Source organism: Streptomyces sp. NPDC029169 (assembly GCF_055563935.1).
Genome location: NZ_JBVHXA010000023.1, coordinates 1 through 109656 on the forward strand (window position 1 = coordinate 1; position 109656 = coordinate 109656).

113 protein-coding genes and 1 rRNA gene (1 of these 114 only partly in view) are annotated in these 109656 nt (G+C 70.5%); 71 read left to right on the forward strand and 43 right to left on the reverse strand.

Annotated features, from left to right (window positions below):
- From rrf to ACZ4VI_RS31950, 9 genes are all read left to right on the forward strand, one after another.
- Window positions 1-70, forward strand: a 5S ribosomal RNA gene (gene rrf, locus ACZ4VI_RS31910); the annotation flags it as partial.
- A gap of 73 nt (window positions 71-143) precedes the next feature.
- Window positions 144-791 carry an HAD family hydrolase gene (locus ACZ4VI_RS31915; RefSeq protein WP_468004948.1) on the forward strand — a complete coding sequence of 216 codons (648 nt, stop codon included), beginning with the start codon at window positions 144-146 and terminating at the stop codon, window positions 789-791.
- A gap of 43 nt (window positions 792-834) precedes the next feature.
- Complete coding sequence (locus tag ACZ4VI_RS31920; RefSeq protein ID WP_468004950.1) at window positions 835-2037, forward strand: MFS transporter; 1203 nt, start codon at window positions 835-837, stop codon at window positions 2035-2037.
- A complete protein-coding gene (locus tag ACZ4VI_RS31925; RefSeq protein ID WP_468004952.1) occupies window positions 2006-3184 on the forward strand; it encodes an acetoin utilization protein AcuC in 1179 nt (392 codons plus the stop codon). Before ACZ4VI_RS31920 ends, ACZ4VI_RS31925 begins: the two co-directional genes overlap by 32 nt.
- 94 nt (window positions 3185-3278) lie before the next feature.
- Entirely contained in the window at window positions 3279-4094 is an 816-nt protein-coding gene (locus ACZ4VI_RS31930) for a phosphatase (protein ID WP_468004954.1), read from the forward strand.
- Between the two features lie 128 nt (window positions 4095-4222).
- A complete protein-coding gene (locus ACZ4VI_RS31935) occupies window positions 4223-4432 on the forward strand; it encodes a helix-turn-helix domain-containing protein (protein WP_468004956.1) in 210 nt (69 codons plus the stop codon).
- Window positions 4433-4554: 122 nt separating this feature from the next.
- On the forward strand, window positions 4555-4653 hold the full coding sequence (locus tag ACZ4VI_RS31940; RefSeq protein WP_003948845.1) for a 30S ribosomal protein bS22: 99 nt from the start codon (window positions 4555-4557) through the stop codon (window positions 4651-4653).
- Window positions 4654-4845: 192 nt separating this feature from the next.
- Window positions 4846-5886, forward strand: coding sequence for an NAD-dependent epimerase/dehydratase family protein (locus tag ACZ4VI_RS31945; protein WP_468004958.1), 1041 nt, complete (start codon window positions 4846-4848; stop codon window positions 5884-5886).
- 2 nt (window positions 5887-5888) lie between these two features.
- Entirely contained in the window at window positions 5889-6941 is a 1053-nt protein-coding gene (locus tag ACZ4VI_RS31950) for a lysophospholipid acyltransferase family protein (RefSeq protein ID WP_468004959.1), read from the forward strand.
- Window positions 6942-6994: 53 nt separating this feature from the next.
- Here the strand turns inward: ACZ4VI_RS31950 and ACZ4VI_RS31955 are convergent, their stop codons facing one another.
- The 3 genes from ACZ4VI_RS31955 to ACZ4VI_RS31965 all read right to left on the reverse strand — a co-directional run bounded on the left by ACZ4VI_RS31955 (window position 6995) and on the right by ACZ4VI_RS31965 (window position 10713).
- A complete protein-coding gene (locus ACZ4VI_RS31955; protein ID WP_468004961.1) occupies window positions 6995-8200 on the reverse strand; it encodes a DUF5667 domain-containing protein in 1206 nt (401 codons plus the stop codon).
- 298 nt (window positions 8201-8498) lie between these two features.
- Window positions 8499-9290 (reverse strand): ECF subfamily RNA polymerase sigma factor, BldN family, encoded by a 792-nt coding sequence (locus tag ACZ4VI_RS31960; protein ID WP_137988687.1) that lies wholly within the window; start codon window positions 9288-9290, stop codon window positions 8499-8501.
- A 472-nt stretch (window positions 9291-9762) separates the two neighbouring features.
- Complete coding sequence (locus tag ACZ4VI_RS31965) at window positions 9763-10713, reverse strand: HAD family hydrolase (RefSeq protein WP_468004962.1); 951 nt, start codon at window positions 10711-10713, stop codon at window positions 9763-9765.
- Between the two features lie 156 nt (window positions 10714-10869).
- On the opposite strand from ACZ4VI_RS31965, the gene ACZ4VI_RS31970 reads away from it, so the two are divergent.
- The 6 genes from ACZ4VI_RS31970 to hemB all read left to right on the forward strand — a co-directional run bounded on the left by ACZ4VI_RS31970 (window position 10870) and on the right by hemB (window position 17349).
- Window positions 10870-11151 carry a glutaredoxin family protein gene (locus ACZ4VI_RS31970; protein WP_468004964.1) on the forward strand — a complete coding sequence of 94 codons (282 nt, stop codon included), beginning with the start codon at window positions 10870-10872 and terminating at the stop codon, window positions 11149-11151.
- 272 nt (window positions 11152-11423) lie between these two features.
- Window positions 11424-12215, forward strand: a complete 792-nt coding sequence (locus ACZ4VI_RS31975) for a redox-sensing transcriptional repressor Rex (RefSeq protein WP_468004966.1) — start codon at window positions 11424-11426, stop codon at window positions 12213-12215.
- Window positions 12212-13567 (forward strand): glutamyl-tRNA reductase, encoded by a 1356-nt coding sequence (locus ACZ4VI_RS31980; protein ID WP_468004968.1) that lies wholly within the window; start codon window positions 12212-12214, stop codon window positions 13565-13567. Before ACZ4VI_RS31975 ends, ACZ4VI_RS31980 begins: the two co-directional genes overlap by 4 nt.
- On the forward strand, window positions 13564-14550 hold the full coding sequence (gene hemC / locus ACZ4VI_RS31985) for a hydroxymethylbilane synthase (protein ID WP_468004969.1): 987 nt from the start codon (window positions 13564-13566) through the stop codon (window positions 14548-14550). The genes ACZ4VI_RS31980 and hemC overlap by 4 nt, the downstream gene beginning before the upstream one ends.
- Window positions 14547-16217 (forward strand): bifunctional uroporphyrinogen-III C-methyltransferase/uroporphyrinogen-III synthase, encoded by a 1671-nt coding sequence (locus ACZ4VI_RS31990; protein ID WP_468004971.1) that lies wholly within the window; start codon window positions 14547-14549, stop codon window positions 16215-16217. The genes hemC and ACZ4VI_RS31990 overlap by 4 nt, the downstream gene beginning before the upstream one ends.
- Window positions 16218-16347: 130 nt before the next feature.
- Window positions 16348-17349, forward strand: a complete 1002-nt coding sequence (hemB, locus tag ACZ4VI_RS31995) for a porphobilinogen synthase (RefSeq protein WP_468004973.1) — start codon at window positions 16348-16350, stop codon at window positions 17347-17349.
- On the opposite strand, the gene ACZ4VI_RS32000 is transcribed toward hemB, so the two are convergent.
- Window positions 17333-17890, reverse strand: coding sequence for a hypothetical protein (locus tag ACZ4VI_RS32000; protein WP_468004975.1), 558 nt, complete (start codon window positions 17888-17890; stop codon window positions 17333-17335). The genes hemB and ACZ4VI_RS32000 overlap by 17 nt on opposite strands.
- Before the next feature lie 140 nt (window positions 17891-18030).
- Here ACZ4VI_RS32000 and ACZ4VI_RS32005 point away from each other — a divergent pair, with 140 nt between their 5' ends.
- On the forward strand, window positions 18031-18309 hold the full coding sequence (locus ACZ4VI_RS32005) for a DUF1876 domain-containing protein (RefSeq protein ID WP_468005157.1): 279 nt from the start codon (window positions 18031-18033) through the stop codon (window positions 18307-18309).
- 112 nt (window positions 18310-18421) lie between these two features.
- A complete protein-coding gene (locus ACZ4VI_RS32010) occupies window positions 18422-19552 on the forward strand; it encodes a helix-turn-helix domain-containing protein (protein ID WP_468004977.1) in 1131 nt (376 codons plus the stop codon).
- 87 nt (window positions 19553-19639) lie between these two features.
- Here the strand turns inward: ACZ4VI_RS32010 and argS are convergent, their stop codons facing one another.
- Window positions 19640-21400: an arginine--tRNA ligase gene (gene argS / locus ACZ4VI_RS32015; RefSeq protein WP_468004979.1), complete on the reverse strand. Its 1761-nt coding sequence runs from the start codon at window positions 21398-21400 to the stop codon at window positions 19640-19642.
- 180 nt (window positions 21401-21580) lie between these two features.
- Here argS and lysS point away from each other — a divergent pair, with 180 nt between their 5' ends.
- Window positions 21581-23305, forward strand: a complete 1725-nt coding sequence (gene lysS / locus ACZ4VI_RS32020) for a lysine--tRNA ligase (RefSeq protein WP_468004980.1) — start codon at window positions 21581-21583, stop codon at window positions 23303-23305.
- A gap of 70 nt (window positions 23306-23375) precedes the next feature.
- Here lysS and ACZ4VI_RS32025 read toward each other — a convergent pair whose 3' ends face one another.
- The 3 genes from ACZ4VI_RS32025 to ACZ4VI_RS32035 form a co-directional block, all read right to left on the reverse strand.
- Entirely contained in the window at window positions 23376-24650 is a 1275-nt protein-coding gene (locus tag ACZ4VI_RS32025; RefSeq protein WP_468004982.1) for a DUF2637 domain-containing protein, read from the reverse strand.
- A 139-nt stretch (window positions 24651-24789) separates the two neighbouring features.
- Window positions 24790-25509: a DUF3558 family protein gene (locus ACZ4VI_RS32030; protein WP_468004984.1), complete on the reverse strand. Its 720-nt coding sequence runs from the start codon at window positions 25507-25509 to the stop codon at window positions 24790-24792.
- Between the two features lie 120 nt (window positions 25510-25629).
- On the reverse strand, window positions 25630-26466 hold the full coding sequence (locus ACZ4VI_RS32035) for a DUF3558 domain-containing protein (RefSeq protein WP_468004986.1): 837 nt from the start codon (window positions 26464-26466) through the stop codon (window positions 25630-25632).
- A gap of 172 nt (window positions 26467-26638) precedes the next feature.
- On the opposite strand from ACZ4VI_RS32035, the gene ACZ4VI_RS32040 reads away from it, so the two are divergent.
- The gene (locus ACZ4VI_RS32040; RefSeq protein ID WP_468004988.1) at window positions 26639-27832 is read left to right on the forward strand and encodes an RtcB family protein; all 1194 of its coding nucleotides are present in this window, start codon (window positions 26639-26641) and stop codon (window positions 27830-27832) included.
- Window positions 27833-27997: 165 nt separating this feature from the next.
- Here ACZ4VI_RS32040 and ACZ4VI_RS32045 read toward each other — a convergent pair whose 3' ends face one another.
- Window positions 27998-28579 carry a hypothetical protein gene (locus ACZ4VI_RS32045; RefSeq protein ID WP_468004990.1) on the reverse strand — a complete coding sequence of 194 codons (582 nt, stop codon included), beginning with the start codon at window positions 28577-28579 and terminating at the stop codon, window positions 27998-28000.
- A 493-nt stretch (window positions 28580-29072) separates the two neighbouring features.
- On the opposite strand from ACZ4VI_RS32045, the gene ACZ4VI_RS32050 reads away from it, so the two are divergent.
- A complete protein-coding gene (locus tag ACZ4VI_RS32050) occupies window positions 29073-30452 on the forward strand; it encodes an exopolysaccharide biosynthesis polyprenyl glycosylphosphotransferase (RefSeq protein ID WP_468004992.1) in 1380 nt (459 codons plus the stop codon).
- A 3-nt stretch (window positions 30453-30455) separates the two neighbouring features.
- On the opposite strand, the gene ACZ4VI_RS32055 is transcribed toward ACZ4VI_RS32050, so the two are convergent.
- Complete coding sequence (locus ACZ4VI_RS32055; RefSeq protein ID WP_468004993.1) at window positions 30456-31427, reverse strand: GDP-L-fucose synthase family protein; 972 nt, start codon at window positions 31425-31427, stop codon at window positions 30456-30458.
- A 106-nt stretch (window positions 31428-31533) separates the two neighbouring features.
- On the opposite strand from ACZ4VI_RS32055, the gene ACZ4VI_RS32060 reads away from it, so the two are divergent.
- The 4 genes from ACZ4VI_RS32060 to ACZ4VI_RS32075 all read left to right on the forward strand — a co-directional run bounded on the left by ACZ4VI_RS32060 (window position 31534) and on the right by ACZ4VI_RS32075 (window position 35676).
- On the forward strand, window positions 31534-32121 hold the full coding sequence (locus ACZ4VI_RS32060; RefSeq protein WP_468004995.1) for an LbetaH domain-containing protein: 588 nt from the start codon (window positions 31534-31536) through the stop codon (window positions 32119-32121).
- On the forward strand, window positions 32118-33248 hold the full coding sequence (locus ACZ4VI_RS32065; protein ID WP_468004997.1) for a glycosyltransferase: 1131 nt from the start codon (window positions 32118-32120) through the stop codon (window positions 33246-33248). Before ACZ4VI_RS32060 ends, ACZ4VI_RS32065 begins: the two co-directional genes overlap by 4 nt.
- 104 nt (window positions 33249-33352) lie before the next feature.
- A complete protein-coding gene (locus ACZ4VI_RS32070) occupies window positions 33353-34585 on the forward strand; it encodes a nucleotide sugar dehydrogenase (RefSeq protein ID WP_468004998.1) in 1233 nt (410 codons plus the stop codon).
- 68 nt (window positions 34586-34653) lie between these two features.
- Window positions 34654-35676, forward strand: coding sequence for an NAD-dependent epimerase/dehydratase family protein (locus ACZ4VI_RS32075; protein ID WP_468005000.1), 1023 nt, complete (start codon window positions 34654-34656; stop codon window positions 35674-35676).
- 72 nt (window positions 35677-35748) lie between these two features.
- On the opposite strand, the gene ACZ4VI_RS32080 is transcribed toward ACZ4VI_RS32075, so the two are convergent.
- A complete protein-coding gene (locus ACZ4VI_RS32080; RefSeq protein ID WP_468005001.1) occupies window positions 35749-36996 on the reverse strand; it encodes a glycosyltransferase in 1248 nt (415 codons plus the stop codon).
- A 160-nt stretch (window positions 36997-37156) separates the two neighbouring features.
- Here ACZ4VI_RS32080 and ACZ4VI_RS32085 point away from each other — a divergent pair, with 160 nt between their 5' ends.
- The 5 genes from ACZ4VI_RS32085 to ACZ4VI_RS32105 all read left to right on the forward strand — a co-directional run bounded on the left by ACZ4VI_RS32085 (window position 37157) and on the right by ACZ4VI_RS32105 (window position 44078).
- Window positions 37157-38614, forward strand: a complete 1458-nt coding sequence (locus ACZ4VI_RS32085; RefSeq protein WP_468005003.1) for a hypothetical protein — start codon at window positions 37157-37159, stop codon at window positions 38612-38614.
- Window positions 38589-40409, forward strand: coding sequence for a hypothetical protein (locus tag ACZ4VI_RS32090; protein WP_468005005.1), 1821 nt, complete (start codon window positions 38589-38591; stop codon window positions 40407-40409). The genes ACZ4VI_RS32085 and ACZ4VI_RS32090 overlap by 26 nt, the downstream gene beginning before the upstream one ends.
- Entirely contained in the window at window positions 40406-41947 is a 1542-nt protein-coding gene (locus tag ACZ4VI_RS32095; RefSeq protein WP_468005007.1) for an oligosaccharide flippase family protein, read from the forward strand. The genes ACZ4VI_RS32090 and ACZ4VI_RS32095 overlap by 4 nt, the downstream gene beginning before the upstream one ends.
- Window positions 41948-42027: 80 nt before the next feature.
- On the forward strand, window positions 42028-43560 hold the full coding sequence (locus ACZ4VI_RS32100) for a PQQ-binding-like beta-propeller repeat protein (protein WP_468005008.1): 1533 nt from the start codon (window positions 42028-42030) through the stop codon (window positions 43558-43560).
- Window positions 43560-44078 (forward strand): FAD synthase family protein, encoded by a 519-nt coding sequence (locus tag ACZ4VI_RS32105; protein WP_468005010.1) that lies wholly within the window; start codon window positions 43560-43562, stop codon window positions 44076-44078. Before ACZ4VI_RS32100 ends, ACZ4VI_RS32105 begins: the two co-directional genes overlap by 1 nt.
- Here the strand turns inward: ACZ4VI_RS32105 and ACZ4VI_RS32110 are convergent.
- From ACZ4VI_RS32110 to ACZ4VI_RS32120, 3 genes are all read right to left on the reverse strand, one after another.
- Window positions 44016-44717 (reverse strand): CDP-alcohol phosphatidyltransferase family protein, encoded by a 702-nt coding sequence (locus tag ACZ4VI_RS32110; RefSeq protein ID WP_468005012.1) that lies wholly within the window; start codon window positions 44715-44717, stop codon window positions 44016-44018. The two genes, ACZ4VI_RS32105 and ACZ4VI_RS32110, sit on opposite strands and share 63 nt — an antisense overlap.
- 138 nt (window positions 44718-44855) lie before the next feature.
- The gene (locus ACZ4VI_RS32115) at window positions 44856-45620 is read right to left on the reverse strand and encodes an SDR family NAD(P)-dependent oxidoreductase (RefSeq protein ID WP_468005014.1); all 765 of its coding nucleotides are present in this window, start codon (window positions 45618-45620) and stop codon (window positions 44856-44858) included.
- A gap of 50 nt (window positions 45621-45670) precedes the next feature.
- On the reverse strand, window positions 45671-46006 hold the full coding sequence (locus tag ACZ4VI_RS32120) for a YnfA family protein (protein ID WP_468005015.1): 336 nt from the start codon (window positions 46004-46006) through the stop codon (window positions 45671-45673).
- 75 nt (window positions 46007-46081) lie between these two features.
- On the opposite strand from ACZ4VI_RS32120, the gene ACZ4VI_RS32125 reads away from it, so the two are divergent.
- Complete coding sequence (locus ACZ4VI_RS32125) at window positions 46082-46555, forward strand: hypothetical protein (RefSeq protein ID WP_468005017.1); 474 nt, start codon at window positions 46082-46084, stop codon at window positions 46553-46555.
- An 11-nt stretch (window positions 46556-46566) separates the two neighbouring features.
- Here ACZ4VI_RS32125 and ACZ4VI_RS32130 read toward each other — a convergent pair whose 3' ends face one another.
- On the reverse strand, window positions 46567-47946 hold the full coding sequence (locus tag ACZ4VI_RS32130) for an FAD-dependent monooxygenase (protein WP_468005019.1): 1380 nt from the start codon (window positions 47944-47946) through the stop codon (window positions 46567-46569).
- A 120-nt stretch (window positions 47947-48066) separates the two neighbouring features.
- On the opposite strand from ACZ4VI_RS32130, the gene ACZ4VI_RS32135 reads away from it, so the two are divergent.
- Both ACZ4VI_RS32135 and ACZ4VI_RS32140 read left to right on the forward strand, forming a co-directional pair.
- Window positions 48067-48627 (forward strand): TetR/AcrR family transcriptional regulator, encoded by a 561-nt coding sequence (locus tag ACZ4VI_RS32135; RefSeq protein ID WP_468005021.1) that lies wholly within the window; start codon window positions 48067-48069, stop codon window positions 48625-48627.
- Window positions 48628-48706: 79 nt separating this feature from the next.
- Entirely contained in the window at window positions 48707-49192 is a 486-nt protein-coding gene (locus ACZ4VI_RS32140) for a MarR family winged helix-turn-helix transcriptional regulator (protein WP_468005023.1), read from the forward strand.
- A 60-nt stretch (window positions 49193-49252) separates the two neighbouring features.
- Here ACZ4VI_RS32140 and ACZ4VI_RS32145 read toward each other — a convergent pair whose 3' ends face one another.
- Both ACZ4VI_RS32145 and ACZ4VI_RS32150 read right to left on the reverse strand, forming a co-directional pair.
- On the reverse strand, window positions 49253-49990 hold the full coding sequence (locus tag ACZ4VI_RS32145; RefSeq protein WP_468005025.1) for a Mut7-C RNAse domain-containing protein: 738 nt from the start codon (window positions 49988-49990) through the stop codon (window positions 49253-49255).
- Between the two features lie 264 nt (window positions 49991-50254).
- A complete protein-coding gene (locus tag ACZ4VI_RS32150) occupies window positions 50255-51106 on the reverse strand; it encodes an NmrA family NAD(P)-binding protein (RefSeq protein ID WP_468005027.1) in 852 nt (283 codons plus the stop codon).
- 146 nt (window positions 51107-51252) lie between these two features.
- Here ACZ4VI_RS32150 and ACZ4VI_RS32155 point away from each other — a divergent pair, with 146 nt between their 5' ends.
- On the forward strand, window positions 51253-51693 hold the full coding sequence (locus ACZ4VI_RS32155) for a GNAT family N-acetyltransferase (protein ID WP_468005029.1): 441 nt from the start codon (window positions 51253-51255) through the stop codon (window positions 51691-51693).
- Window positions 51694-51714: 21 nt separating this feature from the next.
- Here ACZ4VI_RS32155 and ACZ4VI_RS32160 read toward each other — a convergent pair whose 3' ends face one another.
- Together ACZ4VI_RS32160 and ACZ4VI_RS32165 are read right to left on the reverse strand one after the other, a co-directional pair.
- A complete protein-coding gene (locus ACZ4VI_RS32160; protein WP_468005031.1) occupies window positions 51715-52551 on the reverse strand; it encodes a DUF6597 domain-containing transcriptional factor in 837 nt (278 codons plus the stop codon).
- Between the two features lie 64 nt (window positions 52552-52615).
- The gene (locus ACZ4VI_RS32165) at window positions 52616-52861 is read right to left on the reverse strand and encodes a hypothetical protein (RefSeq protein WP_468005033.1); all 246 of its coding nucleotides are present in this window, start codon (window positions 52859-52861) and stop codon (window positions 52616-52618) included.
- A 212-nt stretch (window positions 52862-53073) separates the two neighbouring features.
- Between ACZ4VI_RS32165 and ACZ4VI_RS32170 the strand changes: the two genes are divergently transcribed.
- The gene (locus tag ACZ4VI_RS32170) at window positions 53074-53913 is read left to right on the forward strand and encodes a substrate-binding domain-containing protein (RefSeq protein ID WP_468005035.1); all 840 of its coding nucleotides are present in this window, start codon (window positions 53074-53076) and stop codon (window positions 53911-53913) included.
- Window positions 53914-54070: 157 nt separating this feature from the next.
- Here the strand turns inward: ACZ4VI_RS32170 and ACZ4VI_RS32175 are convergent, their stop codons facing one another.
- Together ACZ4VI_RS32175 and ACZ4VI_RS32180 are read right to left on the reverse strand one after the other, a co-directional pair.
- Window positions 54071-54457, reverse strand: a complete 387-nt coding sequence (locus ACZ4VI_RS32175) for a MerR family transcriptional regulator (RefSeq protein ID WP_468005159.1) — start codon at window positions 54455-54457, stop codon at window positions 54071-54073.
- A gap of 115 nt (window positions 54458-54572) precedes the next feature.
- Entirely contained in the window at window positions 54573-55175 is a 603-nt protein-coding gene (locus tag ACZ4VI_RS32180) for a hypothetical protein (protein ID WP_468005037.1), read from the reverse strand.
- A gap of 256 nt (window positions 55176-55431) precedes the next feature.
- On the opposite strand from ACZ4VI_RS32180, the gene hemL reads away from it, so the two are divergent.
- The 8 genes from hemL (at window position 55432) to ACZ4VI_RS32220 (ending at window position 63891) form a co-directional block, all read left to right on the forward strand.
- Complete coding sequence (gene hemL / locus ACZ4VI_RS32185) at window positions 55432-56757, forward strand: glutamate-1-semialdehyde 2,1-aminomutase (RefSeq protein WP_468005039.1); 1326 nt, start codon at window positions 55432-55434, stop codon at window positions 56755-56757.
- Window positions 56754-57443, forward strand: a complete 690-nt coding sequence (locus ACZ4VI_RS32190) for a histidine phosphatase family protein (RefSeq protein ID WP_468005040.1) — start codon at window positions 56754-56756, stop codon at window positions 57441-57443. Before hemL ends, ACZ4VI_RS32190 begins: the two co-directional genes overlap by 4 nt.
- A gap of 253 nt (window positions 57444-57696) precedes the next feature.
- Entirely contained in the window at window positions 57697-58962 is a 1266-nt protein-coding gene (locus ACZ4VI_RS32195) for a polysaccharide deacetylase family protein (RefSeq protein WP_468005042.1), read from the forward strand.
- A 116-nt stretch (window positions 58963-59078) separates the two neighbouring features.
- On the forward strand, window positions 59079-59684 hold the full coding sequence (locus ACZ4VI_RS32200; RefSeq protein WP_468005044.1) for a TlpA family protein disulfide reductase: 606 nt from the start codon (window positions 59079-59081) through the stop codon (window positions 59682-59684).
- A 4-nt stretch (window positions 59685-59688) separates the two neighbouring features.
- Window positions 59689-60426 (forward strand): cytochrome c biogenesis CcdA family protein, encoded by a 738-nt coding sequence (locus ACZ4VI_RS32205; protein ID WP_468005046.1) that lies wholly within the window; start codon window positions 59689-59691, stop codon window positions 60424-60426.
- A gap of 3 nt (window positions 60427-60429) precedes the next feature.
- Window positions 60430-62235 (forward strand): cytochrome c biogenesis protein ResB, encoded by a 1806-nt coding sequence (resB, locus tag ACZ4VI_RS32210; protein ID WP_468005048.1) that lies wholly within the window; start codon window positions 60430-60432, stop codon window positions 62233-62235.
- Window positions 62236-62246: 11 nt separating this feature from the next.
- A complete protein-coding gene (gene ccsB / locus ACZ4VI_RS32215; protein ID WP_468005160.1) occupies window positions 62247-63326 on the forward strand; it encodes a c-type cytochrome biogenesis protein CcsB in 1080 nt (359 codons plus the stop codon).
- Between the two features lie 37 nt (window positions 63327-63363).
- Complete coding sequence (locus tag ACZ4VI_RS32220; RefSeq protein ID WP_468005050.1) at window positions 63364-63891, forward strand: SRPBCC domain-containing protein; 528 nt, start codon at window positions 63364-63366, stop codon at window positions 63889-63891.
- Window positions 63892-63909: 18 nt separating this feature from the next.
- On the opposite strand, the gene ACZ4VI_RS32225 is transcribed toward ACZ4VI_RS32220, so the two are convergent.
- The 5 genes from ACZ4VI_RS32225 to ACZ4VI_RS32245 form a co-directional block, all read right to left on the reverse strand.
- Window positions 63910-65451, reverse strand: a complete 1542-nt coding sequence (locus ACZ4VI_RS32225; protein WP_468005052.1) for a hypothetical protein — start codon at window positions 65449-65451, stop codon at window positions 63910-63912.
- Between the two features lie 4 nt (window positions 65452-65455).
- A complete protein-coding gene (locus tag ACZ4VI_RS32230; RefSeq protein ID WP_468005054.1) occupies window positions 65456-67573 on the reverse strand; it encodes a hypothetical protein in 2118 nt (705 codons plus the stop codon).
- Window positions 67574-67654: 81 nt separating this feature from the next.
- A complete protein-coding gene (locus ACZ4VI_RS32235; protein ID WP_468005055.1) occupies window positions 67655-68563 on the reverse strand; it encodes an isopenicillin N synthase family dioxygenase in 909 nt (302 codons plus the stop codon).
- Window positions 68556-69008, reverse strand: coding sequence for a nucleoside deaminase (locus ACZ4VI_RS32240; protein WP_468005057.1), 453 nt, complete (start codon window positions 69006-69008; stop codon window positions 68556-68558). The genes ACZ4VI_RS32235 and ACZ4VI_RS32240 overlap by 8 nt, the downstream gene beginning before the upstream one ends.
- 31 nt (window positions 69009-69039) lie before the next feature.
- Window positions 69040-69324: a GntR family transcriptional regulator gene (locus ACZ4VI_RS32245; protein ID WP_468005058.1), complete on the reverse strand. Its 285-nt coding sequence runs from the start codon at window positions 69322-69324 to the stop codon at window positions 69040-69042.
- A gap of 149 nt (window positions 69325-69473) precedes the next feature.
- Between ACZ4VI_RS32245 and ACZ4VI_RS32250 the strand changes: the two genes are divergently transcribed.
- Together ACZ4VI_RS32250 and ACZ4VI_RS32255 are read left to right on the forward strand one after the other, a co-directional pair.
- A complete protein-coding gene (locus tag ACZ4VI_RS32250) occupies window positions 69474-69791 on the forward strand; it encodes a hypothetical protein (RefSeq protein WP_468005060.1) in 318 nt (105 codons plus the stop codon).
- Window positions 69792-69814: 23 nt separating this feature from the next.
- Window positions 69815-70144: a hypothetical protein gene (locus ACZ4VI_RS32255; protein ID WP_468005061.1), complete on the forward strand. Its 330-nt coding sequence runs from the start codon at window positions 69815-69817 to the stop codon at window positions 70142-70144.
- A gap of 35 nt (window positions 70145-70179) precedes the next feature.
- On the opposite strand, the gene ACZ4VI_RS32260 is transcribed toward ACZ4VI_RS32255, so the two are convergent.
- Both ACZ4VI_RS32260 and ACZ4VI_RS32265 read right to left on the reverse strand, forming a co-directional pair.
- Window positions 70180-70851, reverse strand: coding sequence for a class I SAM-dependent methyltransferase (locus tag ACZ4VI_RS32260; RefSeq protein WP_468005063.1), 672 nt, complete (start codon window positions 70849-70851; stop codon window positions 70180-70182).
- Window positions 70852-70922: 71 nt separating this feature from the next.
- Complete coding sequence (locus ACZ4VI_RS32265; protein ID WP_468005065.1) at window positions 70923-71393, reverse strand: glycine-rich domain-containing protein; 471 nt, start codon at window positions 71391-71393, stop codon at window positions 70923-70925.
- 289 nt (window positions 71394-71682) lie between these two features.
- Here ACZ4VI_RS32265 and ACZ4VI_RS32270 point away from each other — a divergent pair, with 289 nt between their 5' ends.
- The 3 genes from ACZ4VI_RS32270 to ACZ4VI_RS32280 all read left to right on the forward strand — a co-directional run bounded on the left by ACZ4VI_RS32270 (window position 71683) and on the right by ACZ4VI_RS32280 (window position 74696).
- Complete coding sequence (locus ACZ4VI_RS32270) at window positions 71683-72447, forward strand: XRE family transcriptional regulator (RefSeq protein ID WP_468005067.1); 765 nt, start codon at window positions 71683-71685, stop codon at window positions 72445-72447.
- A 43-nt stretch (window positions 72448-72490) separates the two neighbouring features.
- A complete protein-coding gene (locus ACZ4VI_RS32275) occupies window positions 72491-73663 on the forward strand; it encodes a serine hydrolase domain-containing protein (protein ID WP_468005069.1) in 1173 nt (390 codons plus the stop codon).
- Between the two features lie 112 nt (window positions 73664-73775).
- On the forward strand, window positions 73776-74696 hold the full coding sequence (locus tag ACZ4VI_RS32280; RefSeq protein ID WP_468005071.1) for a DMT family transporter: 921 nt from the start codon (window positions 73776-73778) through the stop codon (window positions 74694-74696).
- On the opposite strand, the gene ACZ4VI_RS32285 is transcribed toward ACZ4VI_RS32280, so the two are convergent.
- Window positions 74602-75483 (reverse strand): LysR family transcriptional regulator, encoded by an 882-nt coding sequence (locus tag ACZ4VI_RS32285; protein WP_468005072.1) that lies wholly within the window; start codon window positions 75481-75483, stop codon window positions 74602-74604. The two genes, ACZ4VI_RS32280 and ACZ4VI_RS32285, sit on opposite strands and share 95 nt — an antisense overlap.
- Window positions 75483-75878 (reverse strand): PLD nuclease N-terminal domain-containing protein, encoded by a 396-nt coding sequence (locus ACZ4VI_RS32290; protein ID WP_468005074.1) that lies wholly within the window; start codon window positions 75876-75878, stop codon window positions 75483-75485. The genes ACZ4VI_RS32285 and ACZ4VI_RS32290 overlap by 1 nt, the downstream gene beginning before the upstream one ends.
- A gap of 88 nt (window positions 75879-75966) precedes the next feature.
- On the opposite strand from ACZ4VI_RS32290, the gene ACZ4VI_RS32295 reads away from it, so the two are divergent.
- Together ACZ4VI_RS32295 and mqnP are read left to right on the forward strand one after the other, a co-directional pair.
- Window positions 75967-77418: a menaquinone biosynthesis decarboxylase gene (locus ACZ4VI_RS32295; RefSeq protein ID WP_468005076.1), complete on the forward strand. Its 1452-nt coding sequence runs from the start codon at window positions 75967-75969 to the stop codon at window positions 77416-77418.
- Window positions 77415-78317, forward strand: a complete 903-nt coding sequence (mqnP, locus tag ACZ4VI_RS32300; protein WP_468005078.1) for a menaquinone biosynthesis prenyltransferase MqnP — start codon at window positions 77415-77417, stop codon at window positions 78315-78317. The genes ACZ4VI_RS32295 and mqnP overlap by 4 nt, the downstream gene beginning before the upstream one ends.
- Before the next feature lie 45 nt (window positions 78318-78362).
- On the opposite strand, the gene ACZ4VI_RS32305 is transcribed toward mqnP, so the two are convergent.
- Window positions 78363-78974 carry a rhomboid family intramembrane serine protease gene (locus ACZ4VI_RS32305; protein ID WP_468005079.1) on the reverse strand — a complete coding sequence of 204 codons (612 nt, stop codon included), beginning with the start codon at window positions 78972-78974 and terminating at the stop codon, window positions 78363-78365.
- An 88-nt stretch (window positions 78975-79062) separates the two neighbouring features.
- Here ACZ4VI_RS32305 and ACZ4VI_RS32310 point away from each other — a divergent pair, with 88 nt between their 5' ends.
- The 10 genes from ACZ4VI_RS32310 (at window position 79063) to ACZ4VI_RS32355 (ending at window position 87481) form a co-directional block, all read left to right on the forward strand.
- Window positions 79063-79746: a UbiX family flavin prenyltransferase gene (locus tag ACZ4VI_RS32310; protein WP_468005081.1), complete on the forward strand. Its 684-nt coding sequence runs from the start codon at window positions 79063-79065 to the stop codon at window positions 79744-79746.
- A gap of 105 nt (window positions 79747-79851) precedes the next feature.
- Window positions 79852-80307 carry an Lrp/AsnC family transcriptional regulator gene (locus tag ACZ4VI_RS32315; RefSeq protein ID WP_019888578.1) on the forward strand — a complete coding sequence of 152 codons (456 nt, stop codon included), beginning with the start codon at window positions 79852-79854 and terminating at the stop codon, window positions 80305-80307.
- A 49-nt stretch (window positions 80308-80356) separates the two neighbouring features.
- Window positions 80357-81535: an aminofutalosine synthase MqnE gene (mqnE, locus tag ACZ4VI_RS32320; protein ID WP_468005083.1), complete on the forward strand. Its 1179-nt coding sequence runs from the start codon at window positions 80357-80359 to the stop codon at window positions 81533-81535.
- Between the two features lie 5 nt (window positions 81536-81540).
- Window positions 81541-82065, forward strand: coding sequence for a GNAT family N-acetyltransferase (locus ACZ4VI_RS32325; protein ID WP_468005085.1), 525 nt, complete (start codon window positions 81541-81543; stop codon window positions 82063-82065).
- 62 nt (window positions 82066-82127) lie between these two features.
- On the forward strand, window positions 82128-82418 hold the full coding sequence (locus ACZ4VI_RS32330; RefSeq protein ID WP_468005087.1) for a DUF4229 domain-containing protein: 291 nt from the start codon (window positions 82128-82130) through the stop codon (window positions 82416-82418).
- Between the two features lie 350 nt (window positions 82419-82768).
- Window positions 82769-84070 (forward strand): dicarboxylate/amino acid:cation symporter, encoded by a 1302-nt coding sequence (locus tag ACZ4VI_RS32335; protein WP_468005089.1) that lies wholly within the window; start codon window positions 82769-82771, stop codon window positions 84068-84070.
- A 132-nt stretch (window positions 84071-84202) separates the two neighbouring features.
- A complete protein-coding gene (locus tag ACZ4VI_RS32340) occupies window positions 84203-84871 on the forward strand; it encodes a TetR/AcrR family transcriptional regulator (protein WP_468005091.1) in 669 nt (222 codons plus the stop codon).
- 67 nt (window positions 84872-84938) lie between these two features.
- Window positions 84939-85634, forward strand: a complete 696-nt coding sequence (locus ACZ4VI_RS32345) for a response regulator transcription factor (protein WP_468005093.1) — start codon at window positions 84939-84941, stop codon at window positions 85632-85634.
- Window positions 85627-86730: a sensor histidine kinase gene (locus ACZ4VI_RS32350; protein WP_468005095.1), complete on the forward strand. Its 1104-nt coding sequence runs from the start codon at window positions 85627-85629 to the stop codon at window positions 86728-86730. The genes ACZ4VI_RS32345 and ACZ4VI_RS32350 overlap by 8 nt, the downstream gene beginning before the upstream one ends.
- A 10-nt stretch (window positions 86731-86740) precedes the next feature.
- Window positions 86741-87481, forward strand: coding sequence for a VOC family protein (locus ACZ4VI_RS32355; RefSeq protein ID WP_468005097.1), 741 nt, complete (start codon window positions 86741-86743; stop codon window positions 87479-87481).
- Between the two features lie 4 nt (window positions 87482-87485).
- On the opposite strand, the gene ACZ4VI_RS32360 is transcribed toward ACZ4VI_RS32355, so the two are convergent.
- From ACZ4VI_RS32360 to ACZ4VI_RS32375, 4 genes are all read right to left on the reverse strand, one after another.
- Entirely contained in the window at window positions 87486-88202 is a 717-nt protein-coding gene (locus ACZ4VI_RS32360) for a VanZ family protein (RefSeq protein ID WP_468005099.1), read from the reverse strand.
- Window positions 88203-88272: 70 nt separating this feature from the next.
- On the reverse strand, window positions 88273-88521 hold the full coding sequence (locus ACZ4VI_RS32365) for an SCO4226 family nickel-binding protein (protein ID WP_468005101.1): 249 nt from the start codon (window positions 88519-88521) through the stop codon (window positions 88273-88275).
- Between the two features lie 41 nt (window positions 88522-88562).
- Window positions 88563-89216 carry a pyridoxine/pyridoxamine 5'-phosphate oxidase gene (locus tag ACZ4VI_RS32370; protein ID WP_468005162.1) on the reverse strand — a complete coding sequence of 218 codons (654 nt, stop codon included), beginning with the start codon at window positions 89214-89216 and terminating at the stop codon, window positions 88563-88565.
- Window positions 89217-89574: 358 nt separating this feature from the next.
- Window positions 89575-90195 carry a DUF1326 domain-containing protein gene (locus ACZ4VI_RS32375; RefSeq protein WP_468005103.1) on the reverse strand — a complete coding sequence of 207 codons (621 nt, stop codon included), beginning with the start codon at window positions 90193-90195 and terminating at the stop codon, window positions 89575-89577.
- Window positions 90196-90373: 178 nt separating this feature from the next.
- Between ACZ4VI_RS32375 and ACZ4VI_RS32380 the strand changes: the two genes are divergently transcribed.
- Complete coding sequence (locus tag ACZ4VI_RS32380) at window positions 90374-91030, forward strand: DUF1326 domain-containing protein (RefSeq protein WP_468005105.1); 657 nt, start codon at window positions 90374-90376, stop codon at window positions 91028-91030.
- An 18-nt stretch (window positions 91031-91048) separates the two neighbouring features.
- Here ACZ4VI_RS32380 and ACZ4VI_RS32385 read toward each other — a convergent pair whose 3' ends face one another.
- The gene (locus ACZ4VI_RS32385) at window positions 91049-92275 is read right to left on the reverse strand and encodes an FAD-dependent monooxygenase (RefSeq protein WP_468005107.1); all 1227 of its coding nucleotides are present in this window, start codon (window positions 92273-92275) and stop codon (window positions 91049-91051) included.
- 113 nt (window positions 92276-92388) lie between these two features.
- Complete coding sequence (locus tag ACZ4VI_RS32390; protein WP_468005108.1) at window positions 92389-93567, reverse strand: thiolase C-terminal domain-containing protein; 1179 nt, start codon at window positions 93565-93567, stop codon at window positions 92389-92391.
- Window positions 93568-93600: 33 nt separating this feature from the next.
- On the opposite strand from ACZ4VI_RS32390, the gene ACZ4VI_RS32395 reads away from it, so the two are divergent.
- The 3 genes from ACZ4VI_RS32395 to ACZ4VI_RS32405 all read left to right on the forward strand — a co-directional run bounded on the left by ACZ4VI_RS32395 (window position 93601) and on the right by ACZ4VI_RS32405 (window position 95734).
- A complete protein-coding gene (locus ACZ4VI_RS32395) occupies window positions 93601-93972 on the forward strand; it encodes an iron chaperone (protein ID WP_468005110.1) in 372 nt (123 codons plus the stop codon).
- 110 nt (window positions 93973-94082) lie between these two features.
- Complete coding sequence (locus tag ACZ4VI_RS32400; RefSeq protein WP_468005112.1) at window positions 94083-95249, forward strand: acyl-CoA dehydrogenase family protein; 1167 nt, start codon at window positions 94083-94085, stop codon at window positions 95247-95249.
- Window positions 95249-95734 (forward strand): nitroreductase family deazaflavin-dependent oxidoreductase, encoded by a 486-nt coding sequence (locus ACZ4VI_RS32405; RefSeq protein ID WP_468005113.1) that lies wholly within the window; start codon window positions 95249-95251, stop codon window positions 95732-95734. The genes ACZ4VI_RS32400 and ACZ4VI_RS32405 overlap by 1 nt, the downstream gene beginning before the upstream one ends.
- 94 nt (window positions 95735-95828) lie before the next feature.
- Here ACZ4VI_RS32405 and ACZ4VI_RS32410 read toward each other — a convergent pair whose 3' ends face one another.
- The gene (locus tag ACZ4VI_RS32410) at window positions 95829-96476 is read right to left on the reverse strand and encodes a TetR family transcriptional regulator (protein WP_468005115.1); all 648 of its coding nucleotides are present in this window, start codon (window positions 96474-96476) and stop codon (window positions 95829-95831) included.
- A 296-nt stretch (window positions 96477-96772) separates the two neighbouring features.
- Between ACZ4VI_RS32410 and ACZ4VI_RS32415 the strand changes: the two genes are divergently transcribed.
- Together ACZ4VI_RS32415 and afsK are read left to right on the forward strand one after the other, a co-directional pair.
- Window positions 96773-97651, forward strand: a complete 879-nt coding sequence (locus tag ACZ4VI_RS32415) for a VOC family protein (protein WP_468005117.1) — start codon at window positions 96773-96775, stop codon at window positions 97649-97651.
- 103 nt (window positions 97652-97754) lie between these two features.
- Window positions 97755-100166: a protein serine/threonine kinase AfsK gene (afsK, locus tag ACZ4VI_RS32420; protein WP_468005119.1), complete on the forward strand. Its 2412-nt coding sequence runs from the start codon at window positions 97755-97757 to the stop codon at window positions 100164-100166.
- A gap of 2 nt (window positions 100167-100168) precedes the next feature.
- Here afsK and ACZ4VI_RS32425 read toward each other — a convergent pair whose 3' ends face one another.
- Window positions 100169-100750, reverse strand: a complete 582-nt coding sequence (locus ACZ4VI_RS32425) for a hypothetical protein (RefSeq protein ID WP_468005120.1) — start codon at window positions 100748-100750, stop codon at window positions 100169-100171.
- 104 nt (window positions 100751-100854) lie between these two features.
- On the opposite strand from ACZ4VI_RS32425, the gene ACZ4VI_RS32430 reads away from it, so the two are divergent.
- The gene (locus ACZ4VI_RS32430) at window positions 100855-101442 is read left to right on the forward strand and encodes a hypothetical protein (protein ID WP_468005122.1); all 588 of its coding nucleotides are present in this window, start codon (window positions 100855-100857) and stop codon (window positions 101440-101442) included.
- A gap of 75 nt (window positions 101443-101517) precedes the next feature.
- Window positions 101518-102051 (forward strand): hypothetical protein, encoded by a 534-nt coding sequence (locus ACZ4VI_RS32435; RefSeq protein WP_468005124.1) that lies wholly within the window; start codon window positions 101518-101520, stop codon window positions 102049-102051.
- 16 nt (window positions 102052-102067) lie between these two features.
- On the opposite strand, the gene ACZ4VI_RS32440 is transcribed toward ACZ4VI_RS32435, so the two are convergent.
- The 3 genes from ACZ4VI_RS32440 to ACZ4VI_RS32450 are packed head-to-tail and all read right to left on the reverse strand — an operon-like array spanning window position 102068 to window position 104425.
- Complete coding sequence (locus ACZ4VI_RS32440; RefSeq protein WP_468005126.1) at window positions 102068-102850, reverse strand: enoyl-CoA hydratase/isomerase family protein; 783 nt, start codon at window positions 102848-102850, stop codon at window positions 102068-102070.
- Window positions 102847-103272, reverse strand: a complete 426-nt coding sequence (locus ACZ4VI_RS32445) for a Zn-ribbon domain-containing OB-fold protein (RefSeq protein WP_468005128.1) — start codon at window positions 103270-103272, stop codon at window positions 102847-102849. The genes ACZ4VI_RS32440 and ACZ4VI_RS32445 overlap by 4 nt, the downstream gene beginning before the upstream one ends.
- 10 nt (window positions 103273-103282) lie before the next feature.
- Window positions 103283-104425: a lipid-transfer protein gene (locus ACZ4VI_RS32450; protein ID WP_468005130.1), complete on the reverse strand. Its 1143-nt coding sequence runs from the start codon at window positions 104423-104425 to the stop codon at window positions 103283-103285.
- Window positions 104426-104509: 84 nt separating this feature from the next.
- On the opposite strand from ACZ4VI_RS32450, the gene ACZ4VI_RS32455 reads away from it, so the two are divergent.
- Together ACZ4VI_RS32455 and ACZ4VI_RS32460 are read left to right on the forward strand one after the other, a co-directional pair.
- Window positions 104510-106051: a FadD3 family acyl-CoA ligase gene (locus ACZ4VI_RS32455; RefSeq protein WP_468005131.1), complete on the forward strand. Its 1542-nt coding sequence runs from the start codon at window positions 104510-104512 to the stop codon at window positions 106049-106051.
- A 159-nt stretch (window positions 106052-106210) separates the two neighbouring features.
- Window positions 106211-106864 carry an LppU/SCO3897 family protein gene (locus tag ACZ4VI_RS32460; protein ID WP_468005132.1) on the forward strand — a complete coding sequence of 218 codons (654 nt, stop codon included), beginning with the start codon at window positions 106211-106213 and terminating at the stop codon, window positions 106862-106864.
- Here ACZ4VI_RS32460 and ACZ4VI_RS32465 read toward each other — a convergent pair.
- Entirely contained in the window at window positions 106861-108261 is a 1401-nt protein-coding gene (locus ACZ4VI_RS32465; RefSeq protein WP_468005134.1) for a DUF2079 domain-containing protein, read from the reverse strand. The genes ACZ4VI_RS32460 and ACZ4VI_RS32465 overlap by 4 nt on opposite strands.
- 94 nt (window positions 108262-108355) lie before the next feature.
- Between ACZ4VI_RS32465 and ACZ4VI_RS32470 the strand changes: the two genes are divergently transcribed.
- Together ACZ4VI_RS32470 and ACZ4VI_RS32475 are read left to right on the forward strand one after the other, a co-directional pair.
- Window positions 108356-109039: a response regulator transcription factor gene (locus ACZ4VI_RS32470; RefSeq protein WP_468005136.1), complete on the forward strand. Its 684-nt coding sequence runs from the start codon at window positions 108356-108358 to the stop codon at window positions 109037-109039.
- Window positions 109032-109656: the 5' portion of a sensor histidine kinase gene (locus ACZ4VI_RS32475; RefSeq protein WP_468005138.1), read on the forward strand. 866 nt of this gene lie beyond the right edge of the window; the window shows 625 of its 1491 coding nt (coding positions 1-625); its start codon is at window positions 109032-109034; its stop codon lies off the right edge, out of view. Before ACZ4VI_RS32470 ends, ACZ4VI_RS32475 begins: the two co-directional genes overlap by 8 nt.

The window sequence follows — 109656 nt, forward strand, 5'->3', positions numbered from 1 at the left end:
GGAAGCTAAGCCTTTCAGCGCCGATGGTACTGCAGGGGGGACCCTGTGGGAGAGTAGGACGCCGCCGAACAATCATTGTGGGAAAGCCCCGCACCATCTGGTGCGGGGCTTTTCTGCGTTCTGAGGGCGCTTATCGTGTGGGCATGCGCTACGAACTGGTCGTCTTCGACAACGACGGTGTGCTCGTCGACAGTGAGCCCCTCGCCAACGCCATCCTGGCCGGCTATCTGACCGAGCTCGGGCATCCCACCTCCTACGAGGACTCCCTGCGCGACTATATGGGGGCTGCCATCCACCGCGTACACGATCTGGTCGGGGAGCGGACCGGGCAGCGGCTGCCGGCGGACTTCGACGAGACGCTGCACGCGCGCACGTTCGCCGCCTTCGAGCGGGAGTTGGAGGCCGTCGCCGGGGTGACCGATGTGTTGAAGCGGCTCGTCGACGGCGGAGTTCCGTACTGTCTCGCGTCCTCCGGGTCCCATGAGCGGATCCGGGTCGGGCACCGGAAGACCGGGCTCGACGCGTGGTTCCGGGACGAGAACATCTTCAGCGCCGAGGACGTCGGGCGCGGGAAGCCGGCGCCCGATCTGTTCCTGCATGCCGCCGACCGTATGGGGGTCGCGCCCGAACGCTGTGTGGTCGTCGAGGACAGCCGACTCGGGGTCCAGGCGGCGCTGGCCGCAGGAATGGACGTGTACGGGTTCACTGCCATGACGCCGGAGGAGAAGCTCGTCGGCGCCACCGGGTTCTTCGGTGGGATGGAGGAGCTCCCGGCGATATTGGGGGTGTGATCCATCTACCCATGGGTAGCGCCCGGTCCTACGCTGTGCCGCCATGACGGATGCGCGGTTGCGGCGTGGGCGGGGCTCCCTGGCGATCAGTTTCTTCGTGCAGGGAGTGACGTTCGCGCTCCTTGTGACCCGAATACCGGCGATCCAGGACCGGTACGGGATCTCCGACGCGCTGCTGCCCGCCTTCCTCGCCGCCGTGCCGATCCTCGCCGGTGTGGCCAGTGTGGCCACCGAGATGGTCGTGGCCAGGGTGGGTCCGGGTGTGGTGCTGCGATGGGCGCAGCCTGTCGTGCTCCTGGCGCTGCTGGCCGTCGGGGCAGGTTCGGAGCTGTGGCAGGTCGCCGTCTCCCTCGGGGTGTTCGGGCTGGCGGTCGGTGCGCTGGACGCGTCCATGAACATGCTCGGGGTGAGCCTCCAGCGGGCGTACGGGCGGAGCATCATGCTCGGGTTCCACGCCGCGTACAGCCTGGGCGGGATCGCGGGGGCCTCGCTGGCCTGGGCCGGGGCGCACTGGCATCTGCCGCTGTTCGTGTCCTATCTGCCCGTCGTGGGTGTGCTGTTGCCGGCGGCGCTCGTGGGGAGTCGGTGGTACTTCGGCGGGGAGTCCGCGCCCGCTTCCGTGGACATGAGCAAAGCCGCGAGTGGGGGCGTCGCGTTCAAGCTGCTGCTGCCCCTCTGTCTCGTCATGACCTTCGCCTACATCGGGGACTCCACCGTCTCCAACTGGAGTGCCAAGTACCTTCAGGACGTGCTCGGCAGCTCGGAGGAGCTGGCGACCGTGCCGTACAACGCGTACATGGTCACCACCCTTCTCGGGCGGGCCGTGGGGGACTTCGGCGTGCGCAGGATGGGGGCTGCCACGGTCGTGCGGTGCGGGGCGGTCCTCGCGGCGCTCGGGTTCGCCCTGGTCGCGGTGGCGCCGGGGGCCTGGGTGGGGATGGCCGGGTTCACGGTCCTGGGGCTCGGGCTGAGTGTGATCGTGCCGCAGACGTTCGCGGCTGCGGGAAGGCTCTTCCCTGGAGCGAGCGACGCGGCGGTCGCGCGGCTGAACGTCTTCAACTACGTGGGGTTCCTGATCGGGTCTCCGCTAGTGGGAGCGCTCGGGGACGCGTGGAGCTATCGGGGGGCGATGCTCGTGCCGATGGTGTTGGTCCTGGTGACGGTGGCGTACGCCACGTCGTTCGGTTCTCAACAGGCCCGATACGGTGGCGGGCATGAGCGGCCGCGCACTGTTGATGTGGGATGAAGCTGTCACGGGGTACAACTTCGGGTCCGAGCATCCGATGGACCCGGTACGGCTCGCGCTGACCATGGGGCTGGTGCGGGCGTACGACCTCGACCGTGCCGTGGACGTGGTGGCGGCGCAGCCGGCCGGTGACTCGACGCTGCGTCTCGTCCACCGCGAGGACTATGTGGCGGCCGTGCGGGCCGCCTCCGCGAACCCCAGGGCCGCCGACCAGGCGTACGGGCTCGGGACAGTCGATGATCCGGCGTTCTCCGGGATGCACGAGGTGTCCGCGCTGATCGCGGGTCAGTCGGTCGGCGCGGCGGAGGCGGTGTGGCGCGGGGAGGCCGCGCACGCGGTGAACTTCGCGGGCGGGCTGCATCACGCGATGCCGGGTTCGGCCTCGGGGTTCTGCATCTACAACGACGCGTCGCTGGCGATCGCCCGGCTGCTCGAGCTGGGTGCGGAGCGGGTCGCGTACGTGGATGTGGACGTGCACCACGGGGACGGGGTGCAGGCCGCGTTCTGGGAGGACCCGCGGGTCCTGACGATCTCGCTGCACGAGCACCCGCGGACGCTGTTCCCGCAGACGGGGTGGCCGGAGGAGACGGGCGCGCCGGGCGCGGGCGAGGGGGCCGCGGTGAACGTGGCGCTGCCGGCGGGGACCGGGGACGCGGGGTGGCTGCGGGCCTTCCATGCCGTCGTGCCCGAGCTGATCGCCGACTTCCGGCCGCAGGTCCTGGTGACCCAGCACGGTGCCGACACGCATTTCGAGGATCCGCTGGCGCATCTGGCGGTGTCGCTGGACGCGCAGCGGGCGGTGCAGGCGGCCTGCCATGAGCTCGCGCACGCGCATGTGGACGGCGGGAAGTGGGTCGCGCTCGGCGGCGGCGGGTACGCGGTGGTGGATGTGGTGCCGCGGTCGTGGACGCATCTGGTGGGGATCGCGGGGCACGCGGAGATCGATCCCGAGTCGGTGATTCCGTCGTCGTGGCGGGATCTGGTGTACGCGCGGACCCGGCAGCCGGGGCCGGTGCGGATGACGGACGGGCGGTGGCCGGTGTCCTGGCGGGACTGGGAGGAGGGGTACGACCCCGCCGACCGGCTCGACCAGGCGGTCCTCGCGACACGGCGGGCGGTGTTCCCGCTCCGGGGGCTGCTGCCCTAGGTAGGTGCGTTCGGTCGCCGCGTGGTTACGCCGACTGTGCGGTCTCGCCTGGTTTTTGGCCCCTCGTCACTCCCGCTGCGGCAGCATCGGTCGGGTGCTGAGTACCGGGGCGCTGCGGGCGCATCTGTTGGCGGCGAGGCTGGCCGGGACCGTGGCGACCTCGCGGGAGGAGAGTCTGCGGAGCTATCGGCTCTTCGCGGCGCGGGATCCGCGGGTGATGCTGGGTCTCGACCCCGAATGGGGCTGGGGCGAGGGAGACTTGCTGCGCCTGATGGCCGACAAGTGCGGGGTGTCGGGGGATCCGTCGCACCGTTCGGGGCCCGATGTCATCGATCCGGAGCGGACGTTGAGTGCGCTGGACGCGTTCGCCGAGCGGCTGGGCGAGGCGGCGGGACGGCGGGCTCCGGTGCTGTTCGGGACCGGTCATCCGCATCGGCTGCTGGGTTTCTACGCAGCGCTCGCAGACGCTCTGTCGGCGGTGGGATGTCTTGTCCTCACCCCCGCGCAGGGGCGATGTGTCGACATAACGACCCGGTTCGGTCTACGCACGTACGTCCTCGACTACGCGCGCGGTGTCGCCCTGGTGCGAGAACCGGGTCTGCCGGGAACGGGGCGTGAGACGGGGGCGCACACCCACTCGCCGCTACCGGTCAGGGCCGCTCTGGAGGGGGTCGTGGAGGGCGGCTGGCCGCTTCCGGAACTCGTCGTGGGGGACCACGGATGGGTCTGCGGGGCAGGTCAGCTGGGTATCGAGGCCATGGGCCTGGCCGATACGGACGATCCCGCACTGTTCGTCGGAGAGGCGGAGGGGCAGGTCTCCGTGGCCGTTCCGCTTGATGATGCCGTGCGGTCCGATCACTACCGCCCGCTCACTCGCTATGTACTCAATCGAGCGTGTCTGTCACGGTAAACGGCCGATGGCTGCTCCTCTTCCCCACTCGTACCACACGCCCCTAGTCTGGAGCGTGAGCGCACAGCGACGCAGGGTCACCGGAGGGGAAGCCGGTGGGCGTCGTGTGCGGAAGGTACAGGTGGGTCATGGCTGCTGGCGATAGGCCTCTGAACGAGGTCAAGTTTCTGACCGTGGCGGAAGTCGCCTCGGTGATGCGAGTGTCGAAGATGACCGTGTACCGCTTGGTGCACAGCGGTCATCTGCCGGCGATCCGGGTGGGCAGGTCCTTCCGGGTCCCGGAACAGGCGGTTCACGAGTACCTCAGGGAGTCCTACGTGGGGGTGGAGACGGCCTAGCGGGGAAGCCAGGGTGACCCTCGGATTACTGGTGCGGTGCCAGGGGCGGTAGGCTAACCCCTCGTAGGTCGTGTGGGCCCAGACGCCCCGCACCGAGTGAGAAGAAGTGAGCGAGGGTAGTCGTGGGCTCTGTTATCAAGAAGCGGCGCAAGCGGATGGCCAAGAAGAAGCACCGCAAGCTGCTCAAGCGCACCCGCGTTCAGCGTCGCAACAAGAAGTAAGCGACGGCTGGAACGACGGCTGTTTGTGCGTCGAGCGTGGCCCCCCACCGGCATCGGTGGGGGGCCACGCTTTTTTCGGCCGGTTCCACCCGGTTGCCCACGGCAGTCATCGCAGCGCACACCGAGGCGCTACGGTGGCGCACAGGGCCCTGCGGGAGAACCCGGGGCCGAGAGCGACGGAAGGCGCTGATCTTGGGCAAGGTCGTGCTCGTCACCGGTGCGGCCCGGCATCTCGGGGGCCGACTCGTCCGGCGTCTCCAGCGGGATCCCGAGGTGAACCGGGTGGTCGCCGTGGACGCGGTGGCGCCGGCCCATGACCTCGGTGGGGCCGATTTCGTACGGGCGGACATCCGCCAGCCAGCCATCGCGAAGGTGCTCGCGGAGTACGAGGTGGACACGGTCGTCCATATGGACGTCACCGGTACGGCGCTGGGCGCCGGCGGCCGTACGTCCATCAAGGAGACCAACGTCATCGGCACCATGCAGCTGCTAGGTTCCTGCCAGAAGTCGCCGCGGATCCGACGCCTTGTCATCAAGTCCAGTACGAGCGTCTACGGCTCCGCGCCCCGCGACCCGGCCGTCTTCACCGAGACGACTCCGCCCAAGTCGCTGCCGAGCGGCGGCTTCGCCAAGGACGCCGTCGAGGTCGAGGGGTACGTACGGGGCTTCGCGCGGCGCCGCCCGGACGTGGCCGTGTGTGTGCTGCGGTTCGCGAACATCCTGGGGCCGCGGGTGGACTCCCCGCTCGCCGAGTATCTGTCGCTTCCGGTGCTGCCGACGGTCTTCGGCTACGACCCGAGGCTGCAGTTCGTGCACGAGGACGATGTCATCGACGTCCTGCTGCTTGCCTCGGACGAGCCGCGCCGGGCGACGCTGAACAGCGGCACGTTCAATGTGGCCGGGGACGGTGTGCTGCTGCTCTCGCAGTGCGCGCGGCGCCTGGGGCGGCCGACGGTGCCGGTGCTGCTGCCCGCGGTCACATGGGTGGGCTCGGCGCTGCGCACGGTCGGTGTCACCGACTTCGCGCCCGAGCAGATCCGGCTCCTGACCCATGGCCGGGTGGTCTCCACGGTCCAGATGCGGGAGACGCTCGGGTTCAGCCCTCGGTTCACGACGGCCGAGACGTTCGCGGACTTCGTCCGCAGCCGCGGGCCGGGGCTGCTGCCGCCGGAGATGCTCGCGGGGGCCGTGGACCGGGTCGCGGCCCGGCTGGATCAGAAGGAGCCCAGGTAACGATGGCGGACGCCAAGGTCATTCCGTTCGACGACGACCGCTCACGGGCGCGCCGGCGGCCCGGCAGGGCGGGCTGGGACGCCGCCGTACGGGCTCTGCCGGGGCAGCAGGGGCCCGAGGACCCTCATCGGCACGCGGGGCCGGTGGAGGCGGTGGAGGCCGTGGAACCCGCGGTGGGGGAGCCGGGTGGGCCTTCCGAGTCCGGCGGGCGCCGGGCGGGGTGGGAGCGGCGGCTCGCGGGCGGGCTGGCGTTTCTGCGGCGGCGGGTGACCGGTGAGTACGAAGTCGACGAGTTCGGTTACGACAAGGAGCTCACCGACCAGGTCCTGATGTCGCTGGTGCGGCCGCTCGCGGAGAAGTACTTCCGGGTGGAAGTGAAGGGCGTGGAGAACATTCCCGCCGAGGGCGGCGCGCTGGTGGTGGCGAACCACTCCGGGACGCTGCCGCTGGACGGCCTGATGATGCAGGTCGCCGTGCACGACAACCACCCGGCGGGCCGTCATCTTCGGCTGCTCGCCGCGGATCTGGTCTTCATGCTGCCGGTCGTCAACGAGCTGGCCCGCAAGGCCGGGCACACGCTGGCGTGCGCGGAGGACGCGGAGCGGCTGCTGCGGGCCGGGGAGATCGTGGGGGTGATGCCGGAGGGCTTCAAGGGCATCGGGAAGCCGTTCAGCGAGCGGTACAAGCTCCAGCGTTTCGGCCGGGGCGGGTTCGTGTCGACGGCGCTGCGGGCCGGGGTGCCGATCGTGCCGTGCTCGATCGTGGGCGCGGAGGAGATCTACCCGATGCTCGGCAACGCGAAGACGCTCGCGCGACTCCTTGGCTTCCCGTACTTCCCGCTCACGCCGACGTTCCCCTGGCTGGGGCCGCTGGGTGCGGTGCCGCTGCCGACGAAGTGGACGATCCAGTTCGGCGAGCCGATCGCGACGGACGGCTATCCGCCGGAGGCGGCGGAGGATCCGATGCTGATGTTCAACCTGACGGACCAGGTCCGCGAGCAGATCCAGCACACGCTCTACAAGCTGCTGGTGCAGCGGCGGTCCGTGTTCTTCTGACTGCCTTCTGACGTACGAGTGGTGCCCCCTCCGGAGAGGGGGCACCACTCGTCCTAGCGGGCGTCCTCGCTGTCGATGTCGAGGCCGGGGAGCAGGCCTGGCAGCAGCGGCGGGAGTTCGACGTCCGGCATCGGGGGTGTCGCCTGGCCGCCCGAGGGCGTCGGGAGTGTGCCCGTCGGTGCGTTGTCGAGCAGGCCGCCGGTGTTCCCGCCGAGCAGGCCGTCGTCCTGCGGGGAGCCCGTGCCCGAACCGGAGCCCGAGGGCTGGGGCCGGGTGGAGCCTTCGCCGACCGTGGAGGGGGCGGCGGGGGAGGACGGCGGGCGCTGGGTGCGCGTCCCTGGGGTGTCCTGCGGGGTGCCGGCGCCGCCGGTCTCGACGGCGCCCTTCTCCGGGGTGCGCGGCAGCATGCTCTGGAGCGGCTCGACCTCTTCGTCTATGGCGACGAAGACGTCGTTCACCTCCTTGCCGACGTCGGTGAGCTGGAAGGGCAGCCGCTCGCGCAGGCCGTTCCAGGTGGAGCGGTGGGCCTGGGCGAAGGAGTTGAGCCGGGCCATCGGGCCGATCTCGCCGTCCCGTTCGTACGCCTGGCGCAGCAGCCGGTGGCCCTCGGAGGCGTCGTGCTTCATGCCGCCGAGGACGCGGCGGATCTCGCCGAGCGATTCGTGGTCGAGGGCGCCCGCGCGGCCGCGCTCCATGAGTCTGCGGGCCTCGCTGAGCCGGGTCGACGCCTGGTCCAGGTAGATCCCGCCCCGGTCGGCGTCGTCGTCGGCCATCCCGAGCTTGATGTCTTCCATCCCGCGCTTGAGCCCGTAGAGCGAGTCACCGGGAAGGGCGTCGGAACTCGCAGCGGCCACACCGCTGAAAGCGCCCGCGGCCACACCGACCGTGAGGCCGCCCGCGGCGATGCCCTTCGACCAGCGGGAGCGGGGGCGCAATTTCCGCAGCGGGGAGGCCCGGTGGGCTCCCCGCCCGCTCGATGTCCGCTGCTCCGGCACCGTAGGGCCCGCTGCCGCGCCTCCCTCCGCGAGCATCGCTTCCATGGCGGCCACGAGCTGTGCCCGTTGCACCACCTTGACCTCGGGGTCCATCTCCGGCTTCGGCAGCTCGCCGAGACCGTTCGCCAGAGCCAACAGCCGCCCCTGCTCGGCCGGTTCGGCCGACGCCTCGGGCTGCTCGGCCGTCGCGTCGTCGGGCGTCCGGTCATCCAGGGCCTGGGCGAAGGCGTTCGCCCGCCGGTGCGCCGATACGTTCGCGATCACTGGCGGCACCTCCTCTCGTCATGACGGTCGACTCCCCGGGGTGTCCGGAAGGTTGCACACCTTGAACACATCCACACGAACGAGTGAGTGGCTGCGGGCACGGCGTGACCACAGGGAGCCTGCATCCCGCACAACGAGCGGCGCGGCACTTGGGTTACGCGCGAAAGATGATCGGACCAGTGCGTCATCGAGGCGTCACCGACTGTGAGTTGGGCGGGGGTCGGGGGACATGGGGGGAGGGTGAGGGGTGGGGGCGCGACGCGGTCGGTGGGGGGCGCGTGTGGGGGGCGCGGAGCGGTCAGCGGGCGTCGTCCGGGAGCAGGCGCGCCAGGGTGCGCACGGCCCGGTACTGGAGGGTCTTGATCGCACCCTCGTTCTTGCCCATGACCCGGGCCGTCTCGGCGACCGAGAGGCCCTGCAGGAAGCGCAGCGTCACGCACTCCTGCTGCTGGGGGTTGAGCCGGCGGACGGCGTCGAGGAGGGCGGCGTTGGAGAGGGACTCCAGGACGGAGTCCTCGGGGCTGCGCTCGACCTCGTTGGCGTCGAGCATCTCGCCGGTGGTGACCTCCAGCCGGAAGCGGCTGGACTTGAAGTGGTCGGCCACCAGGTTGCGGGCGATGGTGACCAGCCAGGCGCCGAAGTCGCGGCCCTGCCAGGTGAAGGTGGAGATCCGGCGCAGGGCGCGCAGGAACGTCTCACTGGTGAGGTCCTCCGCCGTCGCCTTCCCGCCGACGCGGTAGTAGATGTAGCGGTAGACGGTGTCGCTGTACTGGTCGTACAGGCGGCCGAAGGCCTCGGCCTCACCGGCCTGGGCGCGCTCGACGAGGTCCATCATGCGGGCGCTGTCGCTGTCGGCGGTGGGGCGGCGGGCGGCGGTCGAGGTTCCGGTGCCGCCGCGGCTGCCCCGTCTGCCGACAGCGGCTCCGCTCTCGGCGAGGGCATAGCAGGGACCGGCAGGTGCCGGTGCGGCGAAGGCAAAGGCGGGGACAGGGCCGGCGTACGCGGTGGGGACGAAGCCGCGCAAGTGGTCGAGGACCGTTGCGCGCAGCGTAGCCAGGCCCGAGGCGTCAACCCCGACGTGTGGGTACACGGGACTCCCAGAGGCAGAGCTTCCATCACGTGCAGTGCGGGACCGTTCACTCGTCGTGGCGACGTGTGGGTTCCGTTGTGCGTCTGAGGAGAATAACGCTTCGTACAGGCAGCGCTACACCCAGTTGCGTAAATCACCGATTCCGTCGCACCTGTTACCGCTTGTGGACGTGATCAATCACAGTTCGTGACTGGTTGTTGATCGGATTGCTTCCGAGTGTGACTACGTGCGCGCTCAGTTGTGCCCGAGTGCTAAGGCGGAGAGTGATCCGGGCCGCTGCTGGGTACAGGGTGAGGAATGCCCGTGGGTCGACCTGTGCGGTGGTGTTCGACCACGTACGGGTGAGGGGGTCTGGTCCCGGGTTGTCGCAGATGATCGCGGCCGAAACGTATCGGCAGGCGTCGGCAGGGTGCGACGCGCCAGGCGCGCCGCCCAGGGTCAGCGGCAGTCAGGAGTAAGCGGCGGCCCGGAGTCAGCGGCGGCGGCGGTGCAGGGCGACCGCGGCGGCCGTGCCGCCCGCCAGCGCGCCGACGCCCGCCGCGGCCGGGATGCCGACCTTGGCGGCCTTGCGGCCCGTCCGGTAGTCGCGCAGCCGCCAGTCCCGCGCCTTGGCGTACTTGCGCAGCTTGGTGTCCGGGTTGATGGCGTACGGATGGCCGACGAGCGACAGCATCGGGATGTCGTTGTGCGAGTCGCTGTACGCCGCGCAGCGGTTGAGGTCCAGGCCCTCGGCGGCGGCCAGTGCGCGGACGGCCTCCGCCTTGGCGGGGCCGTGCAGGGGCTCGCCGACCAGCTTGCCGGTGTAGACGCCGTCGACGGACTCGGCGACCGTGCCGAGCGCGCCGGTCAGGCCGAGGCGCCGGGCGATGATGGTGGCCGTCTCGACGGGCGCGGCGGTGACCAGCCAGACCTTCTGGCCGGCGTCCAGGTGGGCCTGGGCGAGCGCGCGGGTGCCGGGCCAGATGCGGTCGGCCATGTACTCGTCGTAGATCTCCTCGCCGATGGACATCAGCTCGGAGACACGGTGGCCCTTGACGATGGACAGGGCGCTGTCGCGGGCGTCCTGCATGTGCTCCGGGTCCTCGACGCCGGCGAGCCGGAACCACGCCTGCTGCCAGGCGAACCGGGCCAGTTCGCGGCGCTGGAAGAACTTCCGCTTGTACAGGCCGCGCCCGAAGTGGAAGATCGCGGCGCCCTGCATCACGGTGTTGTCGAGGTCGAAGAACGCGGCGGCCTCGGCGTCGCCCACGACGGGGAACTCGGGCTCGGCGGGCTTCGCGGCCTCGGCCAGCGCCGCCGCCTCCCGTTCCGCTTCGAGCTGTTGCGAGGACTTGCGCGCCGCCTCGGCGGCGGCCTCGCCAGCCAGAACGCTGCGCGCGGTGGCGGAGCGCCTACGGGGGGTGAGCCATCCCATTGCGGCCATGTCGTGAGCATAGCCAGTCTGTTCGGTACTTCCGGACCTCTCGGGGTGCCGAGGCGTGAACACTCCGCGACTCTCCTGTTAAACGGACAATGGGGGCAAGCTGGAGGCAGGGAGTGTGATCGTGCGTGGCCGGGTGCCGGCCGGGCGCGGCGCAGAATGGACGGCATGTTTGGACGGACGAAGAAGAGCATCCCCGCCGCCGAGCGGACCGTGACGCTGATCGGGAAGCCGGGCTGTCATCTCTGCGACGACGCCCGGGACGTGATCGAGGCGGTCTGCGCCGAGACCGGGGCGCGCTGGGAGGAGAAGGACATCACCCAGGACGAGGAGCTCCACCGGGCCTACTGGGAGCAGATCCCGGTGGTCCTGGTCGACGGCGAGCAGCACACCTTCTGGCGTGTGGACGCCGGGCGGCTGCGGCGTGAACTGGGTGCCTGACCGGAAGACGGTTACCATCGTGGACGTTTTGTTGGGTTTCGGGGGCGTGATCGTGAGGAGAGTGTGCGGTTTTGCCCCCTTCGGGTTCTCAACGGGCTGACGCGCTCCCTGGTTCCGTCCTGGCGCGATCCGGTCGCGTGACCCCGGTCACTTTGGCCGGACAAAACGGACACCATCTTTGTGCACGCGTTCACAAAGACATAGCCTGCATTCGACGGGGCGGTCTTGGGACACACGGCCGCCTGCAGCCCCGCTCATCCCGCAGGAGCACCGTGGCAACTGGCCGAACTCACCGACCGGCGACCCGTAGCCGAGGAATTCCCGAGGCCACCGTCGCCCGGCTTCCGCTGTATCTGCGTGCGCTCACCGCACTGTCGGAGCGCTCCGTACCCACGGTCTCCTCCGAGGAGCTCGCCGCCGCAGCGGGGGTCAACTCCGCCAAGCTCCGCAAGGACTTCAGCTACCTCGGCTCGTACGGGACGCGCGGTGTCGGCTACGACGTCGAGTACCTCGTCTACCAGATCTCCCGCGAGCTCGGCCTGACCCAGGACTGGCCCGTCGTCATCGTCGGTATCGGTAACCTCGGCGCGGCCCTCGCCAACTACGGCGGATTCGCCTCCCGCGGCTTCCGGGTCGCCGCGCTGATCGACGCCGACCCCGCCATGGCGGGCACGCCCGTCGCCGGGATCCCCGTCCAGCACACCGACGAGCTCGAGAAGATCATCTCGGACCAGGGTGTCTCCATCGGCGTCATCTCCACGCCCGCCGGTGCCGCCCAGCAGGTCTGCGACCGGCTCGTGGCCGCCGGGGTCACCTCCATCCTGAACTTCGCCCCGACCGTGCTCTCCGTGCCCGACGGCGTGGACGTCCGCAAGGTCGACCTCTCCATCGAGCTGCAGATCCTCGCCTTCCACGAGCAGCGCAAGGCCGGTGAGGAGGCGGACACCGAGGTCGCCGCCGTACCGGCGCCGCCCGTGCCCCTCTCCACGGCGGGCGAGAACCAGTCCAAGGGCTCCGGCCGCAAGGGACCCGACGGGGACGTCCCCGCCGTGATGCCGGCATGAGCCTCCTCGTCGTCGGACTCAGCCACCGCAGCGCCCCGGTCAGCGTGCTGGAGCGGGCCGCGCTCGCCCCGGACACCCAGGCCAAGCTGCTCCAGGACACCCTCGCCGCCGAACCGGCCGCCGAGGGCGCCGTCCTGGCCACCTGCAACCGCATCGAGCTCTACGCCGACGTGGACAAGTTCCACGCCGGAGTCGCCGAGCTGTCCACGCTCCTCGCCCAGCACAGCGGCGTCGGGCTGGAGGAGCTCACCCCCTATCTCTACGTGCACTACGAGGACCGGGCCGTCCACCACCTCTTCTCGGTGGCCTGCGGCCTTGACTCCATGGTCGTCGGCGAGGGCCAGATCCTCGGCCAGATCAAGGACGCCCTCGCGCTCGGCCAGGACCTGCACACCGCGGGCCGGCTCCTGAACGACCTGTTCCAGCAGGCGCTGCGGGTCGGCAAGCGCGCCCACAGCGAGACCGGGATCGACCGGGCCGGGCAGTCGCTCGTCACCTTCGGCCTTGAGCAGCTCGCCGACGGTACGGACGTGAACGCCTGGGCCGCGGGCAAGCGCGCGGTGGTCATCGGCGCCGGCTCGATGTCCTCGCTGGCCGCCGCCACGCTCGCGCGGGTCGGGGTCTCCGAGATCGTGATCGCCAACCGTACGGCCGCCCGCGCCGAGCGGCTCGTCCAGATCCTCACCGAGCCCGGCGGCACGGGTGTGGCCGCGCGCGCGGTCGAGATGGTTGCCGTCGGCGACGAACTGACACGTGCCGACATCGTCGTCTCCTGCACCGGAGCCACCGGACTCGTCCTGACCGGCGAGGCCGTCGAGACCGCGATGACGGGCCGTACGGGCCCGCTCGCCCTGCTCGACCTCGCCATGCCCCGCGACATCGACGCCGCCGCCCACCGCGTGCCGGGTGTCCGGCTCGTCGACATCGAGTCGCTCGCCGAGGCCTCCGCCGACGCGCCGATGGCCGCCGACGTCGACCAGGTCCGCTCCATCGTCTCCGACGAGGTGGCCGCCTTCGGCGCCGCCCAGCGCGCCGCGCACATCACCCCGACCGTCGTCGCGCTCAGGGCCATGGCGGCCGATGTCGTGGCCGGCGAGGTCGCCCGTCTGGAAGGGCGTCTGCCCGACCTCGACGACAAGCAGCGCGCCGAGATCACCCAGACCGTACGACGGGTGGTCGACAAGCTCCTGCACGCGCCGACCGTGCGGATCAAGCAGCTGGCCGGCGAGCCCGGCGGCGCCGGGTACGCCGACGCGCTGCGGACACTCTTCGACCTCGACCCGGAGACGGTCGCCGCCGTCTCCCGGGCCGACCTGAATGACGCCGACGTCAAGAACCGAGGGCGAGTATGACCGAGAGGGCACTGAGGCTCGGGACCAGGCGCAGCAAGCTCGCCCTGGCCCAGTCCGGACATGTGGCCGACGCCGTCCGGCGGCTGACCGGCCGGCCCGTCGAGCTCGTGGAGATCACGACGTACGGGGACGTCTCCCGTGAGCACCTCGCGCAGATCGGCGGTACGGGCGTCTTCGTCACCGCGCTGCGCGACGCGCTCCTCGCGGGCGAGGTGGACTTCGCCGTCCACTCCCTGAAGGACCTGCCGACCACGCAGCCGGCCGAGCTGGCGCTGGCCGCCATCCCGGAGCGCGAGGACCCGCGCGACGTGCTGGTCGCCCGCGAGGGACTGACGCTCGACCGGCTGCCCGAGGGCGCCCGGATCGGCACCGGTTCGCCGCGCCGCATGGCCCAGCTCAACGCGTACGCGCGCAGCCACGGGCTGACCATCGAGACCGTGCCGATCCGCGGGAACATCGACACCCGCATCGGATACGTACGAAGCGGAGAGCTGGACGCGGTGGTTCTCGCCGCGGCCGGTCTCAACCGCATCGGCGGGACGGAGGAGCTCACCGGCTCCCTGTCGCTCGACCACCTGTCGGTCGACACCGTCCTGCCCGCCCCCGGCCAGGGGGCACTGGCGATCGAGTGCGTGGCGTCCGACGCCGACCTCGTCGCCGCGCTCGCCGAGCTCGACGACCCGCACACCCGGGCCGCCGTGACCGCCGAGCGCTCCCTGCTCGCCGCCCTGGAGGCCGGTTGCTCCGCACCTGTGGGTGCGCTGGCCGACCTGCTGGCCGAGGATTCCGGCCGCGGGCAGATTGTCACCGAAATGCGCCTGCGCGGCGTCGTCGGCACCACCGACGGCTCGACGCTGGTGCAGCTGTCCACCACCGGTCCCGTACCCGCGTCGCACGACGAGGCGATGCAGCTCGGACGCGAACTCGCGGACGAGATGCTCGCCAAGGGTGCGGCCGGTCTTATGGGGGAGCGAGCACATTGAGCCCCACCAGCCCGACCACCAGCCCCGCGCCCTCGGCCTTCTTCGGCCACGGGAGCGTCACCTTCCTCGGCGCCGGACCCGGCGACCCAGGACTACTGACACTCCGAGCCGTCGAAGCCCTCTCCGGCGCGGACGTCCTGATCGCCGAGCCGGAGGTGCTCGAAGTCGTCCGGTGCCATGCGCGCGCGGGCGTGAGCACGCCTGAGCTGACGGTTGTCGACGAGGCGTCAACAACCGCCGGTGTCCCCGTGTTGAGGGATGCCACCAATCTTGTCATGGAGGCCGCGCGCACCGGCAAGCGGGTCGTCCGTGCGGTGACCGGCGACCCCGGCCTCGACGGAAACGCAGGTCAGGAGATGCTCGCCTGCGCCGCCGAGGGCATCCCCTTCGAGGTCGTGCCCGGAGTGGCCACGGCCGTGGGCGTGCCCGCGTACGCCGGTGTTCCACTGCGCGACGCGCAGGGCACCGATGTGCGCTTCGTGGACGCCCGTACCGCCGACGACCGCTGCTGGACCGAGGTCGGCGCCTCGGACGGCACCGTGGTCGTCTCCACCTCGCTGGACGCGGTGGCGGCGGCGGCCGGTGAACTGGTGGCGGCTGGCCGTAAGCCGGACACCCCGCTCACCGTGACCATCGGCGGCACGACGACCCGGCAGCGGACCTGGACCGCGACGCTCGGCACGATCGCGCAGGTCTTCAAGCAGGGCAAGGTGCTCCCCTCGCCCGAGGGCCACCGGCCGGTCATAGCCGTGGTCGGCGAGCGCAGCGCCCCGGCGCAGCGGGACCAGCTGGCGTGGTTCGAGTCCAAGCCGCTCTTCGGGTGGCGGGTGCTCGTGCCGCGCACGAAGGAGCAGGCCGCGTCGCTCTCCGACCAGTTGCGTTCGTACGGTGCGGTGCCGCACGAGGTGCCGACGATCGCCGTCGAGCCGCCGCGGACGCCGCAGCAGATGGAGCGGGCGGTCAAGGGTCTGGTGACCGGCCGTTATGAGTGGATCGCCTTCACGTCGGTCAACGCGGTGAAGGCGGTGCGGGAGAAGTTCGAGGAGTACGGGCTCGACGCGCGGGCCTTCGCCGGGATCAAGGTCGCGGCGGTGGGCGAGCAGACGGCCGCGGCGCTGGTCGATTTCGGTGTGAAGCCGGATCTGGTGCCGAGCGGTGAGCAGAGCGCTGCCGGTCTCCTTGAGGACTGGCCGCCGTACGACCCCGTTTTCGATCCGATCGACAGGGTCTTCCTGCCGCGCGCCGACATCGCGACCGAGACGCTGGTCGCCGGTCTGATCGAGCTCGGGTGGGAGGTCGACGACGTCACCGCCTACCGGACGGTGCGGGCGTCGCCGCCGCCGGCGGACACGCGTGAGGCGATCAAGGGCGGTGGCTTCGACGCCGTGCTGTTCACGTCGTCGTCCACGGTGCGGAACCTGGTGGGGATCGCCGGGAAGCCGCACAACGTGACCGTGATCGCGTGCATCGGTCCGGCGACCGCGAAGACGGCGGAGGAGCACGGGCTGCGGGTGGATGTGCTGTCCCCGGAGCCGTCGGTGCACAAGCTCGCGGAGGCGCTCGCGGACTTCGGTCTGCGGCGGCGGGCGGCGGCGCTGGAGGCGGGGGATCCGGTGACGCGGCCGAGCGAGCGGCGACCGGGGGCGAGGCGTCGGCGCACGACGTAGTCCGGTTTCCCGGGGTGCGGGGCCTTGCCGGGGCCCCGCACCCCGCTTGCGTCCCCGCCCGCCCGGCGGGGCGGGCGGGGCAACACGGTGTCGGTAAGTGCACCGGGTTCGCAGGCGTAGCCTCGATCGCATGAACTCGTACGGAACCTTTCCCGGGGCGCGGCCGCGGCGGCTGCGGACGACTCCTGCCATGCGGCGGATGGTGGCCGAGACGCGGCTGAGCCCGGCCGATCTGATCCTTCCCGCGTTCGTGCGCGAGGGGATCGCTGAGCCCCGGCCGATCACCGCGATGCCCGGCGTGGTGCAGCACTCGCGCGACACCCTGCGCAAGGCCGCCGTGGAGGCGCTGGAGGCCGGGGTCTCCGGGATCATGCTCTTCGGTGTGCCGGAGGACGAGAAGAAGGACGCGGCCGGTACGGCGGGCACGGACCCGGACGGGATCCTGCAGGTCGCGATCCGGGATGTGAAGGCCGAGGTCGGGGACGATCTCGTGATCATGTCGGATCTCTGCCTCGACGAGTACACCGACCACGGGCACTGCGGAGTCCTCGACGAGCACGGGCGCGTCGACAACGACGCCACGCTGGAGCGTTACGCCGAGATGGCTCAGGTCCAGGCCGACGCCGGCGTCCATGTCGTCGGGCCGTCCGGGATGATGGACGGTCAGGTCGGGGTGGTCCGCGACGCGCTGGACACCATCGGCAAGGAGGACGTCTCGATCCTCGCGTACACGGCGAAGTACTCCTCCGCCTTCTACGGCCCCTTCCGCGAGGCCGTCGCCTCCTCTCTGCAGGGCGACCGCAAGACGTACCAGCAGGACCCGGCCAACATCCGTGAGTCGCTGCGGGAGTTGGCGCTCGACCTGGAGGAGGGCGCCGACATGGTGATGGTGAAGCCCGCCGGTCCCTACCTGGACGTCCTGGCGAAGGTCGCCGACGCCGTGGACGTGCCCGTCGCCGCGTACCAGATCAGCGGGGAGTACGCGATGGTCGAGGCCGCGGCCGAGAAGGGCTGGATCGACCGCGACAAGGCCATCTTCGAGACGCTGACCGGGATCAGGCGCGCGGGTGCGCAGATGATCCTGACGTACTGGGCCACCGAGGTCGCCCAGAAGCTCAGCCGCGGGGTCTGACGACGTCCCGTACGACTCCTCGATAGGGGCGGAACCGCAGGTCGGTTCCGCCCTCTTCGTCTTCGTGGGCCGTGAGGACGTGGACACGCCTGCCGTCCTCGCCGCGGTGGACGTACTGGGCGACGCCGTCGTCGGACAGAGTCGTGCTCAGGCTGCGTATGGGCGCTTCTCGGAGCCGCACCACGCGGTCGAGGGTGTAGCGGCCGGGCGGGCCCACCGTGATCAGGGGCTGGATGGAGTCGGCGATGGCCCGCTGGTTCACGGGGTCGGCCGCGAAGGCGAGGTGGGCGGCCGAGTCCGTCCACTGGGCGATGTTGAGGATCGTGCGGCCGTCGGAGCCCGCCAGGCAGTAGCGGGAGAGGAACGCCTCCGGCAGGCGGGCGCCCGCCCAGGCATCGATGACTCCGTCCATCACGGTCCGCCGCCGCTCCGCGTCCTCCGTCCGCCACTCGGAGATCAGGACGAGGCCGGCGTCCGGCCGTCCGAAGACGGGGAGCGCATGGGTCTCCACGATCCCCGTACCAGCTAATTCGTTAGTCATGACTAACAGTCTGCCCGGGTGCCACTCACCGCGCAAATGATTTAACGGACAGTGAGCATGCTTAATGGTCGGCACGCACCGATTGGTGAGGAGAAGCCGGGCGGCGCACCCTGGAAGTACCTCAGGAGGTGGTCCTCATGATGCACACGCTCGTCGGATGGCACATCGAGATGGAATTCAAGGAGGATGGCGACCGGACGAGTGCGGCCGCCATGGTGCGGCTCGGTGACGGCACCGAGTTCCGCGCCCACGGCAATGCCCACAGGCACCCGTCCGACCCGGAGCAACTGCGGGTCGGCGAGGAGATCGCGGGTGCCCGCGCACTCATGGATCTCGCCTCGCAGCTGCTCCAGAAGGCACACACCGAGATCGACGAGGTCTCGGGCCGGACGTCCCGTCCGATCCGTCCTACGCACTGAGCGGGTGTGCCGGCCCCACGACAGGTGGCGTCGTCATCGGCGCCACCATGTCGTACTGCCGTGATCAGCACGGGACAATGGGGGGACTGCTGGACGAGGGGGGACGGGGCGGGTGGCAACGGAGACGGACGGTTTCGCGGAGCTCGTACGCGGGCTGAAGGAGCGATCCGGGCTCAGCTACGGGGCGTTGGCCCGCAAGCTGCACATGAGCACGTCGACGCTGCACCGGTACTGCAACGGAGACGCCGTCCCTACGGAGTTCGGGCCTGTGGAGCGGCTGGGACGGCTGTGCGGGGCCACGCGCGAGGAGCTGGTCGAACTCCACCGCCGCTGGATCCTGGCCGACGACGCCAGGGGGCGGCGGACCGCGCCGGAGCCTGCTCCGGTTGCTCCGGCGGTGGTCGAGTCCGAGGGCGCCGAGCCTTCGACGCCCCAGCTCGAGCCTGTCGTCACCGCGCGAGCGCCCTCCCGCTCACGCAAACGCCTTCGGATCGCCCTTGCCGCTGCCGTCGTCGTCGCGCTCGCCGTGCCCGTCGCGTACGGCATCGGCCGGTCGGTGTCCGGAGACGGCGCCGAACAGGACGCCGACCAGGACAAGGCCGGCGAAGCGCCCGCCGGGGGCACGTCCGCACCGCCCCTGAGCGTCGGGATCAGCTCGTACAACTGGGCAGGGCCCTGCGGGCAGCACTACATGCTCGACCGGCAGCCCGAAAAGGTCCCGTCGCCGCCCCCGCCGCAGGACTCACGGGGCTGGGCGGCTGCATTCGACGGTGTCGACGGCGGCCACATGAATCTGGAACTCACCGCCACCGGACGCACCGACGCCGCCGTGGTCATCACCGGCCTGCAGGTACGGGTGGTGGAGCGCGCCGAGCCACTCGCCGGGGCGGCCTACTTCATGGGCGACGGCTGCGGCGGCGGTGTCACCCCCCAGACCTTCGACATCGACCTCGACGCGCAGCGCCCGTCCCCCAAGGCCGTCGCGGGCCAGGACGGCGACCACAAGGTGCCCGCCAAGGACTTCCCGTACAAGGTGTCCACCACCGACCCCCAGGTCCTGAACCTCGACGTGCACACCGAGAGCCATCTCGTCTCCTGGTACCTGGAGGTGGAGTGGAGCAGCGGTGAGCAGCGCGGCACGATCCCCGTGAACGACGGCGGCAAGCCCTTCCGTACCAGCGCCATGGAGGGCAAGAAGGTCTACAGCTACCGGTTCGACAAGGACGCGTGGGCCGCGGGCTGAGTCACGGACGGCCGGCGACGGTACGCGAGAGGCCCCGGCACGGGTGTCGTGCCGGGGCCTCTCGCGTGCGTCTCGCGTACGTGCGGATCAGAGGCGCTCGGGCGTCCGGATGCCCAGCAGGGCCATGCCCTGGTGGAGCGTGCGGGCCGTGAGGGCGCAGAGGAAGAGGCGGTTCTCCGCGACCTCCTTCGGCGGCTCCGGCTTGATGACCGGGCACTGGTCGTAGAACGTCGTGTACAGCGACGCCAGCTGGTACAGATACGCCGCCAGCTTGTGCGGGGCGTACTCCGCCGCGGCCTCGGCCACGGTCTCGCCGAACTGGTCCAGGTGGAGACCGAGTGCGCGCTCCGACGGGGCCAGCTCCAGCTCGGGGTGGGCGAGCGGGGTACGGTCGCCCGCCTTGCCGAAGATCGACCTGATACGCGCGTACGCGTACTGGAGGTACACCGACGTGTCGCCGTTCAGCGACACCATCTGGTCCAGGTCGAACTTGTAGTCCCGCGCCGCCGACGTCGACAGATCCGCGTACTTCACCGCGCCGATGCCCACCTGGGCACCCCGCTCGGCGATCTCCTCCTCGGTCAGGTCGCGCGCCTTCTCCCGGACCACGGACGCGGCCCGGTCGATCGCCTCGTCCAGCAGGTCCACCAGCCGGACCGTCTCGCCCTCACGGGTCTTGAACGGCTTGCCGTCCTTGCCGAGCACCGTGCCGAAAGCCAGCTGGACCGCCTTGACGTCCCCGTTCAGCCAGCCGGCCCGGCGGGCGGTCTCGAAGACCATCTTGAAGTGCAGGGACTGCCGGGCGTCGACCACGTACAGCAGGGTCGACGCCTTCAGGTTCTGCACCCGGTCACGGATCGCCGACAGGTCCGTCGCCGCGTAGCCGAAGCCGCCGTCGGACTTCTGGACGATCAGCGGCGTCGGGTTCCCGTCCGGGCCCTTGACGTCGTCGAAGAACACACACAGCGCGCCCTCGGAGCGGACGGCGACGCCGGACTCCTCCAGGATGCGGCAGGTCTCCGCCAGCATGTCGTTGTAGCCGGACTCGCCGACGATGTCCGGGTCACGGACGTCCATGTCCAGCTTCTCGAAGACCGAGAAGAAGTAGATCTTCGACTCGTCGACGAACCTCTGCCACATGGCGAGCGTCTGCGGGTCGCCGGCCTGGAGGTCGACCACCCGGCGGCGCGCCCGCGTCTTGAACTCCGCGTCCGCGTCGAAGACCTTCCGCGCCGCCTTGTACAGACGGTCGAGGTTCGACATGGCCTCTTCGCCGGACACCTGGGCTTCCTTGTGGTCCAGCTCGTGCGGGTGCTCCTCCAGGTACTGGATGAGCATGCCGAACTGCGTACCCCAGTCACCGATGTGGTGGCGGCGGACCACCTTCTCGCCCGTGAACTCCAGGATCTCGACCATCGCGGCGCCGATCACGGCGGAGCGCAGGTGGCCGACGTGCATCTCCTTCGCCACGTTCGGCTGCGCGTAGTCGATCACCGTCGTGCCCGCGTTCTCCGCGAGCGGCACGCCCAGGCGGTCGTCGGCGGCGCGGGCGGCGAGCGTCCTGATGATCGCCTCGTCGCTGACCGTGATGTTCAGGAAGCCGGGGCCCGAGACCTCGATCTCCTTCAGCACGTCGTTCGCCGGGATGCCCTCGACGACCTTCGTCGCCAGCTCACGCGGGTTGCCCTTGAGCTGCTTGGCGAGCGCCAGGATGCCGTTGGCCTGGAAGTCGGCCCGGTCGCTTCGTCGGAGCAGCGGGTCGGCGGAACCGGCCTCCGGCAGAGCTGCCGAGAGACCTTCCGCGAGACGCTGCTGCACGGTCGAAGCGAGGGAAGGGACCGAGGCCATGAGCTTCCGTTCCTGTCGGTGGTTCGGTGGTGGGCTATATCGCTTGTCAAGTGTCCCATGGGTGGGCAACGTGTTTTCTCCACCTGTGGACAACTTCGGAGTCCGTCTTTCCGTCTGGGAGAATGGCTGACGTAAGGCTGCAAGGCTTTCGAGGGAATCAAGGAAGAGGACGTACCGACCGTGGCTCAGAGCAGCACCGAGACCGACTGGGTCTCCCGTTTCGCGGACGAGGTCATCGCCGAGTCGGAGCGACGTGCGCCTGGCAAACCGGTCGTCGTCGCCTCCGGACTCTCCCCCTCCGGCCCGATCCACCTGGGCAACCTCCGCGAGGTCATGACCCCGCACCTGGTCGCCGACGAGATCCGGCGCCGCGGGTACGAGGTCCGGCACCTCATCTCCTGGGACGACTACGACCGGTACCGCAAGGTGCCGGGCGGCGTTGCGGGCGTCGACGAGTCCTGGGCCGAGCACATCGGCAAGCCCCTGACCTCCGTCCCCGCCCCGGCCGGCTCCCCGCACCCGAACTGGGCCGAGCACTTCAAGGCCGCCATGGTCGAGTCGCTGGCCGAGCTGGGTGTCGAGTACGACCCGATCAGCCAGACCGAGCAGTACACGGCCGGTGCCTACCGCGAGCAGATCCTGCACGCCATGAAGCACCGCGGCGACATCGACGCCATCCTCGACCAGTACCGGACGAAGAAGGCGCCGAAGAAGCAGCAGCAGAAGCCCCTCGACGCCGCCGAGCTGGAGGCCGAGGAAGGCTCCGGCGCGGCGAACGAGGACGACGGCTCCGGCGGCGCCGCCGGCTACTTCCCGTACAAGCCGTACTGCGGGCAGTGCGAGAAGGACCTGACGACCGTCACGTCGTACGACGACGACACCACCGAGCTCGCCTACACCTGCACCGACTGCGGCTTCTCCGAGACCGTCAAGCTCAGCGAGTTCAACCGCGGCAAGCTGGTCTGGAAGGTCGACTGGCCGATGCGCTGGGCGTACGAGGGCGTCATCTTCGAGCCCTCCGGCGTGGACCACTCCTCGCCCGGCTCGTCGTTCGTCGTCGGCGGCCAGATCGTCCGCGAGATCTTCGGCGGCGTCCAGCCGATCGGCCCGATGTACGCCTTCGTCGGCATCAGCGGCATGGCCAAGATGTCCTCGTCGCGCGGCGGCGTGCCCACCCCGGCCGACGCCCTGAAGATCATGGAGGCGCCGCTGCTGCGCTGGCTGTACGCGCGCCGCAGGCCCAACCAGTCCTTCAAGATCGCCTTCGACCAGGAGATCCAGCGGCTCTACGACGAGTGGGACAAGCTGGAGGCCAAGGTCGCCGACGGCTCCGTGCTGCCGGCGGACGCCGCGGCGTACGCGCGGGCCGCGCGCACCGCCGCCGGTGAGCTGCCGCGCACGCCGCGCCCGCTGCCGTACCGGACGCTCGCCTCGGTCATGGACATCACGGCCGGCCACGACGAGCAGACCCTGCGGATCCTGTCCGACCTGGACCCGGAGAACCCGGTGACCTCGCTCGACGAGGTACGCCCGCGCCTGGACCGCGCCGAGAACTGGATCACCACCCAGGTCCCGGCCGACCAGCGCACCGTCGTCCGCGACGAGCCGGACACCGAGACCCTCGGCTCCCTCGACGACCAGAGCCGCGAGTCGCTCCGCCTCCTCCTGGAGGGCCTGGACACGCACTGGTCCCTGGACGGCCTGACCACGCTCGTCTACGGCGTGCCGAAGGTCATGGCCGGGCTCGACCCCGACGCCAAGCCGACCCCCGAGCTGAAGGTCGCCCAGCGCGCGTTCTTCGCCCTGCTCTACAAGCTGCTCGTCAGCCGCGAGACCGGGCCGCGCCTGCCGACACTGCTGCTCGCCGTCGGCGCCGACCGCGTGCGCAAGCTGCTCGGCGCGTAACCGTCGTACCGACGACAGGAGGGCCGTCACCCGGAGCGGGTGACGGCCCTCCTGCGTACGACCGGGACGGTCAGGGGATGTGGTTCTCCGCCCACTCCTGCTCGATGCGGCGACGCAGCTGCGGGTGCAGCTCACGCAGCAGCGACGCGCTGCGCGGGTGCTTGATGTCGAACTTGTCGCTGAGCCGTATGTCGAGCTGCTCGACGGTCGGGAACTCCTGCTCCTCGTCGATGTAGTCCCACATCGCCTTGTACGCGGCCTCCGCGAAGTCGTCCATCAGCGGTTCGGGGTCGGCGTACTCGGGGTCGGCGTACTCGGGGGCGAACTGCTCCTGCTCCTGGCGGGGAGCCGGGATCGGTACGGCCTCGGGCTCCGGCGCCCCCAGCGGCGGCTCCTCGCCCTCCGCGTACATCGGGACATACGTACCCGCATACGCCTCCGGCGGCAGCGGCTGCGCCGCGAACCACGGACTGTCGTGCGTCGGCGGAACCTGCTGAACCGATTCCTCGGAGCCCTGGGGATCCGGTGCCTGCGGCCCCTGCTGGAGCTGCGGAGCCATCGGAGCCGCCGCACCCACCGGGACCGGCTGCACCGGCACCTGCTCGGCGAGCACCGGCACCTGCTCGGCGATCACCGGCTTCGGCGGAAGCAGCACCGGCTCCACACCCGCCGCCGCGAGCCCCGCCGCCGCCGTCTCCGCCAGCGGCACACCGTACTTCGCAAGCCGCAGCGGCATCAGCGCCTCCACCGGCGCCTTCCGCCGCCACGCCCGCCCGAACCGCGCCTGCAGCCGCGCCTGGTAGATCAAACGATCCTGCTCCAGCTTGATCACCTGCTCGTACGAGCGCAGCTCCCACAGCTTCATCCGGCGCCACAGGCGGAACGTCGGGATCGGAGACAGCAGCCAACGCGTCAGCCGCACGCCCTCCATGTGCTTGTCGGCCGTGATGTCGGCTATGCGGCCCACCGCATGGCGCGCCGCCTCCACCGCGACCACGAACAGCACCGGGATCACCGCGTGCATGCCCACACCCAGCGGATCCGGCCACGCGGCCGCGCCGTTGAACGCGATCGTCGCCGCCGTCAGCACCCACGCCGTCTGACGCAGCAGCGGGAACGGGATCCGGATCCACGTCAGCAGCAGATCCAGTGCCAGCAGCACACAGATACCGGCGTCGATACCGATCGGGAAGAAGTACGAGAAGGTGCCGAAGCCCTTCTCCACGGCGAGCTCACGCACAGCGGCGTAGGAACCCGCGAAACCGATACCGGCGATGACCACCGCACCGGCGATCACCACACCGATCAGTATCTTGTGCGTGCGTGTCAGCTGCACCGCGGCCACCCGCGATCCCCTCCCGTCAATCCACATCTCGCGGGCACAGCGTGGCACACGCGAGAGGAGCCCGGCCCCCTGGGGAGGGACAGGCTCCTCGACAACACGCGCAAATGAGGGTGTACGCGACGCCCGGCGCCGCCCCGGCCTACTTGTTCGCGGCCGCGACCGCCGCGACGGCCTCCTTCGACGCCTTCACCGCGCCCTCCATCATCGTCTTGTCCGAGGGAGCGTCCGCGCCCGCGTAGCCCGCCCCGTTGTACGTCAGCAGCACCAGCACATTGCCCGTACGCGCCACCACCGACGCGTACTTGAAGTCCTCGCCGGTCTTCCGCAGCTCGTACGCCACGGACTTCGCCTGGTCGCCGACACCGGCGGCGTCGCTCGTCCGCAGCTTCTTCGCGCCCTCGGTCGCCTGAAGCTTGGCCAGCTCCTTCGCGAAGTTCTCCTGGGCGCGCTTCTCGCCACTGCCCAGGGAGGCGTCCGACTCGTAGCGGTAGAAGGAGACGTCGAGCCAGCGGTACTGCGAGCCCTTCACGCCCTTGTCGTCCAGACCGTTCCACGAACAGCCACCGCGGCTCGCCGTGTCGCTGGACGCCGCCGCCGTACCGTTCTTCGCCTTCGCCTTCGGCACCAGGCTCGCGGTCGTCTTCGCCGAGATCGACTTGCACACGTCCGGCAGCTCCGCGAACTTCGCCGGCTCGACCGCCTTCGTCGACTGCTGGGCGCTCGGCGCCGAGGACGCCGAACCCTTGTCCGGAGTACCCGAACCACCGTCGGAATCCGAGGAGCAGCCGGCGACGACGAGCATCACCGGGACGGCTGCGCAGGCGAGTATGCGGGTGAGTCGCGGGGCTGATCGGTGCATGGTTCCCTCAGTCGCTTGTCGTCGTACGGTCCGGGCACGGGTCCGGGTACGGTCCGGGTACGGTCCGGGCCGTCGACACGTTACGCGGTCCCGGGGCGGTCACGGATCGGGTCCGGACGGCTACTCCTCCAGCCGCTCGGCGAGCAGCCGGGCCAGATTCCGGGCCTTTTCCTGCAGCTCCCGGCTGTCGGGGGCCTCCGCGGAACCGGTCGTCTGCTCCGCGTACTCGATCGTCACGACCACATTGGATGTGCGGAACACCACGCTCACGGTGCGGTGCCGCCCGTTCGCCCCGCCGCCGCTGAGCGTGTCGTCGAGGAACGCGACCTGGCCGAGCCCCTCCAGGACACGGGGCTCCAGACCGGTGGTGGGGGCGCCGGTCGGGGTCTGGCCCTGCGGCGGGGTGGCGGTCGGGCCGGTGGGCTTCGCCGTGCCGCTCGGGGGAGCACTCGGGGTGGTGCCAGGGGTGCCGGTGGGGCTGACCGGCGTCTGGGTGGTCGCCGGGGGCGGCTGGGGGAGGTCCGCCGCGACCTGCTTACGGGTGAACACCTCCTGCGCGCGGTCGTCGTCGCTCACACCCGGGTCGTACGACACCACCCGCTCGATGTCGAGCCGCAGCCGGTGCGAGGCGTCGGGCGTGTCCGCCTTCCAGCTGCAGCCGACGCGGCGATCGGTGTCGTACGTGACGGCCGCCGAGCCGCGGTACGCCGCGTCCCGCTCGTCGTCCGGGAGCTGGGCGGCACCGGGCAGCAGGTCCCGGAGCGTGTTCTGCGGGACGGCGCCGCAGGGCTCGAAGAGGGTGCGGTAGCGGCCGGGGGGAGCGACCGCGGCGGCGGGACCGGCCTTGGAGTCGACGGCGCCGGTGCCGGATCCGCCGCCGGAGGAGCATCCGGTGAGCCCCAGGACGAGCGCCGCGGCGAGCGCTGTCAGACCGGGTACGTACGCCTGTCGCTGCACGCTCCAGGCTCCCTTCTCCCGAAGACTTCCCCGAAAACCCTTTGCCGCCGGAGACCGGTCGGTGGACACAATGTCTATCGCACGCGCTGCCGTTGATGCCGGTCCGTCGTCACCTGTACGGGCCTTGGAGCCGGTTTTTGCGTTATCAGGCTTTTGGGGGAATCGAGGAAGTATGTCGTATGTAGAGGTGCCGGGCGCGAAGGTGCCCATCCGGATGTGGACCGATCCTTCCACGGTGGAGGGCGGCGCGATGCAGCAGCTCCAGAACGTGGCCACGCTGCCGTGGATCAAGGGCCTGGCCGTGATGCCGGACGTGCATTACGGCAAGGGCGCGACGGTCGGCTCGGTGATCGCGATGCACGGGGCGGTCTGTCCGGCGGCGGTGGGTGTGGACATCGGCTGCGGGATGTCGGCGGTGAAGACGTCACTGACGGCGAACGACCTGCCGGGGGATCTGTCGCGGCTGCGGTCGAAGATCGAGCAGGCGATTCCGGTGGGGCGGGGGATGCACCGGGACGAGGTGGACCCCTCGCGGCTGTTCCAGTTCCCAACGGCGGGGTGGGACGACTTCTGGTCGCGCTTCGACGGGATCGCGGAATCGGTCAAGTTCCGTCATGAGCGTGCTCAAAAGCAGATGGGAACGCTCGGATCGGGCAATCACTTCATCGAGTTCTGTCTCGATGAGTCGGGTGCGGTCTGGCTGATGCTGCACTCCGGGTCGCGGAACATCGGCAAGGAGCTCGCCGAGTACCACATCGGCGAGGCGCAGAAACTGCCGCACAACCAGGGGCTCGTGGACCGGGACCTGGCCGTGTTCGTCGCGGACACCCCGCAGATGGGCGCATACCGGAACGACCTCTTCTGGGCGCAGGAGTACGCGAAGTACAACCGGGCGATCATGATGGCGCTCTTCCAGGAGGTCGTCCGGCGGGAGTTCCGCAAGGCGAAGGTGACCTTCGATCCGGTCATCTCCTGCCACCACAACTACGTGGCGGAGGAGCGGTACGAGGGGATGGACCTGCTGGTCACCCGTAAGGGAGCGATCCGGGCCGGCTCCGGCGAGTTCGGCATCATCCCGGGCTCGATGGGCACCGGTTCGTACATCGTGAAGGGGCTTGGCAACGAGGCGTCCTTCAACTCGGCCTCGCACGGAGCGGGCCGGAAGATGAGCCGGAGCGCGGCGAAGCGGCGCTTCTCGACGCGGGACCTGGAGGAGCAGACGCGGGGCGTGGAGTGCCGTAAGGACTCCGGTGTCGTGGACGAGATCCCGGGTGCCTACAAGCCGATCGAGAAGGTCATCGATCAGCAGCGGGACCTGGTCGAGGTGGTCGCGAAGCTGAAGCAGGTCATCTGCGTCAAGGGCTGAGGTCCGGCTCAGCACGTTCGTTCTCCGGAACCGCGAAGTCGAATGAAGTCGAGCGTTTCCCGCCGGAATTTAATGTGTACGCCAGAAGGAGGCCCGGGTATTCCCCGGGCCTCCTTCTGGCTGCCGCCCCACCGGATCATGTCCGGCAGGGGCCGATTCCCGGCGTCAGGCCTTCTTCGCCGTCGGGGGCCGGTAGTCGTCCTCGCCCAAGCAGAAGGTGACGTGGCTCAGGTCCGCGAAGTTGCCGCTCGCGTTGATCGGGGAGTGCAGCTCGTCGTCGGCCGCGATGCCGCCGAGGGGGCGGTAGTCGTAGAAGTTGGCGTTGTCCCCGCCCTTGACGAGGACGGCGACGACATCGAGTTCGCTGTCCTGGTTGAACGAGAATTCCAGCAGCTGCCCCGAGGGCACCTCCCCCGGGGGGGTGGAGCTGACGGTGAGGGTGAGGTCCCCTTCCAGGCCGTCGCGGACAAGGTGGGTCGTCCCGCTGACAGGTGCGGTGTTCGTGTCGAACTCGGGTTCCAGGAAGTCCGTGAGGGGAATGACGTCGACGCAGTCCGGGTTGCCCGGGACCTCGATGGGCTGCACCCCGGCTCCGGACGGGGGGCCCGCTACCAGCGGCGCGGCGGCCGCCGAGCCGGCGAAGGCGACCGCCATCGCCGTCGTCAGGCTGAGGCCGACGAGGTGCGACTTCACCCTGGCCTTGCCCGGCCGTCGCTTCCCACGAACTGCTCCGGTGATTGCTCGCATGAAATCTCTTCTCCTTCTTGGGGTGTGACGAGACCTCGACCGCCGCGGAATTCCGCGCCGTTCCTCCTTTGGTGTGTACCTTCGGAACTGCGTTCGCCGCGGGGCATCCCGACATTGACATGGCGTTACCGCCGCCGCGCTCCAGGACCCCGTATCCCTGCGCCATCCGGGCGCGATTGAGCACCGTAAGGGGGCAGGGATGCCGCCATGTGCGGGTATCGGCCGGCGGTATCGCCGACCCGAGTCCGGCAGCCCCGGCGTCGCCACCAGGTGGGACCACCCCTGTGGCCGAACCTGGCTTGCGCTCCGGCGAGACACATCTCCTGAAAGTACGAAATTCCTCTACATGCGTTGATATAGAAGTCATATGAGGTGTTCGTCGGGGTCACAGAGGGTAGCCATGCAGCGGTTCACCAGCGCGGCGTCAGGGCAGGCGGCCTCCGTCACGCCGCAGCGAGCAATCTCCCGAAGAGCTTGGACTGCCGGCTGGTATGTGCCGGTCGCCGTCTCCGTCGATGGCGCCGGGGTCGCGCTGCCGGTGGCGGTGACGCTCCATGTGGCCGGTGAGGCCGGCCCCGTGAGTCAGACGCTGGTGGCCGCTGTCGTGTGGGTCCTCATCGGTGTCCACGCGGGGCGGTATGCACCCTGGGCGTGGGACGAAGGGGCACCGACGGGGCCCGTGGTCCGGGACTGGCTGCTGCTCCTCGGGATCCTGGCGGCGCTGCGGGGCGTGTGCGGTGTCGGCGGTCCCTCCGCGGCGCTGGTCGTCGCGCTGTGCCCGTCGCTCCTGGCCACCGTGGTCTGCCGCAAGGTGATCCACCGGCATCTGTTGTCGGAGCGTCGGCAGGCCCGGGCGCTGCGGCGGGTGCTCGTCATCGGTGAGGCCGCCGCGGTGGACACGGTGGTCGAGCAGTTCGCCGAGCGCACGGACCACGGGTACGGGGTCGTCGGGGCCGTCGTCGTGGGGGACGGTGCGGTGCTGTCCGGCGTACCCGTACACGCCCGGACGGGCTCCGCCGGGCCGGGCGGCAGAGGGGAGGACGGCGTATCCGTGGGCGAGGCGGCAGAGGCGCTCGCCGCCGACCTCGTCGTCGTGGCCACCGGCGGGCACATGTCCGGGCAACGGCTGCGACAGCTGTCGTGGATCCTCCACGACCGCGGGTGCCCGCTGATGGTCGTACCGGGAGTCGTCGAGGTCGCGCGGCGCAGGGTTCGGCTCACGTCCGCGGCCGGCCTCACGCTGCTGGACATCTCACCGCCGACGTGCGGTGGCCTGTCGGCACTGCTGAAGGCCGCCACGGACCGGGTGGGCGCACTCCTCCTGGTCGTCGCGCTGGCTCCGCTGTTCGCCCTGCTGATGCTCGCCGTGCGCCTGAACTCGCCGGGCCCGGTCATCTACCGCCAGACCCGGGTCGGCCGGAACAACGTGCCCTTCCCCATGTGGAAGTTCCGGACCATGGTCGTGGGGGCGGACCAGCTGCAGAGCGACCTGGCGACGGCGAACGAGCACGACGGCCACATGTTCAAGCTGCGGCGGGATCCGCGCGTCACTTCTGTCGGACGCCTTCTGCGCCGCTCTTCGCTGGACGAGCTCCCCCAGCTGGTCAATGTTCTGCTCGGCCACATGTCGCTGGTCGGGCCCCGTCCGCCGCTGCCCGAGGAGGTGGCTCGCTATGACCGGGTGGAGATGCGCCGACTGACCGTGAAACCCGGTCTCACGGGGCTGTGGCAGGTGAGCGGACGGTCGGACCTGTCCTGGCAGGAGACCGTCTCGCTCGACCTGCGGTACGTGGACAACTGGTCGTTGAGCTGGGACATCACCGTGCTGGCCCGGACGGTCCGCGCCGTCCTCAACGGGCGCGGAGCCTACTGAGGGTCAGGCGTGGACCACGGCCTCGGGCACGTCCTGGGACTCCTGGGAGCCCAGCCACGAGGCGTAGGTGGAGGCGATGCCGTCCCGCAGGGCGATCCTCGGCCGCCAGCCGAGGTCGGCCAGTCGGGAGACGTCCAGCAGCTTGCGGGGGGTGCCGTCCGGCTTCGTCGTGTCGAAGGCGACGCGCCCTTCGTATCCGACGACCTCGCCGATGAGCGTGGCGAGGTGACGGATGGTCAGGTCCTCTCCGCAGCCGACGTTGACCGGTGTGTCGCCGTCGTAGCGGCGCAACAGCGTGACGCAGGCCTCGGCGAGGTCGTCGACATGCAGAAACTCCCGGCGGGGAGTGCCGCTGCCCCACAGCACGACCTCGTCGAGCCCCTCCCGCTTCGCCTCGTGGAAGCGGCGGATCAGCGCCGGGAGCACGTGTGAGGACTCGGGGTCGAAGTTGTCCCCCGGCCCGTAGAGGTTGGTGGGCATGGCGCAGATGTACGCGGCACCGTACTGCCTTCGGTAGGACCGCACCTGCGTGATGCCCGCGATCTTGGCAAGCGCGTACGGCTCGTTGGTCGGCTCCAGCGGTCCCGAGAGAAGGGCCTCCTCGCGGATCGGCTGCTGCGCGAGTCTCGGATAGATGCACGACGAGCCCAGGAACAGCAGGCGCGGGACGCCGGCGGCGTGTGCTCCCGCGATGACACTCAGCTGGATCCGCAGGTTGTCCTCGATGAACTGCACCGGGAAGGTGCTGTTGGCCATGATCCCGCCCACTCGGGCGGCCGCGAGGACGACGGCGTCCGGCCGGATGTCACGCAGAAAGGCCGCGGTGGCGGACGCGTCACGCAGGTCGAGTTCGGACCGGGTGCGGACGAGGATCTCGTGCCCGTCGGCCGTCAGGCGGCGGACCAGGGCGGAACCGACGAGGCCGCGGTGACCGGCGACGTACACGCGGGCGGGGGTGGCGAGCAGATCTTCCATGCGGCCGAGTCTGCCCGCAACACGACGATATGTGCCGTATCGAACCGAGATAGAGCGGAAACTCCTATATGGGGATATTGGGCATCTGAGGAAGGGGTAGCCCCGAATGGAACAGACCGCAGCCGCACAGGGCATCGCCGAACATACGGACGCGTCCGGTCACCGGGCCGAAGTGGAGCGCTCCCTGCGTGGCTTCACGGGAGCCGGCTACGACAAGGGCCGCCCCCTGCTCGTCCAGGCGGCCTGGCTCGCCGTCCTCAATCTCGTCTTCGTCAAGTGGTGGTTCCCCTCCCGCTGGCGGCCGGCCCTGCTGCGGGCCTTCGGGGCGCGCGTCGGGCGGCGGGTGCTCATCCGTCAGCGCGTGCGGGTCCACTGGCCGTGGCGGCTCGACATCGGCGACGACGTGTGGATCGGCGAGGACGCCTGGCTGCTGAACCTGGAGCAGATCACGATCGGCAGCGACGTGTGCATCTCCCAGGGCGCACTGCTGTGCACGGGAAGCCACCAGCGCCGCAGCCGCACCTTCGAGTTCGACAACGGGCCCATCCGGCTGGATGCCGGCGCGTGGGTCGCGGCACGGGCGGTCGTGCTGCGCGGCGTCACCGTCGGCCGCGGCGGCGTGGTGGGCGCCTCGGCGGTCGCCCACCGCGATATCGGTCCGGGCGCCGTCATCACGGCGGGAGGTGCGGCGTGAGGGTGGTCCATGTGGTGACCCTCGTCAGCGACGACGGGGCGTACGGCGGCCCGACCAGCGTGGCGACCGGGCAGCTCGAAGAATGCGCTGCACGGGGCCATCAGGTCGCGCTGGTGTCTCTGTGGCAGGGCCGGTCGCGGGCTCCGGGGCACATCGGATCGGTGCGGCTGCGCAGCCGTCCGGCCCGCAGCCTGCTGCCGGGGCGCTTCACAGGGCTCATGCACCCGCTGCTCGTCCGCGACCTGTGGCGTGCCATGGGAAGCGCCGATGTGGTGCACATCCACGCCGGGCGCGACCTCGTCTCCCTCACCGCACTCGCCGTGGCGACGCTGCGACGCAAGAACTTCGTGGCGCAGACGCACGGCATGGTGGCACCCCGGCGCGCTGTCGCCGTCAGGCTCTTCGACCGCGTGTACGTGCCTCTGCTGCGCCGGGCCCGCGGCTGCCTGGTGCTCACCGAACAGGAGCGGCGTGCCGTGGCCGAGGTCGTCGGCCCGGAGGGGCCGCCGCTGCTGACGCTGCCCAACGGGGTGCGGCGCGAACACAGCCGCGATACGGACCACCGGCGGGATCAGGAGGTCCTCTTCCTGGCCCGGCTGCATCCGCGCAAGCGTCCCGACGCGTTCGTCGAGATGGCGGCTCTCGTCCACCGGAGGATGCCCGGCGTACGGTTCACCCTCCACGGAGCGGACGAGGGTTCGCTGCCGGTGGTGCGTCGGCTCATCGCCGCCCACGGCCTCGAGAGTGTCGTCTCCTACGGTGGGGCGTTGGACCACGCCGACGCCCTGCGGGCCTACGGGAGGGCGGCGGTGTACGTGCTGCCCAGTGTCGACGAGCCGTTCGGGATGACGGTGATCGAAGCCCTGTCCGTGGGCACGCCCGTGGTGTGCACCGACGGCTGCGGCATCGCGGAGGACCTGGCGCGCCGTGGGGCGGCGGTCGTCACCGACGGCAGTCCGCGGGCCATGGCCGATGCGGTGTGCGACGTGCTCGTCGACGAAGGCAAGCGCGACGCGCTCGTGGCCGCCGGCCACCGCGCCGTCGCGGAGGACTTCTCGATCGGCGCGGTGACGGACCGACTCGAGGACGTGTACCGAGGTCTCCGCCGCATGGGCTGTCCGAAGTAACTGATGAATACATCCCGTTTTCAGCCCCTATCGCCTGGAAGGTCGCCGATAGGGTTCCGCACATCATCGGCGGCGTTCCGGTGCCCGACCAACGGAGATGAGCCATGGCCCTGATCGAGGAATCGTGTCGCGGTGCGGAACGCTCGCCGAACGTCGCGGACGTGGTCGTCATCGGCGGCTGCGGGCGGGTGGGCCTGCCTCTCGGGATCGCACTCGCGTCCCGCGGAATGCTCTCGGTCACCTTGTACGACATCGACGCGGCGGCGGTCGACACGGTCAACCGGGGGGAACTGCCCTTCGCGGAGAAGGGGGCCGCCGATCCGCTGCGCCAGGCTGTCCGCGACGGCCTGCTGCGGGCCACGACCGACAGCGCGAGCGTCGCCACGACCGACAACCTCGTCGTGGTGGTGGGGACGCCGGTGGACGAGCACCTGAACCCGGATCTCGGGGCGGTTCCAAGGGCGTTGGAGCGGTGCGCGGAGCATCTGCACGACGGCCAGCTCGTCATGCTCAGGAGCACCGTTCACCCCGGGGTCACGGCGCTGACCGAACGTCTTCTCGAGCGGCTCGGCAAGAAGGTGGACGTGGCCTTCTGCCCGGAGCGGATCGCGGAGGGCGCGGCCATGACCGAGCTGTTCGAGCTGCCGCAGCTGGTGGCCGCCCGCTCCGAACCGGCGGGCGACCGGGCGGAGAAGTTCTTCCGCACGCTCACGGACAGGATCGTCCGCATGGAGCCGGAGGAGGCGGAGTTGGCCAAGCTCTTCGCCAACACCTGGCGGTACATCAAGTTCGCCACCGTCAACCAGTTCTGGATGATGGCGAACGACCTCGGCCTGGACTTCGAGCGCATCCGTCAGGCGATCACGTACGACTACCCGCGGGCGGCCGACATGCCGGGCGCGGGGTTCGCCGCCGGTCCCTGTCTGCTCAAGGACACGCTGCAGTTGGCGGCCTTCACCGGGAACAACTTCGTGCTGGGGCACGCGGCGATGCTGGTCAACGAGGGACTTCCGCTCTATCTGGTGTCGCGTCTGGAGCAGAGGTTCCCGCTCGCGGAGACGCGGGTGGGAGTGCTCGGCATGGGCTTCAAGGCCGGCAGCGACGACATCCGCGAAAGCCTGTCGTTCAAGCTCCGCAGGATCCTGATGGCGAAGGCCCGGGAAACCCTGTGCACCGACCCGTACGTCAGCGATCCGCGGTTCGTCGAACTGGGCGACGTCATGCGTCGGGCCGATGTCCTGGTCGTCGCCACCCCCCACCCCGAGTACCGGAATCTGGCGACGGAGAAACCGGTCGTGGACCTGTGGGGCATCACCGGCAGGGGTGTCCGGGCCTGACCGGACACCCCGAAGGCTTCACTCGGCCCGCCCGCGCGGCGGGGCGCCCGTATCCAGAAAGGTCTCCCGTGAAGATTCTCGTCACCGGCGCGTCCGGCCTGATCGGCAGCTATCTCGTCAGGGAGCTGCTGCGTCAGGGGCACACCGTGGTGGGCCTGGACAACTTCTCCAAGTACGGCGCGGCGCGGCGCGGCAGCGTGGAGGATCCGCACTACCGGCTGGTCGAGGGAGACGCCCGCGACGCGGATCTCGTCGCCGAACTCCTGGTGGACTGCGAGCACTTCGTGGCCGGCGCCGCGATGATCGGCGGTATCTCCTACTTCCACGCCTACGCCTACGACCTCCTGGCCACCAACGAGCGGATCACCGCCGCCGCCTGCGATGCGGCGATCCGCGTGTACGGCGAGGGGCCGCTGCGGAAGGTGACGTATCTGAGCTCCTCGATGGTGTACGAGAACACTGGCTTCTGGCCGTCCCGGGAGGGGGACGAGCGGCGCATCCCGGCGCCGTCGTCCTCGTACGGCTTCCAGAAACTGGCGGTGGAGTACTTCGCCCGGGCCGCATGGGACCAGTACAACCTGCCGTACACCATCGTGCGGCCCTTCAACTGCGTCGACGTCGGTGAGGAGCGGACGGTCGGGCAGGGCGAGGAGCGCTCGGGCGACATCAAGGTCAGCACGTCCCACGTCGTCCCCGACCTGGTGCAGAAGGTGCTGAAGGGGCAGGATCCCCTGCACATCCTGGGAAGCGGCGCTCAGGTGCGCCACTTCACCTATGGCGGGGACCTGGCCCGTGGCATCTGCTCGGCCATCTTCCATCCCGACGCGCTCAACGAGGACTTCAACCTCGCGAACGCCGAGTCGACAAGCGTCCTGGAACTGGCGGAGCTGATCTGGCACAAGATCAACGGTGTCGACCGGCCGTTCCGCTACACGACCGACGAGCCGTACGAGCACGACGTGCAGCGCCGGACCCCCGACGTGTCCAAGGCCCGGGACGTTCTGGGGTTCACCGCGACCACCACGCTCGACGAGATCCTCGACAAGCTCATCCCGTGGGTTCGGCAGGCCGTCGCCGAAGGGCGTCTGTGACCCGTCGTTTCGCCGTGGCCGGTCCGCGCTCGCGGGCCGGCCTCCGCGCGGGCGGACGCGAGGCCGGGAGTCTCACCGGTTCCGCGGCGCCAGGGCCTCTGACAGCATCGCGGTGATCCGCCCCAGTCCGGCCTGCGGGCTCAGGCGTTCCCGGACACAGGCGGGACCGCGAGCGCCGAGCGAAGCCGCCCGGTCCGGGTTCCGGCTCAGCTCCACGACGGCGCCGTGCAGCGCCTCGGGGTCCTCCGCGGGTACCACGACTCCCGCCCCGGAGCGGCGCACTTCCTGCGCGGTGCCGCCGTCGGTGGCCACCGAGGCCACGACCGGGCGCCCGCTGGCGAAGTAGGACGTCAACTTGGACGGCAGGCTCATGTCGAGCACGGACGCCCGTTGGGTGACGGCGAGGACGTCGGCGGCGGCCAGGACATCGGGGAAGTCCGGTTCGGCCGCCGGTGGCAGGAGGTCGAGGTTCGGCAGATCCGCGGTGAGCCCGGCCAGGTGTGCCCTCTGGCTGCCTTCTCCCATGAGCACGACGCGCACGTGCGGTGTGGTGCGTGCGGCGATGAGGGCGGTTTCGACCAGGACCTCAAGGCCCTGCTTCAGTCCCATGTTCCCCGCGTGCAGCACGACGAAGTCCTCGTCCTTCCAGCCCAGTCGCGCCCGTACCGCGCGGCGGTCGCCGGAAGGGGGCGTCACATGGGTCCAGTTGGGGACGACCCTGACACGGTGCTCCGGTACCCCCGTCGCCGTGACGCGGCCGACGAAGGACTCGTGCACGACACCGATGAGGGTGGCCGTGCGCAGGATCCTCGCTTCCACACCCGCCACGAGGGACGCCACGTGCCCGCCGCCCCTCATCCCGCTCTGCGCGGCCGCGGCCCCCATGAGGTCCTGCACGACGACCACGTGCGGCACCCCGTGGCGGCGGGCGATCCGGCCGCCGACGGCGCCTCCGGCGAGTGTCGGCATCTGGCTCAGCACCAGGTCGGGCCGTTGCGTCGGCGGGCGGAACGAGCCGTGCGCGAGAAAGCTGAACTCGTAGGCCGCCCTGTGCAGCGCGCTCTGGCGCGAGGGAACGAAACCGCGGCGACGGTGCACCTGGACCCCTCCCCGGCTCTCGACCATGCGCCAGCGCCCCCGGTAGTCCTCGTGCACACGCCAACCGGGGTAGTGCGGCATGCCGGCGAGGACGTCGACCTCGGCGCCGCAGTGGACGAGGTGCTCCGCGGTCCGGGTCGAGTAAGGAGCGATTCCGGCGTGCTCGGGCGCGTAGTTGGTCGACACGAGAAGGATGCGACTCCCCGAAAGCAATTCGGTCATTTACGCATAATACGACTCAAGTGCGCTATGTGGCCGGGAGAAACACCCGTCAACTCCCGTCCGAATTGCACCGAATATGAGCTATAACTCCATTGACGTAGTTCCGTTCGTTCGCTCACCTACCTGAGGAGTGCGGGTGCAGGGCGGTCAAGTCCGTTGCATGGCTGCGATGTGCGGCTGGGGCCTCGCACTCGTCGCCCTGCTCCCGGCCGTGGTTCTGCAGACCTCCGACGCGCGGTGGGGGCCCGCACTCGCCGTGCAGTGCGTCGTCGTGGCACACGCGGGTCTGGCGCTCACCCTGGTGCTCACCGGCACATCGGTGCGGCTGGTCGCTTTCGGATTCTGGCTCTTCGCCTACGTATGGCTCGGTCTCGCACCCTTCGCCATGCTCGCCACCGACGCCTATCCGCTCCCCTACCGTGCCGGTGAGGCGACCGCCTTCGCCGCCTCCGTCCTGACCGAGATCGGACTGCTCGCCTACAGCGCAGGGGCGGCACTCGCCGCCAGGCGGCGAGACTCCGCCCGGTCGCTCGTCCTCGAGCCGCTGCTCTCCCGCAGGCTCGCTCCCGTGCCCGTCCTGGTGCTGTGCGGCCTGTCTTTGGCCATCTCGGTCGCGCTGATCCCCCAACTGGGAGGCTGGGAGGCCTTCTTCGTCAGCCGACAGGCGGTGCGGGAGTCGGGCGCCGCCACGGATCCGCTGCGGGTGCTGCGTGCCTGGGCCCTGGCCGTGCCCGCCTTCTGGGCGCTGGTGGCCCTGCTGCACCTGCCCAGACAGGCAGGGGGTGACCGATTGCTGCGCCGGGTCAGGCTGTTGCTGCTCCCGCTCCTGATCGGCCTCAACGTGGTCGTCAACAACCCGATCAGCAAGCCCCGTTTCTGGGCGGGGACCGTCCTGCTGGTCCTGCTCTTCTCGTCGACGCGATGCAGTCGCCCGCGGGCCTTTCGCCTCACCGCCGCCGCGCTCACGGCCGCGATGCTCGTCGTCTTCCCGTACAGCGACTACTTCCGCTACGACAAGCGCGAGGCCGTCCATATGGTGGGCCTCGCGGAACAGCTCACCACGAACATGGATTACGACGCGTTCCAGCAGATGCAGACGGGCATCGACCACGCGGAGGAGAACGGCTTCTCACCGTCGAACGCTCTGGGCCCCGCGCTGTTCATGGTGCCCCGCAGCGTCTGGCCCGACAAACCGCAGGACACCGGTATCAGGCTCGCCCAGTACGCGGGCTACAGATTCCACAATCTCTCGGCCCCGCTCTGGATCGAGAGCTACTTGTGGGCCGGTGTGCCGTCGGTGCTGGCTGTCTTCTGTCTGCTGGGTGCTGCCGGACGCCGCATGGACGACCTCCGGGAAAGACTGCGCGGCAGACCGGGGACGCTGGCGGTCCTGCTGGTCCCGGCCCTCGCCTTCTACCAGATGATCTTCCTGCGGGGCAGCCTCATGGCCATCGTGGGACCGCTGCTGCTGCTCCTGATCATTCCGCTGTTCATCACCACCCGCGCCGCCGCCCGGGCATCCCGGCTCTCCTCACCCGCGCCGCGGCGGGCAGCCGTCGGCCACGTACCCACCCCCGGAACAGGAGGCATCCGTGACCAGCTCCACTCGTCTCGATGACAGGTACGACGAACCGGACCACCTCCGCGACCAGCTGCGCCGCCTGCTGCGGTACCGCACGACGATCGCTCTGGGCGTCGCGCTGGGGCTGCTCGGCGGAGTGCTGCTCGTGGTGCTGCGTGCGGGCAACTACACCTCCACGGGGGAGGTCCTCGTACGTTCCACGGTGGACCCGTTCAGCACCTTCGGTGTGTCGATCGACAACCAGGTGAGCATGGGTACCGAGCAGGAGGTCGCACGCAGCGCCACCGTCGCCGCACGCGCGGCGAGGACGCTGCGCGAACCGTCGCGTGCGGAGGCACTGCTGGAGGGACTGCGCGTCAGCAATCCGCCGGACACCCAGATTCTGCGGTTCGAGTACACGGCCGGTACCGCGAAGCGGGCGGCCCGGGTGACCAACGCTTTCCTCGACGCCTACCTCGCCGACCGCAAGGAGAGGACCGCCGCCGCGGTGACGCGGATGACGGGTGGACTGGAACAGCAGGTCGCCGCGCTCGCCGAACGGCCGAAATCCGATCCGGCTGCGAACGCGACCGTGCGGGACCAGATCACCGTTCTGCAGAAGCGGATCTCGGACCTCAGAGCCCGGGACACCAGCGCGGGCGACATCGTGCGCAGGGGGGAGCCTCCGGCACAGCCGGCAGGGCCGGGGCCGATCGCGCTCCTCGGCGTCGCCCTGCTGGGCGGTCTTCTCGTGGGCCTCGTCCTCGCCTGGCTGCGGTCCACCCTGGAGCCGCGGGTCCGCTCGGTGGGAGAAGTCCAGGAGGCGCTGGGTGCTCCGGTGCTGGGTCTCCTGCCGGACCCGGCCCAGGGCGGTGACCTGCTGCGGGTCGGGCGGGCCGGCGGCGGAGAGGCGGAGGCCTACCGGGCCCTGGCCTTCCGCCTCCGGCATGGAAAGGGACAAAGCCCCCGCGGCACCCTGCTGGTCGTGGCGCCGAAGCACAACGGTGACGCCGAGGCCGCTGCGGTGAACCTCGCTGCCGCGTTCGCCGAGTTCGGCGACGACGTCCTGCTGGTGGACGCCACCGCCGCCACGCCCTGCCTCGCGGCACGCCTGCCGCTGGTGTCCGGCAGCGACGGTGCCGACGCCGAGGAGGCGGGCCCCCGCGCGGGCAGGGTCGTCGTGGAGGCGGGCGCGGCGGGAAGGTTCGCGCTCGTCCCCGACAGGCGTGGCACCACAGTCGACGACTGTCCGGCATCCCCGGTCGTGGCGCGTGTCCTGCCGTCCGCCGAGTCCGCGACGACGGCACTCGTCGTCACGCGGCCCCTGCTCGAGCACACCGATGGTCTCGCGGTCGCCCAGCGGGTGGCCGGCGTCCTGGTGGTGGCCGGTCTGAACAAGACCAGGCGTGACGAGCTCCTGCAGGTCTGCGAACTCATCGGCCTCTCGGGCGGACGCGTCGTCGGCGCGGCGCTTGTCACGCACGATCGGCGGAGCCGACTCCGCGCCGCTCTGGACGGCCTGCTCCGCCGCTGGCGGACGAGGCCCGCGGCAGCGACGCCGGACGTGGCGGCCACGCCGGACGTAGCGGCGACGCCGTCCGTGGCCGAGACGTCGGGGGTGGCTGCGACGCCGGCCGTGGCCCTTGCCGATGGGGCCGGTGACCTGCCCGCGCCGGCACCGCCTTCCCCCGGCGCGACGCAGGAGGACCAGGAGGACAAGGAGGACAAGGGCGACCCGGAGGACAAGGACGACACGCCCCACCGGGCACCGGCCTCGCGCGACGAGGAGACGGCCGCGTTGCCGAAGTCGTCGTCCGCGCAGGACGACACGCTCACCACCTCCCACGGATGAGCGCCTCCGGGACGGCCGTTCCCGCCGCGAGTGGCGCTGTCGCGAGGAGCGGGGTCGCCGCCACCGCGCGGGGCGGTTGGTGGGGCTTCCTGGGCTCTACGGTCAACGCCGTCTTCGGCTACATCCTCGTCGCCCTCGTCACCCGCGCCCTCGGCGCGCACGGATCGGGTGCGGTGTTCACCGGTATCGCCGTCTTCACCATCCTCAGCAACACCTGCAAACTCGGCGCCGACACGGGGCTGGTGCGCTTCGTCTCCCGAGACGTGGCCACGGGCGGCGGCCGGCAGGTGGGCGCTCTCCTGCGCACCGCCGTCGTACCCGGGGCCGCGGCGAGCACCCTGGCCGCGGCACTGCTGTTCCTGTCACCCCCGACGGCCACCTCACTGCTTCCGAACCTGGCTCCGGAAGCCGCGGTGACCCTGGTCCAGCTCTTCGCGGTGTTCCTCCCGGTGGCCACGGTCTCGTTGATCCTGCTCGGCGCGACCCAGGGCTACGGAACGGTGATCCCGTTCGTCGGCGTCGAGCAGATCGGCAAGCCGGTGCTGCGTGTTCTGATCGCCGTACCGGTCACGCTCCTCGCGCCGAGCGTGCTGGGCCTGGCCTCCGCGTGGCTCATCCCCTCCCTGGCCGGCGCCCTGGTCGCCTGGCTCGCGCTACGACGCTGCCGAACCGACCGAAGGTCCGCTCCCGGACCCGAAGGCGCCGGCGCCTGCCGTGGGTTCTGGGGATTCGCCGCCCCCCGGGCCGTCTCGTCGATCTTCGACATCAGTGCCATCTGGGTAGGTGTCATCCTGCTGTCGGGCCTGGCCACCAGTGAGGAGGCGGGCATCTACACGGCGGTGGGGCGAGTGATCGTCGCGGCGACCTTGCTCCAGCTCGCCATCCGGCTGGCCGTCGCTCCTGAGATCAGCCGCCTGCTTGCAGTCGACGATGTCGCGCAGGCTCGCCATCTGCATCGCATCTCGACGCGCTGGGTCGTGCTGCTCTCCTGGCCGCTGCTCGTGTTCTTGTCGGCCTTTCCCACCACCGTCCTCTCCCTGTTCGGGCCGGAGTTCAGGCTGGGGGCGGACGCACTGGTCCTGCTCTGTGCCGCCTCTGCCGTGAACGTCGGCGTGGGCAATGCCCAGACGGCACTGCTCATGGCGGGCAAGAGCTCATGGCACCTTGCGGTCACCAGTGTGGCCTTCGGTGTGCAACTGGCGGTCGGCATCCTCGCCATCCCCCGGTGGGGCGTTCTGGGAGCCGCTCTCTCCTGGGGTGCGGCGATCGTCCTCGAGAACCTCGCGGCCGCTGCCCTGGTGCGACGCCATCCGGGCTTCACGATCGTCGACCGCGGGTACCTCGCCGCGACCGGCGTGGGCCTGTGCCTCACTGCCGCACTGGTCGTTCCGGCCAGGCTGCTGGCAGGCGACACGGTGACCGGACTCGCTGCCGGAATCACCCTGGGGCTTTGCGGCTTCAGTATAAGTTTGTGGCGATTCAGCGCTGCTCTGGGAGTGCGTGAACTCGTCGGCGTGCTACGCGAACGCGCTCCTTGAGACCGCCTCGGCCCCAGCGCCGCCTCCCCCTCTTCTCACCACCTCCACCGCCTCCACCATCTCCATGCCCGGGATACTCCATGCGCCTGAGAAACCGCACGACGAGGTTGGTCACCACGAGTTCCGCCGTGGCCCTCCTCACCGCAGCCTCGCTCATGACCGCCTCCGGATCCGCGGCCAAGGGCGAGGACACCCTGACAGCCGGTTCCCTGCCGACGTGGCAGACCGACGGGATCGTCTGGTCCGTCGAGTACGCACACGGCATCGTGTACGTCGGCGGTACCTTCGCCCATGTCCGCCCCCCGGGTGCGAAGGCAGGTGAGAAGGAGGTCGCACGCAAGAACTTCGCCGCGTTCGACGCCGTCACCGGTGAACTGCTGCCGTGCTCCCACTCCTTCTCCGGAGCCGGTGGCACCGTACGAGCGCTGAAAGCGTCACACGACGGAGAAGTGCTCTTCGTCGGCGGCTCCTTCAGCACGGTCGACACCACCGGCGTGGCCAGCGCCGTCGCGCTCGACACACGTGACTGTTCGCTGCGCCGGGACTTCCGGCCGACGGTGTCGGCGACCGTCCGCGCGATCGACACCACCGGCAGCGAGGTGTATCTCGGCGGAGACTTCGAGAGCGTCAGCGGCCAGAAGAGAAAGCGCATCGCGTCCCTCACGCCGAGCGGTTCACTGCTCCCGTTCACGGCGGACATCGACAAGCCGGTGCGGGCCATCACCGCTGCCAAGGACCACGGAAAGATCATCGTCGGCGGGGACTTCGACACGGTCAACGGCCAACCCGCGCACGCCCTGGTCGCACTGGAGCCCTCGACCGGCTCGACCGTGTCCTCCTACCCCCGCTGGCTCCCCAAGCGTTCCACCGTCAAGGCCCTGGCGCGCGACGACATGAACTTCTACGTAGGGGCCGAAGGCAGCGGGACGGGCATCTTCGACGGTCGCATCGCCGCCCGCCTGTCCGACGACAGTGAGCTGTGGAAGGACAGCTGCCTGGGTGCCACCCAAGCCGTCCTCCCGTACAACGGCGTCCTGTACAGCGGCTCCCACGCACACAACTGCGGCAGGACCCCCGGCGGTTTTCCGGAGCACCACGACCGCCAGCACTTCCTGGCCAACTCCATCAACGACAAAGAGATCCTGCACTGGTTCCCCGACACGAACGGGGGGATCGGGGAGGGCCAGGGGCCGCGTGCCCTGGTGATGGCCGAGGGAATCATGTGGGCCGGCGGCGAGTTCACCACCGTCAACGACGCACCGCAGCAAGGCCTGACACGATTCGCCGCCGATCGCAACGCGGCCCCGGAAGCGCCTCCCCAGCTCACCCTCGTCAAGGCGAGCACCGGCCAGGCCGAACTCTCCTGGCGTGCCGCATGGGACCGGGACGACGCGCAGCTGACCTACCTCCTCTACCGGGACGGCGTTCTCGTGGCCTCCCCGTCGCAACGGTCCACGTCGTGGGAACGCCCGGACATGACCTACACGGACTCCGCCGTCCCCGGCGCGCGTCACCAGTACACGATCGCCGTGACCGACGGTCAGAACATCTCGGCCAGGTCCGTGCCCCTTGACGTCACCGTCACCGCCGACAAGTCACCGACAGGACAGTGATGAAGGGAAAGCGCCTTGGTTACGCACCGGGAGTCTTCGATCTCTTCCACATCGGGCACCTCAACATTCTGCGCCGTGCCCGGAATCAGTGCGACCACCTCATCGCGGGCGTCGCCTCCGACGATCTGGTGGTGCACTTGAAAGGCAGGCCGCCCGTCGTGCCGCTGTCCGAGCGGCTGGAGATCGTCCGCAGTGTGCGCTACGTCGACGAGACGGTCGTCGCCTCGTGCGCGGACAAGCTGGAGATCTGGAAGGAAGTCGGTTTCGACGTCATCTTCAAAGGCGACGACTGGCTCGGTACGGAGGTCTGGACGTCGCTGGAGGCCGAATTCGCGAAGGTCGGGGTGGAGGTCGTCTACTTTCCCTACACCACGCACACCTCCAGCACGCTTCTGCGTGGCGCACTCGACATCATCGCCGCGCGGAGCTCGTCCCGGGCACATCAGGGAAGTGGTTCAGGAGAGCTCACGGAACCACTTCACGAGGAAAGCGGCCATGAACAGGAGATGCGCCGCTAGCAGGGTGCAGTAGAGACTGAGAAAGAACTCCTGATGCGCCAGGAACAGCAGACTGACGCAGACCGTGCCGTAGTCGACGGGCAGCAGGAGCACGGACCTCAGCGTCGAGGGTCTCGCCGGCGAGGGTTCTCTTCCCGTCTGCCATTTCAGCTTCTCGGTGAGGATCCCGGCGAAGAGAATGACGACTGCCGCGATCTGGAAGGCCATCGGCGCGAGCAGCAGGGCATCGCTGGGCAGCGGGAAGAAGCGGTAGAACGACACGAGCACCACCATGTGGATGCCCATGACCTTGATCACGTCGACGACGTGGTCGAGCCACTCGCCCGAGGCGCTTTCCTCGTTCCGGCTCCGTGCCAGTTGTCCGTCGGCCGAGTCGAGGGCGAAGCCCAGCATCAGGGCCGCGGACACGCACAGCGCCATCGTCGGTGAGGGGGGCATCAGCGCCACGGCGGCGAGAGCGGGGAAGGTGCACAGAGCGCTCAGCGCCGTCAGCTGATTCGGTCGCATGCCGCCGCGATAGGCCGCAGCCGCGAGGATGCGGCCTGCCGGGCGGTTGACGAACCTGGTGTAGACCGAGACTCCTTTCGCGGACTTCTGCGCTCCGGAAAGGCGTCTGAACACCTCAGTAAGTTCCGACATTCCATCCTCATCGCGAAGGCGTCGACGGAAAGGAGTAACCACGACAGGGGGCACTGAATGGAATCAGCGCCTCAACGTATCCTTCGGGAGATGGAATTCCGGGCGGCCACGCCCGGAGCCGGCTTCCACGGCGGTGGTTCACAGCTCGCGGTGGACCTTGGTGTTGGAGGCTTGGGCGCGGGGGCGGACGACCAGGAGGTCGATGTTGACGTGTGGGGGGCGGGTGCAGGCCCAGGTGATGGTGTCGGCCACGTCGTCGGCGGTGAGGGGTTCGGCGACGCCCGCGTAGACCTTGGCGGCCTTTTCGGTGTCGCCGCGGAAGCGGGTGGTGGCGAATTCGTCGGTCTTGACCATGCCGGGAGCGATCTCGATGACGCGGACCGGGGTGCCGACGATTTCGAGGCGGAGGGTTTCGGCGAGGACGCGGGCGCCGTTCTTGGCGGCGACGTAGCCGGCGCCGCCTTCGTAGGTGGCGTGGGCGGCGGTGGAGGAGAGAACGACGACCGTGCCGTCGCCGCTGGCGGTGAGGGCGGGGAGCAGGGCCTGGGTGACGTTGAGGGTGCCGATGACGTTGACCTCGTACATCTGGCGCCAGTCGTCGGGGTCGCCGGTGGCGACGGGGTCGGCGCCGAGGGCGCCGCCGGCGTTGTTGACGAGGACGGCGATGGTGCGGAAGGCCGTGGCGAAGGCCTGGACGGCTTCGCGGTCGGTGACGTCGAGGGCGTACGACGTGGCCTGGTGTCCGGCCTCGTTGAGCTCGGCGGCGAGGGCTTCGATGCGGTCCTTGCGGCGGGCGGTGAGGACCACGCGGTACCCGGCGGCGGCGAGTTGCCTGGCGGTGGCGGCGCCGATACCGCTGCTCGCTCCGGTGACGACGGCGATGGGGGTACCGGCGGCGGTCATGACGTGCTCCTCGCGCGTGTGGTCGGTGGTGCGGCCAGGATATGCGGCGGTCAGCGGGCGCGTGGTGCGTACATGATCACGGCCATGCCGGCGAGGCAGATCAGGGCGCCGATGACGTCCCAGCGGTCGGGGCGGTAGCCGTCGGCGACCATGCCCCAGGCGATCGATCCGGCGACGAAGACTCCGCCGTAGGCGGCGAGGATCCGGCCGAAGTCGGCGTCGGGCTGGAGAGTGGCCATGAAGCCGTAGACGCCGAGGGCGAGGACTCCCGCGCCGATCCAGATCCAGCCGCGGTGTTCGCGGACGCCTTGCCAGACGAGCCAGGCTCCGCCGATCTCGAAGAGGGCGGCGACGGCGAAGAGGACGACGGATCGTGCGATGAGCATGGGGTCAGGGTGCCATGAGACACGCTGACTGACGGGTGATCAGAATATATGGGCGGTAATAGGTATCTTCGGGGCATGTGTGCGATGCGCAAGGCTCTGCTCGGTGTGGTGTTGGCGGCGGTGGTGGTGGTCGGTACGGGCGAGGGTGCCCGTGCTGTCGGGGCCGCCGAGGCCGATCTGGCCCATCACGGCCATCTCTCCTTGTGGGAGGGGCGGGTCGGTGTCTGGCTGGTGAGTGAGAACCACGGGCCGTCGGACGTGTCCCAGGCGACTGTGCGGCTGGAGTTCTCGGAGCCAATGGCGGGTGGGCAGGTGCTGCCTCCGTCCTGTCTGTGGGGGAGCGACCGGGTGGTGGTCTGCCGTACGGGTGAGCTGCGGGCCGCCGGGGCGGTCGACGGGCTGGCCCTCGATCTGCGGACGGCGGGGACTCCGGACGAGGTGACGGTCGACATCGCCACGGTGTGGACCGACGGGGCCGCCGACGGGAACCCCGGGAACGATCGGCATCGTGTCCTGGTGCTCGCCACCGGCGACCCGTACGTCTTCTGATCCCCGCATGGTCAGAAGCTGTAGCCGTCGGGGCGGACGAGGAGCGTCGAGCGGCGGGTGGGGTCGCTCCAGGTGGCGCGGGTGACGCGGGCCGGGGTGGTGGGGGCGGCCGGCAGGTCGGGGGTCGTGCCTTCGGGGGTGATGAGGACGAACTCGCCCTTGCGGAGCAGTTCGTAGAGCCTGCCCTCGCGCAGCTTCAGGTCCGGGACGCGCCGGGTGTGCCGGCCGTACGTGATGCCGATGCCGCTGATCATGCCCATGGCCTTGGCGGAGGCGGGGCGGACGGTGTTCAGGAACTGTGAGGCGAGGGCGCGGGCCGTGCGCAGGAGCGGGCCGTGGGCCATGGCGAGCCGGACGATGGTGCCGCTGCTGCGGAGTACGGCGGCGCCGACGGGGTGGCGTTCGGACTGGTAGCTGTCGAGGAGCGCTTCGGGGTCGGGGGCGTCGCCGCGCAGGACGGCGGCGAGCTTCCAGGAGAGGTTGGCGGCGTCCTGGAGGCCGGTGTTCATGCCCTGGCCGCCGGCGGGGGAGTGGACGTGGGCGGCGTCGCCGGCGAGGAAGACCCGGCCGACCCGGTAGGCGGGGGCCTGGCGCTCGTCGCTGTGGAAGCGGGAGATCCAGCGGGCTTCGTGCATGCCGTAGTCGGTGCCGAGGGCAATGCGGGCGATCTCGCGGACCTCGTCGAGGTCGACGGGCTCGCTGTCGGGGACCTGGCGGGTGCGGTTCCAGCCCATGACGCGGTACCAGCCGTCGCCGAAGGGGGCGATGAAGGCGAAGGCGTCCCCGGTGCCGTTGACCGTGAGCAGTCCTTCGGGCTTCTCGGCGAGGCGGACGTCGGCCAGGACGATGGAGCGGATCACCGAGACGCCGGGGAAGGGCAGGCCGAGGGCGTTCCGGACGGCGCTGCGGTGACCGTCGGTGCCGACGAGGTAGCGGGCGCGGAGGGTGGTGGGGGCGCCGTCGGGGCCGGTGAGTTCGGCGGTGACCTGGTCGGTGTCCTGCTTCAGTTCGCGCAGTTCCGTTCCGTACCGGAAGTCCACACCTGTGGACAGCGCGCGCCGTTCGAGGAGCCGCTCGACTTCGTACTGGGGAGTGATGAGGAGGTACGGGAAGCGGGAGGGGAGGCGGGTCAGGTCGAGGGTGAGGCGGCGGAAGAGGCGCAGTTCGGTGATGGGGGTGCCGGTGGCGATCAGCTCGTCGGCGAGGCCGCGGGCGTCGAGCTGCTCCAGGGTGCGGGCGTGCACGCCGAAGGCGCGGGTCATGTTGCTGATGCCGTGCGGGCGGCGCTCGACGACGGTGACGCGGTGGCCCGCGGCGGCGAGGTCGCCGGCGAGGAGCATTCCGGTGGGGCCGGCGCCTACGACGAGGACGTCCGTGTCCAGGTGGTTCATGGCTGCCTCCAGGTGTGCCATGACAACGTCCGTTGGCCAACGCTTGTTGGTCAACGCTTGTTGGTAAATGTAGGGCGCCCGCGATGGCGTGTCAACACCTGTTGGCCTACACTTGTTGACATGAAGACCGCTCGCCGCTCCGATGCCACCCGCGCCGCGATCCTCGACGCCGCCCGCGAACGATTCGCCGCCGACGGCTACGAGCGCGCCACCATCCGGGCCATCGCCCGCGACGCCGGAATCGATCCGTCGATGGTGATGCGCTACTACGGCAACAAGGAGGGGCTGTTCGCCGCCGCGTCCGACATCGAACTGGACCTGCCCGAGCTCGGCGCCCTGCCCTCCCGGCACGTCGGAGCGGTCCTGGTCACGCACTTCCTCGACCGCTGGGAGCGCGACGACGTCCTGACCGGGATGCTGCGGGTCGGCGTCACCAACGCGGCCGGCGCCGAACGGATGCAGGCGGTCTTCGCCGCGCAGCTCGGTCCCGTCGCCCTGGGTGTGTGCCCCGATCCCGCCGATGCGCCCCGCCGGGCCGCGCTCGTCGCCTCGCAGATCCTCGGCATGGCGCTCGTCCGCTATGTCCTGAAGCTGCCGCCCGCGGTCGCGATGTCCCGTGAGGAGGTCGTCGCCTGGCTGGGCCCGACCGTCCAGCGCTACCTGACGGCTCCGGAGCCGTAGAGCCGCGAGAGTCCGGCAGAGAGGGCGCAGGAGAGGGCCGCGGAGGGAGCCGCAGGACTCTGCTCCGTACAATTTCTGCATGCCGCAGAAGAATTCCGCCCGGCGTGACGGCCTCATGACCGAGCTGTACGGCGAGGCCCGGCGCTACATGGCCGCGTACGCGCTGTTCAACCAGGCCGTCGCCGACCATCTGCGGCTCCACCCGACCGACGTGCAGTGCCTGAACCTGCTCTCCCTGGAGCCCGGCCCGGTGACCACCGGCCGGATCGCCGAGCTGACCGGGCTGACCACCGGCTCCGCGACGCGGCTCGTCGACCGCCTGGAGCGGGCCGGCTATGTCACGCGCGAGCGGGACGCCGAGGACCGGCGGCGGGTCCTCGTCGCCGCCGTGCCCGAGCGGATGGCCGAACTGGGCGCGTTCTGGCGGCGGCTCAACGAGGCCTGGGGCACGATGTTCGACGCGTACAGCGACGCCGAGGTCGCCCTGCTCACCGCCCATATGCGACGGACGGTCGAGCTCAGCGCCGAGCAGGTCGAGCGGCTGCGGAAGGGTGAACTCGGCTGATGCCGTGACGGTGCCCGGATGGCCGCCCGGGCTGCCGGAGCCAGGTCGGGGGCCGTCGGGTCAGCGGGCGGCCGCGCCGCCGAACTCCCGCAGCGCGTCGGCGACGATCGACTCCAGGCGGGCGTGGTGGGCGCCCCGCCAGTACACCCGCTCGCACTCCGTGCACCGCGCGAACACGTCGTACGACTTCTCCGTGCCGTGCTCAAGCCGCTCGCGCACCGAGTCCTTGTCCGTGTCGGTCAGCCGCCCGTTGCAGGCCGTACAGCGGGTCCACGGCATCAGGGTCGGCGCGAACCGCTCCAGTACGTCACGGAGTTGGGCGTCGGGCTTGTCGCTGTACACATAGGCGCCGGCCCACAGCTCCCGACGGCGCAGCAGCCCGCGGTCTCGGGAGAGCATCACGCGCCGCTCCTTCGCGGAGCGCGCCGCCAGCGCGGCGTCGCCGATGTCCTCGCTCTCGTACGCCGCGTCGACGCCGAGCAGCCGCAAGCGCCGTGCGAGCGTGCCCAGGTGCACGTCGAGGAGGAACCGGAGCGGGGCACCGGGCACCTGCTGGGGCCGCTCGACGCCCTCGACCTCGACCGTCTCGCCCGCGGCGGGGATGTGGGAGACGTCCACCTCCCGCCCGTCCACCAACAGCCGGCCGGTCTCGGTCAGCGGCACGCCCAGCGACTCCACGACATGGCCGAGCGTCGAGGCGCCGTCGGTGGCCAGGGCGGTGTGCCCCGAGCGCCGGTCCGCCGGGACGAAGAGCCGCAGGTCGGGGGCGAAGCTGATCTGGATCTCCGGTCCGTTCACGGGGACAGGATGTCACCGCGGCCCGCCGGGCGGCCAGGGAATTCGCCCGACCCCTCGGCCTCCGCCCGCCCGCCCGCGGCTCCCGGACCTCCCGGCTCCCGGGCCTCCCGGCTCCCGGGCCTCCCGGGCCTCCGGCCCGCGGCTCCCCGGCCTTCCCGGCCGTTGGCGCTCGACTCCCCGGCTCCTGGGCCTCCCGGCCTCCGGCCTGCCGGCCTCTGGCTCTCCCGGGCCCCGCCCGCCTGGGCGTCTGCGGATGTCCCGTCCCTACGGGCGGAAGGCCTCCGCGTGCTCGGTGGCCCATTCGGCGAACGTCCTCGCCGGGTGGCCGGTCAGTTCCTCCACGGTCCGGGTCAGGGGCACCGGTCGGCCGTCGTGCGAGGCCCAGTAGGACAGCAGGGCGTCGGCGAAGGGCTCCGGGATGTAGTCCGCGACGGACTTCTTCCACTGCCCGGGGGTGACCGCGGCGGCGACCGCCGGGCGGCCCGTCGTCTCGGCGAGTATCGCCAGCTGCTCGGTGAAGTCGAGCGACTCCGGGCCGGTCAGCAGATACGAGGAGCCGCGCAGCCGGGGCTCGGTCAGGGCCGCGAAGGCGGCCTCGGCGATGTCCAGCTCGTGGATCGGGTCGCCGTGCGCACCGGGATGGGGGAGCTCGACCGGCCGCCCGGCCCTGATCGCCCAGGACCACCCCAGGGCGTTGGTCGCGAAGACGCCCGGCTGGAGGTGGGTCGCCTCGAAGGCGCCGTCGGCGGCCGCGGCCGCCAGGGCGCGCTCCACGGCCAGGTGCGAGGCGGCGATCGGGTTCTCCGCGGCGTCGGGAGCGAGGACGGCGCTGGAGGAGAGCAGGACGACGTGCCGGACGCCGGCCGCCCGGGCGTGCGCGACGAAGGCGTCGATGTGCGAGGCCTCGGCGTACAGGAAGACGGAGTCGACGCCGTCGAGGGCGGCCTCGAAGTCCGCCGGATCGGACAGATCGCAGCGGACGGTGTCGACTCCGTCGGGTGGTGAGAGATCCGCGGGGTTCTTGGATGCGGCCCTGACCTTGATGCCGGCGTTGTGGAGCAGCCCGAGGAGGGTCGAGCCCACACGGCCACGGGTTCCGGTGACGAGGATGGTCATGACGGGTCCTTTCGTAGAGGGCCTTCTTCAGGCGCAGTCGGCCTGCCTAATCAGCTGCGTGAAGAAGAATCTGTGTTACGCAGATAAATATCCGCGAGGGAACCCTCCTCGTCAACCCTGACAAGACCCTGAGATACCGTCCCGGCATGAAGATCGTCGACCTCGAGCCCGGTGACCCGCGCCTGGACTCCGACCTGCTCCCCGTCCTGCGCGAACTGCGCCCGCACCTCACGCCGGAGCTCTTCCGCGACGTCTACGCCCAGGGCCACGCCCAGGGGCTGCGCTTCAGCGCCGCGTACACGGAGGACGGCGCCTGTGCGGGCGTCGCCGGCTGGCGGATCATCGACAACACCAGCGCGATCCGCAAGCTGTACGTCGACGACCTGGTCACCGCGTCCACCCTCCGCTCCACCGGCGTCGGGCACGCGCTCCTGACCTACCTCGAACAGCACGCCCGCGCCACCGGCTGCCTCGAATTCAACCTGGACTCCGGCACGCAGCGCACCGGGGCCCATCGCTTCTACCTGCGGGAGCGCTTCGACATCACGGCGTTCCACTTCACCAAGCCGCTGACGGACACCCCCTAAGGGGCGCGTTCAGGGGCGCGTTCAGGTCACGGGGTCGGCCGCCCGCTGGGCGTAGGCCGTCGGCGGAACCCCGACCGTCGCCGTGAAGTCCCGTACGAGATGGGCCTGATCGCTGTAGCCCAGCTCGGCCGCGAGCCCGGCCCAGTCCGGGGAGCCCTGGGTCTCCGTGGCCTCGGCGCGCTCCAGGGCCTCGTGGATGCGGTAGCGGAGGATGACCCACTTCGGGCCGACGCCCACGTAGTTCGCGAAGAGGCGCTGGAGCGACCGGCTCGACAGTCCCGCCATGCGCGCCAGTTCGGACACGCGCCGGACCGCCCGGTCCGTGCGGACCAGCTCCACCAGTGCCATCGCCTGCGTGGCCTGCGGATCGGGTGCGGGGCCGAGGGCGAGCAGGAAGGCGTCGAGCGCCGCCACGCGCGCGTGTTCGCTCTCCGGGTCGAGGACGGTGGCCACGCGGGCAGCTCCGCCGTCGGGGAACACCTCGCCGAGCGGGACGCGTCGGCCGGTCCACTCCGACACCGGCAGGGCGGGGGCGAAGGGCCGGAAGCCGCCCGGCCGGAACTGCACTCCGCAGACCCGGCCGACCCCCATGAGCTTCTTCGTGAACAGGCCGAGCCCGATCCCCGAGACCTCCGCCGAGGCCTCGTCGTCGTAGCGCTGGAAGACGACGTTCACGGACGGGTGCGGGACGACATGGCTGGCGTACGGCTCGGACAGCTCCCAGTCGATGAACCAGTAGTGCTCCAGATACGGGCGCAGCTCCGGGGCCGGATCGTGACGGCGGAACCGGACGCGCGCGAGGAGCTCGGCGGGGTCGACGATGCCCCGGGTGTCTCGGCGCGGACCGGAACGAGTCATGGCGCGGAGCTTAGGGGCGCCCTCTGACAGTCGGGGGCGCGCACGCGCCTCGTCGTCCGGTCGTTCAGCGCAGGCGGCGCGCGGAACCCACCGAGAGACGTGAGACGACCTGGCCGAAGGCACGCTCCTCGGCCGGGGTGAGCGACACGCTCTCCTGGGGGTGCCAGACCCGCTCCAGCGGCGCGGCGGCCCGCCCGCGGCGGGCACGGGCGCGCAGGCCGAGCGCCACGCACAGCGCGGTGGAGACGGCGAGCAGTCCGACGAGGGCGATCACACGAGGATCCGGGAACTGGCTGGGAAACGGCGACATGGCTGGCTCCAGGGCGCGAGGTCAGCACAGGCGGGCACCTCTGCGCACGCGCGCGTACGGCGCTCACAATTCGATTGTCTCTCGGTCCGGGAGGGATGGCTTCACCTGAGTCCCGGCCGGTCCGGCCTGGCCAGAGGCCCTCTTGTGTGGGCCGTGGAACCCCCGCAAGGTGGCGGGACAGTCAGATTCCGGCCCGGGGAGGGAGCAGCCGCATGTCGGACATGAGGGCGTGGGGGTTCACCGACGACAGGGGTACGGCGCTGGGGGCGGTGCGCGCGCCGGAGCGGGTGGTGGCGTACGTACGGGCGGGGGCGGCCCTGCTCGATCTTGGTGTGACGCCGGTCGCGGTGTACGGCTCGGGCCACGACGGCGAGGCCCTCGACCCGGTCAAGGCGGGGGAGCTGGCGGCGGCCGGCGTCCCGTACGTGGGGCCGGGGCGGGGCCTGGACGAGGCGCGGCTGCGGGCCCTCCGGCCGGACCTGATCGTCGACGTCACGTACGACGGGAAGAGCGCGTACGCGCTGGACGAGGGCGTGGCCGAGCGGGTGGGGGTGCCGGTGGCCGCCCTGTCTGTCGGCAACGAGTCGGCCTTGGCGGCGATCATCGGGCGCTTCGGGGAGCTGGCGGTCGCCCTTGGCGGGGTGGGGGGAGGGGGTGACGGCGGTGCGCTCGCCGCTGCGGAGGCGGCGCTGCGGGGCGCTGCCTCGGGCGTGGACGTCGCGGTCGTCGCCCTCTCGGGGGCCGGTCCTGATCAGGTCCACCTGGCGCGGCCGCAGGCCTGGCCCGAGCTGGCCCGGCTTCAGGAGCTCGGCGTCCGGGTCGTCGATCCCGGGCCCGGGCCCGGGGCCAACTGGCTCACGGCGGACTGGGAGCACGCGGCGGCGCTGCGGCCGGGGGTTGTGCTGTACGACAGCCGGGCCCATGCGGTGGGGCCCGAGGCGTTTCCGCCTGTGGGGTATGCGCGGGTGGCGCCGTGGAACCCGGAGACGCCGCCGAGTGCGGTGGCGTTCGGAGCGTTCTTCTTGTCGGTTGCGGAGGTGCTTGTTGAGTAGGGCCTCGTCTGGTCCTGGTCCCCCGTGGCGGGGCCTGGACCCGGGCCCTTGCTACGGGCGCCGCCCACGTGGGTTGTGCCCACCCGTCCCGCCCAGCGGGACGATTGCCCACAACGGTGTGGGGGGGCGATTGCCCGCAACAGGGCCGTGGCGGTTGTTAGCCCAGCCGCGCCCGCAGTGAGTTCGCGAAGTCTTCCGCTTGGGCGAGTTCGGAGCGGAGTTCGGACACCCGGTCCGTGGCCGCTCGTTCGTAGCGGTGGACTCGGGCGAGGAGCGTGGTGCGGTCGGTGGGGGAGAGGTGGGGGTCTGTCAGGTGGTCCAGGGCCGTCAGGAGGTCGCGGGTCTCGTCGGTCGTGAAGCCCAGGGGCATCATCCGGCGGATCACCATCAGGCGGTCGACGTCCGCGTCCGTGTAGAGCGGGAAGCCGCCCTGGGACGACGCCGAGGGGACCACGAGGCCGCTGTCCTCGTACTGGCGGATGGCCCGCAGGGACAGATCCGTCCGGGCGGCGACCTCGCCGATCTGCATGGGCTCGCCGGCCATGCGCACTCTGCTCACGGTGCCCGTCCTTCCCGCGCGGCTTCCGCGCACTGCATAGGCATTTGTCCTCACTTCAGCACTTATGAGGGCTGGAAGTGCGGCGAAACGCCTGCCGGCCCTACGGCCAGACCAGGCAGTACGGCTGGTGGCCCGCCTCGTGGAGCCGGTGCGAGAAGTCCTGCCACTCGTGGAGGAGCTGGTAGACGTTGAAGGCGTCGCGCGGGCCGCCGCGGTCCGGGACCGTGGACCAGATGAAGGCCGCCGCGCCGACCGACTCCTCGCCGATGCCGCGCAGCGGGTCGACCACGGTCATGGGCAGCTTCACCACGGCGTAGTCGGGGTGGAGGACCACCAGTTCCAGCGGGGGCACCTTGTGCAGGGGCATGCCCTGGATGCCCGTGAGGACCATCGCGGCTATCGTCTCGGGCTTGATCTTGGTGAACATGCCGCCCATGCCGAGCTCGTCGCCGCCCAGCTCCTCCGGGCGCATCGAGATCGGGACGCGGGCCGCCGTGGCGCCGTCGGGTGCGCCGAAGTACTTGTACGTCACCCCCAACCGGCCACTCCCGCCCCCCGTCGTGGGATCCGTGGGTTCCGAGGACCCTGTGGACCCTGTGGACTGCGGGGGCTCTTCCGTACGCCGTCGCCGGTGCCTCCCCCGACGGGCAGGCTCCGGACCCAGATCGTCCGTCCCCTCGCCCAGTCCGCCACCGCGATGCATATCTCCACCCGACTGCTTTTTAGGCAACGCGAGGCCCGCCGCGCAACCCGATCATCGTGACAGTGACCTCCCCCACGCTCTCGCGGTGAAACACCTGTCCGCAAGAACGTCCGGCCCTCTGACACCATGGATTCCGTGAGCCATCCCTTTGACGCCCCAGTTTCGCAGACGCGGAGGATCGACGCCCCGGCGTAATTCACAGGGTGCCCACGCCTTCCCTCCGTACTCGCAGCCGTACTCGCAGGTCAGGACCACAGTGCCGTATTCATACGAAGCCCCAGTCTCACAGACGCTTTTCGACCGCGCGTCCCTCGTGACGCCCGGCGGCGTGAACTCACCGGTGCGCGCCTTCCGGGCCGTGGGCGGAACGCCCCGGTTCATGGTGTCCGGTACCGGCCCGTACCTCACCGACGCGGACGGCAGGGAGTATGTCGACCTCGTCTGTTCGTGGGGTCCGATGATTCTCGGCCACGCCCACCCCGAGGTGATCGCCGCGGTGCAGGCCGCCGTCACCCGTGGCACCTCGTTCGGTACGCCGGGAGAGGGTGAGGTCGCCCTCGCCGAGGAGATCGTCGCCCGGATCGAGCCGGTCGAGCAGGTCCGGCTGGTCTCCTCCGGTACGGAGGCCACGATGTCCGCGATCCGGCTCGCCCGCGGCTTCACCGGCCGGGCGAAGGTCGTGAAGTTCGCCGGCTGCTACCACGGGCACGTCGACGCGCTGCTCGCCGCCGCCGGCTCCGGTGTGGCCACCTTCGGGCTGCCCGACACGCCCGGTGTGACCGGTGCGCAGGCCGGCGACACGATCGTCCTGCCGTACAACGACCTGGAGGCCGTGCACGAGGCCTTCCACCGGTACCCGGGCGAGATCGCCTGTGTGATCACCGAGGCCTCGCCCGGCAACATGGGTGTCGTCCCGCCGCTGGCGGCCAGTGGAAACTACCCGGGCTTCAACCAGGGCCTGAAGGACGCGTGCGAGAAGAACGGCGCGCTGTACATCTCCGACGAGGTCATGACCGGCTTCCGGACCTCCCGCGCCGGCTGGTACGGCGTCGACGGTGTGAAGCCCGACCTGATGACCTTCGGCAAGGTCATGGGCGGCGGCTTCCCGGCCGCGGCGTTCGGCGGCCGCGCCGACATCATGGGGCACCTCGCTCCGGCCGGTCCCGTCTACCAGGCCGGCACCCTCTCCGGTAACCCGATCGCCACCGCCGCCGGCCTCGCGCAGCTGCGGCTGCTCGACGACGCCGCGTACGCGAAGGTCGACGCGGTCTCGCAGGAGATCCAGGAGCTCGTCACCGGCGCGCTCACCAAGGAGGGCGTCGCGCACCGGCTGCAGACCGCCTCCAACATGTTCTCCGTCTTCTTCACGTCCACCGAGGTCCGCAACTACGACGACGCGAAGAAGCAGGAGGCGTTCCGCTTCAACGCCTTCTTCCACTCGATGCTGGCCGACGGGGTCTACCTGCCGCCGTCCGCCTTCGAGTCCTGGTTCGTGTCCACGGCCCACGACGAGCGCGCCATCGAGCGGATCGCCGCCGCGCTGCCCGCCGCCGCCCGAGCCGCCGCGGAGGCCACCGCATGAGCGTCAAGAGCAATGACGACATCACCGTCGTCCACCTGGTGCGGCACGGCGAGGTGGAGAACCCCGACGGCGTCCTCTACGGCCGCCGCGCCGGCTACCACCTCTCCGAGCTGGGCCGGCGGATGGCCGACCGGGTCGCCGAGCACCTGGCCGACCGGGACATCACGTACGTCGTGTCGTCCCCGCTGGAGCGCGCGCAGGAGACGGCCCAGCCGGTCGCCAAGAGCCACGGCCTGGACCTGGCCACGGACGAGCGGCTCATCGAGGCCGGCAACGTCTTCGAGGGCAAGACCTTCGGCGTCGGCGACGGCGCCCTGCGCAAGCCGGGCAACTGGAAGCACCTCACCAACCCGTTCAAGCCGTCCTGGGGCGAGCCGTACGTCGAGCAGGTCGTACGGATGATGGGCGCGCTGGACGCGGCGAAGGACGCGGCCCGTGGGCACGAGGCGGTCTGCGTCAGCCACCAGCTGCCGATCTGGATCGTGCGGAGCTTCGTGGAGAAGCGGCGGCTGTGGCACGACCCGCGGCGCCGCCAGTGCACGCTGGCCTCGCTGACCTCGTTCACGTACCGCGGCGACAAGATCGTCTCGGTCGGCTACAGCGAGCCGGCGCGTGACCTCGTCCCCGCGCATCTGCTGGCGGGCGCGAAGCCGGTCAAGGGGAAGTCGAAGGCCTTCGGCGCGTAGCGCTCCGCGGGGAGAGCGGGTACGAATCCCGGGGAGGCCCGTACTCATGGTGCGGGCCGGTGGGGGCTGGTCGCGCAGTTCCCCGCACCCCTAGGGCGGGTACACCATCAGGGCGATCGGATGACGTGAAAGTCATCTGGTCGCCCTGAAATATTTGTGCTAATTCCCGGAACCTCCGTGTTCCTCCTGGCATCTCACTCATTGTCGGTTTGGATGACCTATCAGGTCATACGCGAGCGTGAATGGGGACGTCATGCGCGGGATCACTCGAAGGGGACTTCTCGGGGCGGGCGTTGGTGCCGCCGCCGCGATCGGGATCGCCGGATGCAGCACCAACGGGTCGGACAATTCGGGCAATTCTGGGCCTGGTAAGGGTGGTGACGGCGCGGGGTCGGGATCGGGTGACCCGAGCGCCCCCGGTCCCACCAAGGAAGAGGCCCGGCTCATCGGTGACGGTTCCACCGCCGACACCGGAAAACAGCCGAACCAGCCCGACGCCCCCGTCCCGCTCGAACCGGGCCAGACCCCGCCCCAGTTCGTGATCTTCTCCTGGGACGGCGCCGGCGAGGTCGGCAACGGCCTCTTCCCGCGCTTCCTCGAACTCGCCAAGAACCACGACGCTGCGATGACCTTCTTCCTCTCCGGGATCTACCTCCTGCCCGAGTCGAAGAAGAGCCTCTACCGCCCGCCGAACAACCGCGTCGGCGCCTCCGACATCGGCTACCTCACCGACGACCACATCAAGGACACCCTCAAGAACGTCCGCCAGGCCTGGCTCGACGGGCACGAGATCGGCACGCACTTCAACGGCCACTTCTGCGGCGGCTCCGGCTCGGTCGGCAACTGGACCCCCGCCCAGTGGCAGAGCGAGATCGACCAGGCGACGAAGTTCGTCACCGAGTGGAAGACCAACAGCGGCTGGACCGACCTCGACCCGCTGCCCTTCGACTACGGCAAGGAACTGATCGGCGGCCGCACGCCCTGCCTCCTCGGCCAGGACAACCTCCTGCCCACCGCCAAGCGCCTCGGCTGGCGCTACGACGCCAGCTCGCCCGGCGGCCGCCAGACGTGGCCGGTCAAGCGCCAGGGCATCTGGGACCTCCCGCTGCAGGCCGTGCCGTTCCCCGGGCACTCCTTCGAGGTCCTGTCCATGGACTACAACATCCTCGCCAACCAGTCGAAGAACACCACCAGGGGCATGCCCTCGCGCTACCCGGGCTGGCGCAAGCAGGCCACCGAGGCCTATCTCAACGGGTTCAACCGCGCCTACGAGTCCAACCGCGCGCCCTTCTACATCGGCAACCACTTCGAGCAGTGGAACGGCGGCATCTACATGGACGCCGTCGAGGAGGCCCTCAAGGGCATGGCCGGCAAGAAGGACGTCCGGCTCGTCTCCTTCCGCCAGTTCGTGGACTGGCTGGACGTGCAGGACCCCAAGATCCTCGCCAAGCTCCGTACGCTCGAGGTCGGACAGTCTCCGGCGGGTGGCTGGAGCACATTCCTGAGGCCTGCGGCATAAGGCTGAGGCCTGCGGCATAACGCTGCGTACGTCCCTTAAGCCCCCTTGACAAGGGGCTTTACGGGCACCCAGGGGGGTGCCCAAGATCCCCCAAACGCCCATGCGAAACTTTTCACATGAGCCTTAGCCGTGCCCCTCGACGCACCCTGCTCGCCGTCGGAATCCTGTCGGCCGCCCTCGCTCTGTCGGCCTGCACCTCGGACTCCAACGGCAAGTCGGGCGGCGGCGGTGGAACCAACTTCGTGACCAACACGGGCGGTATCTCCACCGTTGCCAAGGGCGAGCGCACGGCGCCCGAGAAGATCGCCGGCGAGACGGTCGACGGCGAGCAGCTCGACGTCGCCGACCTCAAGGGCAAGGTCGTCGTCCTGAACGCCTGGGGATCATGGTGCGGCCCCTGCCGCGCCGAGGCCCCGCACTTCGCCAAGGTCGCGAGCGACCTCAAGGGCAAGGGTGTCGAATTCGTCGGGCTGAACACCCGCGATTTCAACAAGCAGCAGGCGGTGACCTTCGAGGAGGACTACAAGGTCCCCTACCCCAGCCTGTACGACCCCGCCGGGAAACTGATCCTCAACGGATTCCCCAAGGGCACGCTCAACCTCCAGGCCATTCCCTCCACCGTCGTCCTCGACAAGGACGGAAAGATCGCCGCCCGCGCCCTCATGGCACTCGACGAGAAGAAGCTCCGCTCGATGATCGAGCCGCTTCTCGCGGAGAAGTGATCCGGTGAACGAGACGGTCTTCAGCGGGGCACTCCTGCTCGCCCTGCCCATCGCCGTGCTCGGCGGTCTGGTCTCCTTCTTCTCCCCGTGCGTCCTGCCGCTCGTCCCCGGCTACCTGAGTTACGTGACCGGCGTCACCGGCACCGACCTCGCCGAGGCCAGGCGTGGCCGGATGGCGGGCGGGGCCGCGCTGTTCGTCCTGGGCTTCACCGCCGTGTTCGTCTCCGGCGGCGCCCTCTTCGGCGGCTTCGGCAACACCCTGCAGGAACACCGCGAGGTCATCTCCAAGGTCCTCGGCGCCCTGACCATCGTGCTCGGCGCCTTCTTCATGGGCGCGATGCCCTGGATCACCCGCCGGGAGTTCCGCTTCCACAAGCGCCCCGTGACGGGACTGCTCGGCGCCCCCATGCTGGGCGTGCTGTTCGGCGTCGGCTGGGTCCCCTGCATCGGCCCGACCCTCGCCGCCGTCCTCGCGCTCGCCTCCAACGAGGCCAGCGCCGGCCGCGGCGCCCTGCTCACCGTCGCCTACTGCCTGGGCCTCGGCCTGCCCTTCATCCTCACCGCGATCGCCTTCCGACGTGCCCTCGGCGCCTTCGGCTGGGTGAAGCGGCACTATGTCTGGGTCATGCGCATCGGCGGCATCATGCTGATCGCGACCGGCCTGCTGCTCGTCACCGGAGCCTGGGATCGCATCGTGTCCGAGATGCAGGTCTGGACGTCCGGCTTCACCCCGGGGATCTGACCCATGACCCACACCAGCCTGAACGAGACCGACGCGACCGACGAGACCGACGCGACCGACGAGCGCGAGGATCTGGGTGCCGCCGGCTCCCAGCTCTCCACCGCGCCCCGCGAGGAGACCGCTGCCGAGACCGCCGTCGGCGGCCCCACCCTCGGCGTCGTGGGCTGGATCCGCTGGTTCTGGCGCCAGCTCACCTCGATGCGGGTGGCGCTGATCCTGCTCTTCCTGCTCTCCCTCGGCGCGATCCCCGGCTCGCTCATCCCGCAGAGCAGCGCGGACGAGCTGAAGGTGCAGGGCTTCCAGAAGGCCCACCCGACGCTCACCCCGATCTACGAGAAGCTCCAGCTCTTCGACGTCTACGGCTCGGTGTGGTTCTCCGCGATCTACATCCTGCTCTTCGTCTCCCTCATCGGCTGCATCGTCCCGCGCAGCTGGCAGTTCGTCGGCCAGCTCCGCGGCCTGCCGCCCGGCGCCCCCGGCCGCCTGACCCGGCTGCCCGCGTACACGACCTGGCGGACCGAGGCCGAGCCCGAGCAGGTCCGCGAGGCCGCGCTCGCCCTCCTCAAGGGCCACCGGTTCCGCGCGCACACCGTGAAGGACGCCGTCTCCGCCGAGAAGGGCTACCTCCGCGAGGCGGGGAACCTGCTCTTCCACATCGCGCTGATCGTGATGCTCGTCGCCTTCGCGTGGGGCCAGCTCTTCAAGTCCGAGGGCGGCAAGCTGATCATCGAGGGCGACGGCTTCTCCAACACCCTCACCCAGTACGACGACTTCAGGTCCGGCTCGCTGTACAGCACCGATGACCTCGCCCCGTTCAGCTTCCAGCTGGACAGCTTCACCGGTACGTACGAGAAGAGCGGCCCGCAGCGCGGCACCCCGCGCACCTTCGAGGCCGCCGTCACCTACTCCGAGGCGGGCGGGAAGGACAAGAAGGCGGTCATCCGGGTCAACGAGCCGCTGAAGGTCCGCGACTCCAAGGTTTATCTGATCGCCCACGGGTACGCGCCCGTCGTCACCGTCAAGGACGGCCGCGGCAAGGTCGTCTTCCACGGCGCCGTCCCGCTGCTGCCGTTCGACAACAACATCACCTCGACCGGCGCGATCAAGGTGATGGACGGCTACCGCGACAAGAACGGCAAGAAGGAGCAGCTGGGCTTCCAGGCCTTCTTCGTGCCGACCTTCGCGGGCGCCGGCAAGGGCGACATGTTCTCGCAGTTCCCGGCGCTCGACTTCCCCGTCATGGCGCTCACCGGCTACCACGGCGACCTGCGCGTCAACTCGGGGCTGCCGCAGAACGTGTACCAGCTCGACACCTCCAAGATGAAGCAGTTCAACGTCGCCGCGGGGACCGGTGTCGCCCAGCGGATGCTGCCCGGCGAGACGATGACCCTGCCCGACGGTGCCGGCTCGATCACCTTCGAGAAGGACATCAAGGAGTGGGCGAGCTTCCAGATCTCCCAGCAGCCGGGCAACGGTCTCGCCCTCGCGGGCGCGATCGCGGCGATCGCGGGCCTGACCGGCTCGCTGTTCATCCAGCGGCGCCGGGTCTGGGTCCGGGCCGTACGAGGGAAGGACGGCGTCACCGTCGTCGAGATGGCGGGGCTTGGCCGGAGCGAGTCCGCCAAGCTCCCGGAGGAGCTGGGCGCGCTCGCGGTCACGCTCCACGCACAGGCGCCGACCGCGCCGGAACGCGCACCCGCAGAAGATCCTGCCGAAGCCGAACCTGCCGAAGCTGAAGCCGAAGCGCAACCTGCTGAAGCCGAAGCCGAACCCGCCGAAGCCGAACCCGCCGAAGGGGCTGAGAAGTGAATCTCGCCGCCGTGAGTCTCGCCGCCGAGACCAACGAGAGCCTGGCGCAGATGAGCGACCTGCTCATCTACTCCTCCATGGCCGTCTACACGCTGGCCTTCTTCGCCCACATCGCCGAGTGGGTGTTCGGCAGCCGCAGCAAGGTCGGCCGTACCGCCGCCGCGCTGACCACGACGCCCGCCGCCGCTCCCGCCGTCACCGTGCAGGTCAAGACGGCCGGCGGCACCGCGGTCCTCGACAAGCCCACGGTCGTCACCCGTTCCGGCGCGGGCGTACGCGACGTGCCCGACGGCCCCGGCGCGGCCGGCGGCACGGTCAAGGGCGATCTGTACGGCCGTATCGCCGTCTCGCTCACCGCGCTCGCGTTCCTGATCGAGGCGGCCGGCGTGGTCTCCCGCGCCCTCGCGGTGCAGCGGGCCCCCTGGGGCAACATGTACGAGTTCTCCACCACCTTCTCCACGGTGGCGGTCGGCGCGTACCTCGGCTTCCTGGTCGCGAAGAAGGACGTCCGCTGGCTCGGGCTGCCGCTCATGACGACCGTCCTGCTCGACCTGGGCATGGCCGTCACCTGGCTGAAGACCCCCAGCGACCAGCTCGTCCCGGCGCTCGACTCGTACTGGCTCTGGATCCACGTCTCCACCGCGATCTTCTGCGGCGCGGTGTTCTACCTGGGCGCGGTCGCCACCCTGCTCTACCTCTTCCGCGACTCCTACGAGAACAAGCTCGCGTCCGGCGGCAACCCCGGCTCCTTCGCCCGCTCGGTCCTCGAGCGGCTGCCGTCGGCGGCCTCCCTGGACAAGTTCTCGTACCGGGTCAACGCGGCGATCTTCCCGCTGTGGACCTTCACGATCATCGCGGGCGCGATCTGGGCCGGCGACGCGTGGGGCCGCTACTGGGGCTGGGACGCCAAGGAGGTCTGGTCCTTCATCACCTGGGTCGGTTACGCGGCGTATCTGCACGCGCGCGCGACGGCCGGCTGGAAGGGCCGCAAGGCCGCGTACATCGCGCTCATCGCCTTCGGCTGCTTCCTCTTCAACTACTACGGCGTCAACATCTTCGTGAGCAGCAAGCACTCGTACGCGGGCGTCTGAGCTGGCACGGCGCCTGCCCCGGCGCGACGCTTGAGGTATGAGCGAGATACCTCGGGGCAGGTGCGAGACCCACGACGGCAACCTGCATCACCTGCGGTACGTGATCGATCTGCCCCACCCGATGATCCGGGTCTGGGCGGCGGTCGCGACGCCGGAAGGTCTGCCGCAGTGGCTCTGCGAGGCGGATCCGCTGGAGCCGAGGCTCGGCGGAGCGGTGACGCTGCGCTGGCTGAACGGGGACACGGTGGTCTCGGGGCACGTGACCGCCTGGGACCCGGAGTACGTGGCCGAGTACACGGTCGGCCCGACGCACGGCCGGATCCGGTTCCATCTGGAACCGTCCGGGGGCGGCGGGTCGACCGTGCTGCGTTTCACCAACGAGTTCCGTGGCACGCCGGAGGAGAAGCTGGACTCCCTGGCGGGCTGGCACGACCACTTCGAGCGGCTGGCGGCGGCGCTGGACGGTCACCCTACGGACTGGAGGACCTGGTCGCCTGAGCGGTGGCAGCACCTCAGGGACCTGTACGCACGGGACGAGGCGCGCTGGCCGAAGTGGGAGCCGTAGCGCTGAGGGGCAGCGGACCTACCCCCTCCTCGGCGGGAGGCAGTCCTTCGTGGGTGGATTGCGTTCCGGCCAGGCGATCTGGACGAACTTCTGCGTGCCGTCCTCGGCCAGTTCCACGATCGGGACCGCCTTGTTGAACGGGTTGCCGAAGTTGTCCAGGCAGATCCAGCCGCTCGCGCCCTCGACCCGCAGCGAGCCCTTCACCTGAGGCCACTGGGTGACCACGTCCGCGAGTTCCGGGTACTGGGCGCCCTCCGGGGTCGCCTGGCGGATCGCGTGGACCGCCGTCGCCATCGCGTCGTACGCCACGATCGCCTGCCCGTCCGCGAGCGGGACCGGCTGCTTCGACACGCGCGCGATGTCCGCCAGGAACGTCTCGTACGCGGCCGTCGAACCGCCCGTCCCCGGGACCGGGCGGCCCGGTGCCGGCTTCCAGGCGTCCGGGTGCGCGAGCGAGGCGTAGCGGACGGTCAGCTTCGCCTTCAGCGCGGCCCGGTTGAGCTTGCGGTCCGCGCCCAGGTACGAGCCCTCGTCACCGGTCAGGATCGTGAACGGCCGCTCCGCGCAGCCCCGCGCGCCGAGCGCGTTGATGAACTGCCGCAACTGCGTGTGGCGGCCCGCGAAGAAGACCGTCTCCGCCCTCGTGTCGCAGATCAGATGCGTGATCTGGCGGAAGGTGTTCGCGGTCGTGCCCTCCTCTGTCGGATCGTCGGGCGAGGTGAACAGCTGCGGTTCGTACGGCGCGCCCTCCAGCGAGGCCGAGAACGCCGCCTTCAGCGTGTCCGTGTAGTGGTCGCCGGTCCGGGTGTCCTCGACGAGCAGCGCCTTCGACCCCTCGACCTTCCCGAAGTGGGCCAGCGCCTTCGCCTCGTCGCCGTTGGTGGGGGAGACGCGGGCCAGGCCGGGGTAGCGCTTGCCGTTGCCGACACCGGGACCGTTGGCGATGTCGTCGGCGGTGATGGTGGTGCCGACGACCGCGATGCCCGCACCCGTCAGGGCCGTCACCGCCTCCCGTACCTCGGTCGAGGAGGTGGCGACCCCGGAGACCGCCCGCAGCCGGTCGGTACCGCCGGTCATCGTCTTCAGCTGGTCGACCGTCGTCCGCCAATGGGCGTTGCCCTTACCGGTGTTGGCGAGGACAAGGCGGATCTTCGGGGTCTCGCTGTTGGACTCGTGGTTGGCCCGGTACTGCCGGGCGAACGCGCCCTGCACCTCGCGCAGGACCTTCTCCCGCATGCCGCCGTCCGTGGAGGTCAGCGGCAGCAGCAGGGCGACCGTCGCGTACTCGCCGGACTTCAGCGTGCGGTTCTCGTCGCGGATCCGCGCGGTGACCTCGGTCAGCGACGGGACGCCGAAGTCGTGGCCGTCGCCGTTGACCCCGATGCACTCGGTGCTGCCGGGGGGCCGCTCCACACCCGTGGCGCAGGAACGGTCCTCCGGGGTGGTGGCGCGGTCCACGGCGTACCCGGCCAGCGAGCCCAGGACGGCGAGCGTGAGCGCCGACGTGAGGATCTTCTGACGGGCGGTGTACCAGAGGTGGTAGCGCAGCCAGCTGAGCATGACCTCAGACTCCGTTCTCGGCGCCCGGCGGGAGCGAGAGCCCCCGCCAGGCGCGGATGTCCCTCGGCCAGTGGGTGGCCGCGTCCCACAGCGGACTGTTTCCCGTCCGATGGCGGCCGGAGAGCTGGCGCAGCTCGTGCGCCAGCTTGTCGGTCACCTCCTCGTCGGGCAGCGCGAGCGGATCGGTGAGCAGCCATACGGCGTGCAGCAACCGCCGTAGGGACAGGTGGAGTTCGACGGTGTCGTCGTCGAACGCGGCGGGCAGCGGACCGCCGGGATCCTGGCCGAGCGCGATCGCCCGGCGCGCGTCGGGCCCGGTCAGGCCCCCCTCGCGCGGGTCCCTTTCGCGCGGGTCCCGTTCGCGCGGGTCCCGTTCGCGCGGGTCTCTTTCGCGTGGGTACGGCGCCGAGGCGATGAACCGCAACCGGCCCAGCCAGCCGAGGACGTCCACCTCGGGGAACGTGAGGCGGAGATGGGTCACCGCGTCGTCCGTGCGGCCGAGCGCCAGCTCCTGGTGCAGCCGGTACGGGACGGGCCCGGCGGCGTAGTGCCGGTGCAGGGTCTCGTGGACGGCGCGCCAGGTCGCGTACCCCTCGCCGTCCTCGAAACGCAGCCGGTGCAGGAGCAGGGCGCGCAGCAGCGGGTCGGCGACGAAGTGCTCGGGGCCCTCCGGCCAGTCCTCGGCGCGCAGCAGGTCCCGTACGCGCAGCGCCATGTCGCCGTCGAGGGACTCGCCGCGCAGCCGGGTCCTGGCGAGCAGCCGGGCCGACTCCTCGTCGTGGGCGGCGGCGAGCACGGCGAAGGGGCCGTGCCGCAGGCGCGGCAGGAGCTCTTCGAGGAGGGCGGGGGCGACCGGCACGGGGGCGCTGTCCTCGCGCAGCTCCACGGTGAGGTCGAGCAGCGCGCCGGGGGTGAGAGAGGACTTCTGGTCGGCCGGGGCCTCGCCCGCGGCCCGCCCGAGCAGGACCACGCCGAGCGGCCGTCCGCCGGTCAACCGGTGGACGGCGCGGGCCAGTTCGGCCGGTGTGCGGCCCGCCGGGTCGAAGCGGTCGAAGGCGCTCTGGGTCTGGGCGGGCGACAGCGGGGGCAGTTCGACGGCGAGGATCCCGGAGGTGACGTCCGGGCCGCGCGGGCAGGGCGCGCGGTGCGCGGTCTCGGGCAGCCGCAGCCGGGCCGCGTGCCGGATGCCGTCGTGGTCGCGGACGCGGGAGGCGGCGATGACGACGACCCGGTCACGGCGGCCGTCGGCACGGGCCCGCAGGATCGGCTCGACCAGGCGCCGGCCGAGCGGCTCGTGGGCGTTGTCGAGGAGCAGGACGGGCCGGCCGCGGCGGGCGCCACGGTTGGCGAGGCCGGTGAAGGCGCGGACCAGGTCCTCGATGAGCGCGCCGACGAGGAAGTCCTCGGCCTCGCGTCTGCGGCGGCCGCCCTGCTCGAAGTCCATCGCGAGCTGCTGGAGCCCGGCCTTTCCGCGGCCGCCCGCGTTGCGGTAACTCCCGTACCAGCTCTCGGCCTTCTGCTGGAAGCGGCCGAACACCTCCTCCAGGACCGTCTCGACGGTCGCCTCGGCGAGCAGTCCGGCCATGGGGGCGGTGGCCTCGGCGAAGTTGGCGGCGAGCTTGGCGAGGACCTTGGTGACCCAGTTCGTGGCGGCGCCCTTGGCCGCGTCGACGGTGGAGAGGACCGGTCCGAGGCGCTGCAGATCGCGCCGGGCCCGCTCGTCGTCCTCCTGCGACCAGCTGATGGACGCGACGGCGACGAGCCCGAGCGACAGGCGCGGGAACTGCACGGGCTTGGCCGCGAGCACGCGCGGCGCCAGCTGTACGGCGAGCTCGGCGAGCGCCCCGGTGAGCGGGTTCCAGCCGGGGCCGTGGTCGGCGGGCGGCTCGATGTGAGCGCAGTCGAGCAGGGCGAGCGGAGTGGCTGACTTGTAGGCGTTGCGGACCTGCTTGAGCAGGGCGGTCTTTCCCATGCCCCGGCCGCCGGTGAAGACGGTGACGGGCGGGTCGTCGCCGTGCTCGTACGCGGTGCGGGCATAGCGGTACGGACTCAGCCCGATCAGCCGGGCGGCGAGCCCGGCGTCCTGGAAGACCGCCTCGCGTCCGTACAGCTCTCTGTCCACGTGCCGTCACCCCCGTCACAGTCAACTCCAGGATATCGACGGTGTGTTGGGAAGGCGGCAGGCTTTTCGACTCTCGTGTTCTCAGTCGGTGGCGATAGCGTCGAGCTGGGCCCGGAGATAGGCGTGGGACTCGATCCCGTTGATGGTCGTCCCCGGATCGCACTCATAGAAGTACACGAGCGACATCAGCTCCTCGGCGGGCGCGTCGGCGGGCGGCGGAAGGACCCGGTGGCGGCCGGAGCGCCACCGCCCGCCGGTCCAACCGGCCATCAGGTCACCGATGTTGACGGTGAAGGCGGCCGGATCGTACGGCGCGTCCTGCCAGCCGTGCGCGTCGGTGAACACCTGGAGCCCGCCCTTGCCGGCCTGCCGGTCAAGCACGGTGACCGTGCCGAAGTCGGTGTGCGGCCCGATCCGGAACTGCCCCGGCTCTGGCTCACCGGTCCGCTCCCGCCCGGGATACCAGTTGACGTTGAAGCCGAAGGTGGGGTGCGTGGTGTGCCGGGTGAAGAAGTCCCGCTCCTCGCCGAGGGCGACGCCGAGCAGATCGAGAACCCGGTCGGAGAGGGCCCGCATCTGCGCGAGGTACGTCTGGATGAGCGGCCTCAGCTCGGGCACCTCGGCGGGCCAGGTGTTCGGCAGGAACCACTCGGCGTCGACGGCCGGGTCGCCGGTCGGCTCGTCGGCCGCGAAGGAGAGCGACTCCTTCAGGTCGGGCGGGGTTGCCGTGCCCTCCGCGTACCCGTTCGCCTCCGCGCCGGGCCCGAGCCAGCCGCGTCCGCCGACCCGCACGGCGTACGGCTCCTTGACGGCCGGTGGGAGGTGGAAGAAGCGGCGGGCGACGTCCCGGATCTCCGCCCGGAGTCCGGGATCGACCCCGTGCCCGCTGACCAGCAGAAACCCGGCGTCGCGCAGGGCGCGGTCGACGGCGGGGAGCTGCGGGGCGGGATCGCGGGTGAGGTCGATGGTGGGAAGGCCGGCTTCACTCATGACCGATGTCCTCGTTCCAGAGGTCGGGGTGCGTCTCGATGAACTCCCGCATGAGCGTGACGCACGCCGGGTCGTCGAGCACAAGGACCTCGACGCCGTGCTCGGCCAGCCAGTCGTGGCCGCCGTGGAAGGTCTCCGCCTCCCCGACGACCACCCGCGAGATCCCGAACTGCCGCACGAGGCCGGAGCAGTACCAGCAGGGGGAGAGGGTCGTCACCATCGTCGCCCCCCGGTACGAGCGCTGCCGCCCGGCCGCCCGGAACGCCTCGGTCTCCGCGTGAGCCGAAGGGTCCCCGTCCTGCACCCGCCGATTGCGCCCACGCCCGAGGAGCGTCCCGTCGGCCGCGTAGAGGGCGGCGCCGATGGGGACGCCACCTTCGTCGCGCCCGGCCCGTGCCTCGTCGCGTGCGGTGTCGAGCCACCGCCGTGCCTGTTCTCGGTCCACGAGGGGACTCTTCCCCGACGGACCAGTGCCGTCACACGTGCTGTTGACCCTCGTCCGTCGGCAGCGGATCGACGACGAACGTGCCCTTGCCGTGAACGGTCAGGATCAGGCCTCGCTCGCGCAGGACTCGGGCCGCGCGACGGACTGTCAGGTAGGCGACTCCGTACTCCTCGGCGAGGTCCCGCTCGGCGGGCAGGCGGGCGCCTGGGGGCAGCTCTCCGGCCGCGATACGGGCGGCGATGTGGTCGGCCACCGCGACGTACACCAGCTGGGGGCCCTGCGGGTCGAACTCGGGGATCTGGCTGCGGTCGGTCACCCGACCAACGTAAGCATCGAAGACCTGTGCGAACCAGTAGTGAGCTATGCAGAGCTATACATGCCTTATAGGCTCACGTGACACGAAGACCCCGGCGAGGTGGCAAGACCTCCCGGGGCGTGGCCACCAACTTCGAAGGAGTTGATGACGTGCGGAACACTATCGCGCGCGTACTGGGCCGGGCCTGGATCCCCGTCCTCCTCTGGCTGCTGATGCTGACCCTGCCACCCACCGGCAGGCACCGCCCCCGCCCGGTCACCCACCGCCACCGCCGCCCGGCGGCACCGGCCCCGACGCGGCGGTCACCGTACGCCCGGGAGCAGACGGCGCTCCTCGACGGCGCCCGGTCACCCCTGGAGCGCCCGTACGTGACAGCGGTACAGCGGAGGCGGCGGCGGGCGTTGTGGCTGGCGACGGTCGGGGTGGACGTCGATCACCGGAACATTCACGCCGAGGTTGCCCGATGAGCCGCTGTGGGGCGAGGCGGTCCGTGTTCGCGATCGCGGAGGTGGTGCGGCCGGTGTGGGGTGGTTCGGTCTGTGTGCTCGCCGTCGGGCACGACGGTCCGCACCGCGACCGTGCGGGCGACGGCTGGTGGGTGACGCCGGAGATTGCCGACGCCGTGAGCGTGTCCCTGCTGGCCCGCGCCCTTGCGGCGGGTCCCGAGCTGGACTTCCGGTCACCGCGCTGCATCGTCGGCCGCCACGACCGCTGCCGGGACGGAGTCGCTCGCGAGACGGGCGTACGGGAAGTCCACCACCTCGTCTGCGGGTGCCTGTGCCATCCGGCGCCCCCCACCACGCGCGACGACCGCCCATGAGGCACCGGCCCGGCGCGGCCGGGGCGGCTACTTGTTCACGCGGCCCTGACGCCCCGGACGAGTAGAGTCCCGGTCCGCTTCCCGCCCGGGGGCGGGATCACCTCGGCCGTCACGTCCGTGAACCCGCCCTGCCGGAGAATCTCCGCCCAGGTGTCGGCCTCGTAGTCCCATCGCTTCACGTACAGGGGTTCCGCGCCCTTCTCCAGCGGCTGCATCTGGGATGCCTGCGGCCCGTAGCAGCCGCTCAGGGGCGGGGGGTTGTGGGAGAACGCGTAGACCCCGCCAGGTGCTAGGCGCGCATGGACCAGGGGCAGCAACTCGGCGGGATCGGTGAACCAGGCGGCTCCGAAAACCGAGCAGACAGCCGCGAACTCGTGCGTGCTTGTCGCGAGGAACTCCTCGGCCGTCTGCTGCCTCACAACGAGGTGCGGCCAGCGTTCACGCGCTTTGGTCACCTGGACGGCCGAGATGTCCACGCCGATCGCTTCTGCCCCCAGCGCGGCCATGTGAGCGAGGTTTCCGCCGCTGCCGCAGCCAAGGTCGAGGACCCGCGCGCCGGAGAGGTCACCAAGGATCTTCTCGTCGGGCCCGTGGTCGGGCCACTGCGTCCAGTTGAACCAAGTGGCGGCTCCGGCCGCGTTCGTCTCTTTGCGGCCCGGCCTGGCCGCGCCCCACACGTCCCATGCGCCGGCGTCCTGTTCGCGCACCCTCGTCCTTTCACATGCGGAGGGCCCGCCCGCCGACCCGAGGGTCGAGGGGCGGGCGAAAGTGGCCGTGGCTACTTCTTGCCACCCACCGGGCTGTCGGTGCAGCCCGAGTGGCACTGCGTGCAGTCGGCGGCGTCCGGCCACAGCTCCTGGTCCACGTCGAAGCCTGCCGCGCGGATTGCGGCCACGGTGCGATTTCGGGCCACCTCGGGGCCGCCCGTCTCGGTCGTGTCGGGGGCGCCCGGGTGGTGGTGGATGAACCGGCCCGCGTGCCGGTCGCAGAACTCCTGGTACGCCCGAGTGCGCAACAGGAACGCGTGCCAGCCCCAGTCCACCCGCTCGGACGGCGACAGCGGCGCGTCCGTCGTCGTCCCCGCGATCAGGAACGCGACGGTCTGACCGATGATCCGCTCGGCCAGGACTCGGCTCGTGCCGGGGCGCGCCTTGATCACGTCGGCGGTCAGGGCCTGCCACACCTCGCGGGGCAGGAGCGTGCGGGGTTCGGTGCAGTGGATCGGGGGCTGCTCAAGCGCGATGGTCACGTGAAGGTCCCTTTCCTCTCGGCAGAGCGCTGCGTGCAGCAGCGCGGGCATGTGCAGACCGGCATCACGCTGGTCGTCAGGGGCGGGCCGCCCTCGCCCTCGTACAGGGTTCGGGGGTCCGTGCGGGTCCCGTCAGCTCTGACCGTGTAGGCGTCGATGCGGATCGGCATGACGTCCATCGTCCGCATGGGGCCAGGTCATTGCGGCGGCAGACAAGGCGTCAATCGGGCGTCACCCGAGGGCGTCAAAGCGGTGTCATTCGGCTGCCGTTGGGGCTACCGTCGAAGCCATGACCACTGCCGCGACGAACGATGTTCTGCGGGCCGTGCGGATCAGCCTTCGCATGAGTCAGGACGACTTAGCGAAGGCGCTCCGCGCAGCTGGCGAGGAGCTCGGCGAACCGAACGAAGCAAGCAAGCGTCTCGTCCAGCGCTGGGAATCCGGCACCAGCCGCGCTCCACGCCCCGTATACGCCCGCGCTCTGGAGCACGTCACGGGGCGCCCCGTCGAAGCCCTGGGCTTCACCCTGCCCGTGCCGCAGGCACGCGTCCATCCCGATTCCGCAGGAGGCCACGACATGGACCTCGGCCCCGAAGGCATTCAGGCGGCCACCGCCACACAGCCGCCACCGGACAGCATGAACTACTCAGGCATCTGGCTGTCGCGGTACGAGTTCTTCAGTTCCTCGCGCGGTGAGACGTTCGAGGCCAAGCACTACGTCGTACTACTCCAGCACGGTACTCGGCTGACCGGCCAGAGCCTGCCCGGAGCCTCCAGCAACCCGGACAGCCCGCTCACCCTGGACCTGACCATCGACCGCAGCGTGGTCACGGGCTCATGGACCGAGCAGACCGCCGCCGACGGCTACTACCAGGGCGCCCGCTACCACGGTGCGATCCAGATGCTCGTAGAGCCGACCGGCCGCCGTATGGCGGGCAAGTGGGTCGGCTTCGGCAAGGACTTCGACGTCAACACAGGCCCGTGGGAGCTGAGACTCGTCGACACTTCCACGTCAAAGGCGACGCTCCAGAAGTACGGTCGCGCTCCGGAGTAGCCGGCTGGATCAGATGGAGGAAGCTCAGCGCAGGATGAGCGGCATGACAACGATCGACGGTGAGGTGGCGCCCGGGTTCGAGCCGGTCCGTGAGGCGTTCCTGGCGAACTTCACCCAGCACGGGGACATCGGCGCGGCCGTGTGCGTCTACTGGCACGGCCGGCCCGTGGTGGACCTGTGGGGTGGCGTCGCCGACGTTGACACCGGCCGTCCGTGGACGCGGGACACCCTGCAACTGGTGTACTCGGCGACCAAGGGAGCCACCGCGACTGCGGCGCACATGCTGGCCGAGCGCGGCATGTTGGAACTCGATGCTCCGGTGGCGAAGTACTGGCCGGAGTTCGCGGCGAACGGCAAGGCGGACCTCCCTGTGCGCTGGCTCCTGTCCCATCAGGCCGGTCTGGTCGCGCTCGACCAACCGCTGCCGCTTGCCGAGGCGTTGGCCTGGGAGCCCATGGCAGCAGCGCTGGCCGCCCAGCGTCCCCTGTGGACTCCGGGCACTGCACACGGGTACCACGGCCGGACCTGGGGCTGGCTGGTCGGCGAGGTGATCCGCCGAGTTTCCGGCCGTTCGCCGGGCCGCTTCTTCGCCGACGAGATCGCGGGCCCTCTCGCGTTGGACTTCTTCATCGGCTTGCCGACGAGTGAACGCAGCCGCGTCAGCCACATGGTGTACCGACCGCCGGCCGTGGACCTCACGGCTGTGCCCGTCGAGTCGATTCCCGGGGAGCTCCGCGAACAGGTCGCCGCCTGGCGCGACCCGAACTCATTCAGCAATCGGGCGTTCGCGGTCACCGACCCGGCCGCGATCGACTTCGAATCCCCGGAGGTGCAGGCCGCGGAACTCCCGAGCTCCAACGGCATCGGCACCGCACGCGCACTCGCGCGCATGTACGCCGCGCTGATCGGCGAGGTCGACGGTGTACGCCTGCTCGCCCCGGGAACCCTGGCCTCGGCGACTACGGAGCAGGCCAGCGGGAAGGACCAGGTGATGGTGATCCCGAGCCGATTCAGCACCGGATTCATGCTGCCCACCGGACCCAACCCGATGACGGGCCCGAACGCCTTCGGCCACACCGGCCGCGGCGGCTCTCTCGGCTTCGCCGACCCGGAGCACGGCATCGCCTTCGGGTACGTGATGAACCACATCATGAGCGGATCCGACGATGTGCGCGCGGCTTCGCTGGCCGAAGCGGTGCGGAAGTCGCTGGCGTGAGCATCTTTTTCTAGGTGTTCAACCGCCCCATCGGCTCCGCCGATAGCCCCATCGGCAGGACGCCCCACTGGCTCGTGGACCGCCCCCCGGCCCCCTCCGTAGCGTCACTGCCATGAGAAACGAGTCGCGCGGAACCGTTGAACTGACCCTCGCCATGGTGCTGTCCGGCACCCTCGGCATCTTCGTTGTCGAGTCCGGGGCTTCGCCCTTCAACGTCGTGTTCTTCCGGTGCCTCTTCGGGGCCGTCGCCCTCGGGGCGTACAGCCTCGCCCGGGGGTACTTCACCGGACACGGGTTCACGCCGAAGAAGCTCGGGCTCGCCGCGCTCGGTGGGGTGTTCATCGTGTTCAACTGGGTGTTCCTCTTCGAGGCGTACGAGGCGACCTCGATCTCCTTCGCCACCGTCGTCTACCACACGCAGCCGTTCTTCCTCGTGGTCCTCGGTGCCGTGCTGTTCCGGGAGCGGATCACCGCCGCCAAGTTCGGGTGGCTCGGGGTCGCCTTCGTCGGGCTCGTGCTCGTGTCCGGGATCCGGCCCGGGGACACCGCCTCGCTCAAGGGGCTTGGCCTCGCGCTCGCCGCCGCCGTGCTCTACGCGCTGTCGACCATCGTCACCAAGCGGATCACCGGCGTCCGGCCCCACCTGATCGCCCTCGTGCAGGTGCTCGTCGGGCTTCCCTTGTTGCTGCCCTTCGTGGACCTGGGGGCCATGACAGGGATCGGCGCCGGGTGGCTCTGGCTCGTCGGGCTCGGGCTCATTCACACCGGGCTGATGTACGTCCTCATGTACGCCGCTTACCAGAAGCTGCCCACGGCCAAGATCGCCGTCCTCGCCTTCACCTACCCCGCCGTCGCGATGTTCGCCGACTGGGCCGTGTACGGGCACCACATCGGGCTCGTCCAGGCCCTCGGCGTGCCGCTGATCGTGCTCGCCAGCCTCAAGGTGACTCTTGCACCAGCCGTCGCGTCTGCTCCACGAACAGCCGCACATGCGCAGGAAGCCGCTTCCCCCGCCGCCACGCGATCTGCGTGAAGAGGGTGAACGGGACCTTCCAGTCCAGCTCCACCAGTGCCCCGGACGCCAGCTCCTCGGAGACGGTGATCCGGGGCACCAGGGCGATGCCCAGGCCGCCCGCCACGCCCCGCTTCGTCGCCTCGATCGTGCCGAACTCCATGAACGGGGGTGCCCATTCCCGTAGCTCGCGCTCGAAAAGGTCGCGGTACGGGCAGCCCGGCTCCGTCCCAACCAGCTGCGCCGCCGCCAGGTCCGACGCCTTCAGATCCGTACGCCCCGCCAGCGGATGACGCGGGGAAGCCACCAGGACCAGGGGTTCCTCCGCCAGGACCTCCGCCTCCAGGCCCGCGTGCTCCGTCTCCGGCTCCATCAGGAAGCCGACGTCGTACGTCCCCTGGCGCAGCGCCTGCCGGGTCTCGTCGCCGAGCGTGGGGCGCAGCGTCAGCTGGACCTTGGGGTAGCGGTGGTGGAAGAGCTCCAGCAGGGGCGGCAGGCGGTAGGAAGTCAGCGACTCCATCGTGCCTACCGCGATCTGCCCGGCCGGTTCCTCGGTCTCCACGACCGCGGCCCGCGCCTCCTCCGTCAGCTCGATGATCCGGCGGGCGTACGGCAGCAGCCGCTCGCCGGCCTCCGTGAGGCGGATACGGCTGCCGAGTCGCTCGAAGAGTTCCACGCCGAGCGAGGACTCCAGGGCGCGGATCTGGCTGGTCACGCTGGACTGGGCGTACCGCAGTTCGGCGGCCGCGCGGGTGAAGGAGAGGACCGTCGCGACCTTCTCGAAGGTCAGCAGGAGCCGCAGCTCCATCAGCTGTCGGTGTCCTTGGCGTCGCCGCCCTGCTCGCGCTTCTTCAGCTCCTCCTCGCGGCGGCGCAGGTCCGCCTCCCAGTCCTTGAGGAGGGACTCGTCCTTTTTGTTCTCCTCGCGGATGGACTTGAGGAACTCCGGGTTGTCGTCGGGCGCGACCCATTCCTGCCGGTGGTTGCGGTGCCACTCCGAGGGGGTACGGCCGTTGGCGGGCGCGCGGCGCATCTTGCCCGCGGCGAACCACACGATCGGGCCGACGATCCAGAACAGCAGGATGATGATGACCCAGACGACCTTGGGCAGGTGCTTGGCCTCGTCCTCCGGGGTGTTGAGGCAGTCGATGAAGGCGTAGATCGTCAGCGCCAGCGGCAGGATGTACATCAGTGCCCTGAGCATGTGGAGCAGCCCCCTGAATGCGGTTGCGGGGTTCGTTTCGACGCCCCGGTGACAGGTCCAGCGTATCGGGTGGCAGATACTGGGCCCCATGGCTTACGACGATCTCCGCTCGCTCCTCAGGGCGCTGGAGCGCGAAGGCGACCTCAAGCGCATCAAGGCCGAAGTCGATCCGTACCTGGAGGTCGGTGAGATCGTCGACCGGGTGAACAAGGCGGGGGGTCCGGCGCTCCTCTTCGAGAACGTCAAGGGCTCCGCCATGCCCCTCGCGATGAACGTCTTCGGCACGGACCGGCGGCTGCTCAAGGCGCTGGGGCTGAAGTCGTACGAGGAGATCAGCGAGAAGATCGGCGGGCTGCTCAAGCCCGAGCTTCCGCACGGTTTCGTCGGGGTACGCGAGGCCTTCGGCAAGCTGGGCTCGATGGTCCACGTGCCGCCGAAGAAGGTGAAGGACGCTCCCGTGCAGGAGGTCGTGCTCACCGGTGACGACGTCGACCTCGACCGGCTGCCCGCGCTCTTCACCTGGCCCAAGGACGGCGGGTCCTTCTTCAACCTGGGGCTTACGCACACCAAGCACCCGGAGACGGGCGTGCGGAACCTCGGGCTCTACCGCCTTCAGAGGCACGACAAGCGCACCATCGGCATGCACTGGCAGATCCACAAGGACAGCCGCAACCACTACGCGGTGGCGGCGGCGAAGGGCGAGCGGCTGCCGGTCGCGATCGCCTTCGGCTGCCCGCCGGCCGTGACGTACGCCTCGACGGCGCCGCTGCCCGGCGACATCGACGAGTACCTGTTCGCCGGCTTCGTGCAGGGCAAGCGGATCGAGATGGTCGACTGCAAGACCGTGCCGCTCCAGGTGCCGGCGAACGCCGAGGTCGTCATCGAGGGCTGGCTGGAGCCGGGCGAGATGCTCCCGGAGGGTCCCTTCGGCGACCACACGGGCTTCTACACGCCGCAGGAACCGTTCCCCGCGCTGAAGATCGACTGCGTGACCATGCGGAAGCGTCCGCTGCTCCAGTCGATCGTGGTCGGCCGGCCGCCGACGGAGGACGGTCCGCTGGGGCGGGCCACCGAGCGGTTCTTCCTGCCGCTCCTGAAGATCATCGTGCCGGACATCGTGGACTACCACCTGCCCGAGTCGGGCGGCTTCCACAACTGCGCGATCGTCTCGATCGACAAGAAGTACCCGAAGCACGCGCAAAAGGTCATGCACGCCATCTGGGGCGCGCACATGATGTCGCTGACGAAGCTGATCATCGTGGTGGACAAGGACTGCGACGTGCACGATCTGCACGAGGTGTCCTGGCGGGCGCTCGGCAACACGGACTACGCCCGTGACCTGACCGTCGTCGAGGGCCCGGTGGACCACCTGGACCACTCCTCGTACCAGCAGTTCTGGGGCGGCAAGGCGGGCATCGACGCCACGAAGAAGCTGCCCGAGGAGGGCTACACCCGGGACGGCGGCTGGCCGGACATGGTGGAGTCGGACCCGGCGACGGCGGCCCTGGTGGACCGCCGCTGGAAGGAGTACGGCCTGTGACCACCGCGGCCGTACCCGGAGCGCAGCCGGGGCGTACGAAGGCGTTCCTGCGCCTGGTGATGATCGAGCATTCGGTGTTCGCGCTGCCGTTCGCGTACATCGCCTCGCTGACCGCGATGTTCCAGCTCGACCGGAACATCCACTGGGGCACGCTCTTCCTCGTCACCGTCTGCATGGTGGGGCTGCGGACCTTCGCGATGGCCTGCAACCGGATCATCGACCGGGAGATCGACGCCCGTAACCCGCGGACGGCCGGCCGTGAGCTGGTCACCGGGGCGGTGTCGGTGCGGTCGGCGTGGACGGGGGCGGGGATCGCCGTCGCCGTGTTCCTCGGGGCTGCCGCGCTGCTCAACCCGCTCTGCCTTGCGCTCGCGCCGCTCGCCGTGGTGCCGATGGTGGTCTATCCGTACGGCAAGAGGTTCACGAACTTCCCGCACGCGATCCTCGGTCTCGCGCAGGCGATCGGGCCGGTCGGGGCCTGGCTCGCGGTGACGGGTTCCTGGTCCTGGGACGCGGTGATCCTCGGGCTCGCGGTCGGGATCTGGATCGGCGGCTTCGACCTGATCTTCGCCTGCCAGGACGTCCAGGCCGACCGCGCCGAGGGCGTCATGTCGGTGCCCGCCCGCTTCGGCGTTCCGGCGGCGCTGTGGGGTGCGCGGGGTTCGGCCGTGGTCACGACCGGCCTGCTGGTCTGGTACGCGCTGGCCACGGACGCGGGGCTGTTCTTCTGGATCGGGCTCGTGATCGTGATCGCCGCGTTCTGCTACGAGCACACGATCGTCAAGCCGCACGACCTGTCCCGCCTGAACCGGGCGTTCTTCACGACGAACGGCTTCATCGGCATCTCGCTCTTCCTGTGCGCCCTGATCGACCTGGTGGTGCGGGGGCTGACGGTATGAGTCGGTCATCCGGCGAGGGAGCGGAGCTCCACCGCCTGCGCGGCCTCAGGGTGTGAGCGCGGCAGGTCGGCGGGTGGCGCGGAAGAGGAACGCCGCGCCCACGCCTGCCACCAGGCCGACGAGGTGGCCCTGCCAGCTGACCGTGGTGTCGGTGGGGGAGATGCCGATGAGGATCGAGCCGCCCCAGAGCGCGGCGATCGTCAGTCCCACGGCGATGCCGAGGGGCTTGCGCTCCACGAAGCCGCGGACGACGAGGTAGCCGAACAGGCCGAAGACCAGGCCGGAGGCGCCCGCGGTGATCGAGTTCGAGGGGGAGATCAGCCAGACGCCGACGCCGTCGGCAACGATGATCAGCGCGCAGACGGCGAGGAAGCGGCGGATGCCACCGAGCGCGGCGACGAAGCCGAAGATCAGCAGCGGGACGCTGTTGGAAGCGACGTGCCCGAAGCCGAAGTGCAGGAAGGGCGCCGCGAGGATCCCGCCCAGTGCGTCCGGGTCGCGGGCGACGATGCCGTACTCGTCGAGCGCGTGGCCCGTCGCGTAGTCGATCCCTTCGAGCAGCCACAGCAGTGCGACCCAGCCGGCCATGAGCTGTACGGCCGCCTTCGCCCGGTCGGACGTACGCCACCTTGTCGCTTCGAGCTCTTTCATGACCATCCCCCTGGGTCCCGGTGCTGTGTATGGGGAGAACGTACGGGACCCCGTGCGGAGTTCTCGGTCCGGGCCGCCGGATAGGCTCGTCAGCGTGGAGCCGGTAGAGAAGCAGCAGCGTCGTCCCTGGGTGGTCGGGGTGTCCGGGGCGTCGGGAACCCCGTACGCCGCCGCCGTGCTGAGGGGGCTGCTCGCAGCGGGGGAGAGCGTCGACCTGGTCGTCTCGCGGGCGTCGCGGCTGACCCTGCTCGACGAAACGGGGATCGCCTTCCGGGACGCCCACTGGCGCGAGGATCTCGCGCAGTGGCTCGCGCGGGGCGCCGACGGGAAGCCGGGGACGTTCGATCCCGACATCGAGGACGTGCGGTACTGGGCGGCCGGGGATCTGGCCGCCGGGCCGAGCAGCGGCTCGTACCCCGTCAAGGGAATGCTGATCGTGCCCGCGTCGACCGCCTCGGTGGCGGGCGTGGCGCTGGGGCTTTCGAAGGACCTGCTCCAGCGGGCGGCGAGCGTGACGCTCAAGGAGCGGCGAAAGCTCGTCGTCGCCGTACGGGAGACCCCGCTGAACGGGCAGACGCTCAAGCACCTGGTGGCGCTGGACGAGGCGGGCGCCGTGGTGCTGCCCGCCTCTCCGGCGTTCTACGCGGGGGCGACGCACATCCAGGATCTGGTGGACTTCGTCGCCGGGCGTGTGCTGGACGCGGCGGGAGTGCCGCACCGGCTGTACCGCCGCTGGGAGGGAGAGCTCGGTGGCGGCTCCCGCCCGGGCTCCGACTGACGGTTCTTGGCGGCGCGCTGAACGATCACAGGGTGTCGACCCTGTGTACCTTGATTTCTATACCTAAACTCGCGGTATCGCTGGACAATGGAAGGCTTCGTACCTATGGACGCCGTGGACAGGCAGCTCATCCAGGCTCTGCGCGAGAACGGCAGGGCTTCGTACGCCGAACTCGGCCGGCTCGTCGGGCTCTCCGGCCCCTCCGTCACCGACCGCATCAACCGCCTGGAGGCGGCCGGGGTCATCACCGGCTACCGCGCGACGGTCGACGCCGCCTCGCTCGGCCTCGGCGTCACCGCCCTCATCGGCATCTCCCTCTCCGACGCCGCCGACCACGAGGACGTGGCGCGCCGGCTGAAGGACCTCGCCGAGATCGAGGACTGCTGGTTCATCGCCGGCGACGACTCGTACATGCTCAAGGTCCGGGCCAGCGACGTCGACGGCCTGGAGAAGACGATCCGCCGGCTCTCCGGCACCAAGGGCGTCTCCCGCACCCGTACGACGATCGTGCTCTCCACCAAGTGGGAGAACCGGGTCGGAGATCTGCCCGAGGAGGGCTGAGAGTACGGTGGTGGAGCCTGAAATCGTCGGACATGGGAGGCGGCCCTAGATGACTGCATCTATCAAGGATGTGGGACTCAAGCGCGAGCTGGAGCAGAAGGTGCTCGCCGGAGAGCGGCTGAGCCGTGAGGACGGCATCGCCCTGTACGAGTCCGACGACCTGGCCTGGCTCGGCGGCCTCGCCCACGAGGTCAGGACCCGCAAGAACGGTGACGTCGTCCACTTCAACGTCAACCGCCACCTCAACATGACGAACGTGTGCACCGCGTCCTGCGCGTACTGCTCGTTCCAGCGCAAGCCGGGCGAGAAGGACGCGTACACGATGCGCATCGAGGAGGCCGTCCGCCTCGCCAAGGCGATGGAGAGCGAGAACCTCACCGAGCTGCACATCGTCAACGGGCTCCACCCCAACCTGCCCTGGCGCTATTACCCGCGCTCGCTCTCCGAGCTGAAGAAGGCACTGCCGAACGTCTCGTTGAAGGCCTTCACCGCCACCGAGATCCACCACTTCGAGACCATCTCGGGCATGTCGGCCTCCGACATCCTCGACGAACTCATCGAGGCCGGCCTGGAGTCCCTCACCGGCGGCGGCGCGGAGATCTTCGACTGGGAGGTCCGCCAGCACATCGTGGACCACCGCACCCACTGGGAGGACTGGTCCCGGATCCACCGCCTCGCGCACTCCAAGGGCCTGAAAACCCCGAGCACGATGCTGTACGGGCACATCGAGGAGCCCCGGCACCGCGTCGACCACGTGCTGCGGCTGCGTGAACTCCAGGACGAGACCGGCGGGTTCCAGGTCTTCATCCCGCTGCGCTACCAGCACGACTTCGTCGACATGCAGGACGGCAAGGTCCGCAACAGGCTCCAGGCGCGCACGACGATGGCGACGGGCGCGGAGGCCCTGAAGACCTTCGCGGTCTCCCGTCTCCTCTTCGACAACGTGCCGCACGTCAAGGTCTTCTGGGTCATGCACGGCGTCCAGACCGCCCAGCTCGCGCTCCAGCACGGCGCCGACGACATGGACGGCTCGGTCGTCGAGTACAAGATCACGCACGACGCCGACAACTACGGCACGCCGAACAAGCTGGGTCGTGAGGACCTGCTGGAGCTGATCCGCGACGCCGGCTTCCGGCCCGTGGAGCGCAACACGCGGTACGAGATCATCCGCGAGTACCCGGGACCGGACGCGGACCGCCGCGAGTCGCCCCAGCCGATGCGGGTCTGAGGCCGATGTCGCTGCGCTTCGAACTCGATCCTCCGATATCGCCCGCCCTGCGGGACGGCGTCCTGCGCCTGTGGGCGGACGTCTCCAACGCGGGCGGCGCCGTCGGCTTCGTACCGCCGGTGAGTGCCGAGGACGTGCGGCCCGAGCTGGTCAGGCACCTCGTCGCGATGGCCGAGGGCCGGATGCGGCTCGTCGTCGGGTACGAGGAGGACGGCACCGTCGCCGCCACCACCTTCGTCGCGTACAACACCCACCGGCTGATGAAGCACTGGGTGTGGCTCTACACGGTCATGGTCCACCCCTCCCACCAGGGCAAGGGGTACGGCCGCGACCTCATTGCCGCCGTCGAGGACGCCGTGCGCGGCTTCGACGGGATCGACGCGATCCGGCTCACCTGCCGGGGCGGCACGGGCGTCGACCGCTTCTACGCCTCCTGCGGCTACAAGGAGGTCGGGCGGGTGCCCGGCGCGATCCGGGTGGCCGAGGGGGACGACCGGGACGACATCTTCATGCTGCTCCCGCTGCATTGATCACGTTTGCCCCGTGCTTCACTGGTGGGGCAATCCGCACAGAGACAGAGAAAGGGGCCGTCGTGGCCGCGAACGGGACGGGCGCTGCGACCCTCCGCTACACCCTCATGCGCCTCGGCATCTTCGCCGGGTGCTTCTTCGCGCTCTGGGGCCTCGTCTACGTGGGCGTGCTGCCGCGCGGCCTCGGCGACTCCAACCTGCTCTGGGTGCTCCTGCTCGCCATCGTGATCTCCGCGCCCCTCAGCTTCGTGCTGCTGCGCGGCCAGCGGGACGCGATGTCCGAGCAGATCGTGGCCAAGGTGGACCGGGCGAAGGGCCGCCTGGAGGCCAACCGGGCCAGCGAGGACGCGTAAGCGGCACGTAAGGTTCCTCACAACGCGCACACCCCGATCGGGAGCTTCGAAGGCTCCTGACCGGGGTGTTCTGCGTTTCGGAGGCCCTGCACGGCCTGCACTGCCTCAAAGAACGGCTTTGAGGTTCTCAAAGTTCAAGTGTTAACGTACCTGCCATGACGACAGCAGTGCGCCTCACCGATGCCGCGAGCATTCCGCTCGTGGCGCGCCTGCATGTCGATCTGTGCCGCTGTATGTCCGCGGTCTGTTGCCGCGAGCTCTGACCCCGGCATCATGCAGCGGTACCGCCTGAGCGCGGTGTACCGCACCCCCGCCCGTCCCCGTATTTCCCCAATACGTACCTGTGGAGTGTGTCCGTGTCCGCGTCCGCGTCCGCGTCCCGAATACCCAAGATCCCCTTCTGGGCCCAGATCGTCGCCGGTCTCGTGCTCGGCGTCCTGCTCGGCTGGCTCGCCCGCAGCCAGGACGTCAGCTGGCTCAAGGAGACCCTCGGCCAGGTCGGCGACATCTTCGTCCAGCTCCTGAAGCTGGCCGTCGCCCCGCTCGTCTTCTTCGCGATCCTGGTGTCGATCACCAACCTGCGCAAGGTCAACAACGCCGCCCGGCTGGCCGCCCAGACCCTGGTCTGGTTCATGATCACCTCGCTGATCGCGGTCGCCATCGGCCTCGCGATCGGCCTGCTCACCAACCCGGGCGCCGGCACCGGCCTCACCCCGCAGGACGGCAAGCTGCCGAAGCGCGAGGGCACCTGGATCGACTTCCTGACCGGGATCATCCCGTCGGACGTCATCACGCCGTTCACCGAGCTGAACGTCCTTCAGATCGTCTTCATGGCCGCCGTCGCCGGCGTCGCCGCCCTCAAGCTCGGCGACCGCGCCAAGCCGATCCTCACCCTCTCCGAGTCGGTCCTGGAGCTGCTCCAGAAGGCCCTGTGGTGGGTCATCCGCCTCGCCCCGATCGGCACCGTCGGCCTCATCGGCTTCGCCATCGCCGACTACGGCTGGGAGCTGATCGGCAAGTACGCGACCTTCACCGCCGACGTCTACATCGGCTCGGCCCTGGTGATGTTCGGCGTCTACCCGCTGCTGCTCGCGACGGTCGCCAAGGTCAACCCGCTCCAGTTCTTCAAGGGCGCCTGGCCGGCCATCCAGCTGGCCTTCGTCTCCCGCTCCTCGGTCGGCACGATGCCGGTCACCCAGAAGGTCACCGAGCGCCTCGGCGTCCCGAAGGAGTACGCCTCCTTCGCCGTCCCGTTCGGCGCCACGACCAAGATGGACGGCTGCGCCGCGATCTACCCGGCGCTCGCCGCGATCTTCATCGCGCAGATCTTCGACGTCCAGCTGGGCATCCAGGACTACCTCCTGATCGCCTTCGTCTCGGTCGTCGGCTCCGCGGCCACGGCCGGCCTGACGGGCGCCACGGTCATGCTGACCCTGACGCTCTCCACCCTCGGCCTCCCGCTGGAGGGCGTGGGCCTGCTGATGGCGATCGACCCGATCCTGGACATGATGCGTACGGCCACGAATGTCGCCGGCCAAGCTATGGTCCCGGTCGTCGTCGCCGCCCGCGAGAAGATCCTGGACCTCGACGCGTACAACGCCGCCTCGTCCTCCCCGGTCGACGAGCGCGAGCCGGTCGCCGTCGCCGCTTAACGCTCAGGCGCGCAGCCGCCGTTGATGCCCATGCCCCCGGTCGCGGGAGCATGGGCATCACGCTGTTGCCGCGGGCCCGTCGCCCGAGCGGGCACGTAGGCTCTCCCCGGAGCAGGCGGGCGGGTGGGGAGGATGGCCGAGGTGGGTGGCGCGAAGGGCAGGCGGATGCCGCGGGCGGTGCGTGAGCGGCAGATGATGGACGCCGCCGTGCAGACCTTCGGGCAGCGGGGGTACCAGGCCGCGTCCATGGACGAGATCGCCGAGCTCGCGGGTGTGTCCAAGCCGCTGGTCTATCTGTATCTGAACTCCAAGGAAGACCTCTTCACCGCCTGCATCAGGCGGGAGGCGCAGGCCCTGCTCGGCTCGGTGGCGGCCGCGGTCGATCCGGAGCTGCCTGCGGACGAGCAGTTGTGGGCCGGGCTGCTCGCCTTCTTCACGCACACGGCCGAGCATCCCGACGGCTGGGCGGTACTGAGCCGGCAGGCGCGGACGCACGGGGAGCCGTTCGCCGGCGAGGCCAGGCGGATGCGCGACGAGATCGTGGCGTACGTGGGGACGCTGATCGGGGCCGCCGCGAAGGAGACGCACCGGGAGACCGAGCGGGATCCGGAGCTCGCCGAGCGGGATGTCGCCGGGCTCTCGCAGGCGCTCGTCGGGGCGGCGGAGTCGGTGGCCGGCTGGGCCAACGAGACGCCGGGGATGACGGCCCGGGAGGCGGCGGCGACGCTGATGAACTTCGCGTGGGCGGGGCTCGGCAACCTCATGAAGAGCGAGCGCTGGTCTCCCCGCCGCGCGGGCTGATGGCGGGCCGGCACGTACGGGGTTCTCCATATGCCGACGATATGCGCCGGCTCGTAGCATCGAGGGCATGCGTGTCTTGATCGTCGAGGACGAACCCTTTCTGGCAGAGGCCATCCGCGACGGCCTGCGCCTGGAAGCGATCGCGGCGGACATCGCAGGTGACGGCGACACCGCTCTGGAACTGCTGAGCGTCAACGCCTACGACATCGCCGTCCTCGACCGCGACGTCCCCGGGCCTTCCGGTGACGAGATCGCCCGGCGCATCGTCGCCTCCGGCAGCGGTATGCCGATCCTCATGCTCACGGCCGCCGACCGTCTCGACGACAAGGCCTCCGGGTTCGGGCTCGGCGCCGACGACTACCTCACCAAGCCGTTCGAGCTTCGGGAGCTCGCCATGCGGCTCAGGGCGCTCGACCGCAGGCGCGCCCACAGCAGACCTCCCGTACGGGAGATGGCAGGCCTGCGGCTCGACCCGTTCCGCAGGGAGATCCACCGTGACGGACGCCACGTCGCGCTCACCAGGAAGCAGTTCGCCGTGCTCGAGGTCCTCGTCGCCGCCGAAGGCGGTGTCGTCAGCGCCGAAGAGCTGCTGGAGCGGGCGTGGGACGAGAACGCCGACCCGTTCACCAACGCCGTACGCATCACGGTCTCGGCGCTGCGCAAGCGTCTCGGCGAGCCCTGGATCATCGCCACCGTGCCGGGCGTGGGCTACCGCATCGACACGCAACCACAGGCCGGACGCGACGGCGGCGAGCGTGGATAGGGCGCCTGGGGTGAGCGTTCGCCTCAAACTCACCCTCAGCTACACCGGATTCCTCATGCTCGCCGGTGTCCTGCTGCTCGCGGCGGTGTGGGTGTTCCTCCTGCGTTACGTCCCCGAGCGTGCGCTCATCGTCCCCAACGGCACCCCCATGCACGGTGTTTTCCCCGTCCGGTCCAACCTCCTGCGCGTCTTCGCTCCGAGGGCGGCCGCGGTGTTCGCGTTCCTGCTGGTGTTCGGCCTCGTGGGCGGGTGGTTCCTCGCCGGACGGATGCTCGCCCCGCTGACCCGCATCACCGACGCCACCCGCCTGGCCTCGACCGGGTCACTCTCCCACCGGATCCGGTTGGAAGGCCGTAAGGACGAGTTTCGCGAACTCGCCGACGTCTTCGACGGCATGCTCGCACGGCTCGAAGCGCACGTCGCCGAACAGCGGAGATTCGCAGCCAACGCCTCTCACGAGTTGCGGACCCCGCTCGCGATCTCGAAAGCACTTCTCGACGTGGCCCGTACCGATCCGACCCGCGACCACGGCGACACCATCGACCGTCTCCACGCCGTCAACACCCGGGCGATCGACCTCACCGAAGCACTGCTTCTGCTCAGCCGCGCCGAACAGCGGTCCTTCACCCGAGAACACGTCGACCTGTCGCTCCTGGCGGAGGAAGCCACCGAAACGCTTCTCCCCCTGGCGGAGAAGCTCGGCGTCACCATCGAGACCTCGGGCGACATCGCCCCCACCATCGGTTCCCCCGCGCTCCTGCTGCAGTTGACGGCGAACCTCGTGCAGAACGCGATCGTGCACAACCTGCCCGAACAGGGCACCGTGTGGGTCAGTACCCGCGTCCGCCCCAAGACCGTGGCGCTCACGGTCGAGAACACCGGCGAGAAGCTCAGCCCCCAGCTGGTCTCGACCCTCACCGAGCCGTTCCAGCGCGGCACCGAGCGCGTCCACGCGGACCACGCGGGCGTCGGCCTCGGCCTGGCCATCGTCAACACCATCACCCAGGCACACGACGGAACACTCACCCTCACCCCGCGCTCTGCCGGCGGGATCCGCGTCACCGTGGAACTACCGTCCGAACTTACCGGTCTATAGGGTCCGTTGCATGGCGCTGCATCTTTTCGAGGTGAATCTCAAAGCCCGGGACGACTCGGCGCTCGGCCGGTTCTGGGCGGAGGCGCTCGACTGGGATGTCTCCAGCGAGGGGCCTGGCGCGACCAGCGTCATGCCCGTGGGTGTCACCTGGCCGGACCCCGCTGCCGTCCGCGTCGATGTCATCGCCGTCCCGGACCCCGAAACCGTGAAATACCGCGCGCACATCGAACTCGCCACCAGCTCAGCGGCCCATCACGCGGAGTTGGTCGCGCGCCTGAAGGAGCTCGGCGCGACGCCCGCCGACGGGGGCCCGGGCGACCTCCCGCGGACGGTCATGGCCGACCCGGAGGGCAACGTGTTCTGCGTCCTGGAACCTCGGGAGAGCTACCGGGACACCGGGCCGATCGCCGCGGTGGTCGTCGACTGCGCGGACCCGCGGGCCATGGCCCGGTTCTGGGGCGAGGCGATGAACTGGACCCTGCACGAGGTGACCGACGATCACGCGCTGCTGCGTTCCGCCAAGGCCGGCCCGTATCTGGAGTTCCTCCGCACGCCCCACCTGAAGGACATGCGGCACCGCGTCCATCTCGACCTGGCGCCCTACCCGTTCGACGGTGACGGTCAGGCGGCGGAGGTGGCCCGGCTCAAGGCCCTCGGCGCGACGCCCGCCGACGCAGGCCGGGGCGACTTCCCGTGGAAGGTTCTGACCGACCCGGAGGGCAACGAGTTCTGCGTCCTCGGCCCGGCCTGACGGCTTACCCCGCCGACACCGGGACCGGTCGGCGGCGGTCCGACGACGCTCCGGCCGGAGGGCGCCACCAGCGGCGCGACGCCAGCGCGGCAAGGCCGGCGCCGGTGGCGTTGAGCAGTACGTCGTCCACGGAGGACACCCGGTCAAGCCGCAGGACGTACTGCGCGGTCTCGACCAGGACCGAGCAGCCCGCGCCGAGCGCCAGGATCCGCGGTAGCGACGCCAGCGCCGCGAACCGCAGCGGGGCGAGGAAGCCCAGCGCCGCGAACACCAGCAGGTTGCCGACGATCTGGGACGTCTCCCCGGCAGCGAGGACCGTGTGCAGGTCCCGCAGTGGTACCAGGCTCACGACGGCGCCGGCCTCGTCGCCCGGCAGCATGATGCCCCAGACCCACGGCACCGTCCCGTAGACGATGCCGACCTCGGCCAGCGACATCCGCCACGCCGACGCCGACGCGACGCCGGCGGCCCTCCGCCGGCGTGCCAGCGCCCACGCCGCCGGCGCGGCCAGCGGCAGTGCGGCGACCGTGATGAGTGCCACGCCGTTGAACGTGCCGAAGAAGACGTGCCACTGCGGCCGGCGCAGCGGCATGGACAACATCATCAGGACCGTGTGGCCAGGGCCGAACGCGGCGATCGCCGCACCGAGGATCGCCAGACCGACGATCACGATCCTGCGCGTACGGCGGGCTGGGGCTGACGGTGATGTGCGGTGGTCCATGCCGTCAGTGAAGACGGCGGACCGTATCGCGGGCGTATGCGTTTTCCGATGCGTCCGCAAAGGAGTCAGGTCAGACGCTGAGCGGCACTTCGTGGATCTCGTCCGCCGCATGACCCGTACGGGAGTGGATGCGCTGCACCGCCTCGGCCGAGGGGCCGTGGGAGAGGCAGTAGACCGTGCCCGACTCCGGGTCCGCCCACGCCCTCTCGAAGTGCACGCCCTCGTCCTTCTCTATCGCGAGGTCGGCGGCATGCGCTTCCCTGAGCTGCTCAGCGGTGATGCCCACCATGTTGTGGTGGACGTCCATGAACGTACCCATTTCGTTCCACCTCCTCTTCTCATGGTGCGCCCGCGCCCGGGTCACGGCCAGAGCAGCTCCCGTACCCAGCCCCCGGCTTCCCTGCGGTACCGCAGCCTCACATGGCGGCGCTGCTCGTCGCCCTGGAAGAACTCGACCTCGGCCGGCTCCAGGACGTACAGCGTCCAGGTGGGGGAGTGGGCGTCCGGCTCGGCGTTCGCCCGCTCCCAGGCCGCCTCGCTCGCCCGCGTCAGCTCCTCCGCCGACCCGAGCACCTCGCTCTGCCGGCCCACCAGCGCGGAGGCCAGCGCCCCCGTCGTGCGCGCGTGCAGATCCTCGTACGCCTCCTCCGCCGTCCCGGTCGTGACCCGGCCCCGTACCCGAACCTGCCTTCCCTGAACCGGCCAGTAGAAGCCGAGCGCGGCCTCGGGATGGGCGGCGAGCTGGCGGCCCTTGGCGCTGGTGGCGTGCGAGGCGAAGTGCCAGCCGCGCTCGTCGGCGTCGTGCAGCATGACCGTACGGACGTCGGGCCGGCCGTTCTCGTCCACGGTCGCCAGGGACATCGTGTGGGGCTCGGCCTGCCCCGCCTGGGCCGCCGCCACGAACCAGTCGTGGAACAACGGCAGCGGGGCGGTGGGGGCCGTCTCGGGGGCGAAGGTCGGCAGGTCGGTGTCCCAGACCCGCAGGGCGCGCAGGGTGCTCTCGAAGTCGCTCATGCGGACACCGTAGGCCCGGTCCCCGCGGGTGGACGGTAGCGTCGCCGTTCGCCATGCCGCCCTTCGGCAGCTGAGGAATCCGGCACTGGACACGCAGAACGGCACCACGAAGTTGACCGCGATGCGCACGGCAGTCGCCGCGTCCGCCTCGCCGGACGCGATGACCGAACCCTGGTTGACCGAGGACAGCAGCGTGCCGACCAGCAGGGCGATCGGTACGCACCGGGTCAGCGAGGCGCGGGAGAAGACGGTCGCCAGCACACGTGGTCGTTCAGGAGGAGGAGGCATCAGCACCCTGCTCCTCTATGTGCGCGAGTATGTGCGCGAGCGTGTCGATCGATGATCGATGATCCGCCCGCTAGCGTCCGATCGGCGCCCCTTCGGCTGCTTCGCTCGAGAAGGCGAAGTCCGACACCTCGCCGTACGACGGCTCGAAGGTCAGACCGAACGCGTTCGAACTCCCGGTCGTACGGCCCAGGGTGAACTCCGGTGAGAATCCGAACATCGCGTTCTTCATCGTGGTGGGATTCCCGTCGGGCCCGCGGAGGGGTTCGAAGGTGAGCTCGGTCTTTCCGGCGACGCTGACCTGGGGGGTCTCCCCGTCCGTCAGCGAGATGCTCGCCCGCTCCATGCCCATGTTCTCGCCGTAGAACTGGGCGAGTTCGCCGAACGCGCCGCCTTCACGGCCGGACAGGATGCGGTCCAGGGCGTCGGCCTGGGCGTCGCTGGCGCTGTCGTCGACGACGAAGGCGACCTTCCAGCCACCCGATGTCAGGTTGGAGGGGAAATGGTTGTAGAGGGCGAAGTCCACCCCGGACAGGTCCACATCGTCCAACCGGCCCTCGGTCACGTGGAAGACGACACATCCGAGGCATTCCTCGCGCCCCTGGGGATCGCGCGGCTTCGCGTCGACGGCGCACCCGCAGACCATCGCGCATGAGCAACCACCAACGTAGTTGCCCGAGATACTCCATGTCATGACTGCTCCCGACTGCTCGACAGCTCGAGATAGTCGCACCGTCAAGCAATTCGGCTGCTCAGACGGTGCCGACCCCGTCTTCTTCAAGGCTAGGCGGGTGCGCGAGGGGTGTACAAGGCGGACAATGAGAGGGGGATTGCGCCACCGATCGTGGGGCGTTTCGCGAGGAGGCAGTGACATGTCGGCGCCGACAGAGACTGTTCCGAAGTGGCACGTGTCCGGGGACTGGTTCGACACCTGTAGGTGCAATGTGCCGTGTCCGTGCACGTTCGCGCAGCTGCCGACATTCGGCGAATGCGACGGAATCCTGGTCTGGCACGTCAAGGAGGGACGCTACGGTGACGTCTCCCTGGACGGCCTCAACGTACTGATGCTCGGTTCCTTCGTCGGGAACGTGTGGGCCGAGCACTCCGATGCGTACGCGGCGGTCTTCTTCGACGAGCGGGCCGACGACGAGCAGCGGACGGCACTACAGATGATCTTCAGTGGTCAGGCCGGCAGCTGGCCCGCCGAAATGATCAGCATGTTCGGCGCCGAGATGCGGGGCATGGACTTCGCCCGTATCGAGGTGGACATCGACGACGACCTCGGCAGCTGGCGCGCCTCGATCCCGGGCCTTGTCGAGTCGGGCGCCGAGGCGCTCACCGGGCCCACGACGCCGGAGGGTGCGCGGGTCCAGTCGACCAACCTGCCGGGTTCGGAGACCGGGCCGGGCCAGACCGTGACCTGGGGCCGGGCGACGGCCGACCGTGCCGACGCGTTCGGCTTCCAATGGGACCGCGTGGGCCAGTCCAGCAAGCACATCCCCTTCGACTGGACAGGACCGGACGAGTAGTACCCGTACACCGGACGATTAGCACCCGTACTCCTTCACCGGGACCGCGTGGGCCGCGCGCTGGATCTCGTCGCGGATCTTCTTCGCGATCAGGTTCTTCCACGGGGTCCGGGGGAGGGTGCGCACCATGAACATGCGCAGGGCGATCTTCCATCGCGAGGAGACCGTCATCTCCTTGGCGAAGCCCGCCGCGAACTTCTGGTTCAGCTCCACGCCCGGGCGCATCACGCTCTCGTACGCCTCGAAGGCCGTCGTGTGGTCGCCGTGCGCCGCCGCCAGTTCGCCCGCCAGGACGTACGCGCCGGTGAGGGCGAGGCCCGTGCCCTGGCCGGAGGCGGGGGAGGCGCAGTGGGCGGCGTCGCCGAGGAGGACGACGCGGCCGCGCGACCAGCGGTCCATCTCGATGAGCGCGATCGCGTCGAAGTAGAAGTCCTCGGCGCCGGCCGAATCGGCGATCAGGCGTGGAATCTCCCAGTCGTCGCCCGCGAAGGCGTCGGCGAGCAGCCGCTTCTGCGCGTCCGTGTCCCGGTGGTCGTAGGCGAGCTCCTCGGGCGCGGCGAAGACGAAGCAGTTCTTCGCCGTGTGCGCCTGCTCGCCCGCCGTGCTGTAGACGGAGACCAGCTTGTTCGGGCGGGCGTGGTACGTCTCCCAGCGGGTGAGGCCCAGGTGGTTGGGGGCGGTGAAGATCGAGATGTACGCGCCCAGGTACCGCTTGAAGCGCCGCTCGTCGCCGAAGACGAGGCGCCGGGTGTTGGAGTGCATGCCGTCCGCGCCGACCACCAGGTCGAAGCGGCGGCGCGTACCGCGCTCGAAGGTGACGTCCACGCCGTCCCCGTCGTCGTGCAGGGCGGCGATGGAGTCGCCGAAGACGTACGCGACGTCGTCGCGGGTCCGCTCGTACAGGATCCGGGCGAGGTCGCCGCGCATGATCTCGTCGTCCTGCTCGACCCGGCCGCCGAAGATCTCGGCGGGCATCTGCCCGACCGTACGGCCCTGGGAGTCGACGTACGAACCGCCGTCCATGTCCGTGGAGCCGGCGCGGATCTCGTCGAGGATCCCCATCCGGCGGCAGACCTCGATCGCCGTGCCGCGGATGTCGACCTTGTAGCCGCCGGTACGCAGCTCGGGGGCGCGCTCGACGACGGTGACGGTGAAGCCGTAGCGGTGGAGCAGGAGGGCGAGGGCGGGGCCGGCGACCGAGGCGCCGGAGATGAGGACGGTCTTGTTCGCGGGCGTGTGCGTCATGGCAGGACTCCTCGTCGGGTGGGTGCGGGGGCGCGCTCGCCCTCCACACCGACGACTATACGGATGTCCTACACGCTTGTCTATGACAGATGTATAGATCGAAGGGGCCTGGCTCAGCCCCGGCCAAGGACCACCGTCCCCGACGAGCAGAACCAGCCCCCCGTCCCCGACGCCACCGCCAGCTCCGGCAGGCTCCCGTCCGCCCGGCGCACCTGGAGCCCCGGCGCCTCCCCGCGCAGCTGCCGCACCGCCTCCACCAGCAGGAACAGGCCCCGCATCCCCGGGTGGCAGGCCGAGAGCCCGCCGCCGTCCGTGTTCACCGGCAGCCGGTCCTTCTCCTGGACGAACGGGCCGCCCTCGCCCTTCGCGCAGAAGCCCAGGTCCTCCAGCGTCACCAGCGTCATGTACGTGAAGGCGTCGTAGATCTCCGCGAGGTCGATGTCCTCCGGCCGCACCCCCGCCCGCTCGAACGCGAGCCGGCCGCTGACCGCCGCCGGCGAGACCGTGAAGTCCTCCCACTCCGACATCGTGGTGTGCGAGACGTGCTCGCCCGTGCCGAGGATCCAGACGGGGGCCTTCGCCGTGTCCGGTACGTACTCCTCGGCCGCGAGCAGCACCGCGCAGCCGCCGTCGCTGCGGATGCAGCAGTGGAGCTTGGTGAACGGGTCGGCGATCATCGGGCCGTCGAGTACCTCGTCGACGGTGACCGGCTCGCGGAACATCGCCTCCGGGTTGAGTGCGGCGTTCGCCCGCGCCTGGACGGCGACCTCGGCGAGCTGCTCCAGGGTCGTCCCGTACTCGTGCATGTGGCGGCGGGCGGCCATCGCGTACTTGGCGATCAGGGTGTGCCCGTAAGGGGCCTCGAACTGCAACGGGCCGCGCGCCCCGAAGGAGAGGTTCGAGGTGCGCCGCCGGGCCTTGATGTCCGCGCGGGCGGTCGAGCCGTAGACCAGCAGGACGGCGTTGGCGTGCCCCGCGGCGATTGCGTCGGCGGCGTGCGCCGCCATGACCTCCCAGGTGGCGCCGCCGACGGCGGTCGAGTCCACCCAGCGGGGGCGCAGGCCCAGATACTCGGCGACCTCGACCGGGGCGAGGGTGCCGAGCCCCGCCGAGGCGAGACCGTCGATCACCGAGCGGTCGAGTCCGCTGTCCGCGAGGGCGCGGCGGGCGGCCTGGGCGTGCAGAGTGTAAGGAGTGGCCTCGTCGACGCGGCCGCAGTCGGAGAGGGATATGCCGACGACGGCGACGCGGCGCCGCCCGGCGCGGTCGCGGTTCCGTGAAGTGGTGGGCATGAATCTGACGGTACATCAGATAGGGAGAATCGGATGCCGAGAAGCGCGGCCGAAGACGTCGACACCTACCTCGCCGAGGTCGTGGAGCCGGACCGGCTGACGGCTCTCGTCCGGATCCGCGAGCTCTGCCGCACCGAGCTGCACGGCTTCGAGGAGGTCATGGCCTACGGCATGCCCGCGTACCGGCGGCCGGGCGGGGAGCCGGAGATCGCCTTCGCGGAACAGAAGCACTACATCTCCTTCTATCTGATGCGGCCGGACGTCCGGGAGGGCTTCGAGGGCCGGCTCGCCGACCAGGACATGGGCAAGGGGTGCCTGCGCTTCCGCCGCCCGGAGCGCGTCGACTTCACCCTCGTACGGGACCTGCTGCGGGCGACGGCGAAGGCGCCGGGGGAGGACTGCTGACCGGGCGCGCGTTCCGGCGGCCGATCCCGAGAGATCCCACCCTCCCGGCTCTGGGTTTCTGCCTCCGCCCGGCCTAACATGACGGGCCGTCAGATACGGAGGGGAGCTCCATGGACGCCGCCTTCACCGCGGAGCAGGACGAGATCCGCCGCACCCTGCGCGAACTGCTCGCCAAACGGTCCGGACCCGCCGAGGTCCGCGCCGCCGTCGCGACCCCCGAGGGGTACGACACCGACCTGTGGAACCGGATGTCCGGCACCCTCGGACTGTCCGGTCTCGCCCTTCCCGAGGCGTACGGAGGCGTGGGCTGCGGCCCCGCCGAACTCGCCCTCGCCTGCGAGGAGACCGGCCGGGCCCTCGCCCCCTCGCCGCTCCTCGCCACCGCCCTCCTCGCCGCCCCGCCGATCCTCGCCCTCGGCAGCGAGGGGCAGCGCGCCGAGCTGCTGCCGCGCATCGCCGACGGAACCCTGACCTGCGCACTCGCCGTCCCCGGGGCCGCCCTCGCCCTCGCCCTCGGTCTGACGGGCGACAACCGTTCCTGGGTCGCCGGCGGCGGACGGGCCGGCGGCGTCCAGGCGCGGGCCACGGGCGAGGGGTGGCAGCTGTACGGGGAGGTGACCCAGGTCCTCGACGGGCACAGCGCCGGCCTGCTCCTGGTCGCCGCCCACGCCGGAGGCTTCGCGCGGAGCCGGACCCTGCTCTTCCTCGTACGTGGGGACGCCGCCGGACTCGTCCGCGTACGGCAGCCCACCCTCGACGCGACCCGCTCCCAGGCATCGGTCCAACTGCGGGACGTGGACGCCGAACTGCTCGGCGAGGAGCCGGTCGACGTGCTCGGCGCGCTCGCCGCGACCGGGCGGACGGCGGCCGTGGCGCTCGCGGCCGAGGCGCTCGGCGCGGCCCAGGCCGCCCTCGACCGTACGGTGGAGTACGTCGGCTCCCGCGAACAGTTCGGCCGGCCCGTCGGCTCCTTCCAGGCGGTCAAGCACCGGGTCGCCGACCTGTACGTCCAGGTGGAGGCGGCGCGCTCGCTGACGTACGGCGCCGCCCGGGACCCCGGGTCGGGCGCGCTGGCCCTCGCCGCCGCCCTGGAGGCGCTGCGGACCGTGGCCGGCGAGACGATCCAGCTGCACGGCGGCATCGGCTTCACCTGGGAGCACGAGGCGCACCTCTACTTCAAACGGGCGACGGCCGACGAGCTGCTCTTCGGGCCCGCGCGCCGACTGCGCGAGCGGGCGGCCCAGGTGACAGGGCTCTTCGGGGAGGTGGCTGCCTGATGCCCGCCCGGGCCGGATCCGTCGGTGTGCGCCTGATGCAGAAGGTGTCGTCCACAAGGGCCTTCGCGAAGGTCGCCCCGCACGTCATCCCGGCGATGGACCGGGCCGTGCACCGGCTGACGCGCGGAAAGGTCATGCTGAGCGCCCAGATGCTGCCCGGGGTCATCCTGACGGCGAAGGGCGCCAAGTCCGGCCGGCCGCGGGTGACGCCGCTCGCGTGCATGCCGGAGCCCGGCGGGACCTGGATCCTGATCGGGTCCAACTTCGGGCGCGAGGGACATCCGGCCTGGACCGCGAACCTGCTGAAACACCCGGACGCGGAGGTGAGTTGGCGGGGCGAGACGATCCCCGTACGGGCGGAGCTGCTCGCGGGGGAGGAGCGGGAGGCCGCGTGGCGGGCCGTGCTCGGGTTCTGGCCGCCGTACGCGACGTACCAGGCGCGGGTGGAGCGGGAGATCCGGCTCTTCCGCCTGACGAGGCGGTAATACGAGGTCCCGACATGGGAACGCCGACGACGGTCTCGCAAAGAGGGACCGCCGTCGGCGCGACAGGACGGACGAAGAGTTCTGGCAGCTGGCGTTACTTCGTCGGCTTCTTGCCCGTGATGCCCAAGTGCACCAACAGCGCCAGATTCGGCTTCAGTTCGGCCTGCTTCACGCCCCAGGTCTGGAAGCCCTTCTGGTGGCCGGCCACCGAGGCCAGCATCGCCACCAGGGAGCCCGCCATCGCCGCGGGGCTGACGTCCTTGTCGACCTTCCCCTTCGACTGGAGCTCCTTCACCGCGTCCGTAAGGGAGTTGGTGACGGAGTTCAGGATCTTCATGCGGATCTTGTAGAACCGTTTGTCGCCCTCCGCGGCGCCGAGGTCCACGACCCGCAGGATCGCGTCGTGCTTGCGCCAGAAGTCCAGGAAGCCCTCGACCAGTTCCTCGGAGGTCTGCCAGCCGGCCTTGCCGACCCAGGAGCGGCCGGAGACCAGTTCGGTCAATGCGGCGCCCTCCTTGGCCATTTCCTCCGCGATCTCGAGGACGGCGCCCTCGACGTCCGGGAAGTACTGGTAGAACGTCGCGGGTGAAGTGCCCGCCTTCCGGGCCACGTCGATGACCTTGACGTCCCGGTACGGCGAGGAGCTGAGCATCTCGCTGAGGCAGTCGAGCAGCTTCTGCCGCGTCGCCTGACCGCGTCGTCCGGCCACGCGGCCGTCGACGGTGCGTACTTGTCCTGTCATGCCGTCAGCTTACCGAGGGGTGATCGGCGCGCGATTCGGCCGACTGCAAATGGGGTGCACCCCTCCGGGGGCAGCTGCCGGGGGCGGCTCCGCCACGGCTCCCGGACGGCTCCCGCAGCGGGCCCCGGACGGCTCCCGGAGGGCCGGGGGACAGTCCTGGCTCGAATAGGCTTATTAACAGCCTGTGGACAACTTCGGTGGACAACTCAAGGATCCCCGTCCCCGCGCCTCCCTATATGGCGGTATGTTCGATTATGGGGCGTGCGCAGGGACAGCCCCCGGCCTAGCGTGGAGCCATGGCGGTATTCACAGAGGGCACCCCTTGTTGGGTGGAGGCGCAGCTCCCCGACCTGGAGGCCGGGAAGCGGTTCTACCGCGCGCTCTTCGGCTGGACCTTCGACCCCGACCGCGACGAGGCCCTCAGCGACGGCAAGCGCGTCGCCGGACTCGTACCGAAGCGCGACGGCCGGATGCCCACCACGTGGACCGTCTACCTCGCCACCGAGAACGCGGGCACGCTCGCCGCCCGGATCAAGGCCGCCGGCGGGCAGATGATCATGGAGCCGTATCCCGTGGGCCCCTTCGGCGTCCTCGCGCTCGCCGCCGACCCGGGCGGCGCCGTCTTCGGACTGCGCCAGGCCGGCGACGACAACGGCTTCGAGAAGACGATGCTCCCCGGCTCCTTCTGCTGGATGGAGGTCTATACGAGGGAACGGGACGCGGTCGACACCTTCTACGCCTCCGTCTTCGGCTACCTCGGCCGCCAGGTGGAACCGGGCGAGGAGGGCAGGGAGAGCGACTTCGACTACCGCGTCTGGTCCCCGCCCGGCTCCCGCCCGGGCGACGACACCGCGTTCGGCGGCCGGGCCGTTCTCACCGACGCCTTCCCGGCCGAGATGCCGGGGCACGTCCTCATCTACTTCGCCGTCGCCGACTGCGACGCGGCCTGCGCGACGGCCGTCGCCGAAGGCGGCCGGGTCACGAACCCGCCCTTCGACACCCCGCACGGCCGCATCGCCGTCCTCCACGACAACCAGGGCGCCCGCTTCGCGATCCTCGCGGAGCCGAAGGACACACCGGCCGACGAGCCTTCCGCCGAGCCCGCCTCCGAGCCCGCCTCCGAACCCGTCGAATCGGCCGAAAAGCCCCCCGCCTCGTCCGACGATATGAGGTAAGACACCCCGATCCGCCCCCGGGTTCGCAACCGCCGCCTCGGACAGGAAGAATCAGGGCCACGGGGCCGTATTCTCATGGCCCGTACGGGGAGGTGGCAGGCAAGTGGAGCAGCTGACGCAGCACGACCCGAGACGGATCGGGCCCTTCGAGGTGCTGGGCCGGCTCGGTGCAGGTGGCATGGGTCTCGTCTATCTCGCGCGCTCGGCGTCCGGGCGGCGCGTGGCGATCAAGACCGTGCGGACCGAGCTCGCCGAGGACCAGCTGTTCCGCGTCCGCTTCACCCGTGAGGTCGAGGCCGCCCGGGCCGTCTCCGGTTTCTACACGGCCGCCGTCGTCGACGCCGACCCGCGCGCCGCCGTGCCGTGGCTTGCCACCGCCTACGTACCCGCGCCCTCCCTCGAAGAGATAGTGAACGAGTGCGGGCCGCTGCCGGCCCCGGCCGTGCGCTGGCTGGCCGCCGGGGTAGCCGAGGCCCTGCAGTCCATCCACGGCGCGGGCCTGGTCCACCGCGACCTGAAGCCGTCCAACGTCCTCGTCGTCGAGGACGGCCCCCGGGTGATCGACTTCGGTATCGCCTCGGGGGTCTCCAACACCCGGCTGACCATGACCAACGTCGCCGTCGGCACGCCCGCGTACATGTCGCCCGAGCAGGCGCGCGACTCGCGCAGCGTGACCGGCGCGAGCGATGTCTTCTCGCTCGGCTCGATGCTGGTCTTCGCCGCCACCGGTCATGCCCCCTTCCATGGCGCGAACCCCGTCGAGACGGTGTTCATGCTGCTCAGGGAGGGTCCGGACCTGGAGGGGCTGCCGGACGAGCTGCGTCCGCTCATCGAGTCCTGTATGCAGATGGACGTCTCGCGCCGTCCCACCCCGGCCGATCTCCAGGCCCAGCTCGCACCGCACCTCTTCGGCCCGGGCAGTGACGACAGCGGTACGGCGTCGGCTTGGCTGCCGCAGTCGGCCACCGCCATGATCGAGTCGCGCCGCGGCGGCCGCCCGAGCACGCCGCCGCCCCCGGCCGCCCCGCCCACCCCGCCGCGCCCGCCCCGGCAGGCGCCGGAGTGGGGCGGCGACCCGCGCCCCGGCCACGGCGGTGGTGGCGGCGGTGGCGGCCGGCACGCGGCCCCCGCCGAGTCCGGTGGTCCCGTACGGCTGGCCGGCGCCGCCGTCCCGATCGGCCCAGGCCCCCGGGTCGCCGACACCCGCGCCGCGATCGGCGGCGTGGTCGCCGAGGCCGGTACGGCCACCGGCTGGATCCGGCCGCCCGGCGGCGGTGCGAACGGCGCCGAGCCCGGCCCGCCGCCGGGTTCCCGCCCGCTGTCCGTACCCCCTCCGGCACAGGAGGCCGCGCCGGAGCCCGCACCGGAGCCCGCGCACTGGCGGCCCTGGCGCTTCCGGATGTCGAACGACGTCTGGGGCACCCCGGTCGTCGCCGGCGACCTGCTCTACGTGACCTCCTTCGAGGTGCACGCCCTGGACGTGGCCAGTGGCCGCCGCCAGTTCAAGACGCGGGACGTCGCCTGGTCGATGGCGGTGGCCCAGGGCCGTATCCACGCCTCCGACGGGCCCACGCTGTACGCCCTCGACGCGACCGACGGCAGCGAGCGCTGGCGGCTCCGGACGGACGCCTGGGTGTACTCCCTCAAGGTCGACCGGGGCACGGTCGTCACCGGCACGCGGGGCGGCGGCGTCCAGGGCTGGGAGGCCTCCAACGGCGCCAAGCTGTGGGAGATCACCGGCGCGCAGACCGACTTCGAGACCCCGGAGGCGGGGCCCGCCGTGCACGGCGACACGGTGTACGTGTGGCGGGACGCCCGGCTCCAGGCGCTTGACGCCCGTACGGGTGTGGAGCGCTGGTCGTACCCGGTCGGCGACGCCGCCTCGTGCGGCAACGTGCCGGTGCGGGTGGCTCCGGCGGAGGACGGCTGCGTGTACGTCGCGGCCGGTACGCGTGTCCTGTCGATCGACATCGCGGGCGGGCACGTCCGCTGGCACTTCGAGGCGCCCGCGGTCTTCCTCTCTCCGCCGGCCTTCGCGCCCGGCCCGGCGGTCACGGGCGGTGGGGTGTACCTCGCCGACTACCTCGGCACGGTGTACGCACTGGACGCGACGACCGGTCAGGACCGCTGGCGGATCGCGACCGAGTCCCGGCAGTCGGTCGAGCCGGTCCTGGTGGTCGACGGGAACGTCCATGTGGGCAGCGGCAGCGCGCTGTACACGCTCGACGCGGTCACCGGCACGCCGAAGTGGCGGTTCGCGGCGGGCGGCGAGCTGGTCGGCACGCCGGTCGTCGCCGACGGGCGGGTGCACTTCGGTTCGGCGGACCACGTCCTGTACACGCTGGACGCGACGGGCGGCCAGCTGCGCTGGAAGCTGGCGACCGGCGGCGAGATCACCGGCTCGCCGGTGGCGCGGGGCGGGGTGGTGTACGCGTGCAGCAAGGACCGGTGCGTGTACGCGCTCGACGCGGTGAAGGGCACGGCGACGGGGCGGAGCGCGGCGCCGAGGGTGTGAGCCTAGGCCCGGTGGTTCGGGGGCCCCTCGTGACGCGGGTCCCAGGCGGGTACGTCCATCGTCCGGGTGGGCGCGGGCTGATCGGGTGACACGTACGGGCCGTCGTCCTGCGTGGGGTGCGTGGGTTGCGTGGGGTGCGTCGGCTCCGGTTCGAGGGGCACGGTGTGCGGGCGGGTGCGGCCCGACATGACCACGGCGCCGATGAGGAGCAGTACCGCGCCTCCGAAGGCGTTGGCGACTCCGTCGCCGAGCCCCGTACCGTCGCCGCCGACCGAGAGGCTGCCCTCGGCCTGTCCGACCCGGACCATCCACAGGATGGTGAAGCCGAGCACGATCACTCCGGCGAGGGCGACGATCAGCCGGGAGCGCAGCACCACACCGAGCAGGGTGACGAGAGCCGCGAAGGCGAACGGGAGCAGGATCGAGCCGATCACCTCCGCCTTCGCGTCGGTGATGCCGCCGAACAGGTCCTCGATGCGGTAGTCGCTGCCGTGACGGCCGTCGTACCAGGCACGGAAGGGGCTCCAGACGGCGGCCGTCGCTCCGGCGAGGGCCAGAACCGAGCCGATGACGTTACGGACCATCGATCGGCCTCCTTCGGTCCGGCTCTCGGTCATGACGCTACGCCGGGTGAGGGGGGCCCGCCACGCGGCGCTAGGGTGGCGCGGACACGACAGAAGGAGCGGGAATGGCAACGGGGACGGCGCGCCGCAGGGGCCTGCGGCTCGCGGCGACGCTCACCGTGGTGGTGCTCGCGCTGACGGGCTTCCAGACGAGCTCCAGCGGGGGCAAGGGCGGCAGCGGCAAGAGCAAGAGCAGGAGCGGGAGTTCCGGCGGCGGCGGGGGCTGCTCCAGCTCCAAGAAGAAGAACAACGACTACGACCACGACGACGACCTGAGCGGCGGCTCCGGTGGCTCCGACCCGTACCCGACCGACTCCACCCCCACCCCCACCCCCACGGTCACCTCGTCCTCCGCTCCGGCCGAGGTGACGGTGGTGGATTGTGTGAAGTTCGCGCAGAAGAAGCGCAAAGGCCGACCGGCCCGGAAGGAGGACACCACCGCCAGTGTCCGGATCACCTCGCGGGCGTCGGTGACGCAGACCTTCCGCGTTGAGCTGGAGTTCCAGGACGCGGGAGGAATGAAGTGGGACGAGGCGTCCAAGGACGTCACCGTCGGGCCGGGGGAGACCAGGACCTTCGACATGGCGATGGAGTCGCCGAGCGCGGTCGACCGGGTCAGGACGTGTGAAATCGCAGGGATCTCCGTCCAGTAGGGTGACGTGCGCCCGTCAAGGACGGCGCATCTACTCCGCTCATTCGCACTCTGCACATTCAACGGGGGTTGAAGCGTGAAGCTTCGTCATGTCCGTGCCATCGCTGTCTTCGGCATCGCTCTGGTCGCGCTCACCGGCGCCCGCGGCTCCCACGGCGCCAGCTGCGGCGGCGGCAGCTCCAGCGGCTCCGGCGGTTCCAGCAGCTCCAGCAGCTCCGGCGGTTCCGACAGCAGCAGCTCCAGCAGCGGCGGCTCCGACAGCAGCAGCTCCAGCAGCGGTGGCGTGACCACCGGCGGCGTCGGCGGCTCGTCGAGGGACAAGGCGCAGCGCGACGTCCGCATCGACGAGTGCAAGCTCAGCGACGACCGCAAGAACCTGGTCGCCAAGGTGACGATCACCAACAGCGACTCCTCGGCATACGTCTACGACGTCTCGCTGCAGTTCAAGGGCGACCCGAGCGCCAGCGTCGCGATGGCGAAGGCCGACGACGTGCGCGTCGAGGCCGGTGCCTCGAAGACGGCCGAGGCGACCACCCCGTACACCGGCACCGGCGACGGCTCCGAGTACACCCGGTGCGTGGTCGTCGACGCCGACCGCACCATCGGCTGACCCGAGTCCCAGGGCGCTAGCGCAGCCGGAAGCCGCTCCCCCCGCCCCGCCCGGTGAACAGCTCGGCCTGCCGCTCCGCCGGCAGGTTCCCGAGCGTGACCAGGTGCGGGGCGTGGGCGAGGGCCTGAGCGCGGGCGGGCCCCTTGGCCGACCAGAGCGCCCTCACCGTGCCCTGGACCGCCTCCGTGGGGTATCCGGCGATGACGGCGGCGGCCCGGCGGGCGGCGGCCAGTGCCCCGCCGGGTTCCGTCAGTTCGGAGACGAGCCCCGTCTCGTACGCCCGCCGGGCCGAGATCCGCTCCGCGCTCCCCATCAGGGCCATCCGCGCGACTTCCCCGAACGGCATCTTCTGCGCCATGTGGATGGTCTCGAAGGCACTGACCATCCCGTAGGTGGTGTGCGGGTCGAAGAAGGTGGCGTCCTCGCCGGCGACGAGGAACTCGGCCTCGCCGAGGAGATAGAACGCGCCACCGCAGGCCATGCCCTCCACAGCGGCGACGACCGGTTTCCACAGGTCGTTCGCCTTGGGCCCGATGGCGATCAGCGGATCGTCGATCGTGTACGGGGAAGAAGGCTGCGGGATCCCCATGGCCGCCTCCCGGTCGATGCCGGTGCAGAAGGCCCGCTGCCCGGCGCCGGTGACGACGATCGCGCGTACGGTGTCGTCGTACCGGAACTCCCGCCATGCGTCGGTGAGTTGGCGGACCATGTCCAGGGTCAGGGCGTTGTGCTTCTCGGCCCGGCCGAGGGTGACGACGGCGACGCCGCTCTCCTTGTCGCGTACGACATCGATGGTCATCCGCGCTCCAGAAGCCAGCGGGGCACGGTCACGCCGTCGACCTCGGCGAACGCCACCTTCACGCCCGCCCCGATCCGCAGCCGGGCCGGGTCGACGGAGTTCAGGGGGGCGTCCGGGGTGGCGACGACGTTGCCGACGAGCCGGATGCGGGGCGCTTCGGCGAGCTCGACGACGACGGCGTTGTACGGGGCCTGGGCGGCGTAGTCGGGCAGGAGCGGCGGGTGGGGGAGCACGTACGACCAGATGCGGCCCCGCCCGGACATCAGCCGCCACTCGCTGTCGAAGGACTGGCAGTGCGGGCAGCAGGGCCGGGGCGGGAAGCGCAGCTCGCCGCAGCGGGCGCAGCCCTGGATCCGGAGTTCGCCACGGGCGGCGTACTCCCAGAAGGGCGCGCCGTCCTCGTCGACGACAGGAGCCAGCATGGTGTCCTCCTCAGTTCCTCAGCAGGATGGCCGATGTGGGGACGCCCTCGCCGGCGGTGACCAGGCAGGTGGCGGCGTCGGGGACCTGGGCGGTGGAGACGCCCCGGAGCTGCTTCACGCCTTCGTTGATGAGGTTGAAGCCGTGGACGTACGCCTCGCTGAGTCCGCCGCCACCGGTGTTGATCGGCAGCCGTCCGCCGGTCTCCAGAGCCCCTCCCTCCGTGAAGGCGGCTCCTTCTCCTCGCCCGCAGAAGCCGTAGCCCTCCAGGGAGAGGGGGATGAGCGGGGTGAACGCGTCGTAGATCTGCGCGACATCGACATCGTCAGGCGTGAAGTCGGCCTGTTTCCAGAGGTGTCGGGCGGCGGTCCAGGCGGGGCCGGTGAGCGGGTCGTCGTTCCAGTAGTTGACCATGCCGTGGTGCTGGGCGGGCAGGCCCTGGGCGGCGGCGTGGACGTACACGGGCTTCTGGCGGCAGTCGCGGGCCCGCTCGGCGCTCACGATCACGCACGCCAACGCCCCGTCCGTCTCCAGGCAGTTGTCGAAGAGGCAGAGGGGCTCGCTGATCCAGCGGGCGGTCATGTACATCTCGCGGGTGAGCGGCCGTTCGTACATGATCGCGGCGGGGTTCTGGTTGGCGCGGTTGCGGCAGGCGAGGGCGACGTTGAAGAGGTGGTCGCGGGTGGCGCCGTACTCGTGCATGTAGCGGCGGGCGAGCATGCCGATCTCGTCGGTGGGGCGGAGCAGCCCGAAGGGCCGGGTCCACTGGCCGGGGGTGGCGAGCTGGGCCTGCGTGTTGGTCCAGGGCCGGGGGCCGCTGCCCCGCTTGCGTGACCGCCAGGCGACGCCGACGCTCGCCTGCCCGGTGGCGACGGCGGCGGCGAGATGGCCGACGGTCGCGCAGGACCCGCCCCCGCCGTATCCCACCTTGCTGAAGAAGGTGACGTCACCGGCGCCGATGGCCTTGGCGACCTCGACCTCGTCGGTCTCCTCCATCGTGTACGAGGCGAAGGCGTCGACCTCGGAGGGGGCGATGCCGGCGTCGTCGAGGGCGGCGAGGATCGCCCGGCAGGCGAGGGTCTTCTCGGACTCGGGGAGCTGTTTGGCGAACGGTGTCTGTCCGATGCCGACGATGGCTGTGCGGTCCTTGAGCACGGCGCCCCCTCGCTGCTGTCATCTACTGACAGCGCGTCAGGCTACAGCTAATCTGACGGACAGTCAGCTCTTTGGAGGTTGGAGATGCGCGGTGACCTGGAATGGGGCTCCATAGCGGGGCTGGTGCACTCAGCGGCCGAACGGTACGGGACGGCGGAGGCGGTCGTCGAGGGCCGCACCCGGGTCTCGTACGCGGAGCTGGGCGCGCGCGTCGAACGTGCCGCCGCGGCCTGTATGGCAGCGGGCGTGGAGCCGGGCGACCGGGTCGCGATCTGGGCGCCGAACACCCTGGACTGGATCGTCTCGGCGCTCGGTGCGGTGACCGCGGGCGCGGTGCTCGTCCCGCTGAACACCCGCTTCAAGGGCACCGAGGCGGCGTACGTGCTGTCGCGGTCCCGGGCGAAGCTGCTCTTCGTCACGGGGACGTTCCTGGGGACCTCGTACGTCGCGTCCCTGCGCCGCGCCGAGGCCGAACTCCCGTACCTGGAACGGGTGGTGGTGCTGGGCGAGACGGCCCCGGACGACTACGTGACCTGGAAGTCGTTCCTGGCGGAGGGCGACGGGGTGAGCGGCGCGGAGGTCCGCGCGCGGGCGGACTCCCTGGACTCCTCCGCGCCCTCGGACATCATCTACACCTCGGGCACGACGGGCGCCCCGAAGGGAGCGGTGATCAGCCATGCCCAGACCCTTCGCTGCTACGACGTGTGGGCCGACCTCGCCGGTCTGCGGGAGGGCGACCGCTATCTGATCGTGAACCCGTTCTTCCACACCTTCGGCTACAAGGCCGGGATCATCGCGTGCCTGATGCGGGGCGCGGTGATGGTGCCGCAGCCGGTCTTCAACGTGGACACGGTCCTCGCCAACATCGCGGCGGAACGCATCTCGGTGCTGCCGGGCCCGCCGACGCTGCACCAGTCGCTCCTCGACCACCCTTCGCGATCGTCGTACGACCTCTCGGCCCTGCGTCTGGTGGTGACGGGCGCGGCGGTGGTGCCGCTGCGGCTGGTGGAGCGGCTGCGGGGCGAGCTGGGGGTGGGCACGGTCCTGACGGCGTACGGACTGTCCGAGGCGAGCGGGATCGTCACGATGTGCCGCCGGGGTGACCCGGCCGAGGTCATCGCCACGACCTCCGGCCGCCCGATCCCGGACACGGAGGTCCGTCTCTCGGCGGCGGGCGAGGTCCTGGTGCGCGGCCACAACGTGATGGCCGGCTACTTCGAGGACTCGGAGGCGACGGCGCGGGCGATCGACGAGGACGGCTGGCTGCACACGGGCGACGTGGGGGTCCTGGACGAGGCGGGCAACCTGCGGATCACGGACCGCATCAAGGACATGTTCATCGTGGGCGGCTTCAACGCCTACCCGGCGGAGATCGAGCAACTCCTCGGCCTGCACCCCGACATCGCGGACGTGGCGGTCATCGGCATCCCGGACGCGCGCCTGGGCGAGGTCGGCAAGGCGTTCGCGGTCCGGCGGCCGGGCGCGGTCCTGACGGCGGACGACCTGATCGCGTGGGCGCGGCGGGAGATGGCGAACTACAAGGTGCCGCGGGAGGTGGAGTTCGTGGGGGAGCTGCCGCGGAACGCGAGCGGGAAGGTGGTGAAGGGGGTGCTGCGGGCCCGGTAGGACGACCGGAGGCCGGGGAGATCCGGCTGCAACCAACTCCCCACGTGCACACGTCATATGGGCCACGAACCACAGCACGTCCATGTTCACGCAGGCAGTCGTTCCGCGCGCCACCGCCTCGGCCCGTGTGTGCCGGGCGTCCACAGCAGCCTCACCCTCTTGGAGCAGCCGGTGTCGTCGCCCTCGCCCGAACTCCCCATATCCCTGACCCCTCAACAGGCCGCCATGGGCGTGATTCTCACCGTCACCCTGCCGACCGGCCCCGCCCACATCCGTATCCCGCCGTGCCGCCACGGAGACCTCGTCCCGGCCCAGGTCGGCGACGGTGTGGTCCTCCTGCGCATCAGCGTCACGGGGCCCGCCCAGCCACCGCGCAGGTCGGGGGCGCTGGGCTGTCTGGTGACGCTCGGGGTGATCGGCGCCGTGATCGCCGCGCTGGCCCTGACGAACGACGACGACTCCGCACCTGCGGCGTCCCCGACGATCTCCGCGGCCCCGACGACGTCCCTGGCCCCCACCCCCACAGCGACGACGGAGCCCCCGCCGGACCCGTACACGAAGGGCACCTGCCTCAACGGCCGGCTCCCGGACTCGACGACGGCGCAGAGCGTGGACGACATCGAGGAGGTCGACTGCTCGGCATCGGACGCGCACTACCGCGTGATCGAGACGATCCCCCTGACCTCGGACCTGAACCGCTGCAACGACAACCCGAAGACCCAGTACGCGTTCTCGTCCCGGTACACGATCAACGGTGCGACGATCAACGAGTACGTGTACTGCCTGGTGGGGATCGGGTCGTTCGCGCGCTAGCGCCGGAGGACCACGATGCCGTGCGCCTCGTGGACCCGCCGCCACCCCAGCCCTTCCGCCCTGCGCAGCACGGCAGCGACCGCGCCGGGCGGGAAGGCGTCCCTGGTGTCCGCCACGATCCACTCCACCGGCGCGCCCCGGTCGAGCACCCCCTCGGCCACGAGATGCACCCGCGCGCGATCGGTGAGGTGGGGCGCGAGGCTGTTGCTCGCCGCGACACGGGCCCCGTCCGGGATCAGTGCGAGCGCGGCGCGGGCGGCGACCTGGCGCGGACCGTCCCGCCAGAAGCCCGGCGTGGCCACGTCGCGCAGCGGCTGGCCGGGCAGGAGCACGAGCGCGACGACCAGCGGGGCGAGGTGGGGGAGCCGTACGCCGGGGATCCGTATCCCCCGGCGGAGGGCGTCGGTCAGGGCGGCGAAGGCGATCGGGACGAGGACGGCGGAGTAGTGCAGCCCCGGCCCCCAGTAGGCGGGGTTGGGGGAGGTGAACCGCCACGCCAGGGTGGGCAGCAGGAGCCAGGCGAGCGGGCTGCGCAGGACCAGGCCGGCCGTGACGGCCAGGAGCGCGGCGAGGGTGAGCGACTTCACCGACCACCCGTCGAACACCCCGTACACGTACGGCTGGTTGAGGTACCCGTAGCGGCCGTCCGGGGCCCACGCGGGCAGCGCGACGCCCACGACGAGCGCTGTCGACGCGGTGGCGAACGCGCAGAGCGCGAGACCGGCACGGCGATGGTGCCGCATCAGCAGCAGGCCGAACACGGCTGCGGTGGCGCCCAGATCCTCCTTGACCAGCACCAGAGAGCCGGCCCAGGAGGCCGCCGCGACCCAGCGCCCGTCGAGGAGGGCGCGGCAGGCCAGGGCCAGCAGGGGGACGGCGAAGGCGACTTCGTGGAAGTCGAAGCCGGCGAGCTGCTGCAGACCCCAGCACAGCCCGTACGCGAGCCCGATCGCCACAGCCGCGCCCGACCGGGCCAGATGGCGCTGGGCGGTGCGCGAGACGACGTACGTCGAGAGCGCGATGAGCCCCGCCTGCGCGAGAAGCAGCACCTCGACGTGCGGCACGAGGCGGTAGAGCGGCCCCAACAGGGCGAGGACCGGATGGAAGTGGTCGCCGAGCAGCGGATACGCGTCGCCGACGAAGCCGGGCGGGGCCGTCGCCGTACGGATCTCGGAGGCGGGGAGGCGGAGTTCGGCGTAGGCGCGGACGCCCTGACCGAAGATGCCGAGGTCGTAGCCGGTGGTGCCGAATCGCTGGTGCTCGCGCAGGGAGTAGGCGGCGTAGAGGACGAGGACGGCGGTGGCGACGAGCGCGGGCGAGGTGCGGGGGAGGCGGGGAGCCGTGTCACGGGCGGGGGCCGGGGCGGGTGTGGGGGCCGGGGTGGCCAGCAGGTGCATGCCGGGGACTCTGACCGCCGACCCCTGAGGAGCGGCTGAGGAAGGCTGAGGATTTCCTCAGCCTGTCGTTCGGCGCGGAGGCGATACTCCCCGTATGAGGTTGCTGGTGATCGAGGACGAGGAGCGGCTCGCCGCGTCGTTGCGCCGTGGGCTTTCGGCTGTCGGCTACACCGTCGACGTGGCCCACGACGGTGTGACGGGCCTGCACCTGGCACGGGAGCACCGATATGCCGCGATCCTGCTCGATCTGATGCTGCCCGGGCTCAACGGCTACCAGGTCTGCTCGCGGCTGCGCGCCGACGGGATCGAGGTGCCGGTGATGATGCTGACGGCGAAGAACGGTGAGTACGACGAGGCCGAGGGCCTCGACACCGGAGCCGACGACTACCTGGCCAAGCCCTTCTCGTACGTCGTCCTCGAGGCCCGCTTGCGGGCGCTGCTGCGCCGCGGCGGCTCCCGCGCCCGGCCCGCGGTTCTGGCCTGTGGGGACCTCTGGCTGGATCCGGCTCATCGGTCCTGCGGGAGAGGGGAGAGCGCGATCGCGCTGACGCCCAAGGAGTTCGCCGTGCTGCAGACGTTGATGCAGCGGATGGACGAGGTGGTGCCGAAGCTCGACATCCTCGACGAGGTGTGGTCGGCGGATTTCACGGGCGATCCGAACATCGTGCAGGTCTACATCAGCGCCGTGCGCCGGAAGGTCGATCTCCCCTTCGGGAGGGAGACGATCGAGACGGTGCGGGGTGGCGGCTACCGGGTGTCGGGGTACGCGCGTGGCTGAGCGGCGGATGCGTGCGGTGTGGGCCGCGGGGGCGGCGGCCTGGCTGGTCGTGGTGGGGGCGGTGGTGTGGCTGGAGTACGCGGACCGCCGCGCGGGCCCGCTGCCGCCGGAGGGTCCGGAGCGCTTCACCACGGATCGTGTCGGCCCGCAGATCGAGCTGCTGGCCTGGCCGGGATTCCTGGTCGGAGCGGTGGCCGTCGCGGTGGTGTGCCTGCTGGCGGGGCGCGGTCTCCCCAGGGCGGTACGGATCCGGACCACGTTCGTCGCGGGCGGGACCTCGGGAGCGCTGTACGGCACGTACGTGTCGTGGCTCGTGGAGGAGAACCCGATCCAGCCGTGGTTCGTGGCCGAAGAGGCCCTCCGCTGGGGCCTGATGTTCATCGGCCCTTCGGCGGGGGTGCTGACGGCGGCGGCGGTGTGGACCGCGCTGGGGAGGGGTGCGGGCCGGGTCTCCTTCGCCGGACGTCTCGTCCTGACGGCGGGGGGCGCGACGGGTGCGCTGTCTCTGAGCGGGGTGTATCTGCTCAGGCAGGCGAGGGTGGAGGGCGCGGAGCAGAACATCGACGAGGTTCTGTGGATCGCCCTGACCTCGGGGGTGCCCCTCGTCGCCCTGTTCA

Excerpts from the sequence above, each read along its gene's own strand:
- ACZ4VI_RS31915 (WP_468004948.1), top strand. The coding sequence starts at position 144 with ATGCGCTACGAACTGGTCGTCTTCGACAACGACGGTGTGCTCGTCGAC.
- ACZ4VI_RS31920 (WP_468004950.1), top strand. The coding sequence starts at position 835 with ATGACGGATGCGCGGTTGCGGCGTGGGCGGGGCTCCCTGGCGATCAGT.
- ACZ4VI_RS31925 (WP_468004952.1), top strand. The coding sequence starts at position 2,006 with ATGAGCGGCCGCGCACTGTTGATGTGGGATGAAGCTGTCACGGGGTAC.
- ACZ4VI_RS31935 (WP_468004956.1), top strand. The coding sequence starts at position 4,223 with ATGGCTGCTGGCGATAGGCCTCTGAACGAGGTCAAGTTTCTGACCGTG.
- ACZ4VI_RS31950 (WP_468004959.1), top strand. The coding sequence starts at position 5,889 with ATGGCGGACGCCAAGGTCATTCCGTTCGACGACGACCGCTCACGGGCG.
- ACZ4VI_RS31965 (WP_468004962.1), bottom strand. The coding sequence starts at position 10,713 with ATGGCCGCAATGGGATGGCTCACCCCCCGTAGGCGCTCCGCCACCGCG.
- ACZ4VI_RS31970 (WP_468004964.1), top strand. The coding sequence starts at position 10,870 with ATGGACGGCATGTTTGGACGGACGAAGAAGAGCATCCCCGCCGCCGAG.
- ACZ4VI_RS31980 (WP_468004968.1), top strand. The coding sequence starts at position 12,212 with ATGAGCCTCCTCGTCGTCGGACTCAGCCACCGCAGCGCCCCGGTCAGC.
- hemC (WP_468004969.1), top strand. The coding sequence starts at position 13,564 with ATGACCGAGAGGGCACTGAGGCTCGGGACCAGGCGCAGCAAGCTCGCC.
- hemB (WP_468004973.1), top strand. The coding sequence starts at position 16,348 with ATGAACTCGTACGGAACCTTTCCCGGGGCGCGGCCGCGGCGGCTGCGG.
- ACZ4VI_RS32000 (WP_468004975.1), bottom strand. The coding sequence starts at position 17,890 with ATGACTAACGAATTAGCTGGTACGGGGATCGTGGAGACCCATGCGCTC.
- ACZ4VI_RS32005 (WP_468005157.1), top strand. The coding sequence starts at position 18,031 with ATGCACACGCTCGTCGGATGGCACATCGAGATGGAATTCAAGGAGGAT.
- argS (WP_468004979.1), bottom strand. The coding sequence starts at position 21,400 with ATGGCCTCGGTCCCTTCCCTCGCTTCGACCGTGCAGCAGCGTCTCGCG.
- ACZ4VI_RS32030 (WP_468004984.1), bottom strand. The coding sequence starts at position 25,509 with ATGCACCGATCAGCCCCGCGACTCACCCGCATACTCGCCTGCGCAGCC.
- ACZ4VI_RS32040 (WP_468004988.1), top strand. The coding sequence starts at position 26,639 with ATGTCGTATGTAGAGGTGCCGGGCGCGAAGGTGCCCATCCGGATGTGG.
- ACZ4VI_RS32045 (WP_468004990.1), bottom strand. The coding sequence starts at position 28,579 with ATGCGAGCAATCACCGGAGCAGTTCGTGGGAAGCGACGGCCGGGCAAG.
- ACZ4VI_RS32055 (WP_468004993.1), bottom strand. The coding sequence starts at position 31,427 with ATGGAAGATCTGCTCGCCACCCCCGCCCGCGTGTACGTCGCCGGTCAC.
- ACZ4VI_RS32060 (WP_468004995.1), top strand. The coding sequence starts at position 31,534 with ATGGAACAGACCGCAGCCGCACAGGGCATCGCCGAACATACGGACGCG.
- ACZ4VI_RS32070 (WP_468004998.1), top strand. The coding sequence starts at position 33,353 with ATGGCCCTGATCGAGGAATCGTGTCGCGGTGCGGAACGCTCGCCGAAC.
- ACZ4VI_RS32080 (WP_468005001.1), bottom strand. The coding sequence starts at position 36,996 with ATGACCGAATTGCTTTCGGGGAGTCGCATCCTTCTCGTGTCGACCAAC.
- ACZ4VI_RS32085 (WP_468005003.1), top strand. The coding sequence starts at position 37,157 with ATGGCTGCGATGTGCGGCTGGGGCCTCGCACTCGTCGCCCTGCTCCCG.
- ACZ4VI_RS32095 (WP_468005007.1), top strand. The coding sequence starts at position 40,406 with ATGAGCGCCTCCGGGACGGCCGTTCCCGCCGCGAGTGGCGCTGTCGCG.
- ACZ4VI_RS32100 (WP_468005008.1), top strand. The coding sequence starts at position 42,028 with ATGCGCCTGAGAAACCGCACGACGAGGTTGGTCACCACGAGTTCCGCC.
- ACZ4VI_RS32105 (WP_468005010.1), top strand. The coding sequence starts at position 43,560 with ATGAAGGGAAAGCGCCTTGGTTACGCACCGGGAGTCTTCGATCTCTTC.
- ACZ4VI_RS32110 (WP_468005012.1), bottom strand. The coding sequence starts at position 44,717 with ATGTCGGAACTTACTGAGGTGTTCAGACGCCTTTCCGGAGCGCAGAAG.
- ACZ4VI_RS32115 (WP_468005014.1), bottom strand. The coding sequence starts at position 45,620 with ATGACCGCCGCCGGTACCCCCATCGCCGTCGTCACCGGAGCGAGCAGC.
- ACZ4VI_RS32120 (WP_468005015.1), bottom strand. The coding sequence starts at position 46,006 with ATGCTCATCGCACGATCCGTCGTCCTCTTCGCCGTCGCCGCCCTCTTC.
- ACZ4VI_RS32125 (WP_468005017.1), top strand. The coding sequence starts at position 46,082 with ATGTGTGCGATGCGCAAGGCTCTGCTCGGTGTGGTGTTGGCGGCGGTG.
- ACZ4VI_RS32130 (WP_468005019.1), bottom strand. The coding sequence starts at position 47,946 with ATGAACCACCTGGACACGGACGTCCTCGTCGTAGGCGCCGGCCCCACC.
- ACZ4VI_RS32135 (WP_468005021.1), top strand. The coding sequence starts at position 48,067 with ATGAAGACCGCTCGCCGCTCCGATGCCACCCGCGCCGCGATCCTCGAC.
- ACZ4VI_RS32140 (WP_468005023.1), top strand. The coding sequence starts at position 48,707 with ATGCCGCAGAAGAATTCCGCCCGGCGTGACGGCCTCATGACCGAGCTG.
- ACZ4VI_RS32150 (WP_468005027.1), bottom strand. The coding sequence starts at position 51,106 with ATGACCATCCTCGTCACCGGAACCCGTGGCCGTGTGGGCTCGACCCTC.
- ACZ4VI_RS32155 (WP_468005029.1), top strand. The coding sequence starts at position 51,253 with ATGAAGATCGTCGACCTCGAGCCCGGTGACCCGCGCCTGGACTCCGAC.
- ACZ4VI_RS32160 (WP_468005031.1), bottom strand. The coding sequence starts at position 52,551 with ATGACTCGTTCCGGTCCGCGCCGAGACACCCGGGGCATCGTCGACCCC.
- ACZ4VI_RS32165 (WP_468005033.1), bottom strand. The coding sequence starts at position 52,861 with ATGTCGCCGTTTCCCAGCCAGTTCCCGGATCCTCGTGTGATCGCCCTC.
- ACZ4VI_RS32170 (WP_468005035.1), top strand. The coding sequence starts at position 53,074 with ATGTCGGACATGAGGGCGTGGGGGTTCACCGACGACAGGGGTACGGCG.
- ACZ4VI_RS32175 (WP_468005159.1), bottom strand. The coding sequence starts at position 54,457 with ATGGCCGGCGAGCCCATGCAGATCGGCGAGGTCGCCGCCCGGACGGAT.
- ACZ4VI_RS32180 (WP_468005037.1), bottom strand. The coding sequence starts at position 55,175 with ATGCATCGCGGTGGCGGACTGGGCGAGGGGACGGACGATCTGGGTCCG.
- ACZ4VI_RS32190 (WP_468005040.1), top strand. The coding sequence starts at position 56,754 with ATGAGCGTCAAGAGCAATGACGACATCACCGTCGTCCACCTGGTGCGG.
- ACZ4VI_RS32195 (WP_468005042.1), top strand. The coding sequence starts at position 57,697 with ATGCGCGGGATCACTCGAAGGGGACTTCTCGGGGCGGGCGTTGGTGCC.
- ACZ4VI_RS32200 (WP_468005044.1), top strand. The coding sequence starts at position 59,079 with ATGAGCCTTAGCCGTGCCCCTCGACGCACCCTGCTCGCCGTCGGAATC.
- resB (WP_468005048.1), top strand. The coding sequence starts at position 60,430 with ATGACCCACACCAGCCTGAACGAGACCGACGCGACCGACGAGACCGAC.
- ACZ4VI_RS32220 (WP_468005050.1), top strand. The coding sequence starts at position 63,364 with ATGAGCGAGATACCTCGGGGCAGGTGCGAGACCCACGACGGCAACCTG.
- ACZ4VI_RS32225 (WP_468005052.1), bottom strand. The coding sequence starts at position 65,451 with ATGCTCAGCTGGCTGCGCTACCACCTCTGGTACACCGCCCGTCAGAAG.
- ACZ4VI_RS32235 (WP_468005055.1), bottom strand. The coding sequence starts at position 68,563 with ATGAGTGAAGCCGGCCTTCCCACCATCGACCTCACCCGCGATCCCGCC.
- ACZ4VI_RS32270 (WP_468005067.1), top strand. The coding sequence starts at position 71,683 with ATGACCACTGCCGCGACGAACGATGTTCTGCGGGCCGTGCGGATCAGC.
- ACZ4VI_RS32275 (WP_468005069.1), top strand. The coding sequence starts at position 72,491 with ATGACAACGATCGACGGTGAGGTGGCGCCCGGGTTCGAGCCGGTCCGT.
- ACZ4VI_RS32280 (WP_468005071.1), top strand. The coding sequence starts at position 73,776 with ATGAGAAACGAGTCGCGCGGAACCGTTGAACTGACCCTCGCCATGGTG.
- ACZ4VI_RS32285 (WP_468005072.1), bottom strand. The coding sequence starts at position 75,483 with ATGGAGCTGCGGCTCCTGCTGACCTTCGAGAAGGTCGCGACGGTCCTC.
- ACZ4VI_RS32290 (WP_468005074.1), bottom strand. The coding sequence starts at position 75,878 with ATGCTCAGGGCACTGATGTACATCCTGCCGCTGGCGCTGACGATCTAC.
- ACZ4VI_RS32295 (WP_468005076.1), top strand. The coding sequence starts at position 75,967 with ATGGCTTACGACGATCTCCGCTCGCTCCTCAGGGCGCTGGAGCGCGAA.
- ACZ4VI_RS32305 (WP_468005079.1), bottom strand. The coding sequence starts at position 78,974 with ATGGTCATGAAAGAGCTCGAAGCGACAAGGTGGCGTACGTCCGACCGG.
- ACZ4VI_RS32315 (WP_019888578.1), top strand. The coding sequence starts at position 79,852 with ATGGACGCCGTGGACAGGCAGCTCATCCAGGCTCTGCGCGAGAACGGC.
- mqnE (WP_468005083.1), top strand. The coding sequence starts at position 80,357 with ATGACTGCATCTATCAAGGATGTGGGACTCAAGCGCGAGCTGGAGCAG.
- ACZ4VI_RS32325 (WP_468005085.1), top strand. The coding sequence starts at position 81,541 with ATGTCGCTGCGCTTCGAACTCGATCCTCCGATATCGCCCGCCCTGCGG.
- ACZ4VI_RS32340 (WP_468005091.1), top strand. The coding sequence starts at position 84,203 with ATGGCCGAGGTGGGTGGCGCGAAGGGCAGGCGGATGCCGCGGGCGGTG.
- ACZ4VI_RS32345 (WP_468005093.1), top strand. The coding sequence starts at position 84,939 with ATGCGTGTCTTGATCGTCGAGGACGAACCCTTTCTGGCAGAGGCCATC.
- ACZ4VI_RS32355 (WP_468005097.1), top strand. The coding sequence starts at position 86,741 with ATGGCGCTGCATCTTTTCGAGGTGAATCTCAAAGCCCGGGACGACTCG.
- ACZ4VI_RS32360 (WP_468005099.1), bottom strand. The coding sequence starts at position 88,202 with ATGGACCACCGCACATCACCGTCAGCCCCAGCCCGCCGTACGCGCAGG.
- ACZ4VI_RS32365 (WP_468005101.1), bottom strand. The coding sequence starts at position 88,521 with ATGGGTACGTTCATGGACGTCCACCACAACATGGTGGGCATCACCGCT.
- ACZ4VI_RS32370 (WP_468005162.1), bottom strand. The coding sequence starts at position 89,216 with ATGAGCGACTTCGAGAGCACCCTGCGCGCCCTGCGGGTCTGGGACACC.
- ACZ4VI_RS32375 (WP_468005103.1), bottom strand. The coding sequence starts at position 90,195 with ATGACATGGAGTATCTCGGGCAACTACGTTGGTGGTTGCTCATGCGCG.
- ACZ4VI_RS32380 (WP_468005105.1), top strand. The coding sequence starts at position 90,374 with ATGTCGGCGCCGACAGAGACTGTTCCGAAGTGGCACGTGTCCGGGGAC.
- ACZ4VI_RS32385 (WP_468005107.1), bottom strand. The coding sequence starts at position 92,275 with ATGACGCACACGCCCGCGAACAAGACCGTCCTCATCTCCGGCGCCTCG.
- ACZ4VI_RS32390 (WP_468005108.1), bottom strand. The coding sequence starts at position 93,567 with ATGCCCACCACTTCACGGAACCGCGACCGCGCCGGGCGGCGCCGCGTC.
- ACZ4VI_RS32395 (WP_468005110.1), top strand. The coding sequence starts at position 93,601 with ATGCCGAGAAGCGCGGCCGAAGACGTCGACACCTACCTCGCCGAGGTC.
- ACZ4VI_RS32400 (WP_468005112.1), top strand. The coding sequence starts at position 94,083 with ATGGACGCCGCCTTCACCGCGGAGCAGGACGAGATCCGCCGCACCCTG.
- ACZ4VI_RS32405 (WP_468005113.1), top strand. The coding sequence starts at position 95,249 with ATGCCCGCCCGGGCCGGATCCGTCGGTGTGCGCCTGATGCAGAAGGTG.
- ACZ4VI_RS32410 (WP_468005115.1), bottom strand. The coding sequence starts at position 96,476 with ATGACAGGACAAGTACGCACCGTCGACGGCCGCGTGGCCGGACGACGC.
- ACZ4VI_RS32415 (WP_468005117.1), top strand. The coding sequence starts at position 96,773 with ATGGCGGTATTCACAGAGGGCACCCCTTGTTGGGTGGAGGCGCAGCTC.
- ACZ4VI_RS32425 (WP_468005120.1), bottom strand. The coding sequence starts at position 100,750 with ATGGTCCGTAACGTCATCGGCTCGGTTCTGGCCCTCGCCGGAGCGACG.
- ACZ4VI_RS32430 (WP_468005122.1), top strand. The coding sequence starts at position 100,855 with ATGGCAACGGGGACGGCGCGCCGCAGGGGCCTGCGGCTCGCGGCGACG.
- ACZ4VI_RS32440 (WP_468005126.1), bottom strand. The coding sequence starts at position 102,850 with ATGACCATCGATGTCGTACGCGACAAGGAGAGCGGCGTCGCCGTCGTC.
- ACZ4VI_RS32445 (WP_468005128.1), bottom strand. The coding sequence starts at position 103,272 with ATGCTGGCTCCTGTCGTCGACGAGGACGGCGCGCCCTTCTGGGAGTAC.
- ACZ4VI_RS32455 (WP_468005131.1), top strand. The coding sequence starts at position 104,510 with ATGCGCGGTGACCTGGAATGGGGCTCCATAGCGGGGCTGGTGCACTCA.
- ACZ4VI_RS32465 (WP_468005134.1), bottom strand. The coding sequence starts at position 108,261 with ATGCACCTGCTGGCCACCCCGGCCCCCACACCCGCCCCGGCCCCCGCC.
- ACZ4VI_RS32470 (WP_468005136.1), top strand. The coding sequence starts at position 108,356 with ATGAGGTTGCTGGTGATCGAGGACGAGGAGCGGCTCGCCGCGTCGTTG.